Genomic DNA, 91510 nt, shown 5'->3' on the forward strand with positions numbered 1-91510 from the left:
CCAACAACCGCGGCACCCCGATCTACGCGGTCGGCGACGGCAAGGTTGTCATCTCCGGCCCGGTGTCCGACTACGGCCAGTGGATCCGCATCCTGCACCCGGACGGGACCATCACCGAGTACGGGCACATGCAGCGGCGGGACGTGTTCGAGGGCGACGACGTGCGGGCCGGCCAGCAGATCGCGCTGATGGGCAGCGAGGGCAACTCCACGGGCCCGCACCTGCACCTGCGGGTCTGGGCCGACCCGAACGCGTCCCAGCGCACCGACCCGGAGCCGTACCTCGCGGAGCGCGGCGTCACCGTGCCCTGCGTCCCCGGGAGCGGTCCCCGGCCCGCGCCGCTGGTGTATCCGGCGGAGTCCGGCCGGGTGGTCTCGGCCCGGTCCGCGGACGGGCGCCTGGAAGTCTTCGCCGCCGGGGCGAGCGGTGTCTCGCACGCCTGGCAGGCCGTGGTCAACGGCGGCTGGTCGGAGTGGGAGGACCTCGGTGGTCCGGGCGGTGCCGAACTCGCGATCGGCCTGAACGCGGACGGTCGGCTGGAGGTTTTCGCCCTCAACGGCACCACGCTCCAGCACCGTTACCAGCTTCAGCCGTCGGGTGCCTGGTCCGGTTGGGAGGACTTCGGCACCGGCGGCCATGACCTCGCCGTCGGCGCCAACCAGGACGGGCGGCTCGAAGTCTTCGCCTCGGGGCCCGCCGCCGTGTTCCACCGGTACCAGACGGCGCCCAACGGCGGCTGGTCCGGCTGGGAGGGCACCGGCGGCGGCCCGGCCGACAGTGAGATCGAGCTCGGCAAGGCCCCCGACGGGCGGCTGGAGGTCTTCGCCCTCAACGGCGACACCTTCCAGCACCAGTGGCAGACCGCCGTCAACGGCGGCTGGTCCGCCTGGGACTCCACCTTCGGCACCGGCGGCCACGACCTCACCGTCAGCCACAACCGGGACGGCCGCCTGGAGGTCTTCGCCTCCGGCCCGGTCGGCGTCTACCACAAGTACCAGACGGACCCCACCAGTTGGTCCGGATGGGAGTCCACCGGCGGCCCCGCCGACTCCCGGCTCACCAGCCAGCTGACCGCGGACGGCCGGGTCGAGGTGTTCGCCATCAACGGCAGTACGGCGCAGCACATCTGGCAGACCGGCCTCAACGCCCCGTACGGCCAGTGGGAGACCTTCGGCACCGGCGGCACCGAGATCGGCGCCGCCGCCAACGCCGACGGCCGGATCGAGGTGTTCGGTTCCAACACCGACGGCGTGCACCACCGTTGGCAGACCGGCTTCTCCACCTGGTCCGAGTGGGCCTGGCTGAACACCACCCCCGGACCCGCCGTCAGTCTGAACACCACCCCCGGACCCGCCGTCAGTCGAGGAGCCACCCCGTGACCGGCCAGCAGTGCGCCCGCCGGGCGCCCCACCGTGCCCTGCTGTCCGCGATCGCCGCCCTGGGAGTCACGGCGGGCCTGACGGTCGCCGCCCCCTCCGCTCCGGCCGCCACCGGCAGCGACCTGTGTGCCGAGGTCGCCTACCAGGCGGGCTTCCGGGGCGAGGCCCTGGTGACCGCGATCGCCGTCGGCCTCGCCGAGTCCAGCTGCAACCCGCTGGCCTCCAACCGCGAGGGCAACACCCCGGACTACTCCGTCGACCGTGGCCTGTGGGAGATCAACGACCACTTTCACGGTGAGGTCTCCGACGCGTGCGCCTACGACGCCCAGTGCAACGCCGACCAGACCTACCGGATCTCCAACGGCGGCCTCGACTGGCACCAGTGGTCGACCTACAGCGCGCGCGCCCACGTGCGGCACCTGGAGGAGGCCCAGGCCGCCGTCGACCGGCTCGGCCACCACGAGCCCGGCCCCGCACCGCTGGAGTACCCGGCGGAGTCCGGCCGGGTGGTCTCGGCCCGGTCCGCCGACGGACGCCTCGAAGTCTTCGCGGCCGGGAAGAACGGCGTCTCGCACGCCTGGCAGACCGCGATCAACGGCGGCTGGTCGGAGTGGGAGGACCTCGGCGGCCCGGCCGGCGCCGAACTCGCCATCGGTCTGAACGTGGACGGCCGACTGGAGGTCTTCGCCCTCAACGGCAGTACCCTCCAGCACCGTTACCAGCTCCAGCCGTCGGGCGCCTGGTCCGGCTGGGAGGACTTCGGCACCGGTGGCCACGACCTCGCCGTCGGCGCCAACCAGGACGGGCGGCTCGAAGTCTTCGCCTCGGGACCGGTCGGCGTCTTCCACCGGTACCAGACGGCGCCCAACAGCGGCTGGTCCGGCTGGGAGGGCACCGGCGGCGGCCCCGCCGACAGCGAGATCGAACTCGGCAAGGCCCCCGACGGGCGGCTGGAGGTCTTCGCCCTCAACGGCAGCGTCTTCCAGCACCAGTGGCAGACCGCCGTCAACGGCGGCTGGTCCGCCTGGGACTCCACCTTCGGCACCGGCGGCCACGACCTCACCGTCAGCCACAACCAGGACGGCCGGCTCGAGGTCTTCGCCTCCGGCCCGGCCGGCGTCTACCACAAGTACCAGACGGATCCGACCAGTTGGTCCGGCTGGGAGGCCACCGGCGGCCCCGCCGACGCGCAGCTGACCAGCGGGCGTTCGCCGGACGGCCGGGTGGAGGTGTTCGCCATCAACGGCAGTACGGCGCAGCACATCTGGCAGACCGGCCTGAACGCCCCGTACGGCCAGTGGGACACCTTCGGCACCGGCGGCACCGAGATCGGCTCGGCGAACAACGCCGACGGCCGGATCGAGGTCTTCGGCGCCAACACCGACGGCGTCCACCACAAGTGGCAGACCGGCTTCTCCACCTGGTCCGAGTGGGCCTGGCTGAACACCACCCACGGACCCGCCGCCGGCTGACCACACCCGGACCCGCCGCCGGCTGACCACACCCGGACCCCCGCCGACTGGCCACACCCGGACCCCCCGCCGGCTGACGACGCCGGAAGCCCCGCCGGAAACCCTCTGGAGCGCAGCGATGCACCCGATCAGCAGGCGCGGCCTGCTGCGGGCGGCCGGAGCGGGAGCCCTCGTGCTCCCGCTCGCGGGCCGTACCGCCCCGGCGGCCTCCGCCGTCCCCGCCGTCCCCGCCGTCCCCGCCGGCGCCGTCTGGGTCGGCGCCGGCCCGTTCGACCACGTCTACGACCCGTCCACCGCGCGCCGCCGCTACCTCAACGACCACACCCTGGTCCAGGCCGGCGGGCGCTGGCACCTGTTCAGCATCGTCGGCGACAGCGCGCCGCCCGGGCAGGCGCCCGACAGCGCGGCCGAGGTCTCGCTCGCGCACGCCTCGGCGCCCTCCCCGTCCGGGCCGTGGCGGAGCCACCCGGACGCGCTGACCGTCGACGCCTCGTACTTCGGCGAGGAGCACCTGTGGGCCCCGCACGTCGTCGAGTCGGGCGGCGTGCACTGGATGTTCTACGCGGCGGGCGGACGCGCCGGGGCGGCGGTCAACGCCGCCACCTCCACCGACCTGTCCACCTGGACGAGGCTGCCGTCCGGTCCGCTGTTCCGCGGGACCGCCGCCCGCGACCCGATGGTGCTGCGGATCGGCGCCGAGTGGGTGATGTACTACACCGAGCTGTCCGCCCCCGGCGGCCGCCACCAGGTCTGCTACCGGCGCTCCGCCGACCTGCTGACCTGGGGCGAGCCCGGCGTGGCCTTCGCCGACGCGGCCACCGCCGCGGACGGCGTCTCGGTCACCGAGTCGCCCTTCGTGGTGGCCCGGGACGGCTGGTGCCACCTGTTCATCGGACCGCGCAACGGGTACGAGGGCACCGACGTCCTCGCCTCCCAGGACCCGTTCCGCTTCTCCCTCGACGGCTACGCCGGCCATGTGCCCGGCCACGCGGTGGAGGTGGTCACCGACGGCCGGCAGTGGTGGGCCAGCGCCGCCGGCTGGTTCCGGCGCGGCCTCTACCTGGCCCCGCTGGACTGGCGGTCCACCCCGCCGCCCTGGCAGAGCCCGGACAACCCCGTCGCCGCCCAGGACGTCCACGGCCGGCTGACCGTGTTCGCCCTCGACGCCGCCGACCGGTCGGTGCTGCGCCGGGTCCAGACCGGCCCGGACACCGACAGCTGGTCGGACTGGGAGGTGTTCGGGACACCCGCCGGCGCGGTGCCCGTCCTGGGCCGCAACGCCGACGGCCGGCTGGAGGTGTTCTCCCTCGCCCCCGACGGCGCCGCCCTGCACCACCGCGTCCAGCGGAGCGACGGCGACTGGTCGGACTGGGAGGTCTTCGGCGGCCCGGCCGGCGCCGCCCCCGCCGTCGCCCGGAACGCCGACGACCGGCTGGAGGTGTTCGCGCTCGCCCCCGGCGGCGCCCTGATCGCCCGCCGCCGCCAGTCCTCGCCCGGCTCGACCGGCTGGGACGACTGGGACCCGGGCTTCGGCGGCCCGGCGGGCGCGCCGCCGGCCGTCGCCGCCAACGCCGACGGCCGGCTGGAGGTGTTCGCGCTCGCGCCCGGCGGCGCCGCGCTGCTGCACCGCTGGCAGACCTCGCCCGGCGGCGCCTGGTCCGCCTGGGAGCGCTTCGGGACGCCCGCCGGGGCCGCGCCGCGGGTGGCCCGCGACGGCACCGGGCGGCTGAACGTCACCGCGATCGCCCCGTCCGGCACGGCCGCCTTCCACCGCCGCCAGTCGGTGCCCAGCGGGGGCTGGGACGCCTGGCAGCCGCTGCTCGGCTGGTCCACCGCCGCGCCGCCGGTGATCGCCGGCTCGGACGGCCGGCTGGAGGCCTTCACCCTCTCCCCGGGCGGCGAACGCCTCGCCCACCGCTGGCAGTCGGCGCCCGCCGGAGCCTGGGCGCCGACGGACGTGCTCGGCGAGGACTTCGGCGAGCCCGGCCTGGTGCTCGCGGCGCCGCCCTCGGCCGCGGCCGACTCCACCGGGCGGCTGCACGTCTTCGCGGTGGCCGAGGACGGCCGGGTCCGCACCCGCGTCCAGGACCGGCCCGGTGGCGGCTGGCGGCCGTGGGCCGCCTTCGGCGACCGGCTGGTGGCGCCGCTGCGGTCGGGGGCGCCGATGGGTGCGTTGGCACCCGTGCGTTCGGGGGCGCCGATGCGCTGACCGAACGCCTGTACCCTCCGCTCCCGCTTTGTCAAGTAGCCTGCGGCATCCGGTTTATTGTCGTACGCGAAGAGGTACCGTTCGTCCGTCCGGCAAGAGCCGGCGCGCGAAACGGGGGAGCGGTGCGCGGGACGGAGGAACGGTGAGCGGGATTGTCGTCCACCTGCCGGAGGGGAACGGCGACGACACGGTGACCTTACGGCTCGGTCCGGGAGAACGGGCCCGCTTCGGCCGGGGCTCCGCCCGCATCCCCGTGGAGCTGCGCCTCGGCGACGAGACGGTCTCCCGACTGGCCGGCGAGATCCACGCGACCGACGACCACTGGCAGTTGAGCAACCTCAGCAACACCCACGCCTACCTGGTGGAGAACCCGGAGGGCGCCGGCGAGTACCTGCGGGTGCCGCCACGGCGGATCGGCGCGCCGATCCCCTTCGAGTTCTCCCGGGTGGTGCTGCCCTCCCGGCGGGAAACCCCGCTCTCCTTCCAGGTGTTCGCGCCCGACCACGTCTACCTGGACCCGGACGCCCACGGCGGCTCCCGGGAGAGCCGCACCATGACGGCGTACTCGCTGGACGAGACCGCCACCTACTTCCTGGTCCTGGTCGCACTCTGCGAACCGTGGCTGCGCGACCGCTCCCCGGCCGCCGTCCCCACCACCCCGCAGGTGGTCGCCCGGCTGCACGGCCACCCCGCCTGCGCCCGGCTCACCGCCCGCGCCGTCAGCTCGCACCTCGACTACCTCGCCGACGAGAAGCTCCGCATCGACCTGCCCGACGGCGACCGCGCGGACCGCCGCAGCGGCAAACGCGAGGCCGTGGTGGGGCTCGCCCTGAAGTTCGGCATCGTCCGCGAGGAGCACCTCGCGCTCCTGCCGGCCCCCGAACCCGCCCGCACCGGACGGTAGGGAGGGGCGGAGATGCCGCAGGACCCGGCCCTTCCCGGGGAGGCCGTCCCGAGGGAGGGCGTCCCCAGCGAGGCCGTCCCCAGGGAGGGCGTCCCCGAGCAGGACTTCCCCGGGGACGGCGAGGAACTGCTGCCGGCCGGCCACCGGGTCGGCGAGTGGACCGTCACCGGGTTGCTCGGCGAGGGCGGCTGGGCGACGGTCTACGCCGCCCGCCGGGCCGACGGCGGGGCCGACCGCGCGGACGACACGGACGGCACGGTCGCCCTCAAGGTGCTGCCGACCGCCGGACTCGCCCCTCGCCAGGCCCGCCAGGTCGCCGAAGCCGCCCGCCGCGAAACCGAGTTGGGCCGCACCGCCCCGCACCCCCGACTGGTCCGGCTGCTCGACACCCTCGTCCTGACCGCCCCCGACCAGCCCACCCTCGACGGCGCGATCGTCCTCGTCATGGAACGCGCCCGCTGCACCCTGCGCGACCTGCTCGCCCTCGGCGTCGACGAGGCCGAGGGCGCCCGGATCGTCACCGGCATCTGCGAAGGCCTCGCCCACCTGCACCGCTCCGGCTGGGTCCACACCGACCTCAAACCGGAGAACGTCCTCATCGGCGCCGACGGTGAAGTCCGCCTCTCCGACTTCGGCCTCGCCATCGAACTCACCGGCACCCACGGCCACTGCTCCCCGATGGGCACCCCCGACTACCTCCCGCCGGAACGCTGGACGGAACCACTCGGCGAACACGGCGTCAAAGTCCGTACCACGGCGGACATCTGGGCGCTCGGCATCGTCATCCACGAGGTCTTCGCCGCCGGCGGCCGCCCCTTCCCCGGCGTCACCCCCACCGCCCGCAGCGCCGCCGCCCAACAGTACGCGGAAGGCCGCGCCGCCCTGCGACTGGCCGCCGCCGTCCCCCCGTTCTGGCGCGCCCTGGCCGCCGACTGCCTCGCCCCCACCCACGCCGCCCGCGCCCCGCACACGGCGGAGAACCTGCTCGCGCGCATCCGCGCCGACCGGGGCCCGCGCCGCCCGCGTCGTCCGAGCACCGCTTTGCTGGCCATCGCCTCCTGCGCCACGGCCGCCGTCACCGCCACCGCCCTCTGGCCACACCCGGAACCGCCGCCCGGACAGCCCGCCCACGTCCGCGTCTTCAACGCCGAACGCGGCTGCCAGGACCGCACCGACCGCGACCCCCAGTGCAGCCTCGGCCTCGCCGTCGACCCCCTGCGCCCCTACACCGCCGACAACGTCGGCCCCGTCCGGGTCTGGCACAACGACACCCTCGACGCCGACTGCCAACTCCCCACCGGCCTCCCCGTCATCAACGAGGAAGACCTCACCTCCACCCTCTGGTACCGCATCCGCCTCCCAGGCCACACCCCCGCCTGGCTCCCCGCCGTCCGCACCCGCGACCGCCCCGCCCTGCTCCGCTGCCCCTGACCGCCCTACGCGCCATCGGCCTTCCCGACCCCGGCCGCGAGCCCGCCACCGTCCTACGGCCGCACCGCCGCCGACCAGGCCCGTCGCGACCGCGCCCGTCCCGTCCGCGCAGTGGGTGTGCGGACGGAACGGGCGGGACATGCCCTGGCAGCGGGCTACCAGGTGATCAGGACGTACCCGTCACCGCCGGTGCTCACAGCGGTGTTCCCGGCGCTGCCGCCACCGGTACCCGACTGGTCGTCCGGGCCGGGCGGCGGTGCGCCGCCGTTCCCGCCCCTGCCCCGCCGCTGCTGCCGCCGGTGCCGCCGCCACCGCCCCGGCCCGCGCCGCCGCTCACGCCTCCGTCCCCGCCCCGGAGGATCCGGCGATCGCAGAGCCGTTGTGGACGCGGACGAAGGTGTCCCCGCCATTGCGGGGCCTCGCGCCGACGGACCCCGCCGTCCCCGCGCCACCGGGTTCGGCTGGGCGCAGAGTGGCGCCCGCCGCACCGCCCCCACCACCTGCACCGCCATCGCCACTCCGACCTTTGGGGACGCCGCCCCGGCCGACGATGACCACGAGGCGCATGCCCTGGGTCACCGGCACGGCGGTGCTGGCCAGGGCCGCTCCGCCGCCCCGGCGGCCGCCACCGGCCCCTCCGGCGCCGCCGCCCGTGGCGCTGCCGAGGAAGATCCAGTTACCGCCTCCGCCGCCGCCACCCCCACCGCCGCCACCGGGCGCGCCCCCGCCCCCGGGACCGAGCGCGTACAGGTTCAGCGAGGTGACGCCCTCGGTCACCTTGAAGAGGTAGATGTCGGCCTTGCCGTACGCCTGCTGGCCGTGGGGCTGGTCGGCCAGGGCCGGGGAGCCGGCCGTCCTCGGGACGGTGGGGTGGGCGGGAGCCGCCGCCGCGAGCAGACAGGACAACGCCACGGGCACCCCGAGCAGCACGCCCGGCCGCCCGAGCGGAAGCGCCCGGCCCGCACGGTGCGCACGGGAGCGCCGCACCGCAGGCACGATGGACGACGACGAAACGGAACCACGGACGGGCCCGCACGATCCACGGAGTCTCCTGGTCCCCTTGTGCCCGCGCCTCCGGGGCCGGTACCCGCCGATCACCCCTGGCGGTGCATCAGAGAAGGCAGGGTGCGGGCGTGCGAACGAAGCCGCACGCCCGGGGTTTCCCAGGGGGACGTCCAGTATGTCGCCCCGGCAGGGGAGTTGCATCCTCCGGAGCCGCCGGCGCACACTCCCGTGTGCCCCGACGGTGGGCGGGCTGGAGGCCACTACGCGCCCTGGCCGCCCGTTACGGCGTTGCAACCGGCTCTACGGAACGCCCGGCATCCAGTTCCGGGCGCACCGGCCGATCGTGCCCGCCGTCAAGAGGCGCGCCTGCCGGGTCGGCGGCGCTGCCCGGGCCGGCGCTGCCGTGCACTGTTCCGACCACCCCCCTCCGGGCGCGGCTTCGGGGCACGGTCGAACCGAGCCCTCGACCGCTTCAACTCGGCCACCCGACGCGACGATCGCCGGGTACGGCGCGGACGCCGTACGGACGGCTCCACCGCTGTGCCGGGCGGCAGATCCGCCCGCCGTCTGGCGCGGCCCTTGATGAACTGAAGGGACCACTCCAACACGATGCTCAGGACTACTCCCGCGACCTTGACCGCAGCTTCGTCCTGCCATAGCAACTCCATGAACCGCACTTCCATCCTCCAGTGAATCGACAAGCTGGAGGGGTGTAGATCACGCGGCCGGGCCGACACCCAGCCCGTGGGCGCCCACCCCGGAACGACCGGCCGCGTCGGCCCTCCCGGGAGCCCGGGGAACCAGAGGCACCCGGAGCCGGGCGACTCCACAGGCGATGGCCAGCGGCTCCGGCACACCTTCGGTCCCCGACCTCAGGACGCACGCGGCAGCTGGCGGAGGATCTGTTCGGGCTTCCAGCCGCCGCCGGCGGGCGCACAGCGGGGTGAGGGGTTGCGGTCCCTGAACGCGCCGCTCGCGATGCCAATTCGGACGCATCGCTGCGGATGGCGCTACGCGGGCAACCGCAGCGCCCGGCACGACGGCGGCCAGCAGCGCGTCGACGAGCACGAGAACGGATTCCGAGACGTTCACCTGGTCATCCCCCCACGGGACAGAGGCCTTGGCGACAAGCCGCGCGAAGTGCTGGGGTCTTCGCGCTCAAGGCAGCACCAGTATCGATTGGTTACCTATAGCCCGCTACGACGCTTGCTTGCCGCCAGAGATGGTCATCGCTTGCGACAGTTGATGAAGCTACTGGTGAGCGGCTTTCTATCGGACGATGATCTTGATGGGGGAGCGGTGCTGCCCAGAGATAGGATCACCCGATCGTGGGACGCAAGCTCGATATATATCGGCGAACCCTGCGATGCCGCTTGAGAACGCCGTAAGAACCCATAGCGCGCTTCGACGGAGCTGGCCTTCAAGCAGTTGGGGAGCGGCGGCACCCGGAGTGAACTCGAACCGCTCATGGGAAACGCCGCCGACTCCGTGCGGTGGTCGCGGAGTTCTCGGGGCCGGGTCGAATGAACAGGTCGGCCAGCGGCGGTGTCCGTCCGAGGACTTCACCGCCGCCGGCCTCTCGACCGACCCAATGGCGCGCTTGTTGAGAGCCCTCCAGGGCTGATGAGAACGAACCTGACCGGCGCCACGACGGCACCGAACTAGCGTCGGCCTGCCAAGGCTAGCGGCCTTTGTCGGATCTCACCAACGATCACCGCCCCCATCGGGAGACCCCGTGAGCCCGTTTCACCCTGTGGCGAGCCCTCCAGGGCCGGTTGCGACGGTGGGTGGCGCTCGGCACGTGGACGCCGTACACCCGTTGCGAGCCCTCCAGGGCTGATCACCACCGGGAGGAAGCGCTGGACCTGGCCCACCGGGTCGCGTTGCGAGCCCTCCAGGGCTGATCACCACCGGGAGGAAGCGCTGGACCTGGCCCACCGGGTCGCGTTGCGAGCCCTCCAAGGCGGATCACCACGGAGGAACCGATGCCGCCGAACCTTCACCGGGTCACGTTGCGAGCCCTCCAGGGCTGGTTGCGACCACCCCCTCGGCCAGCTGAAGGAGACCCGTGGCCACGTTGCAAGCCCTCCAGGGCTGGTTGCGACGCGCATCGACCTCGCCCGCTCCGCCGGGACGGACTTGTTGCAAGCCTTCCAGGGCTGGTCGCGACCCGCCCGGTGGAGACGCTCTCCGAGGCGGAGATGATGTTGCAAGCCCTCCAGGGCTGGTTGCGACCGCGAATCCACAGACGTTGTGGCAGCACGAGCAGGGGTTGCAAGCCCTCCAGGGCTGGTTGCGACCCGAGGGTAAAGCACCAGGCCCAGTGACGTGCGCGGTTGGCGTGCGGCGATGCCGTTGCGGCGACTCGGCGATAGTGCATCGTCGCAGGTCAGAGCGCTTTGGGTCTAGTGCCTCTGCGGGTGGACGCTGTTCCCGTCGCGGGGCTGGCGGCGGTGACGCCGGGGCCTCTAGCACATATGACTGGCTATTGCTCCAAATCGTGAGGAATGTGATGTCGATCGTTCACGCCCGACTACCTTGCGGCGTGTTCGGGTTGCGGCACGCGGGTCGGGAGAGTCTGGTGCGGGTGAGGGTCGATGTGACGCCGGATGCGTCGAGTGTGCGGTGGGAGGACGTGCACGGGGCGGCGCGGGGTGTGGTGTACGGGTTGCTCAGTGGGCAGGACGAGGCCCTGGCACAGGCCCTGCACGACGGCGGGTGGCGGGGGAAGCCGCTGAAGCCGGTGGGGGTGGCCGGGCCGCTGTTTCTTGGGGCGCCGCGAAAGAGGGGCGTGTACTCGACCTCGCGGGACGGTTCGGTGTGGTTCGGGTCGCCGGTGCCGGAGATCGCGTCCGTGCTGGTGCGCGCGCTGGCCGGGGCCGATGAGCTGGTGTGGGGCGCAACGCGGTTGCGGGTGCGCGGAGTCGCGGTGGACATGGATGCGCTGCTGCCGCCGGGGGAGGGGTCGGTGGAGCTGGAGACGATGACGCCGGTCGTGCTCAAGCACGAGAGCTGGAACCTGCTCCCGGGCGACGAGCACTACCTGGACCGCCTCCAGCACAACCTGGCGCACAAGGCGGACGTGTTGGGCCTGCCGGCCCCGCACGGTCTGCGGGTGCTGGAGGCGGGCCCCCGGCGGCGGTTCACGGTGCGTGGGGCGCCGAGGGTCGGGGCGCGGGTGCGGGTGGCGATGGAGGCTGACGGCCGGTTCGTGAACGCGATCCGCTCCTGGGGGCTGGGCTTGGACACGATCCAGGGCTTCGGGTGGGTGCGGTGACGGCCCTCGTCGCGTCCGGTCATCCCTTGCAGCGGGCGGGTGCCTGGGCCGTGGCCGTCATCGCCGAGCGCGACGGCCCGGGCCGGGTGAGCGCCGCAGACCTCGACGCCATGGCGTCCATCCTGGTGGCGGACGTGCTGGCGGCCGCGACGGCACCCAAGGACAGCGGCGGCCGCTACGACTGGTGGAAGGTCCTGTTCGCGCTGTACCCGAACTCGAAGGCCACGCACAGCAAGCGGCCCTCCGACCCGAACGTGCTGAGGCCGGACATCGAATGGCTCTTCGCCCCGGACGCCCCGCAGGCCGGGCCGGTGCGGCCGTGCACGTTCTGCGGCGCCGGTACAGCGGTTGTCTGGGCGAAGTCGAATCTCCCCCTGTACGACACCAGCAAGGCCCTGAACACCCTGCCACCCGGCGTCCCCGGCTGGCCGGTCTGCCGGGGGTGCCGGATCGCGATGTGGGCGCTGCCCTACGGTGCCTGGGTGACGGCTGGCTCGGCCACCGTCCTGTCTTGCCAAGAGACGGACGCGGAGAGGGAGTTCGCCAGCCGTAACGTACGGCGTGCCCGCCGCGTCATGCAGGCCGGTTTCAGTGGGATGCCCGCCGGGGCCAGGCCCGAGCTCGTCGTCCTCACCGCGCTGCGGGACGCCACCGACGGCCTGTGCGCGACCACTCTGTGGAGCTTCAAGAACGACAACCAGGAGCCCTGGTTGCGCGTGACCCGCACCCGGCGCGCCGTGCCAGCCTTCCTCGCCACCGTTGACGGCAACGCGCCGCTGCGCCGTGGCTGGCACCTGCTGCGTCGTGCCCTGGCCCGGCCGGACGCCGGGAAGAGCGGCGCGAGCGAGGCGGCACGGCTGCTGTTCGAGGCTGAGGGCGGCCGGAGCCGCCCGCTGCTCGGGCAGCTGCACCGCCTCCTCGCGGATCCCGACGGCGCGTGGGGCGTCGACGACCGCGAGGCCCTGGTCCGGCTTGCCTTCACCTACGCCGAGGAGGTCTTCGGAATGGAAACCGATCTTGAACCGGTGGCGACGCTGATCGCCGACTGGATCGCCCAGGACGGCTCACGCGGGCGCCTGGCCGAGTATCGCAGGGCCGCGCTCAACGACTACCAGCTCGGCGCGCTCATGGTGAAGGCCTACATGCGTCTGCAACTGGACGGGAACAAGACACCGTTGGCGGGCCCCGAGCTGTGGAAGCCGCTGATCGGGCGCCGGCCGCGTTCCTGGGAGCAGCGGATGCTCCTGTTCGCGCTGGTGTCGGTGATGCTCCAGCGCCGAGGGGTCGCGATCAGCGGCAAGGAGCCCGACCCGCAGCAGGAACGCGAGATCGAGGAGCTGGCGGAGCAACCGGCGTTCGGCGTGGGCGCCGAGGACGAGTACGACGCATACGAGATGGAGCAGGCGTAAATGGCTTACCTGGCAGGGATGATGGTGCTCTCCGTGCAGGCCGGGGCACCCAACAACGGGCGGAGTGAGGAGACGGTGTCCCGCGTCAAGTTCGCGCGGGTCAGGGGCCGCAAGTACCCGTACGTGTCCGCGCAGGCGGCGCGCCGCTGGATCCGGGAGACGATGGTCGAGCGCGGTTCGGTGCCGTCGCCCGTCACCCGGGTGGGCAAGGCGCAGGGCAAGGCGCAGAAGGCCAACACCCAGGCGGATCCCGTTCGTTACCCGGACGACGACCTGTTCGGCTACATGCGGGCGGGTGCGAGGAAGGACGACGCGGCGACCACTCTGCGCGACAGCCCGTTCATGCTCGGCACCCTGATGTCCGTCGAACCCGCCTACCCGACCGAGGACTTCGGCGTCATGTCCCGGGGAGTGACCGAACCCGTCCTGCACGGCCACGAGTTCTACACCGCCGACCTCGCCGCGCCCTTCCTGCTCGACCTCCCGAGGATCGGCACGTTCACCCTGCCCGGCGCGGACGGGGTGGGCCGGCCCAACTACCTCACCCAGGAGCAGGCGCTCCAGGTGGCGGAGGCCGCCGCGCTCGGCGCCACCACCGGCCCGTTCCGCGACCAGCCGGCTGTCCGGCTGCCGCTGGAGGAGCGGCGCCGCCGGGCCGCGCTGCTGCCCGAGGCGATCGCGCACCTGAGTGGCGGGGCGAAGCAGGCCCTGCACTACGGCGACCGGGTGCCCGCGCTGATCGTCCTGGTCGCCTTCAAGGGCGGCATCAACCCGCTGGGCCACGTGATCGACAGCGACCCCGACACGGGGGTGCGGGTGCGCGGGGACGTCCTGGTCCAGGAGCTCGAAGCGTGGGCGGGGGAGTGGGAGGGGCCGGTACGGATCGGTTGGCGGCCCGGCTTCCGCGACCAGGCGCGCGAGGACTTCGAGAAGCAGTGCGAGCGGCAGCTGGCCGAGGGCACCATCGTCGTCGACCACCCCCGGACTGTTCTGCTCAAGCTGGCGGAGGAACTGCGCGCGGGCGAGCTGGACGGCTGGTTCGACGACCCGGAGCCGCGATGACCCCGGCGCCACCGGGCGGGCCGGTACGGGCCCTGCGTGCGACGTTCCACGCGCCCGTGGCCTCCTTCCGGGACCCGCTGTTCCCCGGTGTCACCCGCGTTCTCCCGGTGCCGCCGCCGTCCACCGTCCGCGGGCTGCTGGCGGCCGCCACCGGCGCGTACGCCGAACCCTTCGTCCTCGGCATGGCGGCCTGGTCGGAAGGCCACGGTACCGACACCGAGACCTACCATCCGATCGCCGCCGACGGCAGCAACCCGTCCGCCGGCGGCCGCATCCGGGCCGGAAAGGGCGGCACGACGGCCAAGGACCGGCCTTTCCTCGCCGACGTCCACCTGACCCTGTGGCTGCCCGAACCGGGAGCGGACGGCGACCGGTTCGCCCGGGCGCTGCGTCGGCCTCGTCACGCTCTGCGCCTAGGCCGTTCCCAGGACCTGGTCCACCTCACCGGACTGGCCCACGTCGTCCTCGAACCCGCCGAGCGGGCGGTCGTCGGCCACGCCCTCGCCTCCGCCGACGGCCACGACGTGCCCTCCGCCTACGAGCACCGCCTCGCCGACACCGTCTCCGCCGACCGCCTCACCACCCGCTGGTCGCCGTACCTGTGGTGCGACGAACCCGCCGGGGCGGCACCGGTCCGCGGCGCCTACCGAGAAGCACCCACCAGTAACGAGGACACCCAAGCCGTATGGCTGCTGACCCCCTGACCCCACCCCTGACCCCACCCTTGGCCCCACCCTTGGCCCCACCACGAAGGCGCGCCCTCACCGACCTGCGGGCCAAGTCGCTGCCCCGGGAAGACCCCGAACGCCTCACCACCCACCTGCGCACCGTCCACGACGCGGTCGCCCAGCTGGAGGCGCGCATCGGGGCCGCCGGCGTCATCGCCACCGAACCGCAGTTCTGGAGCCTCGTGCGCGTCGCGGCGCTGCTGCACGACGCGGGCAAGATCGCCGAACTGTTCCAACGGCAGGTCGAACCCGGCGGCAAACCCTGGGGCGAGCGCCACGAGGTCCTCTCCCTCGCCTACGTCGACCTGCTGGCCCTGGCAGCGGGGTGGGGCAGCGAGGAGCGCCTGCTGATCGCCACGCTCGTCGCCGGCCACCACCGGCCGCTCCACGCGGCGTCCTCCCTCGGCGGCGGCAAGCCCGCCCTGTCCCGCCTCTACAACGAACGGACCCGCTGGGACGAGGCCTTCGGCCACGTGCCCGGCCCGGACGGCCCACGGCCGCAGGTCCCGCGCGGCCTGCACCAGGAACTCCTGGCCTGGCTGGCCGGCTCCCTCGGCACCGAACCCGCGCCACCGGGGCCGAACGACCCGGTGCTCGCCGACCGGGCCCGCCTGCTCCTCCAGGACGTCCTCACCGCCTGGAGGCTCCCGGTGAAGGCCCACCAGGGCCTGCTCGCCGTCCTGGCCCAGGGCGCCCTCACCCTGGCCGACCACGCAGGCTCCGCCCACGTGGAACTCCAGACCCACATGCCGCTGCCCACCGACTACCTCGCGCGGCTCCCGTACCCGCCGCACCGGCACCAGCACGACGCCGGTACGACCGTGGGCCACCTCGTCCTCATCGCCCCCACGGGCAGCGGCAAGACCGAAGCCGGACTCGCCTGGGCTGCCCGGCAGTTGGCGACGATGGCGGGCATGCCCAGGGTGGTATGGACCCTGCCTTACCGGGCCTCCCTCAACGCCGCCCGACGGCGCTTCCAGGACACCCTCCACCCGGCCGCGGGGGAGAAGCAGCCTGACATCGGCCTCCTCCACGGCGCCCTCGCCCGTACCCTCCTCACGGAGGCGTCGGAGGACGACTGCTGTAGCGGCCCCACCAAGGACGACGCCCGCAAAGCCCGCGCCCGCGCCAACGCCATGCGCCTGTTCACCCAACGCCTGCGCGTCGCCACGCCCCACCAACTCCTCGCCGCCGCCATCGCCGGGCCCACCCACTCCTCCGTCCTCCTCGAACAGGCCAACTCCCTGTTCGTCCTGGACGAACTCCACGCCTACGACCCCGAGACCTTCGGCCGGCTCTGCGCCGCGATGCGGCTGTGGGAACAACTCGGCAGCAGGATCGCCGTGTTGTCCGCGACCCTCGCCCCGCCGCTGCTGACCATCGTCGACGAGAGCCTGCACCAGCCCGTCACCTGCCACCGGGCCGAGCCCGGGACGGCGCCGGTGCGGCACCGACTGGTCGTCGACGAGCTCGCGCTGACGGACCCGGAGAGCATCGCGCGGCTGGAAGGGTGGATCGACGAGGGGCACAGCGTGCTGGCGGTCGTCAACAGGGTTGCTGCGGGGCAGGCCCTCTTCGCCGCCCTCGCCGACCACGCCCGCGAGCAGCACCCCGACGACCCGGACGCCGCGCTCCTCCTCCACTCGCGCTTCAAGAACAAGGACCGCGACGAGATCGAACGCCGACTCCTGAAACGCCACCGCGAGCGCCGGCCCGACGACGCGCCGCGTCGAGGAGGGCTGGTCGTGGCCACGCAGACGGTGGAGGTCTCGCTGCAACTCGACTTCGACCGGGGCGCGGTGGAGAACGCCCCTATCGAGGCCGTCGCCCAGCGCGCCGGACGCGTCAACCGCCGAGGCCTCCACCCGGACGGGGCGGTCGAGTTCCGTGTCCACCGGACGGACGGCCACCGCCCGTACGACCAGGTCGCGGTGGAGGCCGCCTGGTCGGCGCTCACCACCCTGGCGGTGGAAGGCGCCACCGACCTCAGCGAACAGGACATCGACCGCCTCCTCGCCCTCGCCTACGACACCGACTGGGGCCACAAGTGGGCCGAGAGGGCTCGGGAGGCCCGCGACGGGTTCACCGCCGAGTTCCTCACCTTCGCCGACCCCTTCCACGACCGCACCGAGTACGCGAAGTCCCTCGGCGAACGCTTCGACACCGTGGAGGTGCTCCTGGAGGAGGACGCCGAGGAGTACCGCCGACTCGCGGTCGGCAGGAAGGCGGACCCGCTCCTCGCCGCCGGACTGCTCATCCCGCTGGGCTACGGGCAGTTGAAGACCTACAGCCACGCGTTCGACCGGTCGCTAGGCGTCCATCTCGTCAAGGGCGAGTACGACCCCGTCCTGGGCCTCCGCCCGCCCGCCGAAACGGAGACGATCCTGTGAAACCCATCCCTGCGAGTCCACTCGGCGACGACCAGGGCCTCGGCGGCGTCCACATCAAGTACCTGCGCCACTGCCCGCGCCAACTCTGGCTCTACACGCGCGGCTACCGGCCCGAAGGCAGCAGCGACCTCGTCGCCTTCGGAGAGGTCGTGAGCGAGACCACGTTCACGCGACGGCGGGACGTCGACCTCGGCGAAGCCCGCATCGACTGGGTCACCGCCGGGGCCGTCATCCACGAGACCAAGTCCTCCCGCAGCCCATCACCCGCCCACGACGCCCAAGTCCGGCACTACTGCCTGCTGTTGGAGCGCCGAGGCGTCAACGTGCGCGGCGGCACCGTCCACTACCCCCTCATCCGCCGCACCACCGACGTCCCCTGGAACGAAGAGGCGCGGGAAGCGGCCGAGACCGCCGAGGACGAGGCCCGCGCCGTCATCGCCTCGGCCGAACCCCCCGACCGCCAGACCCGTGCCGCCTGCCGCGGCTGCTCCTACCTCGACTACTGCTGGGGAGACTGATGCCCGCCGTCGGCCGTACCTACTGGCTCACCGGACCCTGCCGCATCCGCCGCGAGGACGACAGCATCCGCATCGAGCGTGCCGACGGCAGCCCCGTCCGCATCCCCATCACGGACATCCGCGACCTCGTCGCCTTCGAGCACGTCGACCTCAACACCTCCGTGATGTCCCTCCTCAGCCGCCACGGCGTCACCGTCCACATCCTCGACCACTACGGCAACTACGCCGGACACTTCGCGCCCGCCGAGGCCATGTCCTCCGCCACCGTCCTCCGCCGACAGGTCGAGATCACCGGCGACCCCGCGCAACGCCTCCCGGTCGCGCGCGGACTCCTCCTCGCCACCGCCGAGAACCTCCGCTGGGCCCTCGACACCGACCTCCTCGACCCGGCACTCGAAACCCTGCGCACCACCCTGCCCGACTGCCACGACACCGACGAACTCATGGGCCAGGAAGGCAACTTCCGCCGCACCGCCTGGGCCGTCCTCGACACCCGCCTCCCCGCCTGGCTCCGCCTCAACGGCCGAACCCGCCGACCACCCACCAACGCCGGCAACGCCTTCATCAGCTACCTCAACGCCCTCACCTACGCCCGCGTCCTCACCGCCCTGCGCAGCACCCCGCTCCACCCCGCCATCGGCTTCCTGCACAGCGACACCGACCGCCGCCGCAACACCCTCGCCCTCGACCTCGCCGAACCCTTCAAACCCCTGCTCGCCGAACGGCTACTGCGACGGGCCGCCGGCCAGAAGCACCTCAAACCCAGCGACTTCGAGACGGAAGTCGGCCGCGCCGCACTCAGCGCGGACGGCCGCAAGAAGATCGCCGCCCTGGTTCGGGAGGAACTCGCGACGACGGTGTACCACCGGACGCTGAAGCGGAAGGTCAGCTACGAGGAGCTCATCCACCTCGAAGCACTCAAGCTCGTCCGGCTGTGTCTGGAAGGCACGCCGTACAAGCCCTTCCGGCCCTGGTGGTAGCCGCCGATGTTCGTCATCCTGGTCTACGACACCGCAGCCGAACGCAACCCGAAAGTATTGAAAACCTGCCGCAAGTACCTCCACTGGACCCAGCGCAGCGTCTTCCACGGCGAACTCACCGCCGCCCAGTACCGCGCCCTCACCCACACCCTCAATAGCGTGATCGACCCCAGCTACGACAGCATCGTCACCTACACCGCCCGCTCCCCGGACATGATCGACAGGGCAACACTCGGCGCCACCCTCGGCGGGCCGGGCGAGATCCTGTGACCAGTGCCGCTGCAGTACCGGCCGGTCGCCGCGCTTCCGCTGCCTACGGCGACGCCCGTAGGTGCGCTGACCTTGGGCTTTACCCTCGGGTCGTGATCAGCCCTGGAGGGCTTGCAACCCGGTCTCGGTGTGGATGCCGGCCGCGTGCAGTTGGTGTCGTGATCAGCCCTGGAGGGCTTGCAACTGGACGAGGACGTTGCGCAGCTTGGCCAGCCGGTGTCGTGATCAGCCCTGGAGGGCTTGCAACGGCCCGGGCTGGACAGGACCAGGTCGCCGCCGCCGACGGCCGTGATCGGCCCTGGAGGGCTTGCAACATCACAGTCAGCCCGGGGGTGATGATCAGCGGGATGTCGTGATCAGCCCTGGAGGGCTTGCAACCACGAGCTGTTGGGCCGGGACAGCCCGAGATCCCCGAGTCATGATCAGCCCTGGAGGGCTTGCAACCAGGACCGGCCGAACCCGTCCGCGCTGCCTGTGGTCGTCGTGATCAGCCCTGGAGGGCTTGCAACGTGGTCAGTACCAGCAGACCGCCGGCGGGCACCGGGGGTCGTGATCAGCCCTGGAGGGCTTGCAACATTGGGCGGACGACCTGCCCGGTACCTGCATCGACGTGTCGTGATCAGCCCTGGAGGGCTTGCAACGGGATGGAGAGGTAGTGGCCGGCCCCGAGGCAGAGGACGTCGTGATCGGTCCTGGAGGGCTTGCAACATGCCGAGGGTCTTCAGCCCGACGGCCGCCTGCCGGGTCGTGAGCGGCCCTGGGCCCGTAACGGGTCCAGGGCCGACCACCATCCGGTCAGATGCGGATGGCCGTGAGGACGTGGTAGTCGAGGAGGCCGTCGCGCCAGGCGGGGAGGAAGTGGCGGGTCCAGTGGGCGGCGGGGACGGCGTCGGTGAGGTAGCGGTCGAGGCCGGGCCAGACGTCGGCGCCGATGGATTCGGTGGTGATGTCGGTGAAGCCGGTGCGGGTGAGGGAGGTGGTGAAGTCGTCGAGGGGGTGGGCGATGTCGAGGCCGTCGGCGAAGCTGGCGAGGAGGATCTTGAGGCGTTCGGCGACGTCGGGGCCGGGGGCGGTGAAGAAGGTGGCGACGACGAGCCGGCCGCCGGGGCGCAGGACGCGGGCGGACTCGCGGGCGAAGCCGGTCAGTTCGCGGAAGTGCTGGGCGGCCTCGACGGAGAAGACGCCGTCCAGATAGCCGTCGGAGAAGGGGAGTTCGTCCGCCGAGCCGAGGGTGTACGCCAGCCGATCGGGGTACGTTGCCAGGGCTCTCGCGTTGACGGCGCGGGCCCGTTCGATCTGGTCGGGGTGGATGTCCACGCCCGTCACGCCCGCGAACCGGAACTCCCGCAGGGCGAGGGCGGCACCCAGCCCCCGGCCGCAGCCCACCTCCGCCAGCCGCAGCCGCTCCCGCGGCTCAGGGAACTCCCGCAGCACCCGCCGGTACATCTGTTCCTGGCTGCGCACCCGGTCCTCGGAGGTCGGGTCGGCGAGGTCGATCCCTTGCCAGTAGCCGAAGTTGATGAAGCCTCCGGCGAACGACGGGGCGGTGCTGAGGTCGTCGACGCCGTACGTCCGGCGTACGGTCGGGGGGATGCGGTTGTGGTCCATGGGCCGCTGGGTCTCCTGCTCGGTGGGCGCCCGGCCGTCGGGCGCGCCGAGGTACGTACCCAAACCTGTGGTGGTCCGAACACGGTACGTGATGGCGGAGCGTCCAGGGAGCGGTGGGGGAGCGTGGTGGTGCTCCGAGCGGGCTCGGGGCACCACCACGCGAACGGGGAGAGGCTACCGGGTGAGGTCGGCCGGTGTGTCGAGGCGGGTCAGTTTCCGCGGGTTGCGCACGATGTAGACCCGGGTGACCCGGCCGTTCTCCACCGCGAGGCTCACCACCGAGGATTCGCCGCCGATGTCGATCCGGCCGGCCGGGGCGCCGTTGAGCCACACCGCGGTGGTGTCGAACGGGACCGGCAGCCGCCCGGTGCGCGCGAGCAGCGCGGCCACGGCCTCGGCCCCGTGCACGGGGGCCGGTACGGCGGCCGCGATCCCGCCGCCGTCGGCGATCAGGACGACGTCCGGTGCCAGCACCTCCATCAGGTCCTGCAGCCGCCCGGTGCGCAGGGTCGCCAGGAACCGTTCCACCACCCGTTGTTGCTCGGAGCGGCTGACCCGTACCCGGGGCCGGCGGGCCGCCACGTGCGCGCGGGCGCGCCGGGCGATCTGCCGGACGGTGGGCGGGGTCTTGCCGAGGGCCTCGGCGATCTCCTCGTAGGGCAGCTCGAAGACCTCGCGCAGCACGAACACGGCCCGCTCGGTCGGCCCGAGCGTCTCCAGCACGGTCAGCACCGCGAAGGAGACGCTCTCCGCGAGTTCGACGTCCTCGGCGACGTCGGGGCTGGTGAGCAGCGGCTCCGGCAGCCACTCGCCGACGTACTGCTCGCGTCGACGGGTGAGCGTCCGCAGCCGGTTGAGGCCCTGGCGGGTGACGATCCGGATGAGGTACGAGCGCGGGTCGTGCACCTGGGCGCGGTCGACCCCGGCCCACCGCAGCCAGGACTCCTGCAGGACGTCCTCGGCGTCGGCGGCGGAGCCGAGCAGCTCGTAGGCGACGGTGAAGAGCAGGCTGCGGTGGGCGACGAAGGGGTCCTCGGTCATGCCGGCTCCACTCCGGCCGGCATGGAGGTGTCGGTGTCGGCGGCGGTGACGGTGGGCCGGGCCAGCGGGATCCCGCAGGAGTCGGAGAAGCCCTGCGACCGGACGCCGTTCGCGGTGTTGTTCCTGGTGGCCATGTTGACGAAGGCGACGTAGGCGGTGAGTTCGACCATGGCGGCCGGGCCGAGCTCGTCCAGCAGGTGCTCGTACTGCTCGTCGGTGACGGTCGGTGGGGTCACGGTCATGGCCTCGGCGTACGCCATCACCTCGCGCTCCAGCGCCGTGAACACCTCCGCCGCCCGCCAGTTCGGCACCTGACTCGCCTTGGCCGGGTCCAGGCCCTGGTTCCGGGCCTGGAAGTAGCCGACGTCCAGGCACCAGCCGCAGCCGACCTGGGCGGCCACCGCCATGTGCGCGAAGGACTTGAGGCCCTCGTCGAGCGCGTCCCACTCGGCGATCCCGCGGGAGAAGTCCAGGTTCGCGGTGGCGACGGCGGGGTTGTGCCAGACGGCCTCGACGGGTTCGAGGGCGGTCCCGAACGTCCTGATCATGTTCTCGCTCAGCTCGGCGGGCAGCTGGGCCTTCGGCAGTCGCAGTGCCATGGTGTCCTCCGGGTTCGGTGGTTCGGTGGTTCGGCGGGTTGCCGGACATGAAGACACCGGAGGGCGCCCGGATGTGACAGCGGATGGCGAAGCCGGGCGAGCGGCCGGCCAGCCAGGCGGGCGGCCGGGAGAAAAGGCGTTTCGGACCGGCCGGGCGGTTCGCTACAGTCCGCCGGGAGTCCGACCACCGCGAGGAGACCGACCACCGTGACCGTCCCCGACGACCGCCCCGCCCCGCCGCTGACCGGCGGCGAGCGCGAGATGCTGCGCGGCTTCCTCGACTTCCACCGGGCGACCCTGGCCCTGAAGTGCGAGGGCCTGACCGACGAGCAGCTGCGGCTGCGCTCCAGCCCGCCGTCCACGCTCAGCCTGCTCGGGCTGGTCCGGCACATGGCGGAGGTCGAGCGGGTCTGGTTCCGGCGGGTGATCGACGGTGAGGAGCTGCCGCTGGTCTGGTCCGAGGACGGCGACTACCAGGCCGCCTACGACCCCGCCGGCGCCACCCGCGCCGAGGCCTTCACCGCGTGGCAGGCCGAGGTCGAGCACTCCCGCCGGATCGAGCTCGCCGCCGACTCCCTCGACGTCACCGGCTACCAGGCCCGGTGGGACGCCGAGGTGTCGCTGCGGCTGGTGATGCTCCACCTGATCCACGAGTACGCCCGGCACAACGGGCACGCGGACTTCCTGCGGGAGGCGATCGACGGCACGGTGGGCGCCTGAGCGCCGAGGGGAGCTACCGGGCTACCAGCCGAGCAGGTGGGTGCGCCGGGTGAGGGCGGTGAGGACGGAGCCGGTGGCGGCCTCGGGGGTGAGCGCCGCGGTGTCGAGGGTGTGGGCGGTGTGGACGGTGTCCTCGGGCGCCGGGCCGGGGTGGAGGACGACGTAGTGGAGGGCGGCGCCGGTGGCGCGGCTCTCGCGGCGGAAGGTGTCGAGGGCGGCCGGGGCGGCGGGGGCCTCCACCACGACCTGGTAGCCGCGGGTGGCGTAGGCGAAGGCGGCCTGGGCGGCGGCCGCCAGGGCGGTGGCGTTCTGGCGCCCGGCCTCGGGCAGGTGGGGCGGGAGCTGGCCGCTGCGTATGACCCGCAGGAAGTCGTCCGTCCGCAGGTGGACGCTCGGGTTCAGTTCCCGGGCGAGCAGCTCCGCGACCGGGCTGTTCCCGGCCCCGGCCGGGTCGACGAGGACGAGGACGCCCCCGGCGCCCCCGCCGCCCCCGAGCTCCGGCCCACCTACGGTCGTACGGTTCACAGCTGCTGATCCCTTCGCGGGCCGGGGACGGTCGGGTAGCCGGGGCGGGGCGGTCGGAGTGCGAAGGGGCTGGTCGGCCCATATCCGGACATCCGACCGCCTCGTCCCTACGACTGATGCGTTTCGGGGATCAACCTAGTCCAAACGGGTGGTCCGAGTCGTCCCCAGCCCGCTTCCTGGGCGGGTCGGAGTGGTCGGTCGGCGCGGCCGGCCGGGGTGGTCAGCCCGCTTCGGTGCGCAGCACGATCGGGTTGGTGAGCGCCGCCATCGGGCCCCAGGGCAGGTCCGGGCCCATCGAGTTGCCCCTGCCGGGGGTGCCGTCCGCCTTCGGGTGGCGCACCTCGGCCCGGACGTAGGCGGCGAGCGAGGCGGTGGTGCGCCAGATCACGGTGCCGGAGCCGTCGGCGGGCAGCGACTCCTGGTGCATCTGGCCCTCGTCGGTGAGCAGGCGGACCGTCCCGCCGGGCACGCCGGAGACGGTGAGCCGGACGTCGAGCGGGGCGTCGGCCGGGACGGTCAGCTCCTCGCCGATGCCCGCCCGGCGGCCGTGCCCGGTGACGGTGAGGTCCAGCGTGACGGTGGAGGACTCGGCCAGCCAGCTGCGCCCGGCGCGCAGCCCGTCGAGGATCGCGTCCCGGGTGAGGTCCTCGGCCAGGACGACGTTGTGCGGGGAGCCGATGGCCTGCGGCTCGCTGTGCGCGTCGCTGTTGCCCAGGGCGGGCAGCCAGGAGCGGCCCTCGCGCAGGGCGACGGCGAGCCGGCCGTCCCAGGTGTCCACCGCCGACTCGTCGTCGTACGTCCAGGGGCCGTTCCACACCTCGACGCCGTCGGCCTGCTCGTAGCCGAACTTCCACTGGCAGGCGACGTACGGGCAGTACGGGTGTGCGGGCACCACCAGGCCGCCGGACCGGTGGACCTGGCGGACGAAGCGCGGGAACTCCTCGTCGCGGGAGCGGTAGCGCCAGTCGACGAACTGGCCGGGCTCCAGGCCGAGGGCCAGCCAGTGGCCGTTGCGGGTGGTGATCTCCTCGCCCGGCAGGATCAGCAGGTCGGGGCCGGCCAGCGGGCCCCAGACGGCGTGCGAGGAGCTGGTGTTGTGGTCGGTGGAGACGATGAAGTCCAGGCCGGCCGCGCGGGCCCCGGCGGCCACCTCCTCGGGCTTGCGCCGCCCGTCGGAGTGGACGGTGTGCAGGTGGCAGTCGCCCCGGTACCAGGCGCGGCCGCGGCCGCGGGCCCGCTCCGCCGGGTACTGCGGGGTGAACCGCGGCCCGGGGGCGCCGAAGCGGAGGGTGACCTCGACGTGGTACTCCAGGCCCTGCGGGGCGACCTGGTAGGGGCCGAGGACCACGTGCCAGGTGCCGGGGTTGACCGGGCCGGGGAGGTAGCCGGGGGTCGCGGCGGCGCGGGAGAGGCTGAACTCGGTGCGGAAGCCGCCGGACCAGCCGCGGAAGCCGGGGCCGCCGAGGTCGGTGCCGCGCTCGTCGAAGATGCCGATGTCGCAGGAGTTGCCGGGGGTGCCGGCCGGGACGGGCGGCTTGTCGTAGCCGTAGGAGACGGCGATCTCGCGGACGCCCTCGGGGACCTCGACCGGGAGGTAGACGAAGTCGGGGGAGCCGGTGGGCAGGTGGCCGGTGAGGGTGAGGGTGCGGTCGGGGGGTGTGGCGCCTGGGGCGGCGGCGGGGCCGTCGGCGGGGGCGGCGTCCGCCCGGCCGGTGGCGGCGGCGAGGCCGAGCGCGGTGGCGGCGCCGGTGGCGAGGCCGGTGCGGAGCAGGTCGCGGCGGGCGGGCTGCGGAGTCGGCGGGTGGGTCGGCTGGTCGGCTGGTTGGTCGGCGGGTCGGTTCGGGCGCGGGGTGCTGGGCTCGGTCGGCATCGAGGTCTCCGGATCGGGGCGGGCGGGTCGCTCGCGGGCTTACCCGGGCGGGTGAACCGGGGGTGAGTCGTGGCCCACGGCGGTGGGGCGGGTCGGTGAAGAGGCGCCGGGCGGGGGCGGGGGCGAGTTGCGGGGAGTGACGAATGGTCGGTTCATTGTCATGTCATCGGTTTACATGCCATCGGTTTACATGCCATCGGGTTGTATGAGGCATGGCTTGTGCGAGACATGGCGCGGATGGGAGACGGGCGTGTCGGTGAGTCGGCGGGCACTGCTCATGGGGGTGGCCGGAGGAGCGCTGGCGGGGTGCCGGAGCAGGGCGGCGGGCACCGGTCCGGCCTCGGCCTCGGCGCCACCGTCCACCGAACCGTCCGCCGAACCGCTCGCGACGCCGTCCGGCGGGCCCACCGAGGCCCTCGCGCCGACATCCGCGCCGACACCCGCGCCGGAATCGACGCCCGTGCCGGACCCCGCGAAGCAGCCCCCGCACCCGGCGACCCGGGCCGAGGTGGTCGAGCGGTACGGCGCGCTGGCCCCGGCCGAGTGGGGGCTGGACGTGTCCGGGGTGATCACCGAGCTGCCGGAGGGCGAGAGCGCCATGGCGCTCACCTTCGACGCCTGCGGCGGCCCCGGCGGCAGCGGCTACGACGCCGACCTGATCGACGCCCTGCGGGCGCACGGGGTGCCGGCCACGCTCTTCCTGAACGCCCGCTGGATCGACGCCAACCCGGACGAGTTCGAGCAGCTCGCCGCCGACCCGCTGTTCGAGATCGGCAACCACGGCACCGTCCACCGTCCGCTCTCGGTGACCGGCCGCTCCGCCTACGGCATCGCCGGCACGCGCGGCGTCGGCGAGGTGTACGACGAGGTGGCGGGCAACGCCGAGAAGCTCACCGGGCTGCTCGGGCACCCGCCCCGGTTCTTCCGCTCCGGCACCGCGCACTACGACGACGTCGCCACCCGGGTGGTCGCCGACCTGGGCCAGCGGGTGGCCGGCTTCACCGTCAACGGGGACGACGGGGCGACGCTCCGGTCCGCCGAGGTGCGGCGGGAGGTCGCCTCCGCCCCGCCCGGCGCGATCGTGATCGGGCACATGAACCGCCCGGGCGGCGGCACCGCCCCCGGGGTGGCGGCGGCGGTGCCGGGGCTGCTGGCGGCGGGGCGGCGCTTCGTCCGGCTCTCGGACGTGCTGTAGCGGAACGTCCGGAGACGGGGCCCCGGGGCGGTCAGGCGGGGTGAAGGCCGGTCAGGCCAGGCGCAGGCTGCCCGGGTGCTCCTCCTCGATGATCCGGACCAGCCAGTCGAAGACCGTCGGCCCCCTGCCCGCCCGGGCGGCGTCCAGCTGGGCGGTGATCCGCGCGCGGTTGGTCGGGTGGGCGCGCGCCAGCCGCAGCTCCAGCTGCCGGACCGTCTCCGGGTAGCCGAGGTTGCGGCGGGAGACCTCGTGGTGGCGCCACTCGATGACCCAGTCGCCGTCCTCGGGGGTGCCGTAGCCGCCGCGCAGGCAGTCGGCGAAGGCGTCGAGGTTGCGGCCGAAGTAGCCGTCCACGCCGATGGTCCGCCCGACCACGTCCCAGAAGTCCTCCAGGGTCTTGATCTCGTCGCCGTCGATCACATAGGTCACCGTCACGGGGTCGAGGATATGCCGCCCCGGTCGAGGGCCGGTCGGTGACGGCCAGAGGGCCGGTCGGTGACGGCCCGGGGCCTGGTCGCCGGTCAGGGGGCGACGGCGATCGCGGTGGCGAGCAGCCCGTCCCGGACCGCCCAGCGGCCGTCGAAGCCGTCGAGCCGGCGGCCGTTGACCACCGGGCCCGGTACGAGCAGCCGGGCGGTGAAGGTGCCGTCGGGGGAGAGGTCCAGCTCGGCCTCCTCGAAGTCCAGGAAGACCTGCGTCAGCGGGAACCAGGCCTTGTACACCGACTCCTTGGCGCTGAACAGGATGCGGTCCCACGGGACGTCCGGGTGCTCGGCGGCCAGCTTGGCGAGCCGCTGCTGCTCGACCGGCAGCGCGACGGCCTCCTGGACGCCCTCCGGCAGCGGCAGCGCGGGCTCGGCGTCGATGCCGACGGAGGCGAGGGTGCCGGCTCGGGCCACGGCCGCCGCGCGGAAGCCGTCGCAGTGGGTGAGGCTGCCGACCACGCCGTCCGGCCAGCTCGGCGCGCCGCGCAGGCCCGGGACGAGCGGGCGGTACGGGACGCCGAGCCGGGCGAGGGCGGCCCGGGCGCAGTGCCGGACGGTGGTGAACTCGCGGCGCCGCTTGTCGACGGCCCGGGCGACGGCGGGCTCCTCCTCGGGCTCCAGCCGGGCCTCCGGCGGGTCCTCGTAGGCCACCTCGGTCACCACGACGTCCGGCAGCAGGTCCCCGATCATCCGTTCCCCCCTCGGTCGGCCGCGCGGCCGGGCTGCCGCGCGGGACGAGGGTAACCCGGGTGGGGGGATCTTGGCGGGTGATCGGGGATCATGGCCGACCGGCCCGGCCCGACTGGCGCGGACCGGCCGGTCCGCGGCTGGTCCGGGGCCGGTCTGGGCCCGGTCCGGCCCGGCTACTCGAAGGCGGCCGCCGCCTCGCGCAGCGCCCGGGCCACCGTCTCCGGGTCGTACGGCGCGGGCTCGCCGGGCCGGTAGGTGACGGAGTGCAGGGCGCCGGTGTAGCGGAAGGAGCGGTGCCGCTCGTACAGCGGCCAGGAGACCGGGGACTTGCGGTCGATGCCGACGCTGATGCCCTGGAACGGGGCCATGCCGATCAGCTGGTGGACCGGGCCGAGCAGGGCGGGCTCCGCCCCGGCCGCGGCGCCGTCCCCGGTGTCGCCCACCGGCAGGCCGTCCACGAGCAGCCGGAACTCCCATCTGAGGTCGGCGACGGCGGTGACCTCCAGGGTGATCAGCCGGGCGCCGGCCGGCAGCGGGCCTCCGTCGGCCTCCAGCAGGTCGCCGTACTGGTTGTAGGCGAGGCGCAGCCGGCCGTCCTCGACGTAGAGGCTGTAGCCGCCGCCCTGGTCGCCGTGCGAGACCAGGACGCCCTGGTCGCCCGGCCGGTAGCCGTCGAGCGCGGCCTCGACCGTGAAGGAGCGGAAGGCGATCAGCCGGGAGGAGCGGTAGCGTTCCAGTTCGGGGGTGCCGGCCAGCAGGGTGACGGGGCGGCGCAGCCGCTCGGTCTCGGGGCCGCGCAGCGCGAGGGCGCCGCTGCCGTCGGCGAGCGGGAAGACCCCGTCGCGCCAGGCGGCGGCCTCCCAGGCGGCGGACAACTCCTTGACCAGGTCGGGGTGTTCGGCGGCGACGTCGTGGATCTCGGTGGGGTCGGTGCGCAGGTCGTACAGCGCCCACTCGCCGTCGTCGTACGGGGTGCCCGGGCGGTGCAGGGTGACCAGCTTCCAGCCGTCGCGGTAGTAGCTGCGGTTGCCGGTCATCTCGCAGTACTGCTCGTGGTGGGTGCCGGGCGCGGCGCCGTCGCGCAGCACGGAGGTGAAGCCGGTGCCGTCGAGCTCCTGGACGGGGTGGCCCCGGCGCTCCGACGGCCGTTCCACGCCCGCGAGTTCGAGCAGGGTGGGCAGGATGTCGGTGACGTACTGGTATTGGGTGCGGACGCCGGTGTCGCCCTCGGCGCGGGGCAGGCCGGCCGGCCAGGAGAGCACGAAGGGGACGCGGACGCCGCCCGCGTAGGTCTGGCCCTTGTAGAGGCGGAAGGGGGTGTTGGAGGCCATGCCCCAGCCGCGCGGGTAGTGCACCAGGCTCCGCGGGCCGCCGATCAGGTCGATCTCGCGCCGGACGTCCGGGTTCCAGTCCGTCGGCAGGTTCGGGTGGTGGACGAAGCGGCTGAAGTAGCTGCGGGTGCCCTCGGCGCCGCCCTCGCCGGTGCCGCCGTTGTCGCTGGTGAACACGATGATGGTGTTGTCGAGTTCGCCGAGGGCGGCCAGGGTGTCGGTGAGCCGGCCGAGGTTCTGGTCGACGTTGTCGACCATCGCCGCGTACACCTCCATGTAGCGGGCGTACAACGTCTGCTGGACGTCGGTGAGTTCGTCCCAGGGGCCGACCTCGTACCCGGCCTCGGAGTTGCGCTCGGGCAGCTCGGTGCCGGGCGGGAAGTGTCCGGCGGCCAGCTGGCGGGCGAAGCGGGTGCGGCGCAGCTCGTCCCAGCCGCCGTCGTAGCGGCCGCGGTGGCGGGCGAGGTCCTCGGGCTTGGCCTGGAGCGGGCCGTGCACGGCGTTGTGGGCGAGGTAGAGGAAGAAGGGCTTGTCGGCGTCGTGGGCGCGCAGTGAGGTGACCATCTTGACGGCCTGGTCGGTGATGTCGTCGGTGTAGTAGTAGCCGTCGGGGAACTCGTCGATGTCCAGCGGGCTGTTGTCGCGGACGAGTTGGTGCGGGTGGAAGAGGCTGGTCAGGCCCTCCAGGACGCCGTAGTACTGGTCGAAGCCCTTCTGGAGCGGCCAGTTGGCGCGGTCGTCGGCGGCGTTGGAGGCGGAGTCCCGGGTGAGGTGCCACTTGCCGACCGCGTAGGTGGCGTAGCCGGCGTCGTGCAGTAGTTCGGCCAGGGTGGGGATGTCCCCGGCGACCTCCATGCCGTAGCCGGGGAAGCCCGGGTCGGCGTTGGCGACGAAGGAGTAGCCGACCCGGTGCGGGTTGAGGCCGGTGAGCAGGGCCGCCCGGGCGGGGGAGCAGAGCGGCATGGTGTGGTAGTTGGCGAGCCGGACGCCGGTGGCGGCGAGGCGGTCCAGGGTGGGGGTGGGGATCTCGGCGCCGAACGGGCCGATGTCGCTGTAGCCCATGTCGTCGATCAGCACGACGACGATGTTGGGCGCGCCCTCGCGCGGGCGGACCCGCCGCGGCCAGGCGGGGACGGACTCGGCGAAGGTGCGGCCGACGGTGCCGGGGAAGCCCGCGTACGGGTCGCGGCGGTGCGGGTCGGGCTGCGGCGTCGGCCGGAGGTGCGGGTCGGGCGGGGTGCTCATACGGTGCTCCGGGGGTGGCTCGGGCGGGTGGCGGCTCAGCGGGCGCCGGCTCAGCGGCTGGCGGCCGGAGCGGGCTCCAGGCCCGGCACGGCGGCCAACAGCTCGGCGGTGTAGGGGTGTTCGGGCGCGGTGACGACCCGGTCGGCCGGACCGGTCTCGACGATCCGGCCGCGGTGCATCACCGCGATCCGGTGGCTGACCCGGCGGACCACCGCCAGGTCGTGGGCGATGAACAGGACGGCCAGGCCGAGTTCGCGCTGGAGCCGGGCGAGCAGCTCGATCACCTGGGCCTGGACCGAGACGTCCAGCGCGGAGACCGGCTCGTCGCAGACCAGCACGCTCGGCTCGGGCGCCAGGGCCCGGGCGATGCCGATGCGTTGGCGCTGGCCGCCGGAGAAGGCGCGCGGGTGGCGGTCGGCCACGGTCGGGTCCAGCCCGACCTGCTCCAGCAGTTCGGCGACCCGGGCGGCGCGCTGCTCCCGGTCGCCGAGGCGGTGGGCGATCAGCGGTTCGGCGATGATCTGCCCGGCGGTCATCCGGGGGTTGAGCGAGGAGTACGGGTCCTGGAAGACGAGTTGGACCTCGCGGTGCGGCCCGTCGCGCCGTGCCCCGCGGCCGAGTTCCTCGCCGCGGAAGCGGATGCTGCCGCCGGACGGCGGGTGCGCCTGGGCCAGCGCCCGGGCCAGGGTGGACTTGCCGGAGCCGGACTCCCCGACCAGGCCCAGCGTCTCGCCGGGGTGCAGGTCGAGGTCGACGCCGTGCAGCGCGGTGACGGCGCGCCGCCGGGAGCCGTACGTCTTGGTCAGGCCGCGGACGGTGAGCAGCGGCCGGGTGCCCGGGGTGCTGTTGGCGGCCGCCCGGGAGGGCTCCTCCAGGCGCGGAACGGCGGCCAACAGCTCCCGGGTGTACGGGTGTTCGGGCCGGGCGAGGACCTCGGCGGTGGCGCCGCTCTCGACCACCCGGCCGTGCCGCATGACCAGCAGCCGGCGGCAGGTCCGGGCGATCACCCCGAGGTCGTGGCTGATCACCACCAGGGCGGTGCCGGTCTCCCGGTTGATCCGGGTCAGCAGCCGCAGGATCTGCTGCTGGACGGTGGGGTCGAGGGCGGTGGTCGGCTCGTCGGCGACCAGCACCTCGGCGTCGTGGGCGAGTGCGAGGGCGATCATGATGCGCTGGCGCTGGCCGCCGGAGAACCGGTGCGGGTGGTCGCGCAGTCGGCCGGCGGCGTCGGGGATGCCGACCAGGTCGAGCAACTCGGCGGCCCGGGCCCGCCGTTCGGCCTTCCGCAGGGGGCCGCCGTGGGCGCGCAGTGCCTCGTCCAGTTGGCGGCCGACGGTGAGCACGGGGTTGAGCGAGGACATCGGGTCCTGGAAGACCATGGCGATCCGCCGCCCGCGCAGGGCGCGCAGCGCGGTCTCGGGGAGGGTGGCGAGGTCCTGCCCGGCGAGGTGGACCGAGCCGGCGGTGATCCGGCCGCCGGGCGGCAGCATCCGCAGCAGCGCCAGCGCGGTGGTGGACTTGCCGGAGCCGGACTCGCCGACGATGCCCAGGGTGTCGCCCGCTCCGAGGTCGAAGGAGACGCCGTCGACGGCCGTGGTGCCCTGGGGGTCGGAATCGCCGAACCGTACGGTGAGGTCGGTGACGCGGAGCACGGTGGTCATCGGCGGATCCCCCGGTTCAGGGCCTCGGCGATCAGCGTGAAGCCGAGCACCAGCGCGGTGGTGGCGGCCAGCGGGGCGGCCGCGAAGGTCGGGTGGGTGGCCAGGTAGGCGACGGACTGGCTGAGGATGCTGCCCAGGGTGGGCTCCGGCGGGCGGACCCCGAGGCCGAGGAAGCTCATCGCGCCCTCGATGAACACGCCGAGCGAGAGTGCCACGGCGGTCTGCACGATCAGCGGGTCGACGGCGTTGGGCAGTACGTGCCGCAGCAGCACCCGGGCCCGGGAGGCGCCGCCGACCCGGGCCGCCAGGGCGTACTCGCGCTCCCGCTGGACGAGGATGCCGGCCCGCAACTGCCGTCCGTAGCCGGGGATCTCGGCCAGCGCGATGACGATCACCACCGGCCAGCGGCCCGGGCCGAGGACGGCGGTGACGGCCAGGGCGAGGATGAGCCCGGGGAAGGCGAGCAGCAGGTCGAAGGCGCGCTGGACGGCGAGGTCGGACCACCGGGAGGTGGCCGCGAGCAGGGCGGCGGAGCAGCCGAGCAGGGCGCCGACCGGGACGGCGGTGACGATCAGCGCGAGGTCGGTGCCGATGCCGTGCAGCACCCGGCTGTACAGGTCGCGGCCGAGGTCGTCGGTGCCGAAGGGGTGCGCGGCGCCGGGGCCGGCCAGGGCGAGCGCGCTCTGGGCGTTCGGGTCGGTGCCGGTGAGCAGCGGTGCGAGCAGTCCGGCCAGGGCGACGGCGCCGACCAGGACGAGGCCGGTCAGGCCGCGCGGGCTGAGCAGGGCGGCGCGGTAACGGCCGCGCGGTGCTGTGGGCTTGAGGGGAAGGGCGGTGGTGGTCATCGGGTCACTCCCAGCGGATCCGGGGGTCGAGCCAGGTGTAGGCCAGGTCGGTGAGCAGTTGGACGGCCACGTAGACCGCGACCACGAGCAGCAGCAGGTCCTGCACCAGCGGGTAGTCCCGGCGCAGCACGCCCTGCTCGATCAGCTGGCCGAGGCCCGGCCAGGCGAAGATCCGTTCCACCAGGACGGCCCCGGCGACGAGGTGGCCGGTCTGGAGGCCGAGGACGGTGACGGCGGAGGGCAGCGCGTTGGGCAGGGCGTGCCGCCAGACGATCCGCCGTCGGGAGACGCCGAGCGCGGTCGCGGTGCGGACGTAGTCCTCGGCGAGGGCGCGTTCGATGCCGTCCTTGAGGTAGCGGGCCAGCACGGCGGCGCTGGGCAGGGCCAGGCAGAGGGCGGGCATCGCCAGGTACTGCACGGCCAGGTCCGGTTCGGCGAGCAGGGACTCGTGCCCGCCGGCCGGGAGCAGTTCGAAGGAGACGGCGAACAGCAGGACCAGCAGGACGCCGGTGACGAACGGCGGGACCGCCAGCACACCGGTGGTGACCGCCTGGACGGCGGCGGCGACCGGGCCGCGCCTGGTGGTGGCGCCGACCACGCCCAGCGGCAGCGCGATCAGCACCACCAGCAGCAGGGCGCCGAGGGTGAGTTGGACGGTGGCGCCGAGGCCGTTGCCGATCAGGTCGGAGACCTGGCCGCCGATCGCGTAGCTCGGCCCGAGATCGCCGCTCAGCAGGTGGCCGAGCCAGCTGACGTACTGGCCGAACAGCGGTTGGTCGAGCCCGAGTCGACCGCGGATGGCGGCGACGGTGGCGGGGGAGGCGTCCGGCCCGGCGAGCGTGGTGGCCGGGTCGCCGGGGATCAGCCGGAGGATGAGGAAGACCAGGAAGGAGGCGAGGGCGAGGACGAGCAGTCCGCTGGGGAGGCGTTTCAGGAGGAAGGTGCGCATGGGGTTCCGGGCCGTCCTGCTCAGGCCGTGAGGTAGGCGTCGTCGAGGTTGAGGTAGCCGAACTTGTTGAGCGTGACGCCCCGGGCCCGGCGGCCCGCGACCTCGACCAGTCCGGCGATGGCGAGGTCGATCACGAACTCCTCGTCCAGCAGCACGTCGGTGATCTGCTGGTGGAGGGCCCTGGCCTCGGGGCTGTCGCTGTCGCTGCGGTTCCAGGCGCGCTGCACCACGTCGGTGTAGGCGGGGGAGGCGAAGCGGGAGCTGTTCCTGGCCTCGTTGAAGGGGTAGGCGCTCACCGCGAGGGTGGCGGGCTGGAGTTGGGCGAAGCCGTGGCTGAGCGTCCACAGGGCGGGCATGGACTGGGAGATCAGCTGTTTCTGCATGGTCGGCGAGTCGGCGGGCTGGAGCACCGTCTCGATGCCGACCTGCCGGAGGTCGTACTGGAGGATCTGCGCGATGGCCGTCGGCCCGGCCTCGTTGGAGTGGGCGAAGGGCAGGGTGATGTGCTCGGCGCCCGCCTCCCGGAGCAGCGCCCGGGCCCGTTCCGGGTCGTGCCGGTAGTGGGTGGCGCCGGCCTCGGTGTAGGCCGGGGAGGACTTGGGCCAGGGCACCGAGGAGACGGTGCCGTAGCCGCCGAGGGCCTGTTGGACGAGCCGGTCGCGGTCGACGGCCCAGGCGATGGCCTGGCGGACGCGCTTGTCGCGGACGTGCTCGGCGGTGACGTCCACGCCGATGTAGTGGGCGCCGGAGCCGGTGTCGTACTGCCTGATCCGGAACCGCGGGTCCTCGACCAGGGTCGCGGCGTCCTTGCCGCGGACGGTGTAGGAGAGGTGGGTCTGGCCGGTCCTGAGCGAGGACAGCAGCGACTCCGCCTGCGGGATGATCCGGATCTCCACGCCGTCGAGGTGGGGGCGGCCGGGGGTCCAGTACTGCTCGTTGCGGGCGAAGGAGAGCGAGGAGCCGGGCTTGCGCCCGGTGAGGGCGAACGGTCCGGTGCCGATCAGCCGGGTGCCGGCGACGGCGTCCTCGATGCTCTCCCGGTCCGGGACGATCATGAACTCGAAGAGGTCGAAGAGGTTGCTCACCGGGTGGGCGAGCACCAGGGTCAGCTCGAAGTCGCCGTTCCTGCGGAAGTCGGTGACGGCGGCGGCGGTGGACCTCAACTGGGCGGAGCGGGCCGGGTTCTGGAGGTTCCGGACGGCGAAGACGACGTCGTCGGCGGTGAACCGGCGGCCGCTGTGGAACAGCACGTCCTCGCGCAGCTCGAGGGTCACGTTCAGGCCGTCCGGCGAGACCTCCCAGGCGGTGGCGAGCTCGGGCTGCGGCCGGAGCCGGTCGTCGTACCGGGTGAGGGTGTTGAAGGCGAGGCGCTGGACGAGGGTGTTGGCGCTCACGGCGAAGAGCAGGCTCGGGGTGATGTCGATGCCGGTCGCGACGGTCAGCACGCCGCCCCGGCGCGGGGAGTCGGCGTCCACGGCACCGGCCGCGTTCCGGGCGTGCTCGACGGCCGAGCGGCAGCCCGCGAGCGTCAGCAGTCCGGTGCCGGCGAGGCCCGCGCGCAGCAGGGCGCGGCGGCTCGGGGCGGGGGGACGGGGGAGCGCGGTCATGGCGGTCCTTCGGGGGCGGCTGCGGGTGATCGGGGGCGGTTTCGCGGGGTCGGGGGCGGCTGCGGGTGATCGGGGCGGTTTCGCGGGATCGGGGGCGGTTAGGGACGGTGGGCGGCGCGGGGTGCGGTGAGCGCGTGGACCGGCCGGGCGTACAGCTCGCCGAGCACCGGCGCTCCGGCGGCCACGGCGAGCACGTCCCGGCCGCGCGGCTGGGCGATCAGCAGGCCGGCGTCCCGGTGCAGGTGCGAGCGGAGCGCGAACTCGGCCCGGACGACGTCGAGATGGGCCGGGTCGAGGAGGGCGAAGGTCTCGGTCAGCACCACCAGGTCGGGGTTGACCACGTCGGCGAGCAGGGCGAGCGCGCGGCCGACGATCCGGGCCCGGTTGCGGACCAGCCGGCCGGCCGTCGGGTCGCCGCGCCGGACGGCGGCGATCAGCTGGGCCCGGTCCGGTCCGGCGGTGACCCCCTCGGCGGTGGCCGCCGCGAACAGCGCGGTGTCCGAGGCGGCCACCGAGAGACAGCCGAGCCGCCCGCAGTGGCAGCGCTCCCGGCTGTCCGCGTCCGGGTCGGTGACCGTCCCGGAGACCGGGAGGTGGCCGAGGTCGCCGGTGGCCGAGGGCGGGCCCAGGTGGACGGTGCCCGCGACCGCGAGCGCCGCGTCCACCACGTGGCCGACGAACAGCTGGACCATGCTGCGGCGGGCCGCCGGGTGGCCGAAGAGGATCTCCGCCAGGGTGAGCGCCCGGGCGTGGTTGTCCACCTGGACGGGCAGTCCGGTGGCGGCCGTCAGCTGCTCGCGCAGCGGCAGGTCCCGCCACCGCAGCGGATCGTGCCGGACGACCACCCCGGCCGCCGGGTCGACGGAGCCGCCGGTGACGGCGCCGAGGCCGACCACCGTACGGTCGCCGCGCAGGGTGTCGATCAGCCGGGGCAGCCGGGCCAGCAGCGGGCGCAGCAGCTCCGGGCCGGTCCGGCCGCGGTGCGGGACCTCCTTGCGCCGCAGCACCCGGCCGCGCAGGTCGAGCAGCGCGACGGTGGTGAACGGCAGGCCGATGTGCAGCCCGGCCACGGCCAGGCGGTCCGGGTCGAGGTCGAGCGGCAGTTGGGGGCGGCCCAGGGTGCCGGCGCCGGCGGCCGCCAACTCGGGCCGTTCGTGCAGGAGTCCGAGCCGGACCAGGTCCACCGCCTGCCGGGAGACGGCCGAGGCGCTGAGCCCGGTGAGCGCGGCGACCCGGCTGCGGGCGATCGGCCCGTGGTCGAGCACCGTGCGCAGGACGGCGGAGGCGTTGGCGTCCCGGCGGTCGTCGCCGGCGCGCGGGGCGGTGGACGTGGTCATCGGCGCGGATCTTCTGCCGTGGTCCCTCGCGGCCCCGGTCAGTTGGCCGCTTCGAGCTCCTCGGCGGGCACCAGGCCCGGCACCCGCGGCGGGTCGGCGGGCTCCAGCAGCCGGCTCGGGGTGCCGTCCACGCCGACCGGCAGGTCGCCGTCCAGGGTGATCCGGCGCACCAGGCGCGGCTCGTCGCCGTAGTCGGCGACCGCGTAGTGCTGGGTGGCGCGGTTGTCCCAGATCGCCACGTCGCCGACCTGCCAGTCCCAGCGGACGGTGTTCTCCAGGCGCTCCACGTAGCGCTGGAAGAGGTCGATCAGGGCCTTGCTGTCGTCGCCCGAGACGCCCTGGACGCGCTGGGCGAAGGCGCCCAGCAGCAGGGTCCTCTCACCGGTCACCGGGTGGACCCGGACCACCGGGTGCTCGGTCCTGAAGGCGGTGGAGACGAACACGTCCCGGAACAGCCTGGCGACCTCGGCGTTGTCCGCCAGCTCGGGGCGCAGGGCGAGCCGGGCGGCGTAGTCGTAGTCGTTGGTGTGGACGGCGCGCAGGCTCTCGGCGAGCTTCTTCAGCGGGGCGGGCAGGTCCCGGTAGGCGGCCGCGGTGTTGGCCCAGACGGTGCTGCCGCCGGCCGGCGGGACCTCCAGGGAGCGCAGGATCGAGGCCTTGGGGTAGGACGGGACGAAGGTGACGTCGGTGTGCCAGTTGTTGGCGCGCACGCCCTTGGTGGCGTCCAGCTCGAAGATGTAGCGGCCGTCCGCGCTGGGCACGGTGGGGTGGCCGACCGGCTGCCCGAGCAGCCGGGCGAAGGCCTCCTGCCCGGCGTCGTCCAGGTGCTGCTGGCCGCGGAAGAAGAGCACCTTGTGCTCGTACAGGGCGGCCTCCAGGGCGGCGACGGTCCCGGCGGGGAGGTCGCCGCCGAGGCGTATGCCGTGCACGAGCGCGCCGATCCGGCCGGCGACGGGGGTGAGGCGGAGCGCGGTCGGGGCGGTGGCGTCGGCGGTGGTCGGTTCGGCGGGGGAGGCGGGGGAGGCGGGGGCGGTGGTCATGGCGGGGCCCTTTCGGGACGGGTGTGGCGACGGCGGATACGGCTACGCAGCGTGACGAATGGCGGGTGCGCGGAGCGGCGTCAGGCGGCGGTGGGCGTACGGCTCCGCACGGCGGGCAGTGGGCGTACGGGGGCGTGACGGTCCGCTTCGGCGGACGTCAGCGGGCGAGGGCGCCGCGACAACAGCGGCGCGGGCAGCGGCGGGGGACGGGGCGGACGACGGTGGCCATCGGCCCTCCTTCCTGGTCGCTGCGGATGGGCTCGGGCCTCATCGTGCTGAACCGCCCGGGCCCCTGTCAATCGTCATCTTGGCTGGTGGGAAAGGGCGTTGCCGCTTCGTTGCGGCGGCTTGCGGCCGCTTGCCGGGTGTTGCGGCGGATGACGGGGGGATGGCGGGCGCGCTGCGGGCGGGCGTTCGGGCTTGTGGCCCGGGGGCGGGGTTACTAATTTTCGGAGCGGAAGTAATCCGGGCCGGCGCGGGCGGTTCCCGCCTCGGGGCCGACGCCTGCCCGGATACCGGTGCGGCTGTGACGTTCGGTGACGGCGGTGCGGTCGTTACTGCCCGAGCAGACGGGCGAAGTCCAGCCCGAGACTGGCGAGGACGGGCAGGGCGCCGAGGTCGGTCACGCCGGCGACCGGGATGCTGTAGCCCTGGTTCACCTCGCGCGGCGCGGCGCCGGCGGTGACGGGGGCGGTGGTCGGGAGCAGGACGCTGCCGAGGAGCAGGGCGACGAGCGAGGTGCGCATCTGAGGGGGCCTCCGGGGGCTCGGGTGACGGCCTGTCAACACCCTCCGTGGCAGGGCGGTCACGCATCTTCGCCCCTTCGGCCGCATTGGTAAAGATTCTTGCCTTGTGTTCATGCCAACATCGCGGAGGTCTGGACCACCTTGCGGTCAGGCGCATACGTTTCCTCCACAAAGGCGTTCGGTCGGTGAACTTCCGTACGAATGTGCCGACTTCTGCCTGTCATGCTCATGACCTTCACGGCAACCGAAGGGAACGAACCATGCGCGCCATCGGCAAGAACCTCAGGATCCTCGCGGGCGCTCCGCTCGCCGCGGCCGCCCTGATCGCCCTCACGGCCGGCTCCGCCAGCGCGGCGATACCGATCAACCAGCCCATGACCGGCAAGGCCACCTACTACACCGACGCCGGCTACGGCGCCTGCGGCACCCAGATCAACGCCTCCACCCAGATGCTGGTCGCCGTCTCGCACACCTGGTGGACCACCGCCAACCCGAACAACGACCCGGTCTGCAAGGGCATTTCGGTCAAGGTGACCTACCAGGGCAAGACCGTCACCGTCCCGGTGAAGGACCAGTGTCCCTCCTGCGACTCCACCCACATCGACCTCAGCCAGCCCGCCTTCGCCAAGCTGGCCCCGCTGGACAAGGGCGTCATCACCGGCCTGAGCTGGCAGTTCGTCAAGACCGGGCTCAAGGGCGAGACCGTCGAGCTCTCCGCCCCGGTCACCGGCTCCACCATCGGCTGAGCCGGCCCCGACGCCGGCCCCCGACGGCCGTGCCCGCCCCCGCGGCATGACGGGGGCGGGCCCGGTCTCTCCGCGTCCGGTCCTCCTCCCGCGTCCGGTCAGGCGCCCGCGGACCCCGTGAGCCGCGGAGCCATCGCCAGCAGCAGCTGGACGGCCGGGGGAGCCGTCCGCGGATCGTGGGCCAGCCCCAGCGTGACGGTCGGCACCGGGGCCGTCAGCCGGCGCAGGCAGACGCCGGGGATCCGGAACACCCGGGCCCGGCCCTCGGGGATGGGCGCGATGCCGTACCCCGCCGCCACCGCCAGCAGGAGCTGCTCGTCGTCCGGCTCCTCCCGCACGATCCGCGGCGACCGGCCCGGCCACAGCTGCCCGGTGATCAGCGCGTGCATCCCGGGCCCGTTCTGGCGCGGCCAGAGCACCACCGGCTCGTCCGCGATCCGGTGCCGGCCGATCCGGGCCCGGGTGCGGGCGAGCGGATGGCCGGCCGGCACGGCGAGCAGCAGCTCCTCCTCGGCGACGATCCGGCAGTCGAGCCCGGGGACGTCCAGCGGCGGCCGGACGAACGCCGCGTCCAGCCGCCCGGCGAGCAGCTCGGCGACGTTGTGCGAGGTCCAGCCGGTCTGCAGGGCGACGTCCAGCCGCGGGTAGCGGTTGCGGAACTCCGTCACCAGGGCGTCGCAGACCCCGCCCCGGGCGGAGCGGGTGTACGCCACCCGCAGCCGCCCCTCCCGCCCCTGGACCACCGCCGCGACCCGCTCCTCGGCCGCCGCGACCTCCCGCAGCACCCGCCGGGCCTCCTCGGCGACCGCGCGCCCGACCGGGGTCAGCGCGCAGCCCTTGCTGGTGCGCTCGACCAGCTCCACGCCCAGCTGCCGCTCCAGCGCCTTGACCTGCTGGCTCAGTGCCGGCTGCGCCACGTGCAGCCGGCGGGCGGCCCGGGTGAAGTTCAACTCCTCCGCCAGCACCGAGAAGTAGCGCATGCGCCGCAGATCCATCCGCAGATCCATCCGGCGATGATAAGGGCGGCTTATCGCTTCCGGACAGAACCGGTCTTGGACGGCTTCCGGCGCGAGCCGCTTTCCTGGTGAGGGCCGCCGGCACCCGGCGGGCGGCCTCCGAGGGAGGGGTTCGCGATGGACGGCACGACGGACGGTGCGACGGGCGGCACGGTGGACGGCGTGATGGACGTCGTCGTGGTCGGGAGCGGGATCATCGGGCTCACCACGGCGATACGCCTGCAGGAGAAGGGACTTCGGGTCGTCGTGGTGACGGCCGACGGGCTGCTGTCGACGACCTCGGCGGTGGCCGCCGCCGTCTGGTTCCCGGTCGCCACCGGCACCGGCGGCCGGGTGGCGGACTGGTCCGCGACGGCCTTCGCGGAGTTCGCCCGCCAGGCCGAGGAGGGCGTGCCCGGCGTCTCGATGCGCAGCACCCGCATGCTGGAGCACGAGCGGCAGTCGGCAGGCCAGCCCTGGTGGGGCGACGCCGTCCCCGACCTGCGCCGGCTGACGGCCGCCGAACGCGGAGCGGACTGCGCGGACGGCTGGTCGTTCACCGCGCCCGCCGTCGAGATGCCGCTCTACCTGCCCTGGCTGCTCGGCCGGTTCGTCGACAACGGCGGCGGGATCGTCCACCGCCGCCTCGACACCCTCGACCAGGCCCGCGCCTGGGCGCCCGTGGTCGTCAACGCCACCGGGATCGGCGCCCGGCAGCTCTGCGACGACCCGGCCGTGCACCCGATCCGGGGCCAGCTCGTCCTCGTCCGCAACCCCGGCCTGCCCACCTCGACCCGGATCCAGGACGACCCGGCCGGCTACACGTACATCCACCCCCGCAGCACCGACGTCGTCCTCGGCGGCACCTTCGAACCGGACGACTGGAACACCGTCGCCGATCCGGCCACCGCCGAGGCCATCCTCGCCCGCTGCACGGCCCGGATCCCCGCACTGCGCGAGGCCCGCGTCCTCGGCCACGTCGTCGGCCTGCGGCCCGCCCGCCACGGCGGTCCCCGCCTCGAGGCGGAGCCGGACGGCCGGACCGTCCACAACTACGGCCACGGGGGCGCCGGCGTCACGCTCAGCTGGGGCTGCGCCGACGCCGCGGCCGAACTGGCGGCCGCTGCGGCGAGTTGACCCCGTCACGGGTGCGTACCGGCCCCCGAGCGCGCCGTCGCGGCGCCGCTCGGGGGCCTTCGGCCGGACGCCCACCGTGCCAAGTTCGCGGTTTTCCACGATGCCCGAGCGTGGCGGTCGGATGCCAGTCTGTGACTGCCACCGCACCCCGCAGCCGGGTCGGGGCGGGACCGATCGGCCCCGGGTGACCGGCTGTTCACGTGGAACGCCCAGAAGGGACACTTGTCATGAACAGGCGAATCGGAGCGGCCTCGCTCAGCGCGGCTCTCGCGGCCGCGGTTCTCGTCGGCGGTACCGCCCAGGCCTACGCCGCCGCGGCCTCCCCCGCCCCGGCGCACGCCGCCCCGGCGCACGCCGCGCCGGCGCCCGTCGCGGCGCCCGCCGTCCAGGAAGGCGCGTCGGCGCAGGCGCTCGACATCTGGCACTGGGTCGGCCGGTACAACTCCCAGTTCGCCGCCGAGGCCGCGTACTGGGTGCTGTACGGCCTCGGGAGCGCCATCGCGATGAGGATCGAGAAGATCTGGGACAACGGCGTGGAGACCTGGGAGCTCTACATCCAGTGAGTCTCCACAGCCAGTGAGTCACCCGGCGCCGGCACCCAGCCGCGGCGCCCCCCTCCGGACGGGACCAAGGCGAGCGTGACGCGTGTCCGCTCGTCCAGCCGAGAAGAGAGTTGGTAGACCCATGCAGCGTACGACCTCCATGACCGGTCTGGGCCGCACGGCCGCGGGCGCCCTCACCGCCGTGCTGATGGCGGCCGGAGCGGTCGCCCTCGCCCCGTCCGCGCAGGCCGCGGCCGGGCAGGACGGGCCGCAGGCCTCGGCGGCGCAGCGCCCGGCCGCCGAGAGCGCGGCGGCGAACGTGCCGCTGGTCGCCGCGGACCGTTCCACGAAGGTCACGCTCTCCAACGGCAGCGGGTCCGGCCTGACCAAGACGTGGGACAAGCTCGACCACGGCTGCTGGACGAACGACATGCTGCCGTCCGACTACATCCCCAACACGAAGTCCTCCAGCTGGCAGAGCGAGTCCTGCGGGTTCGCGACCGGGACCGAGGGCAACATCACCTACACGCTCGACAACGGCGGAGAGGTCAAGCTGCACTGGAACAACCCGTACTGGGGCAGCAACGACTACAGCTGCTCCGTCCCGGACGGGTACACCTGTTCCCGGAGCGGCGGCAGCGGGGACAACACCGCGGTCACCTTCAGCATCGGGCGCAGCCGGGCCAAGGCCGCCGCCGCGGAGATGCCCAGCCTCACCAGCGCCTCCCGGAGCACGAGCATCAACCTGACCAACAACTCGGGGAAGCTGCTCACCCGCTCCGGCGCGAGCCTGCAGTGGGGGATCTGGTCCGACAACATGATGCCGCCGTCGATGGTCCAGCCCGGTGTCACCGCGAAGTGGGCGAGCGAGTCCGAGGGCGTGATGACCGGCACCGAGGGTGAGGTCAGCTTCAACGTGGCCGGGGAGCAGAACCAGGTCAAGGTGCACTGGAACAACCCGTACTGGGGCAGCAACGGCTACAGCTGCGACGCGCCGGCCGGGTACAAGTGCACCTGGCAGGGCGGCAGCGGCGACAACGCCGCGGTCTCCTTCACCCTGTCGAAGTCCTGACGCCGAAGTCCTGACGCCGAGTCCTGACGCGGGATCCGGTGCCGGGGCCCTGATCGCGCCGGGCCGGGTCGAACCGGCCGCCCCCGCCCGGGTGCATCCGCACCCGGGCGGGGGCGCGTCCGCGGCCGCTACCGCTCCAGCGCCGCCACCAGCTGGGTGCGCCGGGCGATCCGCAGCTTCCGGTAGGCGTTGGTGAGGTGGGTCTCCACGGTGCGGCGGGTGAGGCAGAGCGCGGAGGAGATCTGGGCGTTGGTGTGCCCCGCCGCCGCCAGTTCGGCCACGCGCCGTTCGGCGGGGCTCAGGGCGTGTCCGCCGTCCCGGTTCCGCACCCCGCCCTCGCGCAGCGCCTCCTCCGCCGCGCCGAGGAGACGGCCGACCGGGGCCGGTCCGCCGGTCTCCGGGGCGGGCCCGGCCAGCCGCAGGGCCACGGCGTGCGCCTCGCGCAGCGTGTCGCGGCCCTTGCGGCCGCTGCCCGCCTCGATGTGGGCCCGGCCGAGGTCGATCAGCACCTCCGCGAGTTCCACGGGCGCGGCGGCCGGCCTGAGCAGTTCGGCGCCCTCGGTCAGCGAGCACAGGGCCAGCCGGCCGCCCACGGCAGCGGCGTACGCCCGCAGCGCCCGGCCGACGGTGCGCGGGGTGCCCCAGGTCCGGGCGTGGCGCAGTTCCTCCTCGGCGAGTTCGCGGGCTTCGTCCCGCCGTCCGAGCCGTACCAGGGCGAGCGCCGCTCCGGAGCGCCACGGCGTGGCGACCGGGCTGACGAAGTCGTGGGCGAGCTGGCCGGCTCCGCAGACCAGGTAGTCGTCGAGGGCGGCCTGCCAGTCGCCGTCCGCGGCGTGCAACAGGGCCCGGGTGTAGCTGAGTTCGTTCCACTCCCAGGAGCTGTCGCTGCCGGACGGGCCGACCAGGGCCACGGCCTCCCAGGCCGCGGAGCGCCGGCCGGTCTCGCGCCGGGCGGTCGCCACCATGGCGGCGAGGTGCGGCAGTCGGACGCCCTGTCCGGCGGTCGCCTCCACCAGGGGGGCGTTCTCGGCGATGACGCGGTCGAACTCCCCCGCCCAGAGCGCGGCTTCGGCCCGGACGCTGAGCAGGCACTGCAGGCCCACGTCGGTCAGGTCCGGGGGGACGGGCGGGGCGGGCAGGCACTGGCCGGTCAACTCCCGTGCCTCGTCCAGGCGGTCCGCCCACTGGAGCAGGGTGGCCGCGCTGCCGAGCCAGGCGGTCCGCAGCCGCGGGTCCACCGGCGCGGCCAGCCGCGGCCGGACCCGGTCGAGCACCTCGGCCGCCGAGCAGAGGCCGGCCCCGGCCTCGTACTCGGTGATCAGTCCGCACACCAGGGGCTCGATGGCGGGGGGCGCGGTCGGGGCGAGTGCGCGCAGGCCGGCGACGGCGCCGCGCCAGGCGTCGCTGTCGTGCGAGGAGACGAGCGCGCCGAGGGTCCCCAGCACCTGGACGAGTTCGTCGTCGTCGGCGCCGCGACCGGCCCGGCGGAGGACCTCCAGCGCGGTGTCGGGATCCCGGCGCGCGACGTGGGCCGCGCAGAGGGCGGTGGCCGCGGTGGCCCGGTCCCGGAGGTCGGTGTGCAGTTCCAGTCCGGTGCGGAGCCGGCGGATGCCGGCGGTCGCGTTGTGCGGGAGTTCCAGGGCGCCGAGGCGCATGGTGAGGGCGGCCCGCCGGTCCGGATCGAGCGGGCCGCTCAGGGCGTGGCGCAGGTACGCGGCGGACTCCGCGACGTGACCGGCGCGCATCGCCTCCTCGGCGGCCTCGGACAGCGAGCGGGCCATCCACGCCTCGCCGGGCCGTTCGACCCGCAGGAGCCGGGAGGCCACGGCGGTCGCGGGCGCGCCGCTCTCGTCGAGCAGTTCCGCGACGCGGGTGTGCAGTGCGGCGATCTCCTCCGGAGCGGCGACGGCGAGGACGGCCTCCCGTGCGAGGGGGTGGTCCAGCAGCCTGCTGATGCGGCGCGCGGACCGCTCGCCCGGGGAGCGGGTGGCGGTGCAGAGGTCGGAGAGCTGGTGGAGCAGGCCGGGGCCGACGGGCATCCCGCCCTCGGCGGCGACGGCGAGGGCGAGGCAGGCGTGGCGTACGCAGGGGTCGGCCCGTCCCAGCCAGCGGGCGATCGTGTCGCGGAAGCGGCTGCGCGACGGGGTGGACGACGGGCGGGGGAGCGCCCCGTCGGCGAAGTCGGCGACGAGCGCCCGCACCAGGGCCGGGTTGCCGATGCCCGCCTCGACGCAGGCCACGGTGGAGCGCTGGTCCAGGCCGGCGTCCCGGGCGAGGCGGATGACGGCGGGGACGCTGAGCGCGGGGAGGGCGACGGCCGTGCCGGTGGCGGGCGGGAAGGGGGCCGGACCGGACGGGTCGGCGCGCTCGGTGAGCACCAGCAGGACGGGGATCTCGGCGATGCGGCGGGCGAGGTAGCCGAGCCAGCGCCGGGACGGCTCGTCGGCGTGGTGGAGGTCGTCCACCGCGAGCAGGACCGGCCGCTCGGCGGCGGACCGGGTCAGCCTGGTCACCAGCCCGTGGAACAGCCGTTGTTCGTCCGCTCCGGCCGCGACCGAGAAGGGCACGGCCTCGTCGTCCGCGAAGAGCTGGCGGACGAGCCCGAACGGGAACGCCGTCTCCTCCGGTACGCCGCGGGCGCGTCCGACGCGTACGGCGTCACCGTCGGCCTGCTGCCGGACGATCGCCTCCAGCGCGGCGGTCCGTCCCATGCCGGACACCGGTGCCGAGAGCAGGACCCAGCGTCCGCTGCCCGCCCGCGCCGCCGCCGCGGCCGCCGAGGCCGTGCCCAGCACCTCGTCGCGCTCCAAGAGCATGTGCTCCCCATCCTGTCGGTCCTGTTCGGCCGGTCCGGCGCGTGGTACCGGTCCGGGCCGTCCCCAGCAGTCCGGACAGGGGTTTCCGCGGTCATCGGAGTCGTATTCCGCAGGAACATCGTGAACGATCTCTTTCCGGTTCGATCTTCACCCATGGGTGGCGCGAGGCGGCCGGTCGAAACGGAAAACGGCGTGATCATGCTCATGGCGAAGCTTGATCCCGACGCTACCGCCGGGTTTCCCGCAGGGTGTCCTGCCTGCGACGACGGCCGCACCCGGCCGCCCGGCCCGTCGGGCGGGGTCCCGGAGCGGAGCGGCGGACGGGCAGTCGTGCCCACTCGGTTCGTCGGCGTACTGGTGGGGCCCGGCCAGGTTGTTCGAATACCGCTCGATTCCGTCGGGCGTCGACCGGGCGGGTGGAGCGGGCCACGGGGGCGGCTTACTGTTCGGGGGTCCGCAGGCGGGTCGAGAGCGGGCAGTCCGAGAGTGGGGAGGCCGAGGGTGTCCGAGGCGAGGAAGCCGGTGCTGTACGTCGTGGTGTGCGCGGCGGGGGTCGCGGGCGGGGTGGGGGAGCTCATCTCGGCCGCGCAGGAGCAGAACTGGGACGTGGGGGTGGTGGCGACGCCCCAGGCCATGGGGTTCATCGACGCCGAGGCGATCGAGGCGCGGACCGGGTACCCGATCCGCTCCGCCTGGCGGAAGCCGGGGGAGCCCCGGCCGCTGCCGGACCCGGACGCCCTCGTCGTGTCCCCCGCCACCTTCAACACGCTCAACAAGTGGGCCCTGGGCATCTCGGACACCCTGGCGCTGGGGATCCTCTGCGAGTCGTACGGCTGGGGTGTCCCGGTCGCCGTCCAGCCCTGCCTGAGCGCGGCGCAGGCGGCGCATCCGGCCTATGCGGACAGCCTGGCGAGGCTGCGGCGGATGGGGGTGCGGATCGCGGACTTCACGCCGGGCTCGTACGACTGGACGCGGGCCCTGGAGCTGCTGCGGGACTGACAGGGTGGCTGATCGGGCCCGGTGATCCTTGCAGTGTGGGGGGTGGCCCGGGCCGAACCCGCGGAGGTAGCGTCCGGGCAGGTCAGCGAGGGTACGGGAGGTTTCCGGTGGCGGCGGTCAACGGCGAGGTGTCGTTCTGGTACGCGGCGGACGGGGTGCCGGAGCCGGGCCCCGCGCTGCCCGGGGACCGGGACGTCGACGTGTGCGTGGTCGGCGGCGGGTACACCGGGCTCTGGACGGCCTACTACCTGAAGAAGGCCGACCCCGGCCTCCGGATCGCCGTCCTCGAACGGCGGTTCTGCGGCTACGGCGCCTCCGGGCGCAACGGCGGCTGGCTGTACAACGGCTTCGCGGGGCGCGGCGCCTTCGCCAGGCGGTACGGGCGGGAGCGCGCGGCCGCGATGCAGCGGGCGATGGACGAGGCGGTCGGGGAGGTCGTCGGCGTCGCCGGGGCCGAGCGGATCGACGCGGACATCGTGCGCGGCGGTGTCCTCGAAGTCGCCCGCAGCAAGCCGCAGTTGGAGCGTCTTCGGGCCCACGTCGAGGCCGAGCGGGCCTACGGCGAGGGCCGGGTCGAGTTGCTGGGCGCCAAGGAGGCGGCCGCGCGGATCAACGTCGCCGGCACCCTCGGCGGCTGCTGGACGGCGCACGGCGCCCGCATCCAGCCCGCCCGGCTCGCCCGCGGACTCGCCCGCACCGTCCGCGAGTTGGGCGTCGAGGTGTACGAGGGGACGGCGGTCACCGCGATCCTGCCCGGCAGCGGCTACCGCAAGCCCCGCGCCGTCACCCCGTACGGCACCGTCACCGCCGACCACGTGCTGCGCGCCACCGAGGGGTTCACCGCCGGGCTGCGCGGCGAGAAGCGCACCTGGCTGCCGATGAACTCCGCGATGGTCGCCACCGAGCCGCTGCCCGCGGAGTTCTGGGCGGAGGCCGGCTGGGAGGGCCGCGAGGTGCTGGGCGACTTCGCGCACGCCTACATGTACGCGCAGCGCACCGCCGACGACCGGATCGCGCTCGGCGGGCGGGGCGTGCCCTACCGGTTCGGCTCGCGGACGGACTCGGACGGCAGTACCCAGGTGGAGACGGTGCGCCAGCTCCGGGCCGTCCTCGACCGGTTCTTCCCGGCCGCCGCGCACGCCCGGATCGACCACGCCTGGGCGGGCGTGCTCGGCGTCCCCCGGGACTGGTGCGCCACCGTGGAGCTGGACCGGGTGAGCGGGCTCGGCTGGGCCGGCGGGTACGTCGGCAGCGGGGTGACCACCACCAACCTGGCCGGCCGCACCCTGCGGGACCTGGTGCTCGGCCGGGACACCGAGCTGACCCGGCTGCCCTGGGTGGGCCACACCGTGCGGCGCTGGGAGCCGGAGCCGTTGCGCTGGCTCGGGGTGCACGCGATGTACGCCGCGTACCACGCCGCGGACCGGCAGGAGGCGGCCGGCCGGGCCACCACCTCGCCGATCGCCCGGGTCGCGGACCTGGTCTCCGGGCGCTGAGCCCACGGGGCCGGGCCTCCGGGGCCGGGCCTCGGGCCTTCGGGAAACCGGGTGTTGAACGGGTGCGGGCGGCACCGGGTTGACGGTCCGGCGGCGTGCCGACCCGGTGCGACGGCCGCCGGTGCGGTCGTCCCGCCAGGATGTCCGGATGACAGTGAACGAGGCGGACCCGCCGCCGGCGCCGCACGATCCACGGCCGTCGCTTCGATCGTCCGTTCGGACGTGCCGCCGAGCGGAGTCGGCCCGCAGCACCCACGGTGAAGGCGTGCTGAGGAGAACACTGCCGGCCCTCGCGGTCGCCCTGCTGCTCTGCGCGCCGACGAGCGGCGCGTGGGCCAGGTCGCCGGGCCGGCAGGTGGCGGTCGTGGACCAGGCCTCGCGCAGCGTGCTGGTGTTGCAGAGCGCCGAGGAGCTGATGGCCTACCGCGGCCCGGGCCGACTGCCCGTCGTGTGGGGCTGGAGTGCCGACCGCGCACCGGAGTTGGCGGATCTGGCGCCCGCGCGCAGCTGGACCGACCCGGACGAGGCCAAGTCCCGGATCCGGCAGGGGCGGCGCTTCCTGCTGACCACCGCCTCCGGCGGGTTGGCCGCCGTCGTGGAGACCACCACCGGCCGCGTCCACTGGGCGACGGATCTGGGAACGGCCGCCAACCCGCACAGCATCGAGCTGCTGCCGGACGGCAACGTGGCCGTGGCGGCGAGCGCGGGCGGCTGGGTGCGGCTGTACGCGGCCTCGCAGGGCCCGCGGGCCGCGGCATACGCGGAGTTCCCGCTGCCCGGTGCGCACGGAGTGCACTGGGACGCGCGGACCGGCCTGCTCTGGGTGCTCGGCGACACGGCGCTGACCGCGCTGCGGGTCGGCGGCACCCCGGCCGCGCCCGCCCTCACCGTCGTGCGGAGCAGCCCGCTGCCCGACCGCGGCGGGCACGACCTGGCGCCCGTCCTGGCGGATCCCGGGCGGTTCTGGGTGGCCACGCTGACCGGCCTGTGGCGCTTCGACCCGGCCACCGACCGCTTCACCGCCGTGCACCTGGCCGATCCGGCCGCCGAGCGGGACCTCAAGAGCGTCGGCGACGAACCCGGCACCGGCCGGCTGCTCACGGTGGCGCCCGAACACGAGGCGCCGTGCGACTGGTGCACCTCGGTGATCACCCTGCACCGGCCGGAGGGGACGCGGTCGCTGCGGGGCTCGCACCTGTACAAGGCGAGGTGGTGGAGCGTCTGGTAGCAGATTTCGTTCCCCGAGGAGTCGATCCGGGGCCGCGCGTCGTGGATACCACTCGAATTGCGGACGGCATTCGACTGATGGGGCATATTGTGTACACCGACAAACTACTCCGATGGAGGTCAGTTTTCCGTCGCGGTCGGCAAACCATCCGTCGACCCCCGTCGGCTGGGATAGCGTCGTGGGGTCGGGGGGTCGACACCGATCCGGTGCATTCGAACGCTAGCTACTGGGCCGTAATGGCCGAATGAGTCATGGAGAAAATCATGCGGAATTTCCCTGCGGAAAACCGGCCAGACGGAGTCGACGACCTTCAACTCGCGATGGAATCACTGGCCGCCTTCCCGTCCCGGAACGCAGGGAGCGGGGCGGATGTGACCGAGCGGCTCGCGGCCGTCCACGATCTGTGCCGCGCGGTCGACGCGGTGCTGGACAGCCTGGTCGTCCAGGCCGCCGCCGAGGCGGCCGAGGAGGGTTGGACCGCGGCCCGGATGGCGGCCGAACACTCCGGCTACTACGCCAGGTTGCAGCGCGCGCTGCTCCCCGCCGGTGCCGGGCTGACCCGGCAGTGAGCGCGGTGCTGCCGGGCGTGCACGTGCTGTCCTGCCCCACCCGGTGGAGCGACGTCGACGAGAACGGGCACATCAACAACGCCCGTCTGGTCGGCTACATCCAGGAGGGGATTTACGACCTGTTCTGCCACCACGAAACCGCCGTCCGGGAGTCGCTGTTCCCGTCCGGGTTCATTATCGCCAGGCACGAGATCGACTACCTGGAGCAGTTGCACCACCGGCCCGAGCCGCTCTCGGTGGTGCTCACCGTGGAACGGCTCGGACGGAGTTCCGCCCAGGTCGAGGTGAATGTCTGCCGGGACCGGCTCACCTTTATGCGGGCGCGGACCGTGGTGGTCGCCCGGGACCGCGAATCCGGCCGCTCGCGGGCGCTGAGCCCGGCGGAACGGATCTTTCTCTCGGCGTTTATGCCGGACCCGGCCCGGGCCCAGGCGGTCCTGGCGGCCACGACGGTGACCGCGGCGGCAGCGGTGAGCGCGGCGCCCCCGGCGCAGCGCGTGGCGGCCGGCCCGGTCACCGGCGGGCTGCTGCCGTCCCGGCGGCCGCGCAGGCGGTGCCACGCCTCGGCGCGGTGAACGGCGCGGCGGGCGGTGCGGTGCGGTGAACAGTGCGGTGCGGTGAACAGCCCGGTGGACCGCAGGACGGACCGTTGCCCCGGGGCGGCGGCGTGATCGACGGCGGCGGCCGGTTCCGAAGGCGCCGGGGCGAGTTACGCTGAGCAGCACGGGCACCGGTACGTCCCACGGCGGTCACGGACCGCGATCCCCGTCCTGGCCCAGGGCGAGCGCGCCGCCGTCGGTCCGGCCGAGCCCGCCGACCGGAAGGAGGACGCGATGACCATCTCCTGGGAGGACTTCCTCGCCCGCGTCGTGGAGCGCGGCGAGTACCGGGGCGCGGCCGAGGCGGACCACGCCACCCGGGTCGTGCTGGCCCTGCTCGGCGAGCACCTGGTGGGGTCCGAGCGGGGCGAACTCGCCGACGCGCTGCCCGAGACCTACGCCTCGCTGCTGCGCGACGCCCAGCCCGCGGCCGAACCGCTGACCGCCGAGCGCTTCGTACAGGCCGTGGTGGGGTGGATCGACGGGGCGACCCCGGCGACGGCGCAGTGGGACATCGGGGCCGTGCTCAGCGCCGTCGCCGACCTCGTCCCCGGCGAGCTGCTGGACCAGGTGATCGAGCAACTCCCGGACGGCTACGACCTGCTGTTCGGCCACCCGGCACCGGCCTGAGCCCGCGGCCGGGGCCTGCCGCCTGAGTCCGCGGCGGGTGCCTGCCGTCTGGGCCCGCCGCCCGCCGCCCGCGGCCTCGGCCGGTCGGCGCGGCTACCCCGTGGTGGCCCGGAACAGCTCCGCGCCCGGGCCGGTCAGTGCGACCGGCCCGGCGCCCGGGCGCAGGTAGGCCGACGCGCCCGCCGGAAGCGGGAGTTCGGAGCCGTCGGGGGCCCGCAGCAGGGCCCGCCCGGAGACGCAGAGCAGGATCTGCGGGGCGGGGCGGTCGACCCGGACGGCGGCGGCGCCGGGGCGCAGCCGGGAGAGCCTGAACTCCTCGGCCGGCGACGGGTACTCCTCCTCGAAGCCGTCGCCGGTCGGGCGCGGGGCGAGCGGCTCGACCTCCCGGGGCCGGAAGTCCGTGACCGCCAGCAGGCCGTCCACGTCGACGTGCTTGGGGGTGAGGCCGCAGCGCAGCACGTTGTCCGAGTTGGCCATCAACTCCACGCCCACGCCCCGGAGGTAGGCGTGCGGCACCCCGGCGTCCAGGTACAGCGCCTGCCCGGCGGTGAGCCGGACGTGGTGGAGCAGCAGGGCGGCGAGCAGCCCCCGGTCGCCGGGGTACTCCTCGGCGAGGCGGGCGTACGCGGCGCTGCTCGCGCCGTACGGCCCGCCGGCGGCCGCCGTGTGGCGCAGGGCGCTGGTGACGGCGGCGAGTTCGGAGCCGTCGGCGTTCAGGCCGGAGCGCAGCAGCTCGGGCAGCACGGCCTCGGCGGGCCGGGTGCGCAGGGCGGCGGCCCAGGGGGCGAGCACGCCGAGCGCGTCCAGCAGCCGGGCGGTGTCAGCGGCCGGGCGGAAGCCGCACAGCGCCTCGAAGTCGCCGAGCGCGCAGAGGAGTTCGGGCTTGTGCCCGCGGTCCTTGTACACCCGCTCCGGCGCGTCCAGCGGGATGCCCCGGGCCTGTTCCGCCGCGTACCCGGCCTCGGCCTGGGCGCGGGTGGGGTGGACCTGGAGGGAGAGCGCCCGGTCGGCGGCCAGCACCTTGAACAGGAACGGCAGCGCCGGGCCGAACCGCCGGACGGTGTCCGCTCCGAGCAGGCCGTCCGGGTCGGCGTCGATCAGCTGGTCCAGCGGCCGCGGGCCGCCCCCGTCGCCTTCGTCGCCGGACCCGCACAGCAGGGACGGCGCCGACGGGTGGGCGCCGAGCCAGAGTTCGGCCTGCGGGGTGCCGTCGGGCGCGGCGCCGGTGAGCGCGGGGATGGCGGTGGGCGAGCCCCAGGCGTAGCGGCGGACGGGGTTCTTCAGGAGGGCGAACGGCGGCATGCGGGCGGCTCCGGGGAGGCTCAGCGGCAGAGCGCGGCCGCGCCGATCAGCCCGGCGTCGGTGCCGAGCTCGGCGCGGCGCACGTCCAGGCCGCGGATGTACGAGAGGGCGGCGTAGCGGTCCAGGTGGCGGGCGAGCGGGGCGAACAGCACGTCCCCGGACTCGGCCACGCCGCCGCCGACGACGACCCGGGAGAGGTCCACCAGGGCGGCCGTGGCGGCGATCCCGGCGGCCAGCGCCCGGGCGGCGCGGTCGAAGGAGGCGAGCGCGACCGGGTCGCCCGCGGCGGCGGAGGCGGCGACGGCGCGGGCCGTCCGGTCGCCGTCCACGGGCCGCCAGCCCTCGGCGAGCGCCCGGCGGGCGATCGCGGTGCCGCTGGCGAGGCCCTCCAGGCAGCCGCGGGAGCCGCACGGGCAGGGCTCGCCGTCCAGGTCGACGGTGATGTGGCCGAGGTGGCCGGCGTTGCCGCTGGGGCCGGGGCGCACCGCGCCGTCGAGCACCAGTCCGGCGCCGACGCCGGTCGACACCACCAGGCAGAGCGCGTTGTCGGCGCCCCGGGCCGCGCCCTGCCAGTGCTCGGCGGCGGCCATCGCGACGCCGTCCCCGGCGAGGTGGACGGGCAGCGTGCGCTCTGCCACCGCCGGGTGCGCGGCGACCGCGGCGACCAGCGGGAAGCCGCGCCAGCCGGGGATGTTGACCGGGCTGACGGTGCCGTTCGCGAGGTCGACGGGGCCGGCGCTGCCGATCCCGACGGCCGTCACGGCGGCCCAGTCGGCCGTCCCGGCGAGCCGCTCCAGCACCTGGTGCACCACGGCGAGCACGGCCGCGCCGGGCTCGGTGGCCGGGGTGGGCAGCTGGAGCCGGTGCCGCAGCCGTCCGTCGGCGTCGACCAGCGCCCCGGCGATCTTGGTGCCGCCGATGTCGAGGGCGGCGAACAGCGGGGTGAACGGCACGGTGGGCTCCAGGAAGTAGGGGGCGGCGCCCCGGCCGCGGGGGCCGGGGCGCCGAACAGCGTAGATCAGCCCCGGCGGGCCGCGCTGAGCCGCAGGGTGACCAGCTCGAACGGGCGCAGCGCGAGGCGCACCGCGCCGTCCTCGACCGCCACCTCGCCGCGGGTGCCGTCCCAGGGCCGCTCCAGCAGGTCGCAGGGGACGGCGCCGGCCAGCGGGTAGGAGGTGGTCAGCCGGCCCCGGGCGCGGCCGCCGCCGGCCTCGTAGACCCGGACGATCAGGTCCCCGCTGCGGTCGTCGGCGAGCTTGACGGCGCTCACCACCAGGGCGTCGTTGTCCAGCTCCACCAGCGGGGCGACCCGCTCGGCGCTGCCGGTGACCGTCCGCTCGGGCAGGCCGATCCGGTAGCCCTCGCGGACCGCGTCGCCGATCGCCGCGCCCGGCACCAGGGCGTGCCGGAAGCGGTGCAGGCCCTGGTCGGTCTTCGGGTCGGGGAAGCGCGGGGCGCGCAGCAGCGAGAAGCGGACCGTGGTGGTCGTCCCGCCGTCGTCGGGGCGCACGGTGCGGGTGACGTCGTGGCCGTAGGTGGAGGCGGTGACCAGGGCGACGCCCCAGCCGGGCTCGTCGAGGTGGACGAAGCGGTGGTTGCAGGCCTCGAACTTGGCCGCGTCCCAGCTGGTGTTGGTGTGGGTGGGCCGGTAGAGGTGGCCGAACTGGGTCTCGGCGGCGTAGCGCTCGGTGTGGACGTCCAGCGGGAACGCGGCCTTGAGGAACTTCTCGGTCTCGTGCCAGTCGACCTCGGTGTCGATGTCCACCCGCTGCTCGCCGGCCGGCAGGGTGAGGGTCTGGACGACGGTGGAGGAGCCGAAGGAGCGGGCGATCCGCACCGAGGCCCCGGCGGGGGACGACGCGGCGGTGAGCGAGTCCACGCCGGTCAGGTCGGTGACGGTGTTGCGGTAGAACTGGTCGACGTCCCAGGCGTCCCACATGTTGGGGAAGTCGGGGTGCAGTTGGAGCAGGTTGGCCCGGCTGCCGGGGGCGACGGTCTCCCGGCCGGTCGCGGTCTCGACCACCGAGGCGATCAGGCCGTCCGCGTCCACGACGACCTCCAGCAGGCCGTTGCGCAGCGTGAGGCCGCCCCCGGGGCGCTCGACCGCCTCGCAGGTGCCGTCCGGCAGGCCGACCGCGGCGGCCCCGCCGGCCGGCACCGTCGAGCGGCCGTGCGGCGCCGAGTTGAACACCAGCTCCCGCCCGCCGGCGGCCGCCCCGGCCAGCGCCTGCTGGGCCGCGCCGATCAGCGCCTCCAGCTCCCCGGCCAGCGCCGCGTACGTCGCCTCGGCCTCGCGGTGCACCCAGGCGATGGACGAGCCGGGCAGGATGTCGTGGAACTGGTGCAGCAGCACCGTCTTCCAGATCCGGTCCAGCTGCTCGTACGGGTACTCCGCGCCGGTGCGCAACGCGGCGGTGGCGGACCAGAGTTCGGCCTCGCGCAGCAGGTTCTCGCTGCGCCGGTTGCCCTGCTTGGTCTTCGCCTGGCTGGTCAGGGTGGCGCGGTGCAGCTCCAGGTAGAGCTCGCCGACCCAGACCGGCGGGTTCGGGTACTCGGCCTCGGCCTTGGCGAAGAACTCGGCGGGCTTCTCCCAGCGGACGGTGGCCGAGCCCTCCAGGTCCTTCATCCGGGCCGCCTTGGCGACCATCTCGCGGGTGGTACCGCCGCCGCCGTCGCCCCAGCCGGTCGGGGCGAGCGAGTGCCGGGCGACGCCCTTGTCCTTGAAGTTCTTCGCCGCGTGGGCGATCTCGCTGCCCTTCATCGAGCAGTTGTAGGTGTCCACGGGCGGGAAGTGGGTGAAGATCCTGGTCCCGTCGATGCCCTCCCAGAGGAAGGTGTGGTGCGGGAACTTGTTGATCTGGCTCCACGAGATCTTCTGCGTCAGCAGCCACTTGGAGCCGGCGTTGCGGATGATCTGGGGCAGGCCGCCGGTGAAGCCGAAGGTGTCCGGCAGCCAGGCCTCGTGGTTCTCCACCCCGAACTCGTCCAGGAAGAACCGCTTGCCGTGCACGAACTGCCGGGCCATCGCCTCCGAGCTCGGCATGTTGGTGTCGGACTCCACCCACATGCCGCCGGCCGGGACGAAGCGGCCCTCGGCGACGGCCTTGCGGACCCTGGCGTACACCTCGGGGCGGTGCTCCTTGATCCAGGCGAACTGCTGGGCCTGGGACATGGTGTAGAGGAAGTCCGGCTCGTCCTCCAGCAGCGCCGTCATGTTGGCGGTGGTGCGGGCCACCTTGCGGACGGTCTCGCGCAGCGGCCACAGCCAGGCCGAGTCGATGTGCGCGTGGCCGATCGCGCTGATCCGGTGCGCGGACGGCACGGCGGGCGCGGCCAGCACACCGGCCAGCTCCGAACGGGCCGCCGCCGCCGTGCCGTTGACGTCCTGGAGGTCGACGGCGTCGAGCGCCCGCTCGACCGCGCGCAGGATGTCCCAGCGGCGGGCGCCCTCCACCGGCAGCTCGGCCATCAGCTCGCCGAGCACCTCCAGGTCCAGCACCAGCTGCCAGACCGTCTCGTCGAAGACCGCCAGGTCCATCCGGGTCAGCTTGTACTGCGGCTGGTCGCCGGCCGTCTCCTTGTCGCCCAACTCGGTGGGCAGGAAGGGGTGGTAGTCCAGGATGACCGGGTTGGAGGCGGCCTCGACGTGCAGCAGCACCTGCTCGCCGCCGGCCGCCGGGGCGGCGATCCGCACCCACTGGTTCTGCGGGTTGAGGCCCTTCACCGGGGAGCCGTCCGGGCGGTAGACCAGGCCCTCGCACTGGAAGCCGGGCATGTTGGCGTCGAAGCCGAGGTCGATCAGCGCCTCGACGGTGCGCCCGGCCCACTCCCGCGGCACGGTGCCGGTCACGGTGATCCAGCTGGTGCCCCAGGGCGCTCCCCAGGCGTCGCCGACCGCGATCGGGGTGCGCGGGGCGGCCAGGCCCTCGGCGACCGGGACGGGCTCGCCGGGAGCCGTCCAGATGCCGACCTCCAGCGGGACGGACTCGGGGTAGACGGCCGGGCGGATGCGCTCGTCCAGGACGCGCTTGAGGCGGGACTCGACCAGAGTGCGGTCATCGTGCATGTCAGCGGGCTCCGTTGCGTGGCTGAGGGGAAACGGACTGGCTAGAGGGACGGTACGTCGGAGGGGTGGACCACCTCGGTGATGCCGCGCGCGGCGAGGTGCTCGCGGTCCTCGGCGCGCTCGGCGAGCACCGTGGTCGGGCGGGCGCCCTCCTCGGCGAGGCGCATGAACGCCTCGTACACCGGGCCGCCGGGGCCGCAGACCGAGCGCCGCGGCGAGAGGGCCTCGTCGCCGGTGGCGACCACCACGGCGGTGCTGCGCGGCTTCGGCGGCTGCCAGGAGCGGCGGGCCTCGGCGGCGGCCTCGGCGAGCCGGGCGCCGGCCGGCTTGACCGTCCGGTCGGTGGCCAACAGGCCGAGGCTGTACTCCAGTTCGGGGAAGTCGGCGAGCGAGCGGTCCACGTCGTGCGAGCACCACCAGGTCACGCCCCACAGGTCCGGGCAGTCCAGCACGGCCTCCACGGTGGCGCCGGTGAAGCGCGCCGCGTCCTGCGGGGTGATGTGCGGGGCGGGCGCGCCGACCTCCTGCAGCCAGACCGGGCGGGCCGGGTCGTCCGCCCAGGCCTTGGACAGCTCGACCAGGTAGGCGGCGTGCTGCGCGGTGGCGGTGGAGTGGGCGCCGTAGCGCTGGGCGGTGCCGTTGAACACCCAGGAGTGCACGGCGGTCGCGGCGCCGATCCGGGCCGAGTGCCAGGGGGTGAACGGGTGCTCGTCCAGGTACCAGGCCGCGTCGTACGAGGCGTGCAGGTGCAGCCGGCCGGGGGCGCCCTGCTCGCAGGCGTCGAGCATCCGGCGCAGCCAGGCCTCCGCCTCGGCGGGGGTGGCCCGGTCCGGGTCGGGGTGCGGGGCGCCGGAGAACTGGTTGATCTCGTTGCCGAGCGTCATCCCGAGGAAGTTGGGCCGCTCGCTCAGCGCGCCGGCGAGCGTGCGCAGGTAGGCGGCCTGGCCGTCGAGCACCTCGGGGTCGGTGAAGATGTTGCGGCGGTGCCAGGTCTGCGTCCAGGACGGGAGGAAGTCGAAGCTGGACAGGTGGCCCTGCAGGCCGTCCACCGCGACGTCGAGACCGCGCTCGCCGGCCGCGTCCACCAGGGCCGTCAGCTGCTCGACGGCGCGCGGGCGGATCAGGGTGCGGTTGGGCTGGAAGACCGGCCAGAGCGGGAAGACCCGCACGTGGTCCAGGCCGAGGGCGGCGATGGAGTCGAAGTCGGCGCGCACGGCGTCGAGGTCGAAGTCGAGCCAGTGGTGGAACCAGCCGGCGCTGGGCGTGTAGTTGACGCCGAAGCGGGGAGCGGTGGTCATCGGGGTCATCGGAGGGCTTCCTCAACGGGTGTGGGGCGTACGGACGGTGGGTCGTCACCGGCGGGGGCGGTCCCCGGTCGGGCTATCCCTTGACGGCTCCTTCCTCGACGCCCTTGAAGAAGAAGCGCTGGCAGACGCCGAACACCACGACGATCGGCAGGAAGGCGATCATGGTGCCGGCCGCGATCAGCCGGGGGTTGGCGGCGAAGGTGCCGTTGAGGTACTGGAGCCCGACGGTGAGGGTGTACTTCTGCGGGTCGTTGAGCACGATCAGCGGCCACAGGAAGTCGTCCCAGGCGCCGATGAAGGTGAAGATCACGATCACGCTGAGCATGCCGCGCACGTTCGGCAGGCCGATGTGCCACAGCCGCTGCCAGACGTTGGCGCCGTCCACCAGCGCGGCCTGGTCCAACTCGGCCGGGACGGCGGCGAAGGCGGTGCGCATCAGCAGCACGTTGAGCATCGCGATCGAGCCGGGCAGCGCGACGCCGGCCAGGGTGTCGGCCAGGCCGAGTCCGCGCACCAGCACGTACTGGGAGACGATGGTGACCTCGCCGGGCAGGATCAGGGTGGCGAGGAAGAGGCCGAGGACGAGCTTGGCGCCGCGGAAGCGCAGCCGGGCGAGCGCGTAGCCGGCCAGCGTGCAGCCGACCACGTTGCCGGTGATGCAGACCACGGCGACGATCACCGAGTTGAGCGCGTAGGTCCACACCGGGATGACCTCGGCGACCTTGCCGTAGTTGCCCAGGGTGGGCTGGTCGGGCAGGAAGCTCGGGGTGCGGGTGTAGACGTCCTCGGCGGGGCCCTTGAGGGAGGTCGACAGCTGCCACAGGAAGGGGCCGATGACCAGCAGCAGGACCAGCACCAGGAGCAGGTAGCGGGCGGCGGTCTGCGCGGTGGAGGGGGTGTTGAAGCTCCGGGAGCGCCCGGCGGGGCCGGTGGGCCTGGTGGCCTCGGCGGCCTTGGTGGGCTCGGCGGGGGTGTCGGGGGACTGGGGCGTGCGGACGGTGGTCATGGGGGGTCAGGCCGCCTTCCGGTTCAGCCGCATCAGGAACAGCATCGGGCCGAGGGTGACGACGAACAGCAGCAGGCTGAGCGCCGAGGCGTAGCCCAGGTGCCCGTTGAAGCCGCGGCTGTACATCTGGATCAGCATCACCACCGACATGTCCCGGCCGCCGGGGCCGCCGAGGCCGTTGGAGAGCACGTACAGCTCGGAGAAGACGCGCAGCGAGCTCACCGAGATCAGCGCCGAGATCAGGATCATGGTCGGGCGCACCCCGGGCAGGGTGACGTGCCAGAACCGGTGCAGCGGTCCGGCGCCGTCCACAGCCGCCGCCTCGTGCAGCTCGCGCGGGACGTTGGCGAGCGCGGACAGGTAGATGACCATGTAGTAGCCGAGGCCCTTCCAGACGGTCAGGGCGATCGCGCTGAACAGCAGCAGCCAGCGGTCGGTCAGGAAGGCGACCGGGGAGTCGGCCAACCCGGTCTGCTGCAGCAGGCCGTTGGCCAGGCCCCGCTCGTCCAGCACCCAGCCCCAGATCAGCGCCACCACGACGGCGGAGGCGATCACCGGGGTGTAGAAGGCGGTGCGGAAGAAGGTGATGCCGGGGATCTTGCGCTGCACCAGCAGGGCGAGCAGCAGCGGCAGGACGGTCAGCAGCGGCAGGCAGACCAGCATGAACACGATGCTGTTGACCAGGGCGTCGGCGAGCTGGTCGTCGTCCAGCAGCCGGCCGTAGTTCTCCAGGCCGGTGAACTGCCCGCCGCCCAGGGGCTTGGCGTTGGTGAAGGAGAGGATCACCGTGTTGACGGCCGGCCAGAGGTTGAAGACGGCCAGCCAGACTATCGCGGGCCCGGCGAGCAGCCAGGGGGTGAACCAACGCCGGTGGGTCATGCCGTTGCCTTCCTGGGGCCTGGGGGTGGTGCGGGTGATTCCCGGGGAGCGGCGGGCGCGGGGGAGGCCCGCCGCTTCACCGGTACTTCGCCGGTACGTCTCCGGTGCCGCGCCGGAACGTCTCCGGTGCTTCGCCGGTGCTTCGCCGGTGCGGGGTGGGGCACCGCGGGGTTGGTGCCGGGGCGGCGTCGGATCAGCCCTTGAGCAGCTTGTTGCACTGCTCGACGGCGGTGTCCAGCGCCTGCTTGGAGCTGGTGTCGCCGCTGATGGCCAGCGCGAACTGCTGCTTGATGATGGTGCCCATCGCGTCGTCGACCTCGACCGGCTGGATCAGCTTGGCCTTGGCGAGCGAGGCGAAGGCCGTCACCTTGGCGTCGCCCGCGTTGGTGCCGTCGCTCTTGCTGAAGAACGGGTCGTTCGCGGAGGCCTTGGTGGACGGGAACACGCTGGTCAGGTGGGCGAAGGCGGCCTGGTTCTCGGGGCTGGTCACCCAGCGGGCGAGGGCCACCGCGGCGGCCGGGTTCCTGGTGTTCTTCGGGATGGACAGGCCCTGGACGTACAGCGGCGGGGTGGCCATCGCGGGGGAGGAGACGACCTTCGGGGCGAGGGTCGGGTTGTCGGTGGCGAGGCTGGTGATGTAGTTGCCGCCGCCGGTGGTCCAGGCCACCGTGCCGGAGCTGAAGAGCTTGGAGTTGCCGGCGTAGGTGTCGGTGAGCACCCCGTTCGGCATCAGGCCCTCCTTGAAGGCGTCGCGGTACTTGTCGAGCAGCGCGGCGGCCTCGGGGGTGTTGAAGGTGAAGGACTTGCCGTCGTCGGACATGATCTTCACGCCGATGTTGTACAGGTCCCCGATGCCCGGCTTGCGGCTCATCAGGTAGGTCTGGCCGCCGGACTTCTCCTTCATCGTCCGGGCCTGGGCGATCAGCTCGTCCAGACTGGCCGGGGGCTTCTGCGGGTCCAGGCCGTTCTTCGTCAGGAGCTCGGAACTCCAGTAGTTCACATCGGTGTTGAGGTACCAGGGGTAGCCGAAGGTGCCCTGGTAGCCGTTGAACCGGTAGGCGGACACGCCGCCGGGGACGTACTCCTCGGCGAGCTTGGGGTCGGCCTTGGCGATGTCCAGCAGGACGTCCTTCTTCGCCAGCGGGAAGGCGAAGTCCGGCGGGAGGTTGACCACGTCGGGCAGGCTGCCGGCGGCGGCCTGGCTGAGCACCTTGTCGGAGTAGCCCTCACCGGGCTGGTCGAGCCACTCGACGTCGACGCCGGGGTACTTCTTCTTGAAGCCGTCCAGCACGCCCTGCATGTAGTCGGTGAACTTCGGCTTGAGCGACCAGGTCTGGATCGAGACCTTGCCCTTGACCTCGCCGGTGGCGGCCGCACTCGCCACCGCGTCGCTGTCCTTGGTGTCGCCGGAGCCGAGTCCGCAGCCGGTGAGCGCGGCGGTGGCGAGCGCGGTCGTGGTCAGTGCCGCCCAGATTCTTCGCATGAGGGTCTCCCGGTCCTGGGGGTGGGTGGGGGATCGTGCCGAGCTCGGGGGTTGTGTCGGATTCCGCAACCTGACTAACTAAACCGGTCTAGCTATGCCAGGGACTATGCTCCCGCCTAAACTTGGATGTCAAGAGAGGAGTCGGGTTCTGTGGGCAGACCGACGATCGCCGACATCGCCCGCCAGGCCGGTGTCTCCAAGGGCGCGGTGTCCTTCGCGCTCAACGGCCGGCCGGGCGTCAGCGAGGCGACCAGGGCCCGGATCCTGCGGGTCGCCGAGGAGATGAACTGGCGCCCGCACAGCGCCGCGCGGGCCCTCGGCGGAGCCAGGTCCGACGCCGTCGGCCTGGTGATCGCCCGGCCGGCCCGGACCATCGGCGTCGAGCCGTTCTTCAGCCAACTGCTGTCCGGGCTCCAGGCGGTGCTCTCGGCCAGCTCGATCGCGCTGCACCTGATGGTGGTCGAGGACACCGCCGCCGAGATCGAGGTCTACCGGGGCTGGGCCTCCGAGCACCGGGTCGACGGCTTCATCGTGGTCGACCTCCAGGTCAGGGACCCGAGGCTGCCGGTGCTGGACGAACTCGGGCTGCCCGCCGTGGTGCTGGGCGGGCCCGGCAAGGGCGGCAACCAGCTGCGGATCTGGGCCGACGACCGGGAGGCGATGCTCTCGATCGTCGACTACCTGGCCGCCATCGGCCACCGGCGGATCGCCCACCTCGCCGGGCTGCCGCACTTCCAGCACACCCAGCGGCGGATCCGCGCGCTGCGCGACGCCTCGCGCCGGCTCGGGCTGGAGGAGGCGGTGTCGGTGCCCACCGACTTCAGCGACGCCGAGGGCGCGGCCGCCACCCGGACGCTGCTGTCCCGGGCCGGGCGGCCCACCGCGATCGTCTACGACAGCGACGTGATGGCCGTCGCCGGGCTCGGCGTGGCCGGGGAGATGGGGGTCGCGGTGCCCGGCGAGCTGTCCATCGTCTCCTTCGACGACTCGGTGCTCGCCCGGATCGTGCACCCGCCGCTGACCGCGCTCAGCCGGGACACCTTCGCGCTCGGCGAGCAGGTCGCGCGCAGCCTGCTGGAGGCGCTGGAGGGGGCCGGTGCGGGGCGGGACCTCCAGATGCCCACGCCGCGGCTGACCGTACGGGAGTCCACCTCGCCGCCCGGCGCGCCCGGGACTTCCCCCTCCGGAGTGGTTGTCGCGCGCATCGTTGACAGCGGTTCTGAACCGGTTTAGCCTCGCAGCGCCGAGCGGCAGCCGCTCGGTCCGCTCCGCCGCACTCCGTCCGGCCCCCGCTGCCCGTCCCGCCGCCCGTCCCGCTCCCCGCGCCGCCGCTCCGGTGCGCCGGGGGCCCGGCGGCGGCGCGACCCCCACCCGATCCACCACCGGCACCACACGCTCCAGCACCGGCACGCCCGCATGCAGCCGGGCCCCCGTCCGCGACGGCGGGCCCGCCCCCACCCTCCTCCGCTCGATCGGAGCCACCGCATGTCACGACGCCTCCCCCTGCTGCTCAGCGCCGTCCTCGCGACGGCCGCCCTGACCGCCACCCCCGCCGCCTGGGCCGACCCGGCACCGGCCGCGCTGCCGGGCGCCGGGCCGGCCGCGGCACCCGCCGCCACCGCCGGCCAGGGCAGCCAGCCCTTCGCCTCGTACTGGTACCCCAACAGCATCCTGAACTGGGACCCGGCCACCGACCCGGACGCCCGCTTCAACCGCTCCCGCGTCCCGCTCCAGCCGCGCACCAGCGACCCGGCGCTGCGGGCCAACCCCAACGCCCGGACCGGCGAAGGGAAGATCGCTTCCCTGGTCTCCTTCGGCCCCACCTCCAACAACCCCTCGCAGGGCTCCGCCGACCCCAACTACTACGCCTTCGGCTACTGGCAGTACGTCGACAAGCTGGTGTTCTGGGGCGGCTCGGCCGGCGAGGGCCTGATCCTCGCCCCCAACCCGACCGTGATCGACGCCGCCCACCGCAACGGCGTCAAGGTCTACGGCACGGTCTTCTTCCCGCCCGGCGCGTACGGCGGACAGCTCCAGTGGGTGCGCGACTTCGTCCAGAAGTCCGGCAGCCGCTACCCCGTCGCCGACAAGCTCGTCCAGGCCGCGCAGTACTACGGCTTCGACGGCTGGTTCATCAACCAGGAGACCGGCGGCGGCGATTCGGCCCTGGCGGGCGAGCTGCGCAACCTGATGCAGTACACCAAGGCGCAGAGCGGCACCGAGTTCATGTGGTACGACGCGATGACCACCTCCGGCGGGGTGAACTGGCAGAACGCCCTCACCTCCGCCAACTCGCCCTTCCTGCAGGACGGTTCGAAGCGCACCTCGGACTCGATGTTCCTGAACTTCGACTGGTCGGCGAGCGGCCTCAACTCCTCCCGGGCGTTGGCCCGGCAGCTCGGCCGCAGCGAGTACGACCTCTACTCCGGTATCGACACCGAGGCCAACGGCTACAACACCGGCGTGAACTGGTCCGCCCTCTTCCCATCCGGGCAGCCGCACACCACCTCGCTCGGCCTCTACCGCCCCGAGTGGACCTGGAAGTCCGCCACCGACCGCGCCGACTTCTACGCCAAGGACGCCCGCTACTGGGTCGGCGCCAACAACGACCCGTCCCGGACCGACCTCTCGGCGAGCTGGCCCGGCCTGGCCGGCTACGTCGCCGAATCCTCGCCGATCACCGCCAAGCCGTTCGTCACCACCTTCGACACCGGGCAGGGCGACTTCTACAACGCGGCCGGCACCCGGGTCGCCACCGGCGGCTGGAACAACCTCTCGCTCCAGGACGTCCCGCCCACCTACCGCTGGATGGTCGACTCGACCGGCAGCAGGCTCACCCCGTCCGTCGACTTCGGCGACGCCTACCAGGGCGGTTCCTCCCTGCGGTTGAGCGGAAAGCTCGACGCCGCCAACACCGTACGGCTGTACCAGACCAAGCTGCCCGTCGCCGCGAACACCAGGCTGGACCTGGTGGTCAAGACCCCGGCCGCCGGGCCCACGAAGCTCAAGGCCGCGGTGTCGTTCACGGACTCCCCGAGCAGCTTCACCACGGTCGACGTCGGCGCCAACACCGGCACCGGCTGGGAGCGGCACACCCTCGACCTCTCCCCGTACGCGGGCCGCACCATCGCCCAGATCGCCCTGCGGGTCGAGGGGAGCGACCCCTCGTACGACCTCCGGGTCGGTCAACTCGCCGTCTACGACGGCTCGGTGGAGACCCCGGCGGCACCGGCCGGACTCACCGTGCTCGGCGCGAGCGACGTGACCGCCGGCTCCAGCCAGTCGCTGCGGCTGTCCTGGACGGCGGCGCCCGGCGGCAACGTGCACCACTACGAGGTGTACCGCCGCAACGCGGACGGCAGCCGCAGCTTCCTCGGCGCCACGCCCAACGACGCGTACTTCGTCGGGCGGCTCGACCGGGCGGGCGGCGAGAACACCACCACGCTGGACGTCGAGGCGGTGTCCACCACCTACGGGCGCTCCACCGCCGCGTCCACGACCGTCGGTTGGAACGGCACCCCGCCGACCTCCACCAACCTGGCGCTCAACCGCCCGGCCACCGCCTCCGGCCAGTGCAACGCCAACGAGGGCCCGGCCAAGGCCGTCAACGGCAGCGTCAGCGGCGGGACCGGGGACAAGTGGTGCGCGCTGACCTCCGCCAAGTGGCTGGAGGTGGACCTCGGTTCGGCGAAGCAGCTGTCGAAGTTCGTGGTCAAGCACGCGGCGGCGGGCGGCGAGAGCGCCTCGTTCAACACCCGCGACTTCGCCATCCAGGTCCGCTCGGGCACCAACGACCCCTGGACGACCGTCGCCGACGTCACCGGCAACACGGCCGGCACCACCACCCACCCGGTGGACACCGCCGCCCGCTACGTCCGGCTGGTGGTCAACACGCCGACCCAGAATGGTGATCCGGCCGCCCGCGTCTACGAGTTCGAGGCCTGGGGCGCGTAGCCCGCGCTGCCCTCCCGCTGTCCCGCGCTGTCCCGCGCCGCCCTGTTCGAGGAAAGGAAGCACCCCCGTGCCGGTCACCATCACCGCCGTCGAGAGCACCGATCTGTTCGTCGGCCCCGAGGACGCCCCGCGCCAAGTGCTGCGGGTCACGCTGGAGGGCCCGGCCGCCCGGATCACCGTCAGCGGCCCGGGCGTCCGCGGCGAGGCGACCGGCACGGGCCTGGTCGAGGTCCCGCTGGAGATCAGCGGGGCCTCGACCGGCGACCGACTCCCGGTCACCCTCCGGGCCTCGGACGCCACCGCCGAATCCGTGGTCGAGGTCGCCGAGCCCGGCTGGACCATGTTCCTGGTCTCGCACTTCCACTACGACCCGGTCTGGTGGAACACCCAGGCCGCCTACACCTCCCCGTGGGAACTGCTCTCCGCCGACGCCACCACCCGGCCGCTGTGGGAGCGCAACGGCTTCGCCCTCGTCGACGCGCACCTGGACCTCGCCCTGCGGGACCCGGTGTACAAGTTCGTGCTCGCCGAAGTCGACTACCTGAAGCCGTACTTCGACCAGCACCCGGAGCGCCGCGAGACCCTTCGGCAGCTGCTGGAACGCGGCCAGGTCGAACTCGTCGGCGGCACCTACAACGAGCCGAACACCAACCTCACCGGCGCCGAGACCACCATCCGCAACATCGTCTACGGCATCGGCTACCAGCGCGACATCCTCGGCGGCGACCCCCGGACCGCCTGGCAGCTCGACGTGTTCGGGCACGACCCGCAGTTCCCCGGCCACCTCGCCGCGGCCGGCCTCACCGGCAGCGCCTGGGCGCGCGGCCCCTTCCACCAGTGGGGCCCGATCCAGAAGAACTTCCGCGAGGCCAAGGACGACGCCCGGGTGATGCAGTTCCCGAGCGAGTTCGAGTGGATCGCCCCCGGCGGGGACGGCGTGCTCACCCACTACATGCCGCACCACTACTCGGCCGGCTGGTGGATGGACTCCTCCCCGGACCTCGCCACCGCCGAACAGGCCGTCTACGAGCTGTACCGCAAGCTCAAGCCCGTGGGCGCGACGAAGAACCTGCTGCTGCCGGTGGGCACGGACTACACCCCGCCGAACAAGTGGGTCACCGAGATCCACCGCTCCTGGGCCGCCAGGTACCTCTGGCCCCGGTTCGTCTGCGCCACCCCGCGCGATTTCCTCGACGCCGTCCGCGCCGAGCTGGCGGCCACCGGCCGGCGGCCCAGCCCGCAGACCCGCGACATGAACCCGGTGTACACCGGCAAGGACGTCTCGTACATCGACACCAAGCAGGCCCAACGGGCCGGCGAGGTCGCGGCCGTGGACGCCGAGAAGCTCGCCACGCTCGCCTCCGTGCACGGCCTCGGCCGCTACCCGGCCGCGGCGCTCGACAAGGTCTGGCGCCAACTCGCCTACGGCGCCCACCACGACGCGATCACCGGCTCCGAGTCCGACCAGGTGTACCTGGACCTGCTCGGCGGCTGGCGGGAGGCGTACGACCTGGCCTCCGGCGTCCGGGACGCGGCGCTGGACGCGCTGACCGCGCGGATCTCCACGGCGGGCGCGGGGCAGGCCGTCGTGGTCGCCAACACGCTCTCCTTCGACCGGACCGACCTCGTCACCGTCGAACTCCCCTCCGACGCAACTTCGGTGAGGGTGCTGGACGACGCCGGCTCGCCCGTTCCCAGCGCCGTCGACCGGGGCACCCTGCGCTTCCTCGCCGCCGACGTGCCCGCGCTCGGCTGGCGCACCTGGCGACTGGTGGAGGGGGAGGCGGAGCAGCCGTGGACGCCGGCCCCGGGCGTGACGATCGGCAACGGCCGGTACCGGGTGACCGCCGACCCGGCGCGCGGCGGCGGCCTCTGCTCGGTTCAGGACCTCCTGCACGACCGGGAGTTGATCCAGGAAGGCCGGATCGGCAACGAGCTGCGCGTGTACGAGGAGTACCCGCAGCACCCCGACTTCGGCGAGGGCCCCTGGCACCTGGTGCCCAGCGGACCGGTGACCGGCTCCGGGGGAGCCGACGCCGCCGTCCGCCGGGAGACCGGGCCGCTCGGCGAGCGCCTGCTGATCGACGGCGCCGTCGACGGCGTCCGGTACGAGCAGACCGTCACCCTCTGGCGCGGCCTCGACCGGGTGGACTGCCGCACCCGGGTGGTGGACTACTCCGGCGCCGACCGGCTGCTGCGGCTGCGCTTCCCGGTGGACGTCCCCGGCGGCCTGCCGGTCAGCGAGGTCGCGGGCGCGGTCGTCGGACGCGGCTTCGCGATGCCCGACGTGGACTCGGCGGAGGCGCCGTGGACCCTGGACAACCCGGCCAACACCTGGTTCGGCCTCGGCGCCACCGCGCGGGTCGAACTGACCGACAGCGCGGGGACGGTGACCGGTTCGCGCGCCCTCGGCGTGGCGGAGGTCGTCGTCCCCACCCTGGACGACGCCGCCGACGCCCGCCCCCTGGTGGTCGCGCTGGCGCGGGTCGGAGTCACCGCCACCACCTCGGGCGCCGACTGGGCGCGGTACGGCTGGCTGGACGTGGACTCCAACCTGCCGGACTTCCGCATCGTGGTCGGCTCGCCGGACCTCAACCCGGTGGCACGGGAGTTGATCGACCTGGCGGGCGAGGAGTACGCGGCCGCCCTGAAGACGCACGGCGCGGTCTGGGTACCGGCGGCGACCCCGCTCACCGAGGTCTGGCGCCCGGACGCCGACCTGCGCGACCTGCGCGCACTGCCGGCACTGATCGTCTCCGACCCCTCCGCCCTGGTCGACGACCTGGCCGACGCCCGGATCACCGCCGTCTGCCCGTCCGCCGTCCGGGACCAACTCGCCGACCACACCGTGGCCTTGCTGAGCTTCGGCCTGCCCGGCTTCGCCGTCGACACCACCGGCGCGCTGCACCTGTCGCTGATGCGCTCCTGCACCGGCTGGCCGTCCGGCGTCTGGATCGACCCGCCCCGGCGCACCCTGCCCGACGGCGCCTCCTTCCAACTCCAGCACTGGACACATGAGTTCAGCTACGCACTGGTCGGCGGCGACGGCGACTGGCGGGACCAGACACTGCCCGCCCAGGGCCAGGAGTTCAACCACCCGCTGTACGCCCGGATCGCCCCCGCCCAGGAGGGACCGCTGCCGGCCACCCTCTCCTGGCTGCGGGTCGAACCCCAGCGCGAGGTGCTGCTCGGCACCCTCAAGCCGAGCGGCAACCCGATCGCGCACGGCTCGGCCGCGCCGCTCGGCAGCGAACTCACCGTCCGGCTGGTCGAGTCGACCGGCCTCGGCCGGACCGCGAAGCTCAGCGGCGCACTCGGCCTGGACGAGGTGCGCGCCGCCGACCTGCTGGAACGCCCGCGCCCCGCCGGCGGCCCCGCCCTCGACCTCGCCGGCTCGCAGATCGCCACCCTGCTCGCCTCCCCGGCCGTCACAGCCCCGGAGGGTGAGACGGACCTCGGTCCGGTGGCGGAGACGGCCCAGCCCGTCCACGCCCGCTACTGGCTGCACAACCGGGGCCCGGCACCACTCGGTTACCTGCCGGTGTCCGTCGGCGCCTCGCCCGGACTGCTGCGGACGGCGGGGGAGCCGGTGACGCTCTCGGTCGCCCTCTCCTCCCAGCTGCGGGACGCGGCCGTCGAGGGCACAGCCGTCGTACTCCCGCCCGAGGGCTGGACCACGAGCCTCGGCAGCCGCCCGTACCGGCTCGCACCCGACGGCCACCTGCGCTTCCCGGTGACCCTCACCCCGCCAGCCGACGCCGAGCCCGGGCTGCACTTCGCCGCTGTCCGGATCGAGCACGACGGCCAGCAGATCGAGGACGTGGTGACCATCGCCGTCGGCGACCTGCCCGACCTGCTGCCCGTCCCCGGCGACACCCCCGAGGACTGGACGATCGCCCAGGGCACCAAGGCCACCAGCGGCCGCGACACCGGCCTGGACGTCGAGGTCTCCACCGAGACCCTGCACGTCGTCCCCGGCAGCCGTACCGCCCTCTCCCTCACCCTCACCAACCGCACCCGCGGCGAGATCCGGGGCGAGCTGCAACTCGTCTCTCCCTGGGGCACCTGGGACGTCATCGCCGACCCCGTCCGCGGCTTCACCGTCCCGGCCGGCAGCTCGTCGGTGGTCGAATTCGCCGTCTCCGTCGCCGAATCCACCGACCCGGGCTCGTACTGGGCCCTGGCGAAGGTCATGTGGTTCGGCCGCTGCCAGTACGCCCCGACCGTCGCCCTGGTGGTGGAAGCATGACCCTCGGCCTCCTCGACGGTCGCCCCCTCCCACGTGCGGCCCTCGACCACCGCCTCGCCGCCCTCCGGAACGGCCCGCGCGCCACCGCCCTGCCACAACCGGGCAGTTCGGAGGACCGCCAGCTGACCCGCTGGGTCGCGCAGGTCTTGTTGACCGAAGCCCTCTGCGAGGCAGTCGCCGCCGAACGCGACCTGCCCGTGGCTCCTGATGGCCCCGCCCACCTCGACCAACAGGCCGCCGTCGAACTCGGCTCCATCACGGCGGCCGCCTACGAGGGCAGCGCCGCCGTCCGCGCCGTCTACGACGCCGTGACGGCCGACATCGACCCCTCACCCGAGGACATCGCCCACTACCGCACCCTGACCGCCCGCCCGGCGACCGAGAGTTGGCACCTCGCTCTCCCCGACGGCGAGTTGGAAGCCGACCCCACCACCCTCCCCGTCGCCCTCGCCGAAGCCCTCCGCACAGCCCCACCCGGCGCATGGGTCACCGCCGGCCCCTGGACGGCAGCCCTCCTAGCCACCCACACCACCCAGGGGGGTATGGACCCCACCCCCACCCTCCGCGCCGCCGCCCGCCGAGCAGCATTCGTCCGCTGGCTCGACCACGAACGCGCCCAACGCCTCACCCTGGTCGAGGGATTGGAACACCCGGGCGACCCCGCCCAACCCGACAACCACCACCGCCACTGACGCCCCTGACCATGCCCGCCGCACTCGCCCTGAGTGCGGCGGGCATGGCTCCCTCGGTCCGCCCGAACCAGCCGGTCAGTGAAGAGCGCGGACCATGACGGCGTAGAGCGGAGCATCCTCGAACGGATGGTGCTCGCCGACCTTCCCGTACGCCCAGCGCTCGTACATGGCCTGGACACGAGGGTGGGTCACGTCGACATAGAGAACGGCCAGCGCCTCGTCCCGTCCGGACAACAGCGCCTCGTGCGTCTGCTCGGCAATTCCCAGCTTCCGCCAGTCGGGGCGCACCATGACCTCGGAGACGGCGAACGTCGACGCGTCGGCGGGCCGCGGCATGTGCTGACGCCACCACTCGCGGCCGTCCTCCTGCGGCGCACCGTAGGAATAACCGACCGGCTCGTCGCCGTCGTAGGCCATAACGCAGCTGTAACCGGGCCGGGACGTCCAGTGCTTGGCGAACCACGGGAAGCGCTGAACGAAGGGGTCGTCGGCCTGGTCCCGGTAGGCATCCGCGTGGACGTCGATGAGCAACTGCGCGTGGTCGGCGGGAAGACTGCCGTCCTCGTAGCGGCGGAGGGCTATCGTCACTGGGATTCTCCCTGGGCGTGGAATCGGTCGGCCCACTCTCGCGTAGCCGCCGAGATCGTTGCCAGGGCACGTCGTCGGGCTGCGGCCTGAACTTCGCTCTCAGCCCGTCGCGTTCGCGCGTTTTGCGAGCTTCACCAGCTCCGACGGGGCGTTTCGGCCCGCGATGACGACGAGTTCATGGATCGTCTCCCGGGCTGCCGCGTGGCTGCGGACGCTCTCCGGGGCCACTTCCTCGGCCCGGAGGAGACAGTCCAAGGCCTCGCCGAGGTGGCGTCGTTGGGCGTGTGCCCGTCCCAGGTCGATCAGGAGTCGCGATCTGCGTTCGGGCGACAGCTGTTCGGCATCGATCTGCCGACCCAGGTCCAGGGCTTCGCCGGCGTCGCCGAGATCGACCGCTGTCGAGACGGCCTGTACCTCCACATTGGTAGGGCCGAACTCCAGGTTGAAGTCGTTGCGGTCCTCGCCGAGTTGAGCTGCGACCGCGCGGGCGTTCGCCAGTTCCGTCCGGGCCCGCTCGCGTTGGCCGGCGCGAGCTGCGGTCAACGCGAGGACCAGGTGCAGCGAACCGAGGACCGATAGTGCTTCGGGGTGTGGCGGGTTGGCTGACGTGATGTGCTCGGTGAGGACGGCCACGGCGCTCGTGGCCGCGTGTTCGGCCTGATCCAGCCGACGAAGTCGGACGAAGGCGTGGGCCAGCCGGTAGATGCCCGCGAACACATGGAGCGGATGTGCGGACTGCTCGGCGGCACGGATGGCCCGATCGGCGGCGACCCAGGCCGCATCGGGCTCGTCCTGGCGCACGAAGGCCGCAGCCATCGCCTGGTACGCCTGGCTCAGCAGGAGATGGATGGCGGGGCGGGATTCACTTGGTGCGGTCCGCGCTGCCCGCTCCAACTTCGGCAGAGTGCCGACGATGGCCGTGCTCAGTTCGGCGAACCGTGCAGCGTGTGTCAGGTCCCAGAGCTCATCCACGGCGGCGGTCAATTGCTCGGCATCGACACGTTCGACCTGCGGGCGGGTCCTGAGCAGGCTGTCCAGCGCGGGATGACCGGAGAGCGACAGGCGAGCCATGTCGAGGTCGTTGGGCTGGTCCGGTTCGGGCCGTGACGCGGAAGCTGGTGGAGGGGCGTCAGGCCGCAGGGTCTGGACTGAGACGCCGAGCCCGTCCGCAAGGAGCTGGAGTACATCGAGCCGGACTACGGGTTGAACGCCACGTTCGACCTGGGACACCCAGCTGGCGGTGCGGTTGATGACGGCGGCGAGTTGATCCTGCCGCAAGCCACGGCTCTTGCGAAGTTGGGCGACCCGGGCTCCGAACGCCCGCCGCTCCTCCGGACTCACCGGGAGGCCTGGTCCGGAGAGGAGCCCTTACCTGAGATCTCCTCGAGGAACGTGACGTCGAAGGAGGCGAGGTACTGGGCGCGTTCGGCGAGAAAGGCCTGGACGTGCGGCTGTCGCTCGTGCTCCTCGAAGGCCTCGCGGTCCGCATACAGCTCGTAGAAGACGCGGACGGTGGGCTCCTCCGGTACGGCGTGGTTGACGTACACGAGAGTGCCGGGCTCCTTGGTGCGGATGCCCTCAAGTGCCTTCTCTGCCAACCGGTCGAAGGCACGAGCGGCTTCCGCGCTGTGGGCGACGAAGCGGACGACAAGACCGAATCCCATGGTGACGACTCCCCTTCCGACGTTGGCTGAGTCTTGCATGACTAGGCGAAGCTCTGCGAGTAGTAGTTTTCCTTGACTCGCAGTTTTTCTGCGACTACGGTCGGTGTTGCAGCCATGACGGAGGGTGCTGTTGGCGGCCTCGCTCACGCATGCCGACAGCCATGCCGCCCACGAGGTGGAGCAGAACCCCGCCATGTCGATCGCTCATATCCGGTGATGGGGGAGCAATGGAGTGGAAGACGATTGTCAGCCCGCTCAAGACCGCTCGGTTTCCGGTGCCCCTGGGGTGGGATGTCCCGCCGGACAGCGCGGCCGTGCCGCCGGCGCGGAGATTGGTGATGGACATCGTCCGCTTCTGGGATGTGCCGCTCTCCGGGGAAGCACTGCAAGAGCTGGAGCTCTGTGCGAGCGAGGTGATCGCGAATGCGATGGAGCACTCGAAGGCACGCTGCACGGTGACCGTTCGCCGCGTGGGCGAGCGGCTGCGTGTTGAGGTCGCGGATTCCAACCCGGTGTTCGAACGCGGTGGAGCGGACCCGGAAGCGACCAGCGGACGTGGGCTGATCCTCGTCGAGGCGCTGGCTCATGCGTGGGGCTGGCATCCGGTGGCAGGGGTGGGCAAGGTCGTGTGGTTCGACTTCCTGGAATCCCACGAGGCGCGGTGCCCCACGTACGGGTGGGGCACCGCGCGCAACCTCTGCGCGCAGAGCTTGGTGGCGTGAGCCGTCCCGCTGAGAGTGATCTCGTCGTAGGTGAAGTGGTACGACTGCTTCCTCTATGGCGGCAAGGGCCCGGCCCGGGATCGGCGGCGGTCGCCCGTAGCTGTTCGAGCGTGCTCAGCACCCGCATCGCCGAGCTGACCGAGGCCGGGCTGCTCGCCCCGCACGGCGACGCCTACCGCCTCACGCCGCTCGGCGCCGACCTCGTCACCGCCCTCGGCCCGCTCACCGCCTGGAGCCACCGGTGGGCCGCCGAAACGGAGCCGCCCGGCGGTCGGCTCGGGTGAGCCGACCGCCGGGCGGTCCGGGGCGTGGTCGTGCGGTCAGACGGTGGCGGCCTGCTCAGCGGCCTGCTCGGCAGGCTGCTCGTCGGTGCCGGAGGTGTTCTCGCGGGGGGTCGGGAGCACGGCCATGATCACGCCGGAGATCACGATGGTCGCCGCCCAGGCGAGCCCGTACTTGCCGACGAAGGTGCCGGAGAGCGGGCCGGCGAACCAGTCGCACTTGGTGAAGGCGAGCCCGGCCAGCAGCGCGAGCACCCAGGAGACCATCGCCTGCCAGCAGAAGCCGCCCGTGTACCAGTAGCGGCTCTTCCTGCTGGTGTCCATGAGCGCGGCGGCGTCGTAGCGCACCGCGCGCGAGCGGCGCCGGTACATGTCCACCGCGTAGACGCCGATCCAGGCCGAGAAGGAGACGGCGAGCAGGATCAGGAAGGTGATGAACGAGCCCAGGAAGCTCTTGGCGACCAGCATCAGCAGCAGGCCGCCGACCAGCGAGATCACGGCGTTGATGCTGACGGCCATGGCGCGCGGCAGCTTCACGCCCATGGTCTGCGCGGTGAAGCCGGCCGAGTACATGGAGAGGCTGTTGATCAGCAGCATGCCCACGATCGCGGTCAGCAGGTAGGGCACGGCCAGCCAGGTCGGCAGCAGGTCGCCGAGGAAGGAGACCGGGTCCGCGGCCTCGGCCAGGCCGGGCGAGGCCACCGCCATCACGGCGCCCATCAGCACCATCGGCACCATGACCAGGCCGGCACCGGAGACCGTCACGCCGACGATCTTCCGGCCGGAGGCGGCGTGCGGCAGGTAGCGGGCGAAGTCCGGGCCGGTGGGGACCCAGCTGATGCCGCCGGCGGCGATGGTGCCGATGCCGGCGATCATCATCGCGGTGGTGCCCGCGGGCTTGGAGAAGACCTCGCTCCAGTTCATGGTCGCGACCAGGTAGCCCAGCACGAGCACGCTGAAGACCCCGAAGAGGTACGTCGACCAGGTGTTGCAGACGTTCAGCGCCTTCCGGCCCATGCCGGAGACCAGGAAGGTGCAGGCGACGAAGGCGAAGAGCGTGATCACGATCAGCGCGGTGTTGCTCTTGACGCCGAAGACCAAGTCGAGGACGGTCAGCACGGCGTAGGCGCCGGTGACGGCGTTGATCGTCTCCCAGCCGAACCGGGCGATCCAGAGGATCGCGCCGGGGAAGAGGTTGCCGCGCACCCCGAAGGTGGCCCGGGAGAGGGTCGCGCCCGGGGCTCCGCCCCACTTCCCGGAGACCGACAGCACGCCGACCATGCCGAACGAGATGAGGGCGGCGCACGCGGCGACGACCAGGACCTGCCAGAAGTTCAAGTGGTTGAACACCACCAGGGCCGCACCCATGGTGAGGAGCAGGACGCTGATGTTCGCCGCGACCCAGGTCGGGAAGAGCTCGCGGACTCTGCCCCGGCGCTCGTGGTCGGGGACAGGCTCAATGCCGCGGGTCTCGATCGCGCCGTCGTTGGCGTCGGTGGACGGATTGTCCATGAGGGTGGCTCCGTGCGTGTGAAGCGGGAGGTAAATCGGTCAAATAAGATATTTGTGGAACTCTTCGCGCGTAGCGGGAGTCGAATCATCCTACTTTGTTCTGGACGTAGAGCGGTTGGCGCCGATGGTCCGGGACGCGGCGGCCGGCGCACCCGCCTCCCGCTCCCGGACCGCCGGGCACGTTCGTACAACCGGTCCACCCGAAAAACCCTGCGACCGCGGGGGCGGGCGGCCTGTTGAATGGCCCGCATGTCCAGTGCACCGCACAGCCCGGCCGAAGCCGTCGACCACCTCCTCGCCGAGCTCGCCCCGCTCGCCCACCCCGCCCGGATGCGGCGCCTCGCCGCCTGGACGAAGGAACGGGCAGCGGAGGGACCGAACGAGGGCGACGGGCCGGAGCCGTTCGGCCCGCTGCTGGCGGAACTCGACAAGCGCGGCGCCTACGGTCGAGGGCTGGCCGGAGTCGCCGCCACGATCGCCGGGGACGGTGCCTTCGTCGCCGCGCGGCTCACCGATCCCGACCCGGCGGTCAGCCGCCAGGCCCTGAAGGCCGCACTCCACCTGCCGGTCGCGGACGAGCTGCTGGCCGCGGCGATGGCCGACGCGCCCGCCGTCCTGCGCCACCGGCTCACCACCTTGATCGTCGCCCGCGGGCGCACCGCGCTGGCGGAGCGGCTGCTGCTCCCCGTCCGGCAGGCGTGGGGGGACGCGGCGGCGGCCCGGCTGCTGCCGGGCTGCGGGCCCGAGACCGTCGCCCGGTACCTGCCCGGGCTGTTCCTCGCTGTGACGCGCTGGAGCATCCTGGCCCGCCGCCACCCCGACCTGCTGCTGGACGAGGTGGCCCGCCAGCTCGCCGAACTGCCCGAGCCGGCCCGCCCCGCCTGGTGGCAGCGCAACGCGGACGTCCTGGCGGCCGCCGCCGGACACCGACCCGAGCGGGTGCTGGACCTGCTGGAACGCCACTGCCCCACGTGGTTGCCGCAGCCGGTGCAGGGGTGCCTGGGCCGGTTGCTGACCGCCGCGCCCGGCCGGACCATCCGGTTGATCACGCCGCCCGAACGCGCCGCCACCGCGTCGATCTCCCGCAGCGCGCTGACCCGGGTCGCCCGGCTCGACCCGCCCGAGCTGCCGGACCTCGGCCGGGCCTGGAGCACCGCCCCGATCTGGCTCGCCCGGCTGCTGCGCGCCCTGCCGCCGTCCCGGCGCGAGGCGTTCTACGACCTCGTCACCGCGGACCGGGACCTCAGCCGCAGCGAGCTGTCCGGGGCCGTGCTCGACGCGCTGCCCCGCCGACGGGCGCAGGCCGAGGCCCGGCGGATGGCCGCGCAGGCCGCCGAGCGCGGCGCCGCGTGGTCGGTCGTGCTGGCCCACGTCGCCCACCTGCCGGTGGCCGAGGCCCGGCCGCGGCTGCTCGCCGCCACCCGGCGGCCGGCCGCGGAGGACCGGGCGCTGGCGTACCCGCTGCTGGTCCGCAACGCGGCCCGGTCGGGCGAGCCGGCCGCCGTCGGCGAACTCCTCGACGACCTGCTGCGGCTGCGCAACGAGCAGGATCCGGTCCGCTCCCCGGCGCTGGTCGCGCTGGCCGAGGTCCCGCCCGCGCTCTTCCGGGGGGAGGCGGCGGCCGCCGCCCTCGGCCGGATCGTCACCGACGCCGTCGAGGCCCGGGACACCTCCTGGCAGACCCGCGGAGCGCTCTCGCACCTCGCCCTCGCCGTCCTGCGGGAGCACGCGGTGAGCGGTGAACAGCCGCTGCTGGGCTGGGCCCTGGCCGCCCTGCGGCAGCTCTCCGGGATGCTCGGCAGCGTTCCGCTGGGCCGACTGGACACCGTGCTCCGGCGCGGACAGGAGGCACAGGTCTTCGAGGCGCTGCGCCCGTGGCTGGCGGCCGGTGCGGACCGGGTCGACCACACGCTGACCTTCGCCCTGGCCGGAGCCCTGGGCCGGCGTGCCCACCACCTGCCCGAACTGCAGGAACTCCTCTGGGAGGCCATCCAGTTCGGCGACAACGCGACCTTCATCCAGGCCGTCCGGCACTGGCTCGCGGACCCGGCCACCCGCGGCGAACGGGTGGCACGGGTGCTGGAACTGGAACCGTCGGCCGCCGTCCTGCCGCCGGTGCTCCGGGTGCTGGCCCGCGGGCGCACCGACCTGCTGGACACCGTCCTCGCCGACACCCCGCCGTACGGGCGCTTCCTGGCGGCGGGGACGCACTGGCTGCCGCCGGTCGACGGCATCGAGGGCTGGACACCCGGACAACAGGCCGCCGCCGCACGCCTGTTGGCGGCAGCCGCGGCCGACGCCTCGCTGCCCCGGCAGGTACGGGCCGGACACCTGCGCACCGTGGTGGCGGTCCCCGAACGCGGCTTCGCCACCGTCCGGCCGTACGTCGACTCCCCGGACACCGTGCTCGCCGAGGCCGCGCTCGGAGCCCTGATCTGGACCGACCGGCCCGCCGAGGCACTGCCCCTGCTGCTCGCCCAGGCCGGGAACGACCGGGCACGGGTCGCGCTGTACGCGGCCGGGCGGGCCGCCGGGTTCGTGGCGCCGTCGCGACTGGCGGGCATGCTGCGGGCGGTGCTGCTGCCGGCGGCGGACGGGGCCGCGGAAGCCGGTGGCGGGGCGGCCGGCGGCGGGGTGGCCGGCGGGGGTGGGGCGAAGGTCACCAGCCGGAAGGAGCTGGTGCGGCTGGCCGCCCGGCTGCTGCCGGTGGACACCGCAGGCGCACTCCTCGCCGAGGCCCACGACCTGCCCGGCCAGCACCGCGACGTCCGGGCTGCGGTCGTGGCCGCCACCGTCGACCTGCTCCCCGCACCCGCGGCCTGGCGGCTGCTCGAAGACGCCGCGACAGGCGCCCCCGTGGCCCGGTCCGCCGTGCTGCGCACCCGGCCGCTGGACCTGCCGACCACCGACCGCCCCCGCTACGCCGCGCTGGTGGCCGGGGTGGCGAGCGGCGACGACCCGCACACCGCCCAGGTCGCGCTCGACCTGCTGGCCGCCTGGTCGCCCTGGTGCCCCGAAGCGGAGGAGCTGCTGCTGGCGGGCACCGTCGACCTCGCCAACCGCTCCTCCTGGCGGGCCGCCGCAGCCGGCCTGGCGGCTCTCGCCGTCGGCGGCACGGGCCGCCGGCTGACCGAGGCGCTGGCGCAGCTGCTGGCGAGCGAGGCGTCGGCCGCGGGAGCCCCGGAGCGGGAGGCCGGGGACGTGGACGTGGACGGGGATGGGGACGGTGGCGGTGGCGGCGGACTGGACGCGGCCGCCGACCGGGACCGGCCGGCCCGGCAGCGGATCGACCACCTGGTCTCCCGGCTCGCCGCCGGCGTGGCCGACCGCCCGTCGGCGGAGGGCCTGAAGGCGGTCGGCGAGGCAGCCGAACTCCTCTCCACCGAACCTGACTTCATACCCAAGGCCGTCCAACTCCTGACCGCCACACTGGAGTTCGACACCACCCAGGACCATCTCCTCGCCGAGCTGGACCGGTTGGCCGCCCTGCACAGTGACCGCCCGGTGCTGGCCGCCCGCACGGCCGAGGCCCTGCGGAGCCGGCTCAACATGCCTCGCCGCCCGGGCGACCCGGCGGTCCTGCACACCGTGACCGAACGGCTCGCAGTCCACGGCGGCCACACCCAAGGCCTGTTCGCGGTCGGTCTCGCCCACGCCCTGGGCCCGCGCACCGGCTGGCGCTCGCAGTGGCGAGCACTGCTCCGCACCCTGCGCCGCCACCCGCAGCCGGACGTCCGGGAGGCGGCCCTGGCGGTACGGACGGCGACGGAGTAGGAGAGCGGGGGAGCGGGGCCGGTAGGGGCGCGGCGGTCAGTCGTCGCGTCCGGCGGCCTGTTCGTAGAGCGCCACCAGGACGCCGTGCACCGGCTCGCCGGGCGGGGCCTCGTCGGCCTCGGCGACCAGGGCCTGGAGGGTGGCGCCGAGGCGCGCGGCCTGGTCGGCGGTCAGCCGCAGGTGCCGCAGGACCAGCACCGGCTCCTGCGGGGCGTCGGCGCACTCCTCGGCCACCGCCTTGAGCAGGGCGGTGGTCGGCCCGGCGTCGCGTCCGGCGCCACGCTCCGTGACGGCGATCCGCCGGGTGGTGCGCTGGTAGAGGTGTTCGCTGCCGCCGCGCACCTTCCGAGTCTCCACGATGCGGACGACGCCGGCCTCCTGCAGCACCTTGAGGTGGTGCGCCACCGTGCCCTTGCGGCTGTCCAGCAGCGCCGCCAGTCGGCCGACCGTGGCGGGCTGCCCGCCGAGTGCCAGCAGCAGCCGTTGGCGCAGCGGGTGGGAGAGCGCCTTGTACTGCTGCGGGCTCTCGATGGTCAGCTCGTGATCCTCGGGCTGGTGGTCCTCGGGTTGGTGGCCCTCCGGCTGGGGGTCGTGGGGCTCGTGCTCCTGGGGCCGGTCTTCCCGCTGCTGGTCGTCCATGCGTAAAGCGTCCAATTTTCTTGACGCTTTCGCAAGCCGCGTGCTCTACTCGTCGCGACCTGACCGAGCATCACCAGCGGGGGACAGCAGATGGCGCAGCTCCAGTCGGCCGAGATCACCGGGATCGTCACGGAGGTGAGCCGGCTCACGGCCGGGCTCTACGTCTTCCCCGAGATCGGCGAGCGGATCGCCCGGGGCCTCGACGACGCGTTGTCCAACGGCCGCTACCACCAGTCCGGCGACCCCGAGACGCTCGGCCGGCTGGTCACCGAGGACCTCCAGTCCGTCAACGGCGACGGCCACCTGCGGCTGAAGTTCCACCCGCACGCGATCCCGACGGAGCAGGAGGACGGTGCCGTCCTCGCCGAACTGGCGCGGGCCGCCGACCTCTCGCTCGGCGGCGTGCCCCGGATCGAGCGGCTGGAGGGCGGCGTCGCCCTGCTGAAGCTCGCGCCGATCCTCTTCCCGCTCGACATGACCGGCGACTCGCTGAACGCCGCGCTCGGCCTGGTCGCGCGGGCCGAGGCCCTGGTCCTGGACCTGCGCGAGTGCGTCGGCGGCGACCCGTACACGGTCGCCCACATCTGCGGCCACCTCTTCGACGGCCCGACCCACCTCAGCACGATCTACGACCGCGAGGAGGACGCCGAACGGCAGTTCTGGAGCCCCGCGCCGGCACCCGGCCCGCGCTTCGGCGGCAGCAAGCCGCTCTACGTGCTGATCAGCGGGGCCACCTTCTCGGGCGGCGAGGCGCTCGCGTACGACCTCCAGCAGCGCGGCCGCGCCGTGGTGGTCGGCGAAGCCTCCGGCGGCGGCGCCAACCCCCGCCGGGGCTTCACGCTCCACCCCCACCTGGAGGCCACCATCCCGACCGCCCGCTCGATCAACCCGGTGTCCGGCGGCAACTGGGAGGGCACCGGCGTCATCCCGGACACCGCCACCGACCCGGCCCGGGCCCACCAGACGGCCCACCACGCCGCACTGGCCGACATCGCCCGGCTCGGCGGCGACACCCCGTCGGCCGAGGAGGCCCGACAGGCCCTCCACGGCCGGGCGGACGACCACCCCACGCCGCCGGACGCCCGGCTCTGACCTCCGGCCCTGGCATCGGGCGCTGCGCCGGTTCTGCGTCCCGGGAGTGGTTCAGTGCCCGGGGTTGGCTCCGCACGCGGCCGTGGTGAGGAAGGCCGTCACCGCGGACTTGGCGGCGCGCGGGTCGGAGCGGTCGTACGGGTTGTGGGAGAGCACCAGTTGACGTCGGCCGTCGGCGGTGCCGGCGACCATCGTCGAGTAGCCGGGGAGGTCTCCGCTGTGACCCCAGAACACGCCGCAGGGAGTGTCGAACCGGGCCAGCCCCAGCCCGTATCCGCGTCCTGGGCCGGCGTCCGTCGTCCTGGTCATCTCGGCGAGTTCGGCGGGCCGCAGCAGCCGGCCGTCCAGCAGGGCGGCGATGAAGCGGTTGAGGTCGGCGGTGCCGGAGATGCCCTGCCCGGCGGCGCCCATGACGGACGGGTTGAGTTCGGTGACGTCCACCGGCCCGGTCGAGAGCTTCACATAGCCGTGCGCGTGGGGGCCGGGCAGCCGGACGGAGCGGCCGGGCATGCCGGTGTCGCGCAGTCCCAACGGCTGGATGATCCTCCGGTCGACCTCCTGTTGCCAGGGGTGGCCGGTGACCTTCTCGACGAGCAGGCCGGCGAGCAGGTAGTTGGTGTTGGAGTAGTGCCAGCCCTGTCCCGGTGGGAAGTACGGAGCGTTGCGGTTGGCCAGTGCGAGCAGGTCGGCCGGCTGGTAGGTCTGCCAGCGCGGTCCCGCCAGCCAGTCGAGGTACTGGGACTCGTTCTGGGGATCCAGGCCGGGCGCATCGGTGTAGTTGTACAACCCGGAGGTGTGGTCGAGGAGTTGGCGGACGGTGATGGCCGAGCCGTTCGCGACCGCGCCGGGCAGGTGACGGTCGATCGGGTCGTCCAGGCCGATGCGCCGCTCGGCGGAGAGCTGGAGCAGGACGGTGGCGACGAAGGTCTTGGTGACGCTGCCGATCCTGAACCGGGCGTGCTCGGGTACCGGCGTGCCGGTGGCCAGGTCGGCCACGCCGGCCCGCCCGCGCCAGACGGTCCGCCCGTCCTGCCGGACCTCGCCGACGGCTGCCGAGGAACCGGTGTCGACGATGCCCTGGAGCGTGGTGCGCAGTGCGGTGGCCTCGGCGCCGCCAGTCGCCAACATTCCCTGCTCGCCCGCCGGTTGGGCATCGACCGGCAGGCGGCCGGGGGGTGCGGCAAAGCTCGGGGCGGCACCGGCGCCGAGCAGGGTGGCGGCGGCCAGGAGCGCGGCCGCCGAGCGGAGGCCGCGCCTCAGGGCGCGCGGAGGTGTCGTCACGTCGGACATGGGCTGCTTCCCTCCCGGGGCAGGCGCGCATCGCCGCCCCCGTACCGAGCGTGCAGGAGGAGTTCCCGCCAGGGCATCCACCGAAGGTGCCGCGCCGTGTCCTCCCCGGGGCCGGTCGGGCCGGTCGGGCGTCGCCCTGCGGGCTGAGTCGGTCCCACGCCACGGCCCGCCCCCGGAACGGGACTAGAGTAGGACGGTGACCGCTCTGCCGGACAACCTGCCGATCAACGACGTTGAACGCGACCATGCCGTGGAGCGCCTGCAAGAGGCGTTCACCGAAGGGCACATCTCGCGCGAGGAGATGGACGACCGTCTCCACCAGGTGCTCACCGCGAAGACGCGTTCCGACCTCGCGCCGCCCCTGGCCTCGCTCCCCGAGCCGGACCAGGGAGCGGTCCCGACCATCGCCGCCGTCAGCGGGCGCCTGGTGCGCCGCGGCCCCTGGCGGGTTCCGCGCAGCTTTCAGGTGGCGTCGGCCTTCGGGCGGGTGCACTTGGACCTGTCGGAGGCGGTCATCGAACATCCGGTGATCGACATCGAGTTGGGGCTCGGTACCGGCAGTGCGAAGATCACCGTCCCGCGCGACGCCGTCGTCGACCTCGACGGCCTCCAGGGAGGCTGGAAGGACGTGCGCTACACGCCTCCCCGCCGCTCATCCGTGGGCAACCCGACGATACGGATCACCGGGACCACCGGCTTCGGCCGTCTGAAGATCCGGCACGCCCGGCGCTGAGCGTTGCGGACAGCAAGCGCCGCAGGATGGTTAGCAACTCACCTTGTCCGGCGGCTGGTTGCCGCGCCCGCCAGGCGATGTGGCCGTCCGGGCGGACGAGGACGGCGCCGCCGGTGGTGGCGGGAAGGCCGGTGGCGCGGGCCCAGGCGGGGGGCGCCAGGGTGTGTACGGTGACCGGCAGTCCCGCCGCTGTCGCGGTGTCCGCCTGGTGCTGCCAGCCGGCGTCCTCCGTGGCCGTGGTGAACAGGGTGAAGCCCGGCCCGACCAGGTCGAGGGTGGATGTGGCTGCGGTCCCGGGCGGGCCGGGGAGGCGGAGGTGGGGGAGGCGGGTGCCGGGCGTGCCGTCGGGGTGTTCGCGGTCCGGATCCAGGGGTGGCCGTTCCGGGGCTGTCGGGTCCGCGAGGACCGCCGTCGAGCGGTAGGCGGCGGTGAGCAGCAGCTCGTCGTCGATCCGGTACCCGGCGCGGGCACGGGAGTTGGCGAGCGAGATGTCGATGACCTGCCGGGCCACCGGGCGCCGCTCGGCCTCGTAGGTGTCCAGCAGGGCCTCGCCGGCCGTCCCGGCGGTGACCGCCGCGAGTTTCCAGGCGAGGTTGTCCGCGTCGCCGATGCCGGTGTTCATGCCGTGCCCGCCGGTCGGCGGCACCACGTGGGCGGCGTCGCCCGCGAGCAGCACCCGGGCGCGGCGGTAGGCCCCGGCGAGGCGGGCGTCCATCCGCCAGGTCATCGTGTCCTGGACGGTGACGGCCAGCCCGGGCAGTCCGGCGGCCTCCCGGACCAGCCGGGCGAGTGCCCGGTGGTCGCCCAACAGGGCTTCGATGCCCGGGAGTTCAGGGTCGTACGGGTACTGGTAGATCCACCGGCGGTCGTTGTCGACGGCGAGGAAGCCGCCGCGGCCCGGTTCGGTGAGGAAGTACGAGGCGCTGGCGCGGTCGGCCACCACCTCGCCGAGTGGTGCCTCGAAGCGGATACTGAGGAAGTGGCCGAGGCCGGTCGGCCCCGCCATCTCGATGCCGGCCGCCGTGCGGACGGTGCTCGACGCGCCGTCGCAGCCGACCAGCCAGTCGGCGCGCACGGTGTGGCGCTCGCCGGTGGTGCGGTCCTCCAGCAGGGCCTGGACGTGTCCGTCCCGCGGGGTGAGGGAGAGCAGGCAGGTGGCGAACCGGACGCCGTCCGGGGCGAGTTGGCGGGCCCGTCGGAGCAGGACGGCCTCCAGGGCGTCCTGCGAGCAGATCAGCCCGGGGGTAGGGGTGCGCTCGGCGTCCTCCGTCGCGCCGGCCGCCACGCCGGTGCGGACGAAGTCCGGGTCGACCAGGCTGCGGCCCCGGTAGAAGAACACCTGCGAGGCCGGGAGGCCGGCCCGCCGGACCTCCTCCTCCAGTCCGCACCGCCGGAAGACCTCCATCGAACGCGCCGACACCCCACGGGCCTTGGGGTGGCGCGAGGTGTCCGGGTGCGCCTCGACCAGCAGGTGCGGCACGCCGTGGCCGGACAGCAGGACGGACAGGGTCAGGCCGACCGGGCCGCCGCCGACGATGAGCACGGGTGTGGTCCCGGGGTATCGCATGCCACCACTCCTCAGTAACGCCTACTGGGTCATTTTGACGTTACCATGGTCCGGACGGCACCCTCCCAGACCCCGCGAGGCGACCCCCATGGCGCAGTCCCAGTCCCAGCCTCAACCCCAACCCCAGTCCCGGCTCCAGGACAGCGACGACGGCAACCCCCGCGGCCTCCACTTCCTCACCGACCTCGCGAACACCGTCCGCGAAGACCCCGACACGGGCGCCACCGAACTCCAGGCCCTCCTGGACCGCCACGGCGGCCCGCCCCTCCGGCTCACCGACGCCGACGCCCGCGAACTGCGCCAGGCCACCGCCGAGGTGACCGCCGTCCTCGAGACCGACGACCCGGACCACGCCGCCGACCTGATCAACACCCTGCTCGACCGCCACCCGCCCCGCCCCCGCCTGGTCCGCCTCCCCGGCCGGCCCTGGTCCCTGCACACCCGCGCCCCCGCCGACGCAGGCCTCACCCACTGGCTGCTCTCCACCGCCGCCCTCGCCCTCGGCCTGTGGCTCAGCGAACGCGGCACCTGCGCCTGGGGCCGCTGCGCCGCCCCGGGCTGCGGACGCTTCTTCATCGACACCGGCCGCCGCACCCCACAGCGCTACTGCACCCCCCGCTGCGCCACCCGCGTCCGCGTCGCCGCCCACCGTGCCCAGAAGAGCTAGAGGACTGGTGGTGACCGCCGGGGTCTACGCTGCCGCCGGAGGGCCCCTGGAGGGTGGCCCGCACAGAGCGAAAGTGAGGGCCGCCATGGCCGGGCGACACCGCCGTCCCCCGCAGCCGGAGCTGCCGCCGGACTCGGACGGCCGGCTCCGGGCCATCGCCGAGCAGCGGGCGGTCGTCGAGGACGGCATCGCCGTGTCCGACGGCTCGGGCGTCCCGTACCTGTACCGCACCGTGTACGAGCCGGACGGCACCGTGCGGCAGACCCTCGTCAGGATCGATACCGGGCCCCTGTGACCAGTCGGCCCGGCTGGGAGGCGTCAGCGGAACGGCCCGCCCGGAGACCTGCTCACCGTCGGCCCCGGTGGCTGTCCGGCGCCCAACTGGCGAACCTCGGGTCGAGGTTCGCGCACGTGGACGACCGTCCGACCTCACCCCCATGGTGCGGGACATACCCCTTGGGGCGCCCGTACCACCCCGGTGCCGCAGGGGTGGACCGCCGCCGCTCGTGGCCGGCTCCGTCGTTGACGACGGTCGTTCGAATACGTCACGCTCGGTGGAACGCCGAGGGCGGGTGCCGGTCGTGCCGCGCTCCGCGCGCCGCCGCCGATGTCCTGCTGCCCCGCCGCCCCGGCCTCCGGATGCCCACCGTGAACCCCGTGTGGAGGTACCGCCATGTCCAAGCGCCGTCTCGCCGTCCACGGAGCCGCCGTCGCCGCTCTGACCCTCGCCGCCGTGCTGCTCCCGGCCGTCGGCGCCCACGCCGCGCCGCCCGCCGACTCGTGCACCCAGAACTGGAGCATCAGCTCCGGCGAGGGCTACGCCAACGGCAAGTGGTGCAACTACAACTCCAAGGTCGTCGGCACGGTGCACGACACCAAGGCGGACGGCCGCTGTCCGTACGTGCGCGGCAGCCTCTCCAACGGTGGCCACGTCGACAGCGACTGGGCCGGCGGCAAGGGCAAGTCCCGCGCCATCACCCTCTACGCGCCCTCGGGCACCCACATCACCGGCCTCAGCATGCGCTACATCGGCTGCTGATCCGGACCGTGACCGGCTGAGGGCAGGTGGTCCACCGTCAGGAGCACGGCTGTGGCCGCCGCTCCTTTTCCGCACCGACGACCGCCCCCGGCTTCGCGTGCCGCCCTGGACGGGACAACGGTCACCACCACCCCGGCCCCGGGCGTCAAGCAGCGCGTCGTCGCTGCCGGCCTCTGCCGCTGAGACCCGCGTCCGCCGACCCCGATCGGGGTCGGCGGACGCTTCGGCCGCCGCTGCCCGGTAACTGGTCGCGGGGCACCAGATGGAACACCCACCTCTCGCCGAACACCGTCTCGGCTCCACCCCGGCGGCTCTTCCGGGCCCACCCGCTCGCGCGTCCGTCGTCCGGTCGGGTGGTGGCGGGGCCGGGCGGACGGAAATCGCTGCGCCCCTATTTCACCGCCCGAAAAGGCGAGAAGTGCGACGGTGCATCAAGCCACTCGTGGTCCACATGCCATTGGCAGTGGGTCCCGATCACATAGCCGGCACCCGAGTTCAGGACGAACAGTTCGTCGGGGGCCGCAGGGAGGGCGAGGCCGAACTCCCGCGATTCCTCCGGGGTCTCGATCCGGTCGATCGACAGGCTCGACACGTCCGCCGAGACGCTCATGTGCCGGACATTGGTGAAGAGGACCTCGATGCGCTCGTCGGCGTCGAACCTCGGTGCGCTCCGGAGGAGGAGCCTGGAATAGCTGAACCCGTAGGCCCAGATCTTGAACTCGCGATCCCACTCGATCAGGCGCATGAACGTTCCCATCCGACGGACAACACAGGACTCGGCACGTCCGGCTCTTCCGGACGTGCCGCAATGACCGAGAGGCCCCTTCGACCGGCGGCGGTGGCCGCGGCAGAAGGGACCTCACCGTCGAGATCAGCCGGTTGGACGGCTGAACCGACTAGTTCCCTTCGGTACGTCCGCTACGGAACGTCGTGGTCGGCCGCCGGATCATCCGGCGGCCCGAAGGGCGTTGAAGTCGGGCAGGGACAGTTTGATGTCCTTGCCCCCGTACCGGAAGGTGATCGAATCCCAACTCCGGTTTCCCAGTCTGACGGACTCTCCGAGAATGTTCATCTCCTGCTGCGTCGTGATGGAGGACAAGCCCGCTCGGCCTTCCTTGTAGAAGTCCTCGAAGAGTTCCTGCGGCGTTCCGGGCTTTCCGTTGGACATCCTGAAGCCGTCGAGGACGACGTAGATCCGCCGGCCGGGCTGCTCGTGGGCGACGTCCCGGACGGCTGCCACAGCATCGTCGTACGTCTTGTCGAGGAAGTGCTCGTACCCGTTGGTGTCCGCGAAGTTGCGGAGGTCGCCTTCCTTCCGGATCCCGAGGGCGACCCCGCACACCTCCGTGTTGTGCACCAGGACCGGGGTCTCGCCGGCGAGGACGTAGTACGTGTGGAGGTCGTCGACGGTGAGGTTGTAGGCGGCCTGGAGGGTGTTCCAGTGTCGGACGTCCTCGATGCGCTGGGGCCGGCCGGCCGGGTCGCGCAGTTCGTCGCCGGTCCTGAGGTCGGCGGCGTCGACCCACTGCTTCTGGTTCTCGGCCCAGAAGGGGTGGTGGTCGGTGCTGGTCAGGGACTGTCCGGCGCCCAGGGAGACGTCGGTGAAGTCACGGTCGTCCGGGGTGTAGATCGTCGCGCTGACACGACGGGGTGCCGTCAGCCCGGTCGTGGGATCGCCGGCCAGGACTTCGTCGCCGACCTTGACGGATTCGATCGGGCGGGTGGAACCGTCGCCCATGAGGACGCGGGTGCCGGCCGGGAAGCTGTTGACCGGGCAGGTCTTGGGGAGCCGGCCGACCAGCTTCTTGATGAACTCGGCGGCCTTCTCGCCCCAGGAGCCGAACTTCTTGGCCCACTGGGCGAACTTGGCGACGGCGGCTCCGTCACCGACGAGGGGGATCGCCGAGATGCAGGAGAGGTAGGCGTCCTGGGTCCGGCCCTCGATGGCGTAGTAGGCGCAGTTGACGAGGTCGGCGATGTCGGCGAGGCCGGGGGCGATGACGCCGCCGGCGCCGCCGATGACGTCGAGGGTGAGGTGGATGCTCTCGGAGAAGAGACGGTAGACAGCGTTGATGTTGTCGCTGTTCTCCTTCTGCTTCTTGATCTCCTCCTCGAGCGCGGAGATCGTCTCCTGCTTCTGCCGGGCGTCCCTGGCCTGCTTCTCGGCCTCCTTGCGCTCCGCCTCCAGCCTGGCGAGCCGCGCCTTCTCCTCGGCGTCGTACTTGGTCTGGTAGCTGGCGAAGGCCTCTTTCTGGGCCTGGTCCGCAGCCGTCGCGTCCTTGCCGGCCGCCTCCGCGGAGGCCCGGGCGGCGTTCGCGGCGGTGTAGGCGTTGGATGCGGCGAACCGCGCTTGCCCGGCGGACTGCTCCGCCTGCCTGGCCGAGTACATCGCGGAGGCCGCGTCGCGGTTGGCTGAGGTCTTGGCGGCGTTGGCGGTCTTCGCGGCCGCGGCGGCCTTGGTGGCGTCGGCCTGGGCGGCGTCGGCGGCGGCCTGGGCCGTGGCGACGTGCTGGGCGGCGGTGTCGGCCGACGCCTTGGCGGTGGCCTCGTAGCCCCTGGCCTCGTCAGCGACGCCGCGGGCGTAGGCGGCGGCGGCCTGGGCCGTGGCCGCGTTCTTCTGGGCCGACGCGGAAGCCGCGGTGGCCTCGGCGATCAGGCCCTTGACGTCGGCGACGTGGACGGCGGTGAGCCGGTCCTTCTGCTGGGCGGTGTACTGGCCCTCGGCCACGAACGCGCGAAGCTTGAGTACCGGGCCTTCGAGGGCGACCCTGGCCGCGGCCTTGAGCTCGGGCTCGGTGGCCGGGGCGTCCTCGAGCCGGGTGGCGGTGAGGCGGTCGTCGGCGGCCTGCGCGTCGGCCAGGCCCTTGGCGAGGAAGTCGCGCAGGGCAGTGGGGGTGTTGGTCCGCAGCGCGGTGTCGGCGGCGGCCTTGACGGCGGGACCGGCCTTGTCGCTGAGGCGGGTGATCGTCAGCCGGTTGGCGGGGGCGGCGGCCTCGTACTGCCCACTGTCCAGGAACGCACCGACCTGGTCCGCGCCTCCCTGGAGTGCGGTGTAGGCGGCGTTGCGGACCGCTTCGTTGTCGTCGTCCTCGTAGATCTGGGAGGCGCGATCGTGGTCGTCCCGCGCTTCGGCCGCGCGGCGTTCGGTCCTGACGTAGCCGAGGACGGCGGAGTCGTTGCCGACAAGGGCGGCCTGGGCCGCGGCCGTTCCCCAGGGGCCGGAGATCTTGCGGGAAAGGATGGCGAGCTTGCGGCCGTCGGTCGCGACCTGTTCCGGGGTGGCGCCGGGCTGGTTGACGGCCTGGGCGAGGCGGTCGGCCTCGGTCCGGGCTTTCCGGACCTCCTGGGCGGCCTGGTCGGCCTGGGTCTGCTTCGCCGTCTCGTCGGCCTTGGCCTGGCGGGCCTTCTCCACGGCGGCCGCGGTGCGGTTGGTCAGGTCCTCGGCCTCGGTGCGGCGGGTCAGGTCCTGGAGCGCGTTGGCCTGGTCGACAGCGCGCTGCGCGTCCGCGGCGGCGGCCGAGGCGGCGTTCGCGTGGTTGGTCGACTCCTGCGCGGCGTTCCCGCTCTGGCCGGCGTGGTCGGCGGCGTCCCGGGCGGCCTGCGCCGCCGCCGCGGCGTGTTCGCCCGCGGACTTCAGGAGCGTCGCGGCGGCCTCGGCCTGCGTCGCGGCCTCTCCGGCCAACTGCTGGGAGGCCGCGGCGGCACGGCCGGCCTCGGCGGCCGAACGGCGGGTGGCCGCCGCGGCCTGCTTGGCCTTCGCCGACTGGCCGCCGGCGCTGTCCGCGTAGGCACCGGCCTGCTCGGCGGAGCCCGCCGCGGAATCGGCGTTGCCCTTGGCGCTCAGCGCGGCACCGGCCGCGTCCTTGCTGCTCTTGGCGGACTCGTTCGCCTTGACGAGTGTGTCGTTCGCGGCCGCCGCCAGCTTCGCCGCGGCCGTGGCGGCGTCGGCGGCGACCCGCGCGTCGTGCGCCTTCGTCGCGTCACCGGCCGCCGCGGCCGCGGCCGTCTCGGCGTTGGCCGCGGCCCGCTGGGCCCCGGCCGCCGCGGCAGCCGCGTTCGACGCCGCGTAGGCGGCGGCCCGCGCACCCGCGTTGGCCGCACGGGCGGCGGCCATCGCCGTCCGCGCCGCCGCACCCGCGCGCTCGGCCGCCGTCGCGGCCTTGTTCGCCGCCTCCGTGGCCTTGGCCGCGTCGTTGCCGGCCTTCTGCGTCTCGGACGCGGCCAGCGCGGCGGCCTCCATGGCCTTCTGCGCCTCGTGGACCGCCTTGTCCTTGGCCTCGACCGCCGCGGCGGTCTCCTGCGCCGCCTGCGCGCCCGCGTCCTTCGCCTGCTGCACCAGCAGCGCGATGCTCGCGCGCTCCTGGTCACGGCTCTGCGCGATGTACTGGCCGGTCGCGAGGAAGTCGCGCACGTCCTGGATCGACCCGTTCAGCGCGGCGCGTGCCGCGGCCTGGGTGTTCGTGCCGCCGGAGCTGAGGATCTGGACTAGCTTGAGCCGGTCGTCGGCATCCTTCGCCGGGTACTGTCCCTCGGTCAGGAACCGCTGCAGGTCGTCGCTGGTGTTGCTGCGCAGCGCGGCGTCGCCGGCGGCCTGCAGGTTGCGGCCCGGGCCCATCGCGGGGTCGGTGATCCGGGTGATCATCAGCCGCCGGTCGGCGTCGAGTGCCGCCTGCCAGCCGCTCTGCAGGAAGGTTCGCAGCTCGTCGGGGGTGCCCTCGATGGCCTTGTCCGCGGCTTCGCGGACCTTCGGCCCGCCCACACTGGAGATCTGCGTGGCCGCGAGCAGGTCGTCAAGGCGCTGGGCGCCGGCGAGGTCGTTGTCGACGAACCGCTTCACGTCCTGCTCGGAGCCCGCGAGCGCCGCCTCGGCGAGCTCGTGGACGCGAGGACCGCCGTTGAGCCACGCGGTCAGCGCGCGCTCGCGGGTGGTCGGTTGGACCTGCCCACCGGTCGGCTCGGCAGCGGCGGCGCTCTGGATGCCGGATCCCACCAGACCGGCCGTCAGGGCGAGCGGCAGCAGGCTCAGGGAGAGCCTGCCCAGCAGCGGCGGCCCTCCCCTTCCTTGCCGTCGCGAGCGGGATATCGATTGGCGCACCAGAAAACCTCCACTGTCGGCATCGGCCGAATCCCGGCCGCAGCGGAGCCTACGCCAAATGATGTCACGACAGGACGCCTACGAAGTCAAGAAGTTGAGAGTTCAGACACGTGCAATAAACCCCCCTCAGTGGGTCCATATTTCGGCAAAGCGAGCGCATCGCCAGGAAGTGCTCAAGCTATTCGAAACTGTGACAGAGTGCCTGTTCGGGAGGGGTCTCCGGAAGAAAGACCTGGCGTGTCGTCAGTTTCATCTGGTTCGATGGGGCCGTATTCCGTCCTTGATCACGAAGGTGCCGGGTGATTGATTCCGCGCACCCTCGTCACTCATGACGTGCCATCACGACAGCTTGGTTCGCCTGCCATCAAGGGTGGTTCGTACCAATCAGCGGATCTGCCCGTCAGGGCAACACCAGATGAACGAAGAGGAATAGTCATGGCAAAGCGCATGTCCCGCTTGCTCGTTGGCGGTGCCGTCGTCGTGGCCGCCACGCTCGGCGCCACCGCACTGGCCTCCGCCGACGGCGTCCCGGCGGACAACTCGGCCGCGCCG

71 protein-coding genes and 1 CRISPR repeat array (1 of these 72 only partly in view) are annotated in these 91510 nt (G+C 73.5%); of the genes, 37 read left to right on the plus strand and 34 right to left on the minus strand.

Going from position 1 to position 91510, the window contains the following annotated elements:
- From AMK13_RS32350 to AMK13_RS32370, 5 genes are all read left to right on the plus strand, one after another.
- A protein-coding gene (locus AMK13_RS32350) for a peptidoglycan DD-metalloendopeptidase family protein (protein ID WP_074005229.1) crosses the window boundary here: on the plus strand, positions 1-1379 show its 3' portion. It extends 196 nt beyond the left edge of the window; 1379 of the gene's 1575 nt are visible here — the last part of the coding sequence; its start codon lies off the left edge, out of view; it ends in the stop codon at positions 1377-1379.
- Positions 1376-2851 carry a hypothetical protein gene (locus AMK13_RS32355; RefSeq protein ID WP_241853124.1) on the plus strand — a complete coding sequence of 492 codons (1476 nt, stop codon included), beginning with the start codon at positions 1376-1378 and terminating at the stop codon, positions 2849-2851. Before AMK13_RS32350 ends, AMK13_RS32355 begins: the two co-directional genes overlap by 4 nt.
- Before the next feature lie 118 nt (positions 2852-2969).
- Positions 2970-5060 carry a glycosyl hydrolase family 32 gene (locus tag AMK13_RS32360; RefSeq protein ID WP_074005230.1) on the plus strand — a complete coding sequence of 697 codons (2091 nt, stop codon included), beginning with the start codon at positions 2970-2972 and terminating at the stop codon, positions 5058-5060.
- Positions 5061-5202: 142 nt separating this feature from the next.
- Positions 5203-5964, plus strand: coding sequence for a serine/threonine protein kinase (locus AMK13_RS32365; protein ID WP_181970501.1), 762 nt, complete (start codon positions 5203-5205; stop codon positions 5962-5964).
- A gap of 12 nt (positions 5965-5976) precedes the next feature.
- Positions 5977-7395 carry a serine/threonine-protein kinase gene (locus AMK13_RS32370; protein WP_079272689.1) on the plus strand — a complete coding sequence of 473 codons (1419 nt, stop codon included), beginning with the start codon at positions 5977-5979 and terminating at the stop codon, positions 7393-7395.
- 333 nt (positions 7396-7728) lie between these two features.
- Here AMK13_RS32370 and AMK13_RS46115 read toward each other — a convergent pair whose 3' ends face one another.
- A complete protein-coding gene (locus AMK13_RS46115; protein ID WP_143204686.1) occupies positions 7729-8382 on the minus strand; it encodes a hypothetical protein in 654 nt (217 codons plus the stop codon).
- A 2530-nt stretch (positions 8383-10912) separates the two neighbouring features.
- On the opposite strand from AMK13_RS46115, the gene cas6 reads away from it, so the two are divergent.
- Genes cas6 through cas2 form a run of 8 tightly spaced genes read left to right on the plus strand, consistent with a single transcriptional unit; the run spans position 10913 to position 19034 of the window.
- Positions 10913-11677: a CRISPR-associated endoribonuclease Cas6 gene (gene cas6, locus AMK13_RS32380; RefSeq protein ID WP_241853125.1), complete on the plus strand. Its 765-nt coding sequence runs from the start codon at positions 10913-10915 to the stop codon at positions 11675-11677.
- Positions 11678-11727: 50 nt separating this feature from the next.
- Complete coding sequence (locus AMK13_RS32385; protein ID WP_241853126.1) at positions 11728-13086, plus strand: hypothetical protein; 1359 nt, start codon at positions 11728-11730, stop codon at positions 13084-13086.
- Positions 13087-14148, plus strand: coding sequence for a type I-B CRISPR-associated protein Cas7/Cst2/DevR (gene cas7i / locus AMK13_RS32390; RefSeq protein WP_074005233.1), 1062 nt, complete (start codon positions 13087-13089; stop codon positions 14146-14148).
- The gene (gene cas5 / locus AMK13_RS32395) at positions 14145-14852 is read left to right on the plus strand and encodes a CRISPR-associated protein Cas5 (RefSeq protein WP_074005234.1); all 708 of its coding nucleotides are present in this window, start codon (positions 14145-14147) and stop codon (positions 14850-14852) included. The genes cas7i and cas5 overlap by 4 nt, the downstream gene beginning before the upstream one ends.
- A gap of 32 nt (positions 14853-14884) precedes the next feature.
- Positions 14885-17266 (plus strand): CRISPR-associated helicase Cas3', encoded by a 2382-nt coding sequence (gene cas3, locus AMK13_RS32400; RefSeq protein ID WP_241853127.1) that lies wholly within the window; start codon positions 14885-14887, stop codon positions 17264-17266.
- On the plus strand, positions 17263-17784 hold the full coding sequence (locus AMK13_RS32405) for a CRISPR-associated protein Cas4 (protein ID WP_074005235.1): 522 nt from the start codon (positions 17263-17265) through the stop codon (positions 17782-17784). The genes cas3 and AMK13_RS32405 overlap by 4 nt, the downstream gene beginning before the upstream one ends.
- Positions 17784-18764 carry a type I-B CRISPR-associated endonuclease Cas1b gene (gene cas1b / locus AMK13_RS32410; protein ID WP_074005236.1) on the plus strand — a complete coding sequence of 327 codons (981 nt, stop codon included), beginning with the start codon at positions 17784-17786 and terminating at the stop codon, positions 18762-18764. Before AMK13_RS32405 ends, cas1b begins: the two co-directional genes overlap by 1 nt.
- 6 nt (positions 18765-18770) lie before the next feature.
- Positions 18771-19034, plus strand: coding sequence for a CRISPR-associated endonuclease Cas2 (cas2, locus tag AMK13_RS32415; RefSeq protein ID WP_049652019.1), 264 nt, complete (start codon positions 18771-18773; stop codon positions 19032-19034).
- Between the two features lie 89 nt (positions 19035-19123).
- Positions 19124-19742: a CRISPR direct-repeat array (repeat unit 29 nt; unit sequence GTCGTGATCAGCCCTGGAGGGCTTGCAAC).
- 87 nt (positions 19743-19829) lie between these two features.
- Here the strand turns inward: cas2 and AMK13_RS32420 are convergent.
- The 3 genes from AMK13_RS32420 to AMK13_RS32430 all read right to left on the minus strand — a co-directional run bounded on the left by AMK13_RS32420 (position 19830) and on the right by AMK13_RS32430 (position 22282).
- The gene (locus AMK13_RS32420; protein WP_234348398.1) at positions 19830-20705 is read right to left on the minus strand and encodes a class I SAM-dependent methyltransferase; all 876 of its coding nucleotides are present in this window, start codon (positions 20703-20705) and stop codon (positions 19830-19832) included.
- Positions 20706-20816: 111 nt separating this feature from the next.
- A complete protein-coding gene (locus AMK13_RS32425; protein ID WP_074005237.1) occupies positions 20817-21683 on the minus strand; it encodes an RNA polymerase sigma-70 factor in 867 nt (288 codons plus the stop codon).
- Positions 21680-22282: a carboxymuconolactone decarboxylase family protein gene (locus tag AMK13_RS32430; RefSeq protein WP_074005238.1), complete on the minus strand. Its 603-nt coding sequence runs from the start codon at positions 22280-22282 to the stop codon at positions 21680-21682. The genes AMK13_RS32425 and AMK13_RS32430 overlap by 4 nt, the downstream gene beginning before the upstream one ends.
- A gap of 261 nt (positions 22283-22543) precedes the next feature.
- Between AMK13_RS32430 and AMK13_RS32435 the strand changes: the two genes are divergently transcribed.
- Positions 22544-23002, plus strand: coding sequence for a DinB family protein (locus AMK13_RS32435; RefSeq protein ID WP_049652026.1), 459 nt, complete (start codon positions 22544-22546; stop codon positions 23000-23002).
- 21 nt (positions 23003-23023) lie between these two features.
- Here AMK13_RS32435 and AMK13_RS32440 read toward each other — a convergent pair whose 3' ends face one another.
- Both AMK13_RS32440 and AMK13_RS32445 read right to left on the minus strand, forming a co-directional pair.
- Positions 23024-23527, minus strand: a complete 504-nt coding sequence (locus AMK13_RS32440) for a hypothetical protein (protein ID WP_049652015.1) — start codon at positions 23525-23527, stop codon at positions 23024-23026.
- A 220-nt stretch (positions 23528-23747) separates the two neighbouring features.
- On the minus strand, positions 23748-25397 hold the full coding sequence (locus AMK13_RS32445; protein WP_107418913.1) for a CehA/McbA family metallohydrolase: 1650 nt from the start codon (positions 25395-25397) through the stop codon (positions 23748-23750).
- Between the two features lie 460 nt (positions 25398-25857).
- Between AMK13_RS32445 and AMK13_RS32450 the strand changes: the two genes are divergently transcribed.
- On the plus strand, positions 25858-26592 hold the full coding sequence (locus tag AMK13_RS32450; protein ID WP_241853128.1) for a polysaccharide deacetylase family protein: 735 nt from the start codon (positions 25858-25860) through the stop codon (positions 26590-26592).
- Positions 26593-26643: 51 nt separating this feature from the next.
- On the opposite strand, the gene AMK13_RS32455 is transcribed toward AMK13_RS32450, so the two are convergent.
- The 10 genes from AMK13_RS32455 to AMK13_RS32500 form a co-directional block, all read right to left on the minus strand.
- Positions 26644-27027, minus strand: coding sequence for a barstar family protein (locus AMK13_RS32455; protein ID WP_074005240.1), 384 nt, complete (start codon positions 27025-27027; stop codon positions 26644-26646).
- An 86-nt stretch (positions 27028-27113) separates the two neighbouring features.
- Positions 27114-27767 (minus strand): 4'-phosphopantetheinyl transferase family protein, encoded by a 654-nt coding sequence (locus tag AMK13_RS32460; protein ID WP_074005241.1) that lies wholly within the window; start codon positions 27765-27767, stop codon positions 27114-27116.
- Between the two features lie 173 nt (positions 27768-27940).
- On the minus strand, positions 27941-30343 hold the full coding sequence (locus AMK13_RS32465; RefSeq protein ID WP_074005242.1) for an arylsulfatase: 2403 nt from the start codon (positions 30341-30343) through the stop codon (positions 27941-27943).
- Positions 30344-30393: 50 nt separating this feature from the next.
- The gene (locus tag AMK13_RS32470; protein ID WP_074005243.1) at positions 30394-32004 is read right to left on the minus strand and encodes a dipeptide ABC transporter ATP-binding protein; all 1611 of its coding nucleotides are present in this window, start codon (positions 32002-32004) and stop codon (positions 30394-30396) included.
- A complete protein-coding gene (locus AMK13_RS32475; RefSeq protein ID WP_074005244.1) occupies positions 32001-32849 on the minus strand; it encodes an ABC transporter permease in 849 nt (282 codons plus the stop codon). The genes AMK13_RS32470 and AMK13_RS32475 overlap by 4 nt, the downstream gene beginning before the upstream one ends.
- Positions 32850-32853: 4 nt before the next feature.
- On the minus strand, positions 32854-33798 hold the full coding sequence (locus tag AMK13_RS32480) for an ABC transporter permease (protein ID WP_049655646.1): 945 nt from the start codon (positions 33796-33798) through the stop codon (positions 32854-32856).
- Positions 33799-33818: 20 nt separating this feature from the next.
- A complete protein-coding gene (locus tag AMK13_RS32485; protein ID WP_074005245.1) occupies positions 33819-35405 on the minus strand; it encodes an ABC transporter substrate-binding protein in 1587 nt (528 codons plus the stop codon).
- Between the two features lie 98 nt (positions 35406-35503).
- Complete coding sequence (locus tag AMK13_RS32490) at positions 35504-36742, minus strand: ROK family protein (RefSeq protein WP_074005246.1); 1239 nt, start codon at positions 36740-36742, stop codon at positions 35504-35506.
- A gap of 38 nt (positions 36743-36780) precedes the next feature.
- Positions 36781-37782, minus strand: coding sequence for a TauD/TfdA dioxygenase family protein (locus AMK13_RS32495; RefSeq protein WP_074005247.1), 1002 nt, complete (start codon positions 37780-37782; stop codon positions 36781-36783).
- A gap of 554 nt (positions 37783-38336) precedes the next feature.
- Positions 38337-38528, minus strand: coding sequence for a hypothetical protein (locus AMK13_RS32500; protein WP_049656983.1), 192 nt, complete (start codon positions 38526-38528; stop codon positions 38337-38339).
- A gap of 260 nt (positions 38529-38788) precedes the next feature.
- On the opposite strand from AMK13_RS32500, the gene AMK13_RS32505 reads away from it, so the two are divergent.
- The gene (locus tag AMK13_RS32505; protein ID WP_049656984.1) at positions 38789-39274 is read left to right on the plus strand and encodes a cysteine/serine endopeptidase inhibitor; all 486 of its coding nucleotides are present in this window, start codon (positions 38789-38791) and stop codon (positions 39272-39274) included.
- A gap of 98 nt (positions 39275-39372) precedes the next feature.
- Here the strand turns inward: AMK13_RS32505 and AMK13_RS32510 are convergent, their stop codons facing one another.
- On the minus strand, positions 39373-40281 hold the full coding sequence (locus AMK13_RS32510; protein ID WP_241853129.1) for a LysR family transcriptional regulator: 909 nt from the start codon (positions 40279-40281) through the stop codon (positions 39373-39375).
- A 126-nt stretch (positions 40282-40407) separates the two neighbouring features.
- Between AMK13_RS32510 and AMK13_RS32515 the strand changes: the two genes are divergently transcribed.
- The 3 genes from AMK13_RS32515 to AMK13_RS32525 all read left to right on the plus strand — a co-directional run bounded on the left by AMK13_RS32515 (position 40408) and on the right by AMK13_RS32525 (position 43020).
- Positions 40408-41406, plus strand: a complete 999-nt coding sequence (locus tag AMK13_RS32515) for an FAD-dependent oxidoreductase (RefSeq protein ID WP_074005249.1) — start codon at positions 40408-40410, stop codon at positions 41404-41406.
- A 227-nt stretch (positions 41407-41633) separates the two neighbouring features.
- The gene (locus AMK13_RS32520; RefSeq protein WP_074005250.1) at positions 41634-41969 is read left to right on the plus strand and encodes a hypothetical protein; all 336 of its coding nucleotides are present in this window, start codon (positions 41634-41636) and stop codon (positions 41967-41969) included.
- Between the two features lie 121 nt (positions 41970-42090).
- Positions 42091-43020 (plus strand): aegerolysin family protein, encoded by a 930-nt coding sequence (locus tag AMK13_RS32525; RefSeq protein WP_074005251.1) that lies wholly within the window; start codon positions 42091-42093, stop codon positions 43018-43020.
- 128 nt (positions 43021-43148) lie between these two features.
- Here AMK13_RS32525 and AMK13_RS32530 read toward each other — a convergent pair whose 3' ends face one another.
- Positions 43149-45836, minus strand: coding sequence for an ATP-binding protein (locus AMK13_RS32530; protein ID WP_074005252.1), 2688 nt, complete (start codon positions 45834-45836; stop codon positions 43149-43151).
- A gap of 501 nt (positions 45837-46337) precedes the next feature.
- Here AMK13_RS32530 and AMK13_RS42435 point away from each other — a divergent pair.
- The 6 genes from AMK13_RS42435 (at position 46338) to AMK13_RS32560 (ending at position 51357) form a co-directional block, all read left to right on the plus strand.
- Complete coding sequence (locus AMK13_RS42435) at positions 46338-46835, plus strand: flavoprotein (protein WP_181970499.1); 498 nt, start codon at positions 46338-46340, stop codon at positions 46833-46835.
- 107 nt (positions 46836-46942) lie between these two features.
- Complete coding sequence (locus AMK13_RS32540; RefSeq protein WP_074005254.1) at positions 46943-48331, plus strand: NAD(P)/FAD-dependent oxidoreductase; 1389 nt, start codon at positions 46943-46945, stop codon at positions 48329-48331.
- Between the two features lie 265 nt (positions 48332-48596).
- The gene (locus tag AMK13_RS32545) at positions 48597-49559 is read left to right on the plus strand and encodes a DUF6528 family protein (RefSeq protein ID WP_053112349.1); all 963 of its coding nucleotides are present in this window, start codon (positions 48597-48599) and stop codon (positions 49557-49559) included.
- A gap of 371 nt (positions 49560-49930) precedes the next feature.
- The gene (locus AMK13_RS43795) at positions 49931-50128 is read left to right on the plus strand and encodes a hypothetical protein (RefSeq protein ID WP_049657510.1); all 198 of its coding nucleotides are present in this window, start codon (positions 49931-49933) and stop codon (positions 50126-50128) included.
- Positions 50125-50703 carry an acyl-CoA thioesterase gene (locus tag AMK13_RS41390; protein WP_074005255.1) on the plus strand — a complete coding sequence of 193 codons (579 nt, stop codon included), beginning with the start codon at positions 50125-50127 and terminating at the stop codon, positions 50701-50703. The genes AMK13_RS43795 and AMK13_RS41390 overlap by 4 nt, the downstream gene beginning before the upstream one ends.
- Before the next feature lie 258 nt (positions 50704-50961).
- Entirely contained in the window at positions 50962-51357 is a 396-nt protein-coding gene (locus AMK13_RS32560) for a DUF2267 domain-containing protein (RefSeq protein ID WP_049660531.1), read from the plus strand.
- A gap of 93 nt (positions 51358-51450) precedes the next feature.
- Here AMK13_RS32560 and manA read toward each other — a convergent pair whose 3' ends face one another.
- From manA to AMK13_RS32595, 7 genes are all read right to left on the minus strand, one after another.
- A complete protein-coding gene (manA, locus tag AMK13_RS32565) occupies positions 51451-52659 on the minus strand; it encodes a mannose-6-phosphate isomerase, class I (RefSeq protein ID WP_074005256.1) in 1209 nt (402 codons plus the stop codon).
- Between the two features lie 20 nt (positions 52660-52679).
- On the minus strand, positions 52680-53612 hold the full coding sequence (locus tag AMK13_RS32570; RefSeq protein ID WP_074005257.1) for an ROK family protein: 933 nt from the start codon (positions 53610-53612) through the stop codon (positions 52680-52682).
- Positions 53613-53677: 65 nt separating this feature from the next.
- Positions 53678-56725, minus strand: a complete 3048-nt coding sequence (locus AMK13_RS32575; protein ID WP_074005258.1) for an alpha-mannosidase — start codon at positions 56723-56725, stop codon at positions 53678-53680.
- A gap of 41 nt (positions 56726-56766) precedes the next feature.
- Entirely contained in the window at positions 56767-58023 is a 1257-nt protein-coding gene (locus AMK13_RS32580) for a glycoside hydrolase 5 family protein (protein ID WP_074005286.1), read from the minus strand.
- A gap of 82 nt (positions 58024-58105) precedes the next feature.
- The gene (locus AMK13_RS32585; RefSeq protein WP_079272692.1) at positions 58106-59038 is read right to left on the minus strand and encodes a carbohydrate ABC transporter permease; all 933 of its coding nucleotides are present in this window, start codon (positions 59036-59038) and stop codon (positions 58106-58108) included.
- Positions 59039-59044: 6 nt separating this feature from the next.
- Entirely contained in the window at positions 59045-59917 is an 873-nt protein-coding gene (locus AMK13_RS32590; protein WP_074005259.1) for a carbohydrate ABC transporter permease, read from the minus strand.
- Between the two features lie 193 nt (positions 59918-60110).
- Positions 60111-61400, minus strand: coding sequence for an ABC transporter substrate-binding protein (locus AMK13_RS32595; RefSeq protein ID WP_074005260.1), 1290 nt, complete (start codon positions 61398-61400; stop codon positions 60111-60113).
- A 150-nt stretch (positions 61401-61550) separates the two neighbouring features.
- On the opposite strand from AMK13_RS32595, the gene AMK13_RS32600 reads away from it, so the two are divergent.
- The 4 genes from AMK13_RS32600 to AMK13_RS32615 all read left to right on the plus strand — a co-directional run bounded on the left by AMK13_RS32600 (position 61551) and on the right by AMK13_RS32615 (position 70295).
- Positions 61551-62633 carry a LacI family DNA-binding transcriptional regulator gene (locus tag AMK13_RS32600; RefSeq protein WP_079272693.1) on the plus strand — a complete coding sequence of 361 codons (1083 nt, stop codon included), beginning with the start codon at positions 61551-61553 and terminating at the stop codon, positions 62631-62633.
- 252 nt (positions 62634-62885) lie between these two features.
- Positions 62886-65354: an endo-beta-N-acetylglucosaminidase gene (locus AMK13_RS32605; RefSeq protein WP_079272694.1), complete on the plus strand. Its 2469-nt coding sequence runs from the start codon at positions 62886-62888 to the stop codon at positions 65352-65354.
- 67 nt (positions 65355-65421) lie between these two features.
- A complete protein-coding gene (locus tag AMK13_RS32610) occupies positions 65422-69603 on the plus strand; it encodes an NEW3 domain-containing protein (protein WP_074005261.1) in 4182 nt (1393 codons plus the stop codon).
- Positions 69600-70295 (plus strand): DUF7158 domain-containing protein, encoded by a 696-nt coding sequence (locus AMK13_RS32615; RefSeq protein WP_074005262.1) that lies wholly within the window; start codon positions 69600-69602, stop codon positions 70293-70295. The genes AMK13_RS32610 and AMK13_RS32615 overlap by 4 nt, the downstream gene beginning before the upstream one ends.
- Before the next feature lie 75 nt (positions 70296-70370).
- On the opposite strand, the gene AMK13_RS32620 is transcribed toward AMK13_RS32615, so the two are convergent.
- The 3 genes from AMK13_RS32620 to AMK13_RS32630 form a co-directional block, all read right to left on the minus strand.
- Positions 70371-70883 (minus strand): GNAT family N-acetyltransferase, encoded by a 513-nt coding sequence (locus AMK13_RS32620; RefSeq protein ID WP_380717234.1) that lies wholly within the window; start codon positions 70881-70883, stop codon positions 70371-70373.
- 99 nt (positions 70884-70982) lie between these two features.
- Positions 70983-72224: a helix-turn-helix domain-containing protein gene (locus AMK13_RS32625; RefSeq protein WP_074005263.1), complete on the minus strand. Its 1242-nt coding sequence runs from the start codon at positions 72222-72224 to the stop codon at positions 70983-70985.
- Positions 72221-72547, minus strand: a complete 327-nt coding sequence (locus AMK13_RS32630; RefSeq protein ID WP_074005289.1) for a putative quinol monooxygenase — start codon at positions 72545-72547, stop codon at positions 72221-72223. The genes AMK13_RS32625 and AMK13_RS32630 overlap by 4 nt, the downstream gene beginning before the upstream one ends.
- A gap of 227 nt (positions 72548-72774) precedes the next feature.
- On the opposite strand from AMK13_RS32630, the gene AMK13_RS32635 reads away from it, so the two are divergent.
- Together AMK13_RS32635 and AMK13_RS42440 are read left to right on the plus strand one after the other, a co-directional pair.
- A complete protein-coding gene (locus tag AMK13_RS32635; protein WP_074005264.1) occupies positions 72775-73269 on the plus strand; it encodes an ATP-binding protein in 495 nt (164 codons plus the stop codon).
- 110 nt (positions 73270-73379) lie between these two features.
- Positions 73380-73553, plus strand: a complete 174-nt coding sequence (locus AMK13_RS42440; RefSeq protein ID WP_241853131.1) for a winged helix-turn-helix transcriptional regulator — start codon at positions 73380-73382, stop codon at positions 73551-73553.
- A 36-nt stretch (positions 73554-73589) separates the two neighbouring features.
- On the opposite strand, the gene AMK13_RS32645 is transcribed toward AMK13_RS42440, so the two are convergent.
- On the minus strand, positions 73590-75062 hold the full coding sequence (locus tag AMK13_RS32645) for a purine-cytosine permease family protein (RefSeq protein ID WP_074005266.1): 1473 nt from the start codon (positions 75060-75062) through the stop codon (positions 73590-73592).
- 249 nt (positions 75063-75311) lie between these two features.
- Between AMK13_RS32645 and AMK13_RS32650 the strand changes: the two genes are divergently transcribed.
- Positions 75312-78836: a hypothetical protein gene (locus AMK13_RS32650; RefSeq protein WP_074005267.1), complete on the plus strand. Its 3525-nt coding sequence runs from the start codon at positions 75312-75314 to the stop codon at positions 78834-78836.
- 36 nt (positions 78837-78872) lie between these two features.
- On the opposite strand, the gene AMK13_RS32655 is transcribed toward AMK13_RS32650, so the two are convergent.
- Positions 78873-79475, minus strand: coding sequence for an ArsR/SmtB family transcription factor (locus AMK13_RS32655; RefSeq protein ID WP_079272696.1), 603 nt, complete (start codon positions 79473-79475; stop codon positions 78873-78875).
- A 90-nt stretch (positions 79476-79565) separates the two neighbouring features.
- Between AMK13_RS32655 and AMK13_RS32660 the strand changes: the two genes are divergently transcribed.
- Positions 79566-80567, plus strand: a complete 1002-nt coding sequence (locus tag AMK13_RS32660; protein ID WP_079272697.1) for a S41 family peptidase — start codon at positions 79566-79568, stop codon at positions 80565-80567.
- Positions 80568-80618: 51 nt separating this feature from the next.
- Here the strand turns inward: AMK13_RS32660 and AMK13_RS32665 are convergent, their stop codons facing one another.
- Entirely contained in the window at positions 80619-81857 is a 1239-nt protein-coding gene (locus AMK13_RS32665) for a serine hydrolase domain-containing protein (RefSeq protein WP_074005268.1), read from the minus strand.
- Between the two features lie 196 nt (positions 81858-82053).
- Between AMK13_RS32665 and AMK13_RS32670 the strand changes: the two genes are divergently transcribed.
- Positions 82054-82590: a DUF1707 SHOCT-like domain-containing protein gene (locus AMK13_RS32670; protein WP_074005269.1), complete on the plus strand. Its 537-nt coding sequence runs from the start codon at positions 82054-82056 to the stop codon at positions 82588-82590.
- On the opposite strand, the gene AMK13_RS32675 is transcribed toward AMK13_RS32670, so the two are convergent.
- Entirely contained in the window at positions 82538-84157 is a 1620-nt protein-coding gene (locus AMK13_RS32675) for an FAD-dependent monooxygenase (RefSeq protein ID WP_074005270.1), read from the minus strand. The two genes, AMK13_RS32670 and AMK13_RS32675, sit on opposite strands and share 53 nt — an antisense overlap.
- A gap of 88 nt (positions 84158-84245) precedes the next feature.
- On the opposite strand from AMK13_RS32675, the gene AMK13_RS32680 reads away from it, so the two are divergent.
- The 3 genes from AMK13_RS32680 (at position 84246) to AMK13_RS32690 (ending at position 85863) form a co-directional block, all read left to right on the plus strand.
- A complete protein-coding gene (locus AMK13_RS32680; RefSeq protein WP_074005271.1) occupies positions 84246-84824 on the plus strand; it encodes a CGNR zinc finger domain-containing protein in 579 nt (192 codons plus the stop codon).
- An 85-nt stretch (positions 84825-84909) separates the two neighbouring features.
- Positions 84910-85119, plus strand: coding sequence for a hypothetical protein (locus AMK13_RS32685; protein ID WP_074005272.1), 210 nt, complete (start codon positions 84910-84912; stop codon positions 85117-85119).
- Positions 85120-85497: 378 nt separating this feature from the next.
- Positions 85498-85863: a hypothetical protein gene (locus AMK13_RS32690; RefSeq protein WP_074005273.1), complete on the plus strand. Its 366-nt coding sequence runs from the start codon at positions 85498-85500 to the stop codon at positions 85861-85863.
- Positions 85864-86254: 391 nt separating this feature from the next.
- Here the strand turns inward: AMK13_RS32690 and AMK13_RS32695 are convergent, their stop codons facing one another.
- Complete coding sequence (locus AMK13_RS32695; protein ID WP_143204687.1) at positions 86255-86608, minus strand: hypothetical protein; 354 nt, start codon at positions 86606-86608, stop codon at positions 86255-86257.
- Between the two features lie 201 nt (positions 86609-86809).
- Positions 86810-90958 carry a polymorphic toxin-type HINT domain-containing protein gene (locus AMK13_RS32700; RefSeq protein ID WP_107418916.1) on the minus strand — a complete coding sequence of 1383 codons (4149 nt, stop codon included), beginning with the start codon at positions 90956-90958 and terminating at the stop codon, positions 86810-86812.
- Between the last annotated feature and the right edge of the window lie 552 nt (positions 90959-91510).

The organism is Streptomyces sp. CB02056 (assembly GCF_001905545.1).
Lineage (GTDB): Bacteria > Actinomycetota > Actinomycetes > Streptomycetales > Streptomycetaceae > Kitasatospora.

Bases quoted from the DNA above. Each gene is read 5' to 3' on its own strand.
- AMK13_RS32360 (WP_074005230.1), top strand. From the start codon at position 2,970: ATGCACCCGATCAGCAGGCGCGGCCTGCTGCGGGCGGCCGGAGCGGGA.
- AMK13_RS32370 (WP_079272689.1), top strand. From the start codon at position 5,977: ATGCCGCAGGACCCGGCCCTTCCCGGGGAGGCCGTCCCGAGGGAGGGC.
- cas6 (WP_241853125.1), top strand. From the start codon at position 10,913: ATGTCGATCGTTCACGCCCGACTACCTTGCGGCGTGTTCGGGTTGCGG.
- cas7i (WP_074005233.1), top strand. From the start codon at position 13,087: ATGGCTTACCTGGCAGGGATGATGGTGCTCTCCGTGCAGGCCGGGGCA.
- cas5 (WP_074005234.1), top strand. From the start codon at position 14,145: ATGACCCCGGCGCCACCGGGCGGGCCGGTACGGGCCCTGCGTGCGACG.
- cas1b (WP_074005236.1), top strand. From the start codon at position 17,784: ATGCCCGCCGTCGGCCGTACCTACTGGCTCACCGGACCCTGCCGCATC.
- cas2 (WP_049652019.1), top strand. From the start codon at position 18,771: ATGTTCGTCATCCTGGTCTACGACACCGCAGCCGAACGCAACCCGAAA.
- AMK13_RS32425 (WP_074005237.1), bottom strand. From the start codon at position 21,683: ATGACCGAGGACCCCTTCGTCGCCCACCGCAGCCTGCTCTTCACCGTC.
- AMK13_RS32430 (WP_074005238.1), bottom strand. From the start codon at position 22,282: ATGGCACTGCGACTGCCGAAGGCCCAGCTGCCCGCCGAGCTGAGCGAG.
- AMK13_RS32435 (WP_049652026.1), top strand. From the start codon at position 22,544: ATGCTGCGCGGCTTCCTCGACTTCCACCGGGCGACCCTGGCCCTGAAG.
- AMK13_RS32445 (WP_107418913.1), bottom strand. From the start codon at position 25,397: ATGCCGACCGAGCCCAGCACCCCGCGCCCGAACCGACCCGCCGACCAA.
- AMK13_RS32460 (WP_074005241.1), bottom strand. From the start codon at position 27,767: ATGATCGGGGACCTGCTGCCGGACGTCGTGGTGACCGAGGTGGCCTAC.
- AMK13_RS32465 (WP_074005242.1), bottom strand. From the start codon at position 30,343: ATGAGCACCCCGCCCGACCCGCACCTCCGGCCGACGCCGCAGCCCGAC.
- AMK13_RS32470 (WP_074005243.1), bottom strand. From the start codon at position 32,004: ATGACCACCGTGCTCCGCGTCACCGACCTCACCGTACGGTTCGGCGAT.
- AMK13_RS32475 (WP_074005244.1), bottom strand. From the start codon at position 32,849: ATGACCACCACCGCCCTTCCCCTCAAGCCCACAGCACCGCGCGGCCGT.
- AMK13_RS32480 (WP_049655646.1), bottom strand. From the start codon at position 33,798: ATGCGCACCTTCCTCCTGAAACGCCTCCCCAGCGGACTGCTCGTCCTC.
- AMK13_RS32485 (WP_074005245.1), bottom strand. From the start codon at position 35,405: ATGACCGCGCTCCCCCGTCCCCCCGCCCCGAGCCGCCGCGCCCTGCTG.
- AMK13_RS32490 (WP_074005246.1), bottom strand. From the start codon at position 36,742: ATGACCACGTCCACCGCCCCGCGCGCCGGCGACGACCGCCGGGACGCC.
- AMK13_RS32495 (WP_074005247.1), bottom strand. From the start codon at position 37,782: ATGACCACCGCCCCCGCCTCCCCCGCCTCCCCCGCCGAACCGACCACC.
- AMK13_RS32500 (WP_049656983.1), bottom strand. From the start codon at position 38,528: ATGCGCACCTCGCTCGTCGCCCTGCTCCTCGGCAGCGTCCTGCTCCCG.
- AMK13_RS32505 (WP_049656984.1), top strand. From the start codon at position 38,789: ATGCGCGCCATCGGCAAGAACCTCAGGATCCTCGCGGGCGCTCCGCTC.
- AMK13_RS32510 (WP_241853129.1), bottom strand. From the start codon at position 40,281: ATGGATCTGCGGATGGATCTGCGGCGCATGCGCTACTTCTCGGTGCTG.
- AMK13_RS32515 (WP_074005249.1), top strand. From the start codon at position 40,408: ATGGACGGCACGACGGACGGTGCGACGGGCGGCACGGTGGACGGCGTG.
- AMK13_RS32520 (WP_074005250.1), top strand. From the start codon at position 41,634: ATGAACAGGCGAATCGGAGCGGCCTCGCTCAGCGCGGCTCTCGCGGCC.
- AMK13_RS32525 (WP_074005251.1), top strand. From the start codon at position 42,091: ATGCAGCGTACGACCTCCATGACCGGTCTGGGCCGCACGGCCGCGGGC.
- AMK13_RS32530 (WP_074005252.1), bottom strand. From the start codon at position 45,836: ATGCTCTTGGAGCGCGACGAGGTGCTGGGCACGGCCTCGGCGGCCGCG.
- AMK13_RS32560 (WP_049660531.1), top strand. From the start codon at position 50,962: ATGACCATCTCCTGGGAGGACTTCCTCGCCCGCGTCGTGGAGCGCGGC.
- manA (WP_074005256.1), bottom strand. From the start codon at position 52,659: ATGCCGCCGTTCGCCCTCCTGAAGAACCCCGTCCGCCGCTACGCCTGG.
- AMK13_RS32575 (WP_074005258.1), bottom strand. From the start codon at position 56,725: ATGCACGATGACCGCACTCTGGTCGAGTCCCGCCTCAAGCGCGTCCTG.
- AMK13_RS32580 (WP_074005286.1), bottom strand. From the start codon at position 58,023: ATGACCACCGCTCCCCGCTTCGGCGTCAACTACACGCCCAGCGCCGGC.
- AMK13_RS32585 (WP_079272692.1), bottom strand. From the start codon at position 59,038: ATGACCACCGTCCGCACGCCCCAGTCCCCCGACACCCCCGCCGAGCCC.
- AMK13_RS32590 (WP_074005259.1), bottom strand. From the start codon at position 59,917: ATGACCCACCGGCGTTGGTTCACCCCCTGGCTGCTCGCCGGGCCCGCG.
- AMK13_RS32595 (WP_074005260.1), bottom strand. From the start codon at position 61,400: ATGCGAAGAATCTGGGCGGCACTGACCACGACCGCGCTCGCCACCGCC.
- AMK13_RS32605 (WP_079272694.1), top strand. From the start codon at position 62,886: ATGTCACGACGCCTCCCCCTGCTGCTCAGCGCCGTCCTCGCGACGGCC.
- AMK13_RS32615 (WP_074005262.1), top strand. From the start codon at position 69,600: ATGACCCTCGGCCTCCTCGACGGTCGCCCCCTCCCACGTGCGGCCCTC.
- AMK13_RS32630 (WP_074005289.1), bottom strand. From the start codon at position 72,547: ATGGGATTCGGTCTTGTCGTCCGCTTCGTCGCCCACAGCGCGGAAGCC.
- AMK13_RS32635 (WP_074005264.1), top strand. From the start codon at position 72,775: ATGGAGTGGAAGACGATTGTCAGCCCGCTCAAGACCGCTCGGTTTCCG.
- AMK13_RS32645 (WP_074005266.1), bottom strand. From the start codon at position 75,062: ATGGACAATCCGTCCACCGACGCCAACGACGGCGCGATCGAGACCCGC.
- AMK13_RS32650 (WP_074005267.1), top strand. From the start codon at position 75,312: ATGTCCAGTGCACCGCACAGCCCGGCCGAAGCCGTCGACCACCTCCTC.
- AMK13_RS32655 (WP_079272696.1), bottom strand. From the start codon at position 79,475: ATGGACGACCAGCAGCGGGAAGACCGGCCCCAGGAGCACGAGCCCCAC.
- AMK13_RS32660 (WP_079272697.1), top strand. From the start codon at position 79,566: ATGGCGCAGCTCCAGTCGGCCGAGATCACCGGGATCGTCACGGAGGTG.
- AMK13_RS32665 (WP_074005268.1), bottom strand. From the start codon at position 81,857: ATGTCCGACGTGACGACACCTCCGCGCGCCCTGAGGCGCGGCCTCCGC.
- AMK13_RS32675 (WP_074005270.1), bottom strand. From the start codon at position 84,157: ATGCGATACCCCGGGACCACACCCGTGCTCATCGTCGGCGGCGGCCCG.
- AMK13_RS32680 (WP_074005271.1), top strand. From the start codon at position 84,246: ATGGCGCAGTCCCAGTCCCAGCCTCAACCCCAACCCCAGTCCCGGCTC.
- AMK13_RS32685 (WP_074005272.1), top strand. From the start codon at position 84,910: ATGGCCGGGCGACACCGCCGTCCCCCGCAGCCGGAGCTGCCGCCGGAC.
- AMK13_RS32690 (WP_074005273.1), top strand. From the start codon at position 85,498: ATGTCCAAGCGCCGTCTCGCCGTCCACGGAGCCGCCGTCGCCGCTCTG.
- AMK13_RS32695 (WP_143204687.1), bottom strand. From the start codon at position 86,608: ATGCGCCTGATCGAGTGGGATCGCGAGTTCAAGATCTGGGCCTACGGG.